The organism is Variovorax sp. PAMC26660 (assembly GCF_014302995.1).
Classification (GTDB): domain Bacteria; phylum Pseudomonadota; class Gammaproteobacteria; order Burkholderiales; family Burkholderiaceae_C; genus Variovorax.
The window spans coordinates 5,540,031-5,651,740 of record NZ_CP060295.1 but is presented as its reverse complement, the minus strand read 5'-3'; the positions used below and the strand labels follow the sequence as shown (position 1 = coordinate 5,651,740).

The 111,710-nt window shown below is 64.7% G+C and carries 109 protein-coding genes and 1 tRNA gene (1 of these 110 only partly in view); 53 read left to right on the top strand and 57 right to left on the bottom strand.

Annotated elements, in window-relative coordinates; genetic code table 11:
• On the top strand, window positions 1-162 hold the final stretch of the coding sequence (locus tag H7F35_RS26625; RefSeq protein WP_187109538.1) for a quinone-dependent dihydroorotate dehydrogenase. It extends 918 nt beyond the left edge of the window; the window shows 162 of its 1,080 coding nt (coding positions 919-1,080); the start codon falls outside the window, past its left edge; it ends in the stop codon at window positions 160-162.
• Between the two features lie 16 nt (window positions 163-178).
• On the opposite strand, the gene H7F35_RS26620 is transcribed toward H7F35_RS26625, so the two are convergent.
• From H7F35_RS26620 to uvrB, 14 genes are all read right to left on the bottom strand, one after another.
• A complete protein-coding gene (locus tag H7F35_RS26620; RefSeq protein WP_187109537.1) occupies window positions 179-892 on the bottom strand; it encodes a phage holin family protein in 714 nt (237 codons plus the stop codon).
• A gap of 63 nt (window positions 893-955) precedes the next feature.
• A complete protein-coding gene (locus H7F35_RS26615) occupies window positions 956-1,252 on the bottom strand; it encodes a glycine zipper domain-containing protein (RefSeq protein ID WP_187109536.1) in 297 nt (98 codons plus the stop codon).
• A 155-nt stretch (window positions 1,253-1,407) separates the two neighbouring features.
• Window positions 1,408-2,517, bottom strand: a complete 1,110-nt coding sequence (locus H7F35_RS26610) for an NAD(P)/FAD-dependent oxidoreductase (RefSeq protein ID WP_187109535.1) — start codon at window positions 2,515-2,517, stop codon at window positions 1,408-1,410.
• A gap of 32 nt (window positions 2,518-2,549) precedes the next feature.
• Window positions 2,550-2,672 carry a stereocilin gene (locus H7F35_RS26605; RefSeq protein WP_187109534.1) on the bottom strand — a complete coding sequence of 41 codons (123 nt, stop codon included), beginning with the start codon at window positions 2,670-2,672 and terminating at the stop codon, window positions 2,550-2,552.
• A 221-nt stretch (window positions 2,673-2,893) separates the two neighbouring features.
• Window positions 2,894-2,968, bottom strand: a tRNA-Val gene (locus H7F35_RS26600).
• A gap of 75 nt (window positions 2,969-3,043) precedes the next feature.
• Window positions 3,044-3,751 carry a DNA polymerase III subunit epsilon gene (gene dnaQ / locus H7F35_RS26595; RefSeq protein WP_187109533.1) on the bottom strand — a complete coding sequence of 236 codons (708 nt, stop codon included), beginning with the start codon at window positions 3,749-3,751 and terminating at the stop codon, window positions 3,044-3,046.
• On the bottom strand, window positions 3,751-4,089 hold the full coding sequence (fdx, locus tag H7F35_RS26590; RefSeq protein WP_013542153.1) for an ISC system 2Fe-2S type ferredoxin: 339 nt from the start codon (window positions 4,087-4,089) through the stop codon (window positions 3,751-3,753). Before fdx ends, dnaQ begins: the two co-directional genes overlap by 1 nt.
• A gap of 9 nt (window positions 4,090-4,098) precedes the next feature.
• Window positions 4,099-5,958 carry a Fe-S protein assembly chaperone HscA gene (hscA, locus tag H7F35_RS26585; protein WP_187109532.1) on the bottom strand — a complete coding sequence of 620 codons (1,860 nt, stop codon included), beginning with the start codon at window positions 5,956-5,958 and terminating at the stop codon, window positions 4,099-4,101.
• A gap of 6 nt (window positions 5,959-5,964) precedes the next feature.
• Entirely contained in the window at window positions 5,965-6,483 is a 519-nt protein-coding gene (gene hscB / locus H7F35_RS26580) for a Fe-S protein assembly co-chaperone HscB (protein ID WP_187109531.1), read from the bottom strand.
• 63 nt (window positions 6,484-6,546) lie between these two features.
• Window positions 6,547-6,870, bottom strand: a complete 324-nt coding sequence (gene iscA / locus H7F35_RS26575) for an iron-sulfur cluster assembly protein IscA (RefSeq protein ID WP_007828190.1) — start codon at window positions 6,868-6,870, stop codon at window positions 6,547-6,549.
• A 1-nt stretch (window position 6,871) separates the two neighbouring features.
• Window positions 6,872-7,285, bottom strand: coding sequence for a Fe-S cluster assembly scaffold IscU (gene iscU, locus H7F35_RS26570; RefSeq protein ID WP_187109530.1), 414 nt, complete (start codon window positions 7,283-7,285; stop codon window positions 6,872-6,874).
• 50 nt (window positions 7,286-7,335) lie between these two features.
• Complete coding sequence (locus H7F35_RS26565) at window positions 7,336-8,556, bottom strand: IscS subfamily cysteine desulfurase (RefSeq protein WP_187109529.1); 1,221 nt, start codon at window positions 8,554-8,556, stop codon at window positions 7,336-7,338.
• A 76-nt stretch (window positions 8,557-8,632) separates the two neighbouring features.
• Window positions 8,633-9,169: a Fe-S cluster assembly transcriptional regulator IscR gene (gene iscR / locus H7F35_RS26560; RefSeq protein WP_093237517.1), complete on the bottom strand. Its 537-nt coding sequence runs from the start codon at window positions 9,167-9,169 to the stop codon at window positions 8,633-8,635.
• A 232-nt stretch (window positions 9,170-9,401) separates the two neighbouring features.
• On the bottom strand, window positions 9,402-11,519 hold the full coding sequence (gene uvrB / locus H7F35_RS26555) for an excinuclease ABC subunit UvrB (protein ID WP_261803361.1): 2,118 nt from the start codon (window positions 11,517-11,519) through the stop codon (window positions 9,402-9,404).
• A gap of 105 nt (window positions 11,520-11,624) precedes the next feature.
• Between uvrB and H7F35_RS26550 the strand changes: the two genes are divergently transcribed.
• From H7F35_RS26550 to H7F35_RS26535, 4 genes are all read left to right on the top strand, one after another.
• Window positions 11,625-12,821, top strand: coding sequence for an amino acid aminotransferase (locus H7F35_RS26550; protein WP_187109528.1), 1,197 nt, complete (start codon window positions 11,625-11,627; stop codon window positions 12,819-12,821).
• Between the two features lie 157 nt (window positions 12,822-12,978).
• Window positions 12,979-14,418 (top strand): polyhydroxyalkanoate depolymerase, encoded by a 1,440-nt coding sequence (gene phaZ, locus H7F35_RS26545; RefSeq protein WP_187109527.1) that lies wholly within the window; start codon window positions 12,979-12,981, stop codon window positions 14,416-14,418.
• Between the two features lie 20 nt (window positions 14,419-14,438).
• Window positions 14,439-15,068 carry an RnfABCDGE type electron transport complex subunit B gene (locus H7F35_RS26540; protein ID WP_187109526.1) on the top strand — a complete coding sequence of 210 codons (630 nt, stop codon included), beginning with the start codon at window positions 14,439-14,441 and terminating at the stop codon, window positions 15,066-15,068.
• Entirely contained in the window at window positions 15,065-15,703 is a 639-nt protein-coding gene (locus tag H7F35_RS26535) for a LysE family translocator (protein WP_187109525.1), read from the top strand. The genes H7F35_RS26540 and H7F35_RS26535 overlap by 4 nt, the downstream gene beginning before the upstream one ends.
• Before the next feature lie 12 nt (window positions 15,704-15,715).
• On the opposite strand, the gene H7F35_RS26530 is transcribed toward H7F35_RS26535, so the two are convergent.
• A complete protein-coding gene (locus H7F35_RS26530; RefSeq protein ID WP_187109524.1) occupies window positions 15,716-16,633 on the bottom strand; it encodes an EamA family transporter in 918 nt (305 codons plus the stop codon).
• 116 nt (window positions 16,634-16,749) lie between these two features.
• Between H7F35_RS26530 and H7F35_RS26525 the strand changes: the two genes are divergently transcribed.
• Complete coding sequence (locus H7F35_RS26525; RefSeq protein ID WP_187109523.1) at window positions 16,750-17,247, top strand: Lrp/AsnC family transcriptional regulator; 498 nt, start codon at window positions 16,750-16,752, stop codon at window positions 17,245-17,247.
• Here the strand turns inward: H7F35_RS26525 and H7F35_RS26520 are convergent.
• The 8 genes from H7F35_RS26520 to scpA are packed head-to-tail and all read right to left on the bottom strand — an operon-like array spanning window position 17,237 to window position 27,070.
• Window positions 17,237-17,734: a VOC family protein gene (locus H7F35_RS26520; protein ID WP_187109522.1), complete on the bottom strand. Its 498-nt coding sequence runs from the start codon at window positions 17,732-17,734 to the stop codon at window positions 17,237-17,239. The two genes, H7F35_RS26525 and H7F35_RS26520, sit on opposite strands and share 11 nt — an antisense overlap.
• The gene (bioB, locus tag H7F35_RS26515) at window positions 17,731-18,762 is read right to left on the bottom strand and encodes a biotin synthase BioB (protein ID WP_187109521.1); all 1,032 of its coding nucleotides are present in this window, start codon (window positions 18,760-18,762) and stop codon (window positions 17,731-17,733) included. The genes H7F35_RS26520 and bioB overlap by 4 nt, the downstream gene beginning before the upstream one ends.
• Window positions 18,762-20,810 (bottom strand): acetyl-CoA carboxylase biotin carboxylase subunit, encoded by a 2,049-nt coding sequence (accC, locus tag H7F35_RS26510; RefSeq protein ID WP_187109520.1) that lies wholly within the window; start codon window positions 20,808-20,810, stop codon window positions 18,762-18,764. Before accC ends, bioB begins: the two co-directional genes overlap by 1 nt.
• A 20-nt stretch (window positions 20,811-20,830) precedes the next feature.
• The gene (locus tag H7F35_RS26505) at window positions 20,831-22,375 is read right to left on the bottom strand and encodes an acyl-CoA carboxylase subunit beta (protein WP_187109519.1); all 1,545 of its coding nucleotides are present in this window, start codon (window positions 22,373-22,375) and stop codon (window positions 20,831-20,833) included.
• 21 nt (window positions 22,376-22,396) lie between these two features.
• A complete protein-coding gene (locus tag H7F35_RS26500) occupies window positions 22,397-23,410 on the bottom strand; it encodes a hypothetical protein (RefSeq protein ID WP_187109518.1) in 1,014 nt (337 codons plus the stop codon).
• Window positions 23,398-24,381 carry a methylmalonyl Co-A mutase-associated GTPase MeaB gene (gene meaB / locus H7F35_RS26495; RefSeq protein WP_261803711.1) on the bottom strand — a complete coding sequence of 328 codons (984 nt, stop codon included), beginning with the start codon at window positions 24,379-24,381 and terminating at the stop codon, window positions 23,398-23,400. Before meaB ends, H7F35_RS26500 begins: the two co-directional genes overlap by 13 nt.
• A gap of 44 nt (window positions 24,382-24,425) precedes the next feature.
• Window positions 24,426-24,899: a GNAT family N-acetyltransferase gene (locus H7F35_RS26490; RefSeq protein ID WP_187109516.1), complete on the bottom strand. Its 474-nt coding sequence runs from the start codon at window positions 24,897-24,899 to the stop codon at window positions 24,426-24,428.
• 8 nt (window positions 24,900-24,907) lie between these two features.
• Complete coding sequence (gene scpA, locus H7F35_RS26485; protein ID WP_187109515.1) at window positions 24,908-27,070, bottom strand: methylmalonyl-CoA mutase; 2,163 nt, start codon at window positions 27,068-27,070, stop codon at window positions 24,908-24,910.
• A gap of 130 nt (window positions 27,071-27,200) precedes the next feature.
• On the opposite strand from scpA, the gene H7F35_RS26480 reads away from it, so the two are divergent.
• Window positions 27,201-27,836, top strand: a complete 636-nt coding sequence (locus H7F35_RS26480) for a GntR family transcriptional regulator (protein ID WP_187109514.1) — start codon at window positions 27,201-27,203, stop codon at window positions 27,834-27,836.
• Window positions 27,837-27,844: 8 nt separating this feature from the next.
• On the opposite strand, the gene H7F35_RS26475 is transcribed toward H7F35_RS26480, so the two are convergent.
• The 3 genes from H7F35_RS26475 to H7F35_RS26465 all read right to left on the bottom strand — a co-directional run bounded on the left by H7F35_RS26475 (window position 27,845) and on the right by H7F35_RS26465 (window position 31,389).
• Window positions 27,845-28,630, bottom strand: coding sequence for an IclR family transcriptional regulator (locus H7F35_RS26475; protein WP_187109513.1), 786 nt, complete (start codon window positions 28,628-28,630; stop codon window positions 27,845-27,847).
• 239 nt (window positions 28,631-28,869) lie between these two features.
• On the bottom strand, window positions 28,870-29,880 hold the full coding sequence (gene dusA, locus H7F35_RS26470; protein ID WP_187109512.1) for a tRNA dihydrouridine(20/20a) synthase DusA: 1,011 nt from the start codon (window positions 29,878-29,880) through the stop codon (window positions 28,870-28,872).
• 219 nt (window positions 29,881-30,099) lie between these two features.
• Window positions 30,100-31,389, bottom strand: a complete 1,290-nt coding sequence (locus H7F35_RS26465) for an MFS transporter (protein WP_261803360.1) — start codon at window positions 31,387-31,389, stop codon at window positions 30,100-30,102.
• 272 nt (window positions 31,390-31,661) lie between these two features.
• Between H7F35_RS26465 and H7F35_RS26460 the strand changes: the two genes are divergently transcribed.
• A complete protein-coding gene (locus H7F35_RS26460; RefSeq protein WP_187109511.1) occupies window positions 31,662-32,588 on the top strand; it encodes a LysR family transcriptional regulator in 927 nt (308 codons plus the stop codon).
• 25 nt (window positions 32,589-32,613) lie between these two features.
• Here the strand turns inward: H7F35_RS26460 and H7F35_RS26455 are convergent, their stop codons facing one another.
• The gene (locus H7F35_RS26455; protein ID WP_187109510.1) at window positions 32,614-34,470 is read right to left on the bottom strand and encodes a hypothetical protein; all 1,857 of its coding nucleotides are present in this window, start codon (window positions 34,468-34,470) and stop codon (window positions 32,614-32,616) included.
• Window positions 34,471-34,872: 402 nt separating this feature from the next.
• Between H7F35_RS26455 and H7F35_RS26450 the strand changes: the two genes are divergently transcribed.
• Entirely contained in the window at window positions 34,873-35,898 is a 1,026-nt protein-coding gene (locus H7F35_RS26450) for a hypothetical protein (RefSeq protein WP_187109509.1), read from the top strand.
• Between the two features lie 131 nt (window positions 35,899-36,029).
• Here the strand turns inward: H7F35_RS26450 and H7F35_RS26445 are convergent, their stop codons facing one another.
• From H7F35_RS26445 to H7F35_RS26435, 3 genes are all read right to left on the bottom strand, one after another.
• Complete coding sequence (locus H7F35_RS26445) at window positions 36,030-36,830, bottom strand: helix-turn-helix transcriptional regulator (protein ID WP_187109508.1); 801 nt, start codon at window positions 36,828-36,830, stop codon at window positions 36,030-36,032.
• A 46-nt stretch (window positions 36,831-36,876) separates the two neighbouring features.
• A complete protein-coding gene (locus H7F35_RS26440) occupies window positions 36,877-37,656 on the bottom strand; it encodes an acetoacetate decarboxylase family protein (RefSeq protein WP_187109507.1) in 780 nt (259 codons plus the stop codon).
• Between the two features lie 74 nt (window positions 37,657-37,730).
• The gene (locus H7F35_RS26435; protein WP_187109506.1) at window positions 37,731-38,117 is read right to left on the bottom strand and encodes a response regulator; all 387 of its coding nucleotides are present in this window, start codon (window positions 38,115-38,117) and stop codon (window positions 37,731-37,733) included.
• 167 nt (window positions 38,118-38,284) lie between these two features.
• On the opposite strand from H7F35_RS26435, the gene H7F35_RS26430 reads away from it, so the two are divergent.
• Entirely contained in the window at window positions 38,285-38,668 is a 384-nt protein-coding gene (locus tag H7F35_RS26430; protein WP_187109505.1) for a response regulator, read from the top strand.
• Window positions 38,669-38,692: 24 nt separating this feature from the next.
• Here H7F35_RS26430 and ilvB read toward each other — a convergent pair whose 3' ends face one another.
• Window positions 38,693-40,474: a biosynthetic-type acetolactate synthase large subunit gene (gene ilvB, locus H7F35_RS26425; RefSeq protein WP_187109504.1), complete on the bottom strand. Its 1,782-nt coding sequence runs from the start codon at window positions 40,472-40,474 to the stop codon at window positions 38,693-38,695.
• A 65-nt stretch (window positions 40,475-40,539) separates the two neighbouring features.
• Here ilvB and H7F35_RS26420 point away from each other — a divergent pair, with 65 nt between their 5' ends.
• Together H7F35_RS26420 and H7F35_RS26415 are read left to right on the top strand one after the other, a co-directional pair.
• The gene (locus tag H7F35_RS26420; RefSeq protein ID WP_187109503.1) at window positions 40,540-41,034 is read left to right on the top strand and encodes an Lrp/AsnC family transcriptional regulator; all 495 of its coding nucleotides are present in this window, start codon (window positions 40,540-40,542) and stop codon (window positions 41,032-41,034) included.
• A 393-nt stretch (window positions 41,035-41,427) separates the two neighbouring features.
• Entirely contained in the window at window positions 41,428-42,060 is a 633-nt protein-coding gene (locus tag H7F35_RS26415; RefSeq protein ID WP_187109502.1) for a hypothetical protein, read from the top strand.
• A 43-nt stretch (window positions 42,061-42,103) separates the two neighbouring features.
• Here H7F35_RS26415 and H7F35_RS26410 read toward each other — a convergent pair whose 3' ends face one another.
• Window positions 42,104-43,087 (bottom strand): OmpA family protein, encoded by a 984-nt coding sequence (locus tag H7F35_RS26410; protein WP_261803359.1) that lies wholly within the window; start codon window positions 43,085-43,087, stop codon window positions 42,104-42,106.
• 178 nt (window positions 43,088-43,265) lie between these two features.
• Between H7F35_RS26410 and H7F35_RS26405 the strand changes: the two genes are divergently transcribed.
• Window positions 43,266-44,432: a serine hydrolase domain-containing protein gene (locus tag H7F35_RS26405; protein ID WP_187109500.1), complete on the top strand. Its 1,167-nt coding sequence runs from the start codon at window positions 43,266-43,268 to the stop codon at window positions 44,430-44,432.
• A 360-nt stretch (window positions 44,433-44,792) separates the two neighbouring features.
• Window positions 44,793-45,065 carry a hypothetical protein gene (locus tag H7F35_RS26400; protein WP_187109499.1) on the top strand — a complete coding sequence of 91 codons (273 nt, stop codon included), beginning with the start codon at window positions 44,793-44,795 and terminating at the stop codon, window positions 45,063-45,065.
• A gap of 254 nt (window positions 45,066-45,319) precedes the next feature.
• Here the strand turns inward: H7F35_RS26400 and H7F35_RS26395 are convergent, their stop codons facing one another.
• From H7F35_RS26395 to H7F35_RS26370, 6 genes are all read right to left on the bottom strand, one after another.
• Window positions 45,320-46,180, bottom strand: coding sequence for a hypothetical protein (locus H7F35_RS26395; RefSeq protein WP_222621973.1), 861 nt, complete (start codon window positions 46,178-46,180; stop codon window positions 45,320-45,322).
• Window positions 46,181-48,175 (bottom strand): hypothetical protein, encoded by a 1,995-nt coding sequence (locus tag H7F35_RS26390; RefSeq protein ID WP_187109498.1) that lies wholly within the window; start codon window positions 48,173-48,175, stop codon window positions 46,181-46,183.
• An 11-nt stretch (window positions 48,176-48,186) separates the two neighbouring features.
• Window positions 48,187-49,146, bottom strand: a complete 960-nt coding sequence (locus tag H7F35_RS26385; RefSeq protein ID WP_187109497.1) for a hypothetical protein — start codon at window positions 49,144-49,146, stop codon at window positions 48,187-48,189.
• Window positions 49,147-49,518 (bottom strand): hypothetical protein, encoded by a 372-nt coding sequence (locus H7F35_RS26380; RefSeq protein ID WP_187109496.1) that lies wholly within the window; start codon window positions 49,516-49,518, stop codon window positions 49,147-49,149.
• A 301-nt stretch (window positions 49,519-49,819) separates the two neighbouring features.
• On the bottom strand, window positions 49,820-50,557 hold the full coding sequence (locus H7F35_RS26375) for a hypothetical protein (RefSeq protein ID WP_187109495.1): 738 nt from the start codon (window positions 50,555-50,557) through the stop codon (window positions 49,820-49,822).
• A 206-nt stretch (window positions 50,558-50,763) separates the two neighbouring features.
• Window positions 50,764-51,396 carry a TetR family transcriptional regulator gene (locus H7F35_RS26370; protein ID WP_187109494.1) on the bottom strand — a complete coding sequence of 211 codons (633 nt, stop codon included), beginning with the start codon at window positions 51,394-51,396 and terminating at the stop codon, window positions 50,764-50,766.
• A 108-nt stretch (window positions 51,397-51,504) separates the two neighbouring features.
• Between H7F35_RS26370 and H7F35_RS26365 the strand changes: the two genes are divergently transcribed.
• Together H7F35_RS26365 and H7F35_RS35180 are read left to right on the top strand one after the other, a co-directional pair.
• Window positions 51,505-52,137, top strand: coding sequence for an O-methyltransferase (locus H7F35_RS26365; protein WP_222621972.1), 633 nt, complete (start codon window positions 51,505-51,507; stop codon window positions 52,135-52,137).
• Between the two features lie 15 nt (window positions 52,138-52,152).
• The gene (locus H7F35_RS35180; RefSeq protein WP_410010731.1) at window positions 52,153-52,353 is read left to right on the top strand and encodes an NAD-dependent epimerase/dehydratase family protein; all 201 of its coding nucleotides are present in this window, start codon (window positions 52,153-52,155) and stop codon (window positions 52,351-52,353) included.
• Here H7F35_RS35180 and H7F35_RS26355 read toward each other — a convergent pair.
• The 3 genes from H7F35_RS26355 to H7F35_RS26345 all read right to left on the bottom strand — a co-directional run bounded on the left by H7F35_RS26355 (window position 52,277) and on the right by H7F35_RS26345 (window position 54,882).
• A complete protein-coding gene (locus tag H7F35_RS26355; RefSeq protein WP_187109492.1) occupies window positions 52,277-53,266 on the bottom strand; it encodes an energy transducer TonB in 990 nt (329 codons plus the stop codon). The genes H7F35_RS35180 and H7F35_RS26355 overlap by 77 nt on opposite strands.
• A gap of 40 nt (window positions 53,267-53,306) precedes the next feature.
• Window positions 53,307-53,804, bottom strand: coding sequence for a hypothetical protein (locus tag H7F35_RS26350; protein ID WP_187109491.1), 498 nt, complete (start codon window positions 53,802-53,804; stop codon window positions 53,307-53,309).
• Window positions 53,805-53,988: 184 nt separating this feature from the next.
• On the bottom strand, window positions 53,989-54,882 hold the full coding sequence (locus tag H7F35_RS26345) for a LysR family transcriptional regulator (protein WP_187109490.1): 894 nt from the start codon (window positions 54,880-54,882) through the stop codon (window positions 53,989-53,991).
• 92 nt (window positions 54,883-54,974) lie between these two features.
• Here H7F35_RS26345 and H7F35_RS26340 point away from each other — a divergent pair, with 92 nt between their 5' ends.
• The 4 genes from H7F35_RS26340 (at window position 54,975) to H7F35_RS26330 (ending at window position 57,822) form a co-directional block, all read left to right on the top strand.
• A complete protein-coding gene (locus tag H7F35_RS26340; protein ID WP_187109489.1) occupies window positions 54,975-55,754 on the top strand; it encodes an NAD(P)H-dependent oxidoreductase in 780 nt (259 codons plus the stop codon).
• Between the two features lie 271 nt (window positions 55,755-56,025).
• Entirely contained in the window at window positions 56,026-56,736 is a 711-nt protein-coding gene (locus tag H7F35_RS34625; protein WP_222621971.1) for a hypothetical protein, read from the top strand.
• Entirely contained in the window at window positions 56,733-56,978 is a 246-nt protein-coding gene (locus tag H7F35_RS34620) for a hypothetical protein (RefSeq protein ID WP_222621970.1), read from the top strand. Before H7F35_RS34625 ends, H7F35_RS34620 begins: the two co-directional genes overlap by 4 nt.
• 31 nt (window positions 56,979-57,009) lie before the next feature.
• Window positions 57,010-57,822 carry a TSUP family transporter gene (locus H7F35_RS26330; RefSeq protein ID WP_187109488.1) on the top strand — a complete coding sequence of 271 codons (813 nt, stop codon included), beginning with the start codon at window positions 57,010-57,012 and terminating at the stop codon, window positions 57,820-57,822.
• Between the two features lie 93 nt (window positions 57,823-57,915).
• Here H7F35_RS26330 and H7F35_RS26325 read toward each other — a convergent pair whose 3' ends face one another.
• The 4 genes from H7F35_RS26325 to H7F35_RS26310 form a co-directional block, all read right to left on the bottom strand.
• A complete protein-coding gene (locus H7F35_RS26325; protein ID WP_187109487.1) occupies window positions 57,916-60,009 on the bottom strand; it encodes an alpha/beta hydrolase domain-containing protein in 2,094 nt (697 codons plus the stop codon).
• A 61-nt stretch (window positions 60,010-60,070) separates the two neighbouring features.
• Window positions 60,071-61,036, bottom strand: a complete 966-nt coding sequence (locus H7F35_RS26320; RefSeq protein ID WP_187109486.1) for a Bug family tripartite tricarboxylate transporter substrate binding protein — start codon at window positions 61,034-61,036, stop codon at window positions 60,071-60,073.
• Window positions 61,037-61,081: 45 nt separating this feature from the next.
• Complete coding sequence (locus tag H7F35_RS26315; RefSeq protein ID WP_187109485.1) at window positions 61,082-61,456, bottom strand: hypothetical protein; 375 nt, start codon at window positions 61,454-61,456, stop codon at window positions 61,082-61,084.
• Complete coding sequence (locus H7F35_RS26310; RefSeq protein ID WP_261803358.1) at window positions 61,453-62,844, bottom strand: acyclic terpene utilization AtuA family protein; 1,392 nt, start codon at window positions 62,842-62,844, stop codon at window positions 61,453-61,455. The genes H7F35_RS26315 and H7F35_RS26310 overlap by 4 nt, the downstream gene beginning before the upstream one ends.
• 89 nt (window positions 62,845-62,933) lie before the next feature.
• Between H7F35_RS26310 and H7F35_RS26305 the strand changes: the two genes are divergently transcribed.
• Both H7F35_RS26305 and H7F35_RS26300 read left to right on the top strand, forming a co-directional pair.
• A complete protein-coding gene (locus H7F35_RS26305; RefSeq protein ID WP_187109483.1) occupies window positions 62,934-63,851 on the top strand; it encodes a LysR family transcriptional regulator in 918 nt (305 codons plus the stop codon).
• A gap of 88 nt (window positions 63,852-63,939) precedes the next feature.
• A complete protein-coding gene (locus tag H7F35_RS26300) occupies window positions 63,940-65,085 on the top strand; it encodes an aromatic ring-hydroxylating oxygenase subunit alpha (RefSeq protein ID WP_187109482.1) in 1,146 nt (381 codons plus the stop codon).
• Between the two features lie 21 nt (window positions 65,086-65,106).
• Here the strand turns inward: H7F35_RS26300 and H7F35_RS26295 are convergent, their stop codons facing one another.
• Together H7F35_RS26295 and H7F35_RS26290 are read right to left on the bottom strand one after the other, a co-directional pair.
• A complete protein-coding gene (locus H7F35_RS26295; protein ID WP_187109481.1) occupies window positions 65,107-65,790 on the bottom strand; it encodes an FABP family protein in 684 nt (227 codons plus the stop codon).
• 33 nt (window positions 65,791-65,823) lie between these two features.
• Window positions 65,824-66,792 (bottom strand): Bug family tripartite tricarboxylate transporter substrate binding protein, encoded by a 969-nt coding sequence (locus H7F35_RS26290; RefSeq protein WP_187109480.1) that lies wholly within the window; start codon window positions 66,790-66,792, stop codon window positions 65,824-65,826.
• Between the two features lie 365 nt (window positions 66,793-67,157).
• Here H7F35_RS26290 and H7F35_RS26285 point away from each other — a divergent pair, with 365 nt between their 5' ends.
• The 3 genes from H7F35_RS26285 to H7F35_RS26275 all read left to right on the top strand — a co-directional run bounded on the left by H7F35_RS26285 (window position 67,158) and on the right by H7F35_RS26275 (window position 70,300).
• Entirely contained in the window at window positions 67,158-67,547 is a 390-nt protein-coding gene (locus H7F35_RS26285; protein WP_187109479.1) for a DUF427 domain-containing protein, read from the top strand.
• A gap of 84 nt (window positions 67,548-67,631) precedes the next feature.
• A complete protein-coding gene (locus H7F35_RS26280; protein WP_187109478.1) occupies window positions 67,632-68,624 on the top strand; it encodes a DUF2157 domain-containing protein in 993 nt (330 codons plus the stop codon).
• The gene (locus H7F35_RS26275; protein WP_187109477.1) at window positions 68,621-70,300 is read left to right on the top strand and encodes a GDYXXLXY domain-containing protein; all 1,680 of its coding nucleotides are present in this window, start codon (window positions 68,621-68,623) and stop codon (window positions 70,298-70,300) included. Before H7F35_RS26280 ends, H7F35_RS26275 begins: the two co-directional genes overlap by 4 nt.
• Window positions 70,301-70,317: 17 nt before the next feature.
• Here H7F35_RS26275 and H7F35_RS26270 read toward each other — a convergent pair whose 3' ends face one another.
• On the bottom strand, window positions 70,318-70,971 hold the full coding sequence (locus H7F35_RS26270) for a TetR/AcrR family transcriptional regulator (protein ID WP_187109476.1): 654 nt from the start codon (window positions 70,969-70,971) through the stop codon (window positions 70,318-70,320).
• 154 nt (window positions 70,972-71,125) lie between these two features.
• On the opposite strand from H7F35_RS26270, the gene H7F35_RS26265 reads away from it, so the two are divergent.
• From H7F35_RS26265 to H7F35_RS26230, 8 genes are read left to right on the top strand one after another with little or no spacing between them, the layout of a single operon-like run.
• The gene (locus H7F35_RS26265; RefSeq protein WP_222621969.1) at window positions 71,126-71,977 is read left to right on the top strand and encodes a hypothetical protein; all 852 of its coding nucleotides are present in this window, start codon (window positions 71,126-71,128) and stop codon (window positions 71,975-71,977) included.
• Between the two features lie 4 nt (window positions 71,978-71,981).
• Window positions 71,982-73,607 carry a GMC family oxidoreductase gene (locus tag H7F35_RS26260; RefSeq protein WP_187109475.1) on the top strand — a complete coding sequence of 542 codons (1,626 nt, stop codon included), beginning with the start codon at window positions 71,982-71,984 and terminating at the stop codon, window positions 73,605-73,607.
• Between the two features lie 25 nt (window positions 73,608-73,632).
• Window positions 73,633-73,953, top strand: a complete 321-nt coding sequence (locus H7F35_RS26255; RefSeq protein WP_187109474.1) for an NIPSNAP family protein — start codon at window positions 73,633-73,635, stop codon at window positions 73,951-73,953.
• A gap of 52 nt (window positions 73,954-74,005) precedes the next feature.
• Complete coding sequence (locus tag H7F35_RS26250; protein ID WP_187109473.1) at window positions 74,006-75,058, top strand: BMP family ABC transporter substrate-binding protein; 1,053 nt, start codon at window positions 74,006-74,008, stop codon at window positions 75,056-75,058.
• 16 nt (window positions 75,059-75,074) lie between these two features.
• The gene (locus tag H7F35_RS26245; protein WP_187109472.1) at window positions 75,075-76,628 is read left to right on the top strand and encodes an ABC transporter ATP-binding protein; all 1,554 of its coding nucleotides are present in this window, start codon (window positions 75,075-75,077) and stop codon (window positions 76,626-76,628) included.
• Window positions 76,625-77,683 carry an ABC transporter permease gene (locus H7F35_RS26240; protein ID WP_222621968.1) on the top strand — a complete coding sequence of 353 codons (1,059 nt, stop codon included), beginning with the start codon at window positions 76,625-76,627 and terminating at the stop codon, window positions 77,681-77,683. The genes H7F35_RS26245 and H7F35_RS26240 overlap by 4 nt, the downstream gene beginning before the upstream one ends.
• Window positions 77,680-78,582 carry an ABC transporter permease gene (locus H7F35_RS26235; protein WP_187109471.1) on the top strand — a complete coding sequence of 301 codons (903 nt, stop codon included), beginning with the start codon at window positions 77,680-77,682 and terminating at the stop codon, window positions 78,580-78,582. Before H7F35_RS26240 ends, H7F35_RS26235 begins: the two co-directional genes overlap by 4 nt.
• Before the next feature lie 26 nt (window positions 78,583-78,608).
• Window positions 78,609-80,114, top strand: a complete 1,506-nt coding sequence (locus tag H7F35_RS26230) for an amidohydrolase family protein (protein ID WP_187109470.1) — start codon at window positions 78,609-78,611, stop codon at window positions 80,112-80,114.
• Window positions 80,115-80,139: 25 nt separating this feature from the next.
• Here H7F35_RS26230 and H7F35_RS26225 read toward each other — a convergent pair whose 3' ends face one another.
• A complete protein-coding gene (locus tag H7F35_RS26225; RefSeq protein ID WP_187109469.1) occupies window positions 80,140-82,017 on the bottom strand; it encodes a CocE/NonD family hydrolase in 1,878 nt (625 codons plus the stop codon).
• A gap of 288 nt (window positions 82,018-82,305) precedes the next feature.
• On the opposite strand from H7F35_RS26225, the gene H7F35_RS26220 reads away from it, so the two are divergent.
• Window positions 82,306-82,692, top strand: a complete 387-nt coding sequence (locus H7F35_RS26220; protein ID WP_187109468.1) for a hypothetical protein — start codon at window positions 82,306-82,308, stop codon at window positions 82,690-82,692.
• Window positions 82,693-82,760: 68 nt separating this feature from the next.
• Here H7F35_RS26220 and H7F35_RS26215 read toward each other — a convergent pair whose 3' ends face one another.
• The gene (locus tag H7F35_RS26215) at window positions 82,761-83,180 is read right to left on the bottom strand and encodes a hypothetical protein (protein WP_187109467.1); all 420 of its coding nucleotides are present in this window, start codon (window positions 83,178-83,180) and stop codon (window positions 82,761-82,763) included.
• A 234-nt stretch (window positions 83,181-83,414) separates the two neighbouring features.
• Between H7F35_RS26215 and H7F35_RS26210 the strand changes: the two genes are divergently transcribed.
• The 4 genes from H7F35_RS26210 to H7F35_RS26195 all read left to right on the top strand — a co-directional run bounded on the left by H7F35_RS26210 (window position 83,415) and on the right by H7F35_RS26195 (window position 86,631).
• Window positions 83,415-83,807, top strand: coding sequence for a VOC family protein (locus H7F35_RS26210; protein ID WP_187109466.1), 393 nt, complete (start codon window positions 83,415-83,417; stop codon window positions 83,805-83,807).
• A gap of 65 nt (window positions 83,808-83,872) precedes the next feature.
• Complete coding sequence (locus H7F35_RS26205) at window positions 83,873-84,751, top strand: hypothetical protein (RefSeq protein ID WP_187109465.1); 879 nt, start codon at window positions 83,873-83,875, stop codon at window positions 84,749-84,751.
• Window positions 84,752-84,943: 192 nt separating this feature from the next.
• Window positions 84,944-85,987, top strand: a complete 1,044-nt coding sequence (locus tag H7F35_RS26200; protein ID WP_187109464.1) for a PAS domain S-box protein — start codon at window positions 84,944-84,946, stop codon at window positions 85,985-85,987.
• An 11-nt stretch (window positions 85,988-85,998) separates the two neighbouring features.
• Window positions 85,999-86,631 (top strand): response regulator transcription factor, encoded by a 633-nt coding sequence (locus tag H7F35_RS26195; protein WP_187109463.1) that lies wholly within the window; start codon window positions 85,999-86,001, stop codon window positions 86,629-86,631.
• A gap of 20 nt (window positions 86,632-86,651) precedes the next feature.
• Here H7F35_RS26195 and H7F35_RS26190 read toward each other — a convergent pair whose 3' ends face one another.
• A complete protein-coding gene (locus H7F35_RS26190; protein ID WP_187109462.1) occupies window positions 86,652-88,400 on the bottom strand; it encodes a carboxylesterase/lipase family protein in 1,749 nt (582 codons plus the stop codon).
• Between the two features lie 201 nt (window positions 88,401-88,601).
• Between H7F35_RS26190 and H7F35_RS26185 the strand changes: the two genes are divergently transcribed.
• The 4 genes from H7F35_RS26185 (at window position 88,602) to arr (ending at window position 91,100) form a co-directional block, all read left to right on the top strand.
• On the top strand, window positions 88,602-88,958 hold the full coding sequence (locus H7F35_RS26185) for a DUF2845 domain-containing protein (RefSeq protein ID WP_187109461.1): 357 nt from the start codon (window positions 88,602-88,604) through the stop codon (window positions 88,956-88,958).
• A 62-nt stretch (window positions 88,959-89,020) separates the two neighbouring features.
• A complete protein-coding gene (locus H7F35_RS26180) occupies window positions 89,021-89,707 on the top strand; it encodes a class I SAM-dependent methyltransferase (RefSeq protein WP_187109460.1) in 687 nt (228 codons plus the stop codon).
• A gap of 76 nt (window positions 89,708-89,783) precedes the next feature.
• Window positions 89,784-90,614 (top strand): AraC family transcriptional regulator, encoded by an 831-nt coding sequence (locus H7F35_RS26175; protein WP_261803356.1) that lies wholly within the window; start codon window positions 89,784-89,786, stop codon window positions 90,612-90,614.
• Window positions 90,615-90,683: 69 nt separating this feature from the next.
• The gene (arr, locus tag H7F35_RS26170) at window positions 90,684-91,100 is read left to right on the top strand and encodes an NAD(+)--rifampin ADP-ribosyltransferase (RefSeq protein ID WP_187109459.1); all 417 of its coding nucleotides are present in this window, start codon (window positions 90,684-90,686) and stop codon (window positions 91,098-91,100) included.
• Window positions 91,101-91,136: 36 nt separating this feature from the next.
• Here arr and H7F35_RS26165 read toward each other — a convergent pair whose 3' ends face one another.
• Window positions 91,137-91,808, bottom strand: coding sequence for an MSMEG_1061 family FMN-dependent PPOX-type flavoprotein (locus H7F35_RS26165; RefSeq protein ID WP_187109458.1), 672 nt, complete (start codon window positions 91,806-91,808; stop codon window positions 91,137-91,139).
• Window positions 91,809-91,907: 99 nt separating this feature from the next.
• Here H7F35_RS26165 and H7F35_RS26160 point away from each other — a divergent pair, with 99 nt between their 5' ends.
• Window positions 91,908-92,717 (top strand): AraC family transcriptional regulator, encoded by an 810-nt coding sequence (locus tag H7F35_RS26160; protein ID WP_187109457.1) that lies wholly within the window; start codon window positions 91,908-91,910, stop codon window positions 92,715-92,717.
• A gap of 42 nt (window positions 92,718-92,759) precedes the next feature.
• Here H7F35_RS26160 and H7F35_RS26155 read toward each other — a convergent pair whose 3' ends face one another.
• Window positions 92,760-93,296, bottom strand: a complete 537-nt coding sequence (locus H7F35_RS26155) for a GrpB family protein (RefSeq protein WP_187109456.1) — start codon at window positions 93,294-93,296, stop codon at window positions 92,760-92,762.
• A 92-nt stretch (window positions 93,297-93,388) separates the two neighbouring features.
• Between H7F35_RS26155 and H7F35_RS26150 the strand changes: the two genes are divergently transcribed.
• The 4 genes from H7F35_RS26150 to H7F35_RS26135 all read left to right on the top strand — a co-directional run bounded on the left by H7F35_RS26150 (window position 93,389) and on the right by H7F35_RS26135 (window position 96,886).
• A complete protein-coding gene (locus H7F35_RS26150; protein WP_187109455.1) occupies window positions 93,389-94,108 on the top strand; it encodes an alanyl-tRNA editing protein in 720 nt (239 codons plus the stop codon).
• A gap of 3 nt (window positions 94,109-94,111) precedes the next feature.
• Complete coding sequence (locus H7F35_RS26145; RefSeq protein WP_187109454.1) at window positions 94,112-95,053, top strand: DMT family transporter; 942 nt, start codon at window positions 94,112-94,114, stop codon at window positions 95,051-95,053.
• Window position 95,054: 1 nt separating this feature from the next.
• Window positions 95,055-96,170, top strand: coding sequence for an acetylornithine deacetylase (gene argE, locus H7F35_RS26140; RefSeq protein WP_187109453.1), 1,116 nt, complete (start codon window positions 95,055-95,057; stop codon window positions 96,168-96,170).
• A gap of 92 nt (window positions 96,171-96,262) precedes the next feature.
• Window positions 96,263-96,886, top strand: coding sequence for a pentapeptide repeat-containing protein (locus H7F35_RS26135; protein WP_187109452.1), 624 nt, complete (start codon window positions 96,263-96,265; stop codon window positions 96,884-96,886).
• Here the strand turns inward: H7F35_RS26135 and H7F35_RS26130 are convergent.
• Together H7F35_RS26130 and H7F35_RS26125 are read right to left on the bottom strand one after the other, a co-directional pair.
• Window positions 96,870-97,415, bottom strand: a complete 546-nt coding sequence (locus tag H7F35_RS26130; RefSeq protein ID WP_187114418.1) for a cupin domain-containing protein — start codon at window positions 97,413-97,415, stop codon at window positions 96,870-96,872. The two genes, H7F35_RS26135 and H7F35_RS26130, sit on opposite strands and share 17 nt — an antisense overlap.
• 5 nt (window positions 97,416-97,420) lie before the next feature.
• Window positions 97,421-98,164, bottom strand: coding sequence for an NAD-dependent epimerase/dehydratase family protein (locus H7F35_RS26125; protein ID WP_187109451.1), 744 nt, complete (start codon window positions 98,162-98,164; stop codon window positions 97,421-97,423).
• 95 nt (window positions 98,165-98,259) lie between these two features.
• Between H7F35_RS26125 and H7F35_RS26120 the strand changes: the two genes are divergently transcribed.
• Complete coding sequence (locus H7F35_RS26120) at window positions 98,260-99,687, top strand: PLP-dependent aminotransferase family protein (RefSeq protein ID WP_410010803.1); 1,428 nt, start codon at window positions 98,260-98,262, stop codon at window positions 99,685-99,687.
• 6 nt (window positions 99,688-99,693) lie between these two features.
• On the opposite strand, the gene H7F35_RS26115 is transcribed toward H7F35_RS26120, so the two are convergent.
• On the bottom strand, window positions 99,694-100,803 hold the full coding sequence (locus tag H7F35_RS26115) for a DNA ligase (protein WP_187109449.1): 1,110 nt from the start codon (window positions 100,801-100,803) through the stop codon (window positions 99,694-99,696).
• A 134-nt stretch (window positions 100,804-100,937) separates the two neighbouring features.
• Between H7F35_RS26115 and H7F35_RS26110 the strand changes: the two genes are divergently transcribed.
• From H7F35_RS26110 to H7F35_RS26095, 4 genes are all read left to right on the top strand, one after another.
• Window positions 100,938-104,126, top strand: coding sequence for a HEAT repeat domain-containing protein (locus H7F35_RS26110; protein ID WP_187109448.1), 3,189 nt, complete (start codon window positions 100,938-100,940; stop codon window positions 104,124-104,126).
• Window positions 104,123-105,832 (top strand): SWIM zinc finger family protein, encoded by a 1,710-nt coding sequence (locus H7F35_RS26105; RefSeq protein ID WP_187109447.1) that lies wholly within the window; start codon window positions 104,123-104,125, stop codon window positions 105,830-105,832. The genes H7F35_RS26110 and H7F35_RS26105 overlap by 4 nt, the downstream gene beginning before the upstream one ends.
• 282 nt (window positions 105,833-106,114) lie before the next feature.
• Window positions 106,115-108,094, top strand: a complete 1,980-nt coding sequence (locus tag H7F35_RS26100) for a reverse transcriptase family protein (RefSeq protein WP_187109446.1) — start codon at window positions 106,115-106,117, stop codon at window positions 108,092-108,094.
• Between the two features lie 61 nt (window positions 108,095-108,155).
• Window positions 108,156-109,358 (top strand): serine hydrolase domain-containing protein, encoded by a 1,203-nt coding sequence (locus H7F35_RS26095; RefSeq protein ID WP_187109445.1) that lies wholly within the window; start codon window positions 108,156-108,158, stop codon window positions 109,356-109,358.
• A gap of 301 nt (window positions 109,359-109,659) precedes the next feature.
• Here H7F35_RS26095 and argC read toward each other — a convergent pair whose 3' ends face one another.
• Window positions 109,660-110,592, bottom strand: a complete 933-nt coding sequence (argC, locus tag H7F35_RS26090) for an N-acetyl-gamma-glutamyl-phosphate reductase (protein ID WP_187109444.1) — start codon at window positions 110,590-110,592, stop codon at window positions 109,660-109,662.
• Between the two features lie 123 nt (window positions 110,593-110,715).
• Between argC and H7F35_RS26085 the strand changes: the two genes are divergently transcribed.
• On the top strand, window positions 110,716-111,603 hold the full coding sequence (locus tag H7F35_RS26085; RefSeq protein WP_187109443.1) for a LysR family transcriptional regulator: 888 nt from the start codon (window positions 110,716-110,718) through the stop codon (window positions 111,601-111,603).
• Window positions 111,604-111,710 lie beyond the last annotated feature (107 nt).

The following is a 111,710-nucleotide window of genomic DNA, read 5'->3' as shown; positions in this document are numbered from 1 at the left end:
CCGATCATCGGGGTCGGTGGCATCCTGAGTGCGGCCGATGCCAAGGCCAAGATTACCGCTGGCGCGGACGTGGTGCAGATCTACACGGGGCTGATCTACCGCGGCCCGGGGCTGGTCCGCGAAGCTGCTCAGGCGCTGCTGCGGGATCGCAGCAAGGCCTGAGGCTTTTTCGTTTTCTTCAGCGCATGCGCCAGAGGATTGGCGCGATGACGGCCGCCCAGCGCAGCAGGCGCTTCGGGCGGATCACTACAACGGCGGCAGCAGCAACGACACCGGCTGCCACTGGGTGCGCCTTCGCGATTCGCAGCGCGGCGGCAGTGGCCGTTTCGTTGGGCGGGGGCCCATCGGCTGCGGCACTCGCGGGTTGCGTCTCGCGGCCGCCCTGCAGCGTCGCAATGCGCTCGCGCTGACGGTCCATGCGTGCCAGCAGCTCTTCGCGCGTGGCGGGCCGTGCGGGGCGCGGCTCGTCTTCGTGCTGCTCCGGGTCTTTGCCCAGGCCGAAGCGGTCCTGCACCCAGGCCCAGTCGCGCTCGAACTCATGGCGCGTCGGGATGAAGCTGCTGGACGCGTTGCGCAGTGTCAGCAGCAAGCCAACGGCAGCCACCAGCCAGAGCAGGATCCATACACCGGCCACTGACCAGGCAGCAGTGATGCGGTATGGCGTGTCCCAGAAATGGACCACCACCGCCATCGACAGCAGCGCCACCGCGACGGTGGTCAGTCCCAGCACGGCGACCACGAACACGAGCATCAGCTTCAGGCGCTGTTTCTCGTCTTCCCAGGTCATGCGCAGCAGTTGCACCCGGTCTTCGGCCGCCAGAGCGCCTTCGGCGGCGGCGATGCGCAGCCGCCGCATCCGGGCATCGAGCCCGAACAATGACAGCAGCCTCATGGGCTGACTCCGTCAGTGTGCTGACGAACCGGTCGAATGCTGCTGCGGTGCGCGATCAGGTGATCAGCGGCGGCCAAGCAGCAGGCCCACCAGCACGCCGACGGCCAGTGCGGCGCCAGCGATCTGCCATGGTTCGTCGTGGGCGTAGGCGTTGGTGGCGGTGGCCGCGTCGCGCGCCTTCTTGGCCGCGAGCTTGCTTTTCTCGGCGGCAAGTTCGCGCGCGATGGCGAGCTTGGTGTCGATGCGCTGGCGCAGCGCCTTGATGTGGGGAACCGAATCCAGGTCCTTGCTGGCCAGCACGCCGCGCACGTCGCTTGCGATGTCTTCGGCTGCTGCTTCAAGATTTTGGGATGCACTCATTGGAATCTTTCCTCCGTGATGACACCGGCACCGCGCCGGCGGCTTCACGCCAGCAAATGGCGTGCTGTCATGTTACAGGCTCAAAAGACCCTTATGCACGACAGATGTGCTGACTTGTGCCCTCTATCGCGCTGCATGGCCGCGCAATGCGGCGTTCAGGCTCGGACCTCGGCCAGTAGACGGGCCACATGGCGGCCAATGGCAAGGCTGCTTGTGAGCCCCGGCGATTCGATGCCGAAAAGGTTCACCAGACCGGGTACGCCATGCGTCTCGGGTCCGTCGATCACGAAGTCGGCCGCCGGTTCGCCCGGTCCTGAAATCTTGGGGCGCATGCCTGCATAACCCGGGATCAGGGCGCCATCGGGCAAGGCGGGCCAGTACTTGCGCACCTCGGCATAGAAGCTGTCACCGCGTGCGGGGTCCACCACAAGGTCGTCGGCGCAAGCAACCCACTGCACGTCGGGCCCGAACTTGGCCTGACCGCCCAGGTCAACCGTCAGGTGCACACCCAGGCCACCCGGCTCGGGCACGGGGTAGATGAGGCGGCCGAACGGCGCCTTGCCCGACAGGGTGAAGTAGTTGCCCTTGGCGAAATACTCGGCTGGAACAGCCGTGGGTGGCAAGCCTTCGAAACGTCGAGCCAGCGCGGGCGCTCCGAGCCCCGCAGCGTTGACCACGCTGCGGCAGCGCAGCTTCGTGCCATCCTCCGCTATCAGGATGATTGCTCCGTCGCCGCATTCCGCGCGGGTGATGGGCGATTTCAACGCCAACATGCCATCGGCATTTTCCAGATCGCCCAGCAGGCTCAGCATGAGCGCATGGCTGTCGACGATGCCGGTGCTCGGCGAGTGCAGCGCCGCCACGCAATGCAGTTGCGGCTCCATCGCGATAGCCTGCTCGGCTGTGATCTGCACCAGATCGTCGACGCCATTCGCCGCCGCCTTCGCCCGGATGGCTTCGAGCTGGCCGGCCTGCTCGGCCGACGTCGCCACGATGAGCTTGCCGCAACGCTGGTGCGGCAGGCCTCGCTCCGCTGCATAGGCGTACAGCAATTGCTTGCCCTCCACGCACAGCCTCGCCTTGAGCGAGCCCTGCGGGTAGTAGATGCCCGCGTGAATCACTTCGCTGTTGCGCGAACTGGTCCCGGTGCCAATGGCACCTTCGGTTTCGAGCACAAGCACCTCCCGGCCGTCGAGCGCCAACGCGCGCGCCACGGCCAGCCCCACCACACCACCGCCGATGACGGCGCAATCGATTTCATCCATCGCGCGAGCTTATCGCGGCTCGCGCGCCGAAATCACGACACGGTGGGTGGTGGCTCGGGATCGGTGGGCTCGTCGGGCGTCGGGCTTGGCCCTTCGTCGGGCTCGACGGGCAGGTTCGACGTGACGGGGGTCGGAAGGTCAGGGTGGGTGGCCATGGTCGCTCTCCTTTTCCTGCTGTTCTAGGCTGCTGTGGCAGCATTTGCGCAAGCATCGGACTGCAGTTGCCGTCGGCGCGTACCGACAGTTCGATCGATGAGCGTCCCCAGATCGCGCGACGGTTGCGAAGACCTGTTCCGGGCGAAGCAATCCCGATAGTCCAACCATCGCCCAAACAAAAAAAGCGACCTGGATGATCCAGGTCGCTTTTTAAGAAATTTGGTGGGCGGTGGAGGTTTCGAACCTCCGACCCCAGCAGTGTGAATGCTGTGCTCTACCCCTGAGCTAACCGCCCCTGACGCTGCTGTTTGACTGCAGCGTCTTGAAAACGTATCGCGCTGTGCGAAGCCTCAGATTATGCCACAGCTTTTCAAGCGTTTTGGCGAAACACGGTTTTGCCGTTGCTGGATTTGTCGAGTTGCGTGAGCACCGCATCGTGCGCGGCCAGCTCATGCTCGGCCGCCATGATCACCGGCAGTTCGAACTGGGTCAGGTCGATGGCGACCACGGTGGTGCCCTGCACCGGCTCGCTCGAGCTCACATCGATCAGCAGCGCGTCCTGGCCGCGCGTGAGATTGATGTAAACGTCGGCCAGCAACTGCGCGTCGAGCTTGGCGCCGTGGAAGGTACGGTTCGAGCGGTCCACACCAAAGCGGTCGCACAGTGCATCGAGCGAATTGCGTTTGCCCGGGTACACCAGCTTCGCCATGGCCAGCGTGTCGGTCACTTCGCTGACGAAGGTGCGCAGCAGCGGCAGGCCCGCACGCTCGAACTCCTTGTTGAGGAAGCCGACGTCGAAGGCTGCGTTGTGAATGATCAGTTCGGCACCGCGCAGGTACTCGATGATGTCATTGCCCAGCGTGGCGAACTTCGGCTTGTCGCGCAGGAAGTCGGTCGTCAGGCCGTGCACCTTGAGCGCGTCTTCATGGCTCTCGCGCTCCGGGTTGAAGTAGATGTGCAGGTCGTTGCCGGTGAGCTTGCGGGCGAACAACTCGACGCAGCCGAGTTCGATCACCCGGTCGCCGCTCTCAGCGGACAGGCCGGTGGTTTCGGTATCAAGGACGATCTGGCGCGACATCAGTGGTTTTCCTTGGCGTGGTTGATCGAGTACTTGGGAATCTCGATCGTCACATTCTCCTGCGCCAGGATCGATTGGCAACTCAGGCGCGATTGCGGCTCCAGGCCCCAGGCGCGATCGAGCAGGTCTTCTTCGCCCTCTTCCGCTTCGTTGAGCGAATTGAAACCCTCGCGCACGATCACGTGGCAAGTGGTACAAGCACAGCTCATCTCGCAGGCGTGCTCGATGTTAATGTGGTTGTCGAGCAGCGCCTCGCAAATGGAGGTGCCGGCGGGCGCAGTGATCTCGGCGCCCTGCGGGCAGTACTCGGGATGCGGATAGATCTTGATCGTGGGCATGTTGTTGTTCTAGAGAGATTCGACCTTGCGACCGGCAAGTGCGCGCGCAATGCCCGCATTCATGCGCTGGGCGGCAAAGGCCTCGGTGTCGTTGGCCAGCGCCTTGGTCACGGCCTCGATGGTGGCGGCTTCATTGCCCTTGATGGCTTCGTGCAGTTGCGCCATCGATGCGTCGATCACGGCACGCTCGCTGTTGTCCAGCAGGTCGCCATCGGCGTTCAGCGCGCTTTGCGTGGCGAGCAGCATGCGGTCTGCATCGACACGTGCCTCCACCAGTGCGCGGGCCTGTATGTCTTGCTGCGCGGTGGAGAAGCTTTCCTGCAGCATGGTCGCGATCTGGTCGTCCGAAAGGCCGTATGAAGGCTTGACCGCGACGCTGGCTTCGACGCCACTGCCTTGCTCTTTCGCGCTGACGCTCAGCAAGCCATCGGCATCGACAGTGAAGGTCACACGGATGCGCGCAGCGCCGGCCGCCATCGGTGGAATGCCACGCAGCGTGAAGCGCGCAAGGCTGCGGCAGTCGGCCACCAGGTCGCGCTCACCCTGCACCACGTGCAACGCAAGGGCGGTCTGGCCGTCCTGGTAGGTGGTGAAGTCCTGCGCCATCGCGGTAGGAATGGTCTGGTTACGCGGCACGATGCGCTCGACCAGGCCACCCATGGTTTCGATGCCCAGCGACAAAGGAATCACGTCGAGCAGCAGCAACTCGCCCGCGCCGTTGTTGCCGGCCAGTTGATTGGCCTGGATCGCTGCGCCGAGCGCTACGACTTCGTCGGGGTTCAGATTGACCAACGGTTCACGGCCGAAGAAATCGGCGACGGCGCGACGGATCTGCGGCATGCGGGTGGAACCACCGACCAGCACGATGCCTTGCAGGTCATCGGGCTTGAGCTTGGCGTCGCGCAACGCCTTGCGCACGGCGGCGATGGTGCGGTCGGTGAGTGGCTTGGTTGCAGCGTCGAAGTGTTCGCGGGTCAGGTCCAACGAGGCCGTCGTGCCTGCGACTTCCGCGCGGAACGCTACGGACTCAGCATCGGTCAGCGCCTCTTTCGCGGTGCGTGCGGCCACCAGCATGGCAGCCTTGTCGTTGTCGCTTCGGGTTTGCAGACCGGTCTGGCCCAGCACGAAATCTGCGAGCGCATGGTCGTAGTCATCGCCACCGAGCGCCGAGTCGCCGCCCGTGGAAATCACTTCGAACACGCCTTGCGTGAGCCGCAGGATCGAGATGTCGAAGGTGCCGCCGCCCAGGTCGTAGACCGCGTAGACGCCCTCGCTCGCGTTGTCCAGGCCGTAGGCAATGGCTGCGGCCGTGGGTTCGCTGATCAGGCGCAGCACGTTGAGGCCGGCGAGTTGCGCTGCGTCCTTGGTGGCCTGGCGCTGACCTTCGTCGAAGTAGGCGGGCACGGTGATGACCGCGCCATAGAGTTCGTCGTCGAAGGTATCTTCGGCACGAAAACGCAACGTCGCCAGAATCTCGGCGCTGATCTCTACCGGCGACTTCTCGCCAGCCTTGGTCTGCACCCTCACCATGCCGCCATCGCTGCTGTCGATGCGGTAGGACATGGCTTCGCGGTTCGCGATGTCCGCGAGTCCGCGGCCCATGAGCCGCTTGACGGACGTGATGGTGTTGGCCGGGTCCTGCGCACGCGCAGCGACCGCGTCGAAGCCGATCTGGCGACGATCGCCGTCGAGGTAGCGCACAGCCGAAGGCAGCAACACGCGGCCCTGGTCGTCGGGCAGGCATTCGGCCACGCCATTGCGCACCGCGGCCACCAGCGAATGCGTGGTGCCCAGGTCAATGCCCACGGCAATGCGGCGCTGATGCGGATCGGGCGCCTGCCCGGGTTCGGAAATCTGAAGAAGAGCCATAGGGGCCTATTGTCCCAACTGATCGAATTTGGCTTCGACGTCGTGGCCGAAACGCTCAATGAACATGAGGGCTCTCACCTGCTGCGCGGCGCCGGGATAGTCGCCTTTTTCGTCGATCAGCCAGTCGAGCGATGAAAGCGCGCGTGCACGAGCAGCCTCGACCTCGGTGTGCAGCTTGTCGAGCGCGGCTGTGCCGTCGATGTCGTCGAGCGCCTCGCGCCATTCCATCTGCTGCATGAGAAAGTCGGATGGCATCGCCGTGTTGTTCTCGGCGTTCAGGGGCGCCCCATGAAGCTCGCAGATGTAGCTCGCGCGGCGGATCGGGTCCTTGAGCCTCTGGTAAGCCTCGTTGATGCGCACCGACCACTGCATGGCCACGCGCTGGGCTGCAGCGCCCTGCGCGGCAAAACGGTCTGGGTGTGCCTCGCGCTGCAGCTCTTTCCAGCGCGCATCGAGCGCGGCGCGGTCCTGCGCGAAAGTGGCAGGAACAGCGAACAGTTGAAAGTCGGTGTCGTTGAGATTCATGGCAAGAAAAAACCGCCAGCACATGACATGGTGGCGGCTGTGGTCGCGGTCAGCGACGATGCATCAGATGCGAAAGCTCTCGCCGCAACCGCAACGGTCGCGTTCGTTCGGGTTGATGAACTTGAAGCCTTCGTTCAAGCCTTCGCGCACGAAGTCGAGCTGCGTGCCGTCGATGTAGGCCAGGCTCTTCGGGTCGACCAGCACCTTCACGCCGTGGTCTTCGAACACCACGTCTTCAGGCGTGAACTCGTCCACGTACTCGAGCTTGTAGGCCAGGCCGGAGCAGCCGGTGGTCTTCACGCCCAGCCGCACACCCACGCCCTTGCCTCGTTTGCCGAGGTAACGGGTGACGTGTCGCGCAGCGGCTTCGGTCAACGTGACGGCCATGTCAGTGAACAGCTTCGGCTTCAGCCGCCTTGGCGCTGTGCTTGGCCTTGTAGTCGCTCACTGCGGCCTTGATGGCGTCTTCGGCCAGGATGGAGCAGTGGATCTTGACGGGCGGCAAAGCCAGCTCTTCGGCGATCTGCGCATTCTTGAGTGCAGCCGCTTCGTCGAGCGTCTTGCCCTTGACCCATTCGGTCACGAGCGACGAAGAAGCAATGGCCGAGCCGCAGCCGTAGGTCTTGAAGCGTGCGTCTTCGATCACGCCTGTTTCGGGGTTGACCTTGATCTGCAGCTTCATGACGTCGCCGCAGGCCGGCGCGCCGACCATGCCGGTGCCTACCGTGTCGTCACCTTTTTCAAAGGAGCCGACGTTGCGGGGGTTTTCGTAGTGGTCGATGACCTTGGATGAATATGCCATGGTGTACCTCTCAAACTTTGTTCAATCGTGGAGCGCTGGGCTGACCTGCTTCAGTGGGCCGACCACTGGATCGTGCTGATGTCGACGCCGTCCTGGAACATCTCCCACAAGGGGCTCAGCTCGCGCAGCTTCGCGACGTTGTGCTTGATGGTCGAAATGGCGTAGTCGATTTCTTCTTCGGTCGTGAAACGGCCGATGGTCATGCGAAGGCTGCTGTGAGCCAACTCGTCGCTGCGGCCCAGGGCACGCAGAACATAGCTGGGCTCGAGGCTGGCCGAGGTGCAAGCGGAACCCGACGACACCGCCAGGCCCTTGATGCCCATGATCAGCGACTCGCCTTCGACGTAGTTGAAGCTCATGTTCAGGTTGTGCGGCACACGCTGCTCGAGGTCGCCGTTGATGAAGACCTGTTCGACGTCCTTCAGGCCGTCGAGCAGGCGCTTCTGCAGACGAGTCGCATGGGCGATGTCGTCCTTCATCTCAAGCTTGGCGATGCGATAGGCCTCGCCCATGCCGACGATCTGGTGCGTGGGCAGCGTGCCCGAACGCATGCCGCGCTCGTGGCCACCGCCGTGCATTTGCGCTTCGAGGCGAATGCGCGGCTTGCGACGCACATACAGCGCGCCGATACCCTTGGGGCCATAAGTCTTGTGCGAAGCGAGGCTCATCAGGTCGATGGGCAACTTCGTGATGTCGATGTCGACCTTGCCGGTGGCCTGGGCCGAATCGACATGGAAGATCACGCCCTTTTCGCGGCAGACATTGCCCAGCGCGACCACGTCCTGGATCACGCCGATTTCGTTGTTCACGAAGAGCACGCTGGCCAGGATGGTGTCGGGGCGGATCGCGGCCTTGAACTTGTCGAGGTCAACAAGGCCGTTTTCCTCGACATCGAGGTAAGTGACCTCGAAGCCCTGGCGCTCGAGTTCGCGCATGGTGTCGAGCACAGCCTTGTGCTCGGTCTTCAGAGTGATCAGGTGCTTGCCCTTGCCCTTGTAGAACTGGGCCGCGCCCTTGAGCGCGAGGTTGATCGACTCGGTCGCACCCGAAGTCCACACGATTTCGCGGGGATCAGCATTGATCAGGTCGGCCACCTGGCCGCGCGCCTTCTCGACCGCCTCTTCAGCCTCCCAGCCCCAGGCGTGGCTGCGTGACGCCGGGTTGCCGAAGTGTTCGCGCAACCAGGGAATCATGGCGTCGACCACACGCGGGTCAACCGGCGTGGTCGCGCCGTAATCGAGGTAGATCGGGAAATGAGGAGTTACGTCCATGGCTGGCTCGTGCTGGCGTGGGGGTTGTTTTTTAATCTGGGCTGCTCGTGACAGCGCCCGAAGGCGCTATCCAAACTCAGGACTTGGCGAATACGTTGCCGAGGGCGAACACCGAATTCGGCGCATTCACGCGAATCGGCTTGACCACCGGCTGTGCCGAGATCGCGCGCTTGACGACCGGCTTGTTCTCGATCTGCACGCCCTTGGCGATCTGGTCGTCGACCAGCTTCTGCAACGTGACGGAGTCTAGGAACTCGACCATGCGCTGATTCAGCGAGGCCCAGAGTTCGTGCGTCATGCAACGACCGGCTTCGCCGAGGCAGTTTTCCTTGCCGCCGCACTGCGTGGCATCGATGGGTTCATCGACGGAAACGATGATGTCTGCCACAGTGATGTCTGCGGCCTTGCGGCCGAGGCTGTAGCCGCCGCCAGGGCCACGGGTCGATTCGACCAGTTCGTGACGACGCAGCTTGCCGAACAGTTGCTCGAGGTACGACAACGAAATCTGCTGCCGTTGGCTGATCGCAGCCAGCGTGACCGGACCGGTGTTCTGACGCAGCGCCAGATCGATCATTGCTGTGACCGCAAAACGGCCTTTGGTAGTGAGACGCATCGCAAGCTCCTTCAAGTGCTTACCGTTGAAATGACACCGCGGCCCTGGGCTGCGGTGACTTCGTCTCCGCCCTGCCCGACCCCTGACACTGGTGAACCAGCCGGTAGGAGTCGGTCCTTCATCGCGAAGTTCTTTTTTGTTCTTGAGTATTTCGGTCAAGTATAGCAGAAGCCCTTCAACTCTGCTCGGGTAAACCCCAGCGGCGGCCGCTTGAAGAACGCGAACCTCTGACCTACTGCGGCAAAACTGCGATGTTGTCGCTGCCCGAGCCGCCAAAGGCCTGCTCCCGCAGCAACGCCAGTTGGTCTCGCACCCGCGCTGCCTTCTCGAACTCGAGGTTGCGGGCGTGTTCGAGCATGAGTTTTTCCAGCCGCTTGATTTCCCGGGCGATGTCCTTTTCGCTCATGTCCTCGACCTTGGCACGTTCCAGGTCGAGCTTGGCCATTTCCTTGCCGGTCTTCTCGCTGTAGACGCCATCGATCAGGTCGCGCACCTGCTTGACGATGCTGCGCGGCGTGATGCCATTGGCCTCGTTGTGGGCGATCTGCTTGGTGCGGCGGCGCTCAGTTTCCCCGATCGCCTTCTTCATCGATTCGGTCATCCTGTCCGCATAGAGGATGGCCTTGCCATTCAGATTGCGAGCCGCGCGGCCGATGGTCTGGATCAGCGAGCGCTCGGCGCGCAGAAAGCCTTCCTTGTCGGCATCGAGGATCGCCACCAGCGAGACCTCGGGAATGTCCAGGCCCTCCCGCAGCAGGTTGATGCCCACCAGCACGTCGAAGGTGCCCAGACGCAGGTCACGCAGGATTTCCACCCGCTCGACCGTGTCGACGTCGCTGTGCAGATAACGCACCTTGACCCCGTTGTCGCCCAGGTAATCGGTCAGCTGCTCGGCCATCCGCTTGGTCAGCGTGGTGATCAACACGCGCTCGTGTTTGTCGACGCGGATGCGGATTTCGCCCAGCACATCGTCCACCTGATGCGTGGCGGGCCGCACCTCGACCTCCGGGTCGATCAGGCCCGTCGGCCGCACCAGTTGCTCTACGACATTGCCGGAGTGGTCTTTTTCGTACTGCGCCGGCGTTGCCGAAACGAAGATGCACTGGCGCATGCGCGTCTCGAACTCCTCGAACTTGAGCGGCCGGTTGTCCATCGCGCTCGGCAGCCGAAAGCCGTACTCGACCAGCGTGGTCTTGCGCGCCCGGTCGCCGCTGTACATCGCGTTGAGCTGGCCGATCATCTGATGGCTCTCGTCGAGGAACATCAGCGCGTCCTTCGGCAAGTAGTCGGTCAGCGTGGCGGGCGGCTCGCCGGGTGCGGCGCCCGACAGGTGGCGCGTGTAGTTCTCGATGCCTTTGCAATGGCCGATCTCGGCGAGCATTTCAAGGTCGAAACGGCTGCGCTGCTCCAGCCGCTGTGCCTCGACCAGCTTGCCCGCCCCCACCAGTTCCTTGAGCCGCTCAGCCAGCTCGATCTTGATGGTCTCCACGGCCGCCAACACCTTGTCGCGCGGCGTGACGTAGTGGCTCGACGGGTACACCGTGAAGCGCGGCACCTTCTGCCGGACACGGCCGGTGAGCGGGTCAAAAAGCTGCAGCGACTCGATCTCGTCATCGAACAGCTCGAAGCGGATCGCCAGCTCGCTGTGCTCGGCCGGGAACACATCGATGGTGTCGCCGCGCACGCGGAACGTGCCCCGTGCAAAGTCCTGTTCGTTGCGCGTGTACTGCATGCGGATGAGCCGCGAGATCAGGTCGCGCTGGCCGACCTTGTCGCCCACGCGGGCAATCAGCCGCATCTCCATGTAGTCCTCGGGCGTGCCGATGCCGTAGATCGCACTCACCGTGGCCACGATCACCGTGTCGCGCCGCTCCAGCACGCTCTTGGTGGCCGACAGCCGCATCTGCTCGATGTGCTCGTTGATCGAGGAGTCCTTCTCGATGAACAGGTCGCGCTGCGGCACATAGGCCTCGGGCTGGTAGTAGTCGTAGTAGCTCACGAAGTACTCGACCGCGTTCTTCGGGAAGAACTCGCGAAACTCGCTGTAGAGCTGCGCCGCCAGCGTCTTGTTGGGCGCGAACACGATGGCCGGGCGGCCCAGCCGCGCGATCACGTTGGCCATGGTGAAGGTCTTGCCCGAGCCCGTCACGCCCAGCAGCGTCTGGAACACCTCGCCGTCGAGCACGCCCTCGACCAGCCCGTCGATCGCCTTGGGCTGGTCCCCGGCCGGCGGATACGGCTGGAAAAGCTCGAAAGGCGAGTCGGGGTAGCGGATGAATTCGCCCTGTTTCGCCGGACCGATCGGGTCCAGTTTCTTCAGGTCTGCTATGGCTTCGGTGTTCTCTGGCATGGCTGTTCCCGACAGGTGGCGATGGCGCCGGTAAAATTCAAGGCAACCGGAAAGCGTAGCGCAAGTACGGTTGCCAGCGAAGCTTTCATCCCAAAGGACCTTTCCATGTCTATGTTCACCGCGGTCGAAATGGCACCGCGCGACCCGATCCTCGGCCTCAACGAGCAATTTGCAGCCGATACCAACCCCAACAAGGTCAATCTCGGCGTCGGCGTTTATTACGACGACAACGGCAAGCTGCCCCTGCTCCAGTGCGTGCAGGCAGCCGAACAGAACATGATGAAGGCCCCCTCGGCCCGCGGCTACCTGCCGATCGACGGCATCGTGGCTTACGACAACGCCGTCAAGGGCCTTGTCTTCGGTGTCGACAGCGAACCCGTGCAATCGGGCCGCGTGGCCACCATCCAGGGCATCGGCGGCACCGGCGGCCTGAAGGTCGGCGCCGACTTCCTCAAGAAGATCAACCCCAATGCCAAGGTGCTGATCAGCGATCCGAGCTGGGAAAACCACCGCGCGCTGTTCACCAACGCGGGCTTCGAGGTCGAAAGCTACCCCTACTACGACGCGGCCAAGCGCGGCGTCAACTTCGACGGCATGTTGGCCGCCCTGAACGCGGCGCCGGCCGGCACCGTCGTCGTGCTGCACGCCTGCTGCCACAACCCGACCGGCTATGACATCACAGCTGCACAGTGGGACCTCGTCGTCGCCGCGGTCAAGGCCAAGGGCCTCGTGCCCTTCCTCGACATGGCCTACCAGGGCTTCGGCTACGGCCTGAAAGAAGACGGCGCGGCCGTCGGCAAGTTCGTCGATGCCGGCCTGACCTTCTTCGTCTCGACCTCTTTCTCGAAGAGCTTCAGCCTGTACGGCGAGCGCGTCGGCGCCCTGTCGGTACTGTGCGAAAGCAAGGAAGAAGCCGGTCGCGTGCTGTCGCAGCTCAAGATCGCCATTCGCACCAACTACAGCAACCCGCCGATCCACGGCGGCGCCGTGGTGGCTGCGGTGCTCGGCAACCCCGAACTGCGCGCCCTCTGGGAAAAGGAACTCGGCGAAATGCGCGTGCGCATCAAGGCCATGCGCCAGAAGCTGGTCGACGGCCTCAAGGCCGCGGGCGTGAAGGAAGACATGAGCTTCATCACCACCCAGATCGGCATGTTCAGTTACTCGGGCCTGAGCAAGGACCAGATGGTCCGCCTGCGCAACGAGTTCGGCGTGTACGGCACCGACACCGGCCGCATGTGCGTGGCCGCGCTCAACAGCAAGAACATCGACTACGTCTGCGCGTCGATTGCCAAAGTCATCTAGGTGACAGCAAAGTGTGAGGGAATCATCCTGGCGACGATTCCTTCACGCTCTGCGACAGAAGGACCCTCGCAGCGGGGTCGATGTAGGGGTTAGGCCCCCTGCATCGCAGCGAATGCGCTGATATATTGCACCGCAACATTCCACTCCAAGACCAGCGATGCTCTATCAACTCTACGAAGCCCAGCGTTCCCTGATGGAGCCGTTCTCGGACTTCGCGCAGGCAGCCTCCAAGCTCTACGGCCAGGGCGCCGTATGGGGCCAGCTGCCAATGGCACAGCGCATGGCTGCAGGCTACGACCTGCTCTATCGCCTGGGCAAGGACTACGAAAAGCCCGAGTTCAACATCAAGTCGATCAAGGTCGACGGCGAAGATGTCGTAATCCAGGAAGCGATCGAGCTCGACAAGCCTTTCTGCGAGCTGCGCCGCTTCAAGCGCTTCACCGACGAGCCGCACATTCTCAAGACGCTCAAGAGCCAGCCCGTGGTGCTGATCGTGGCACCGCTGTCGGGCCACTACGCCACGCTGCTGCGCGACACCGTGCGCACCATGCTGCAGGACCACAAGGTCTACATCACCGACTGGAAGAACGCGCGCCTCGTGCCGATGTCGGAAGGCGAATTCCACCTCGACGACTACATCAACTACGTGCAGGAATTCATCCGCCTGCTGCAGGCCGAGTACGGCAACTGCCACGTGGTCAGCGTGTGCCAGCCGACCGTGCCCGTGCTGGCCGCCGTGTCGCTCATGGCCAGCCGCAAGGAGCCGCTGCCGCTCACGCTGACGATGATGGGCGGCCCCATCGACGCCCGCAAGTCGCCCACCGCGGTCAACAACCTCGCGATGAACAAGAGCTACGAGTGGTTCGAGAACAACGTGATCTACCGCGTGCCGCAAGGCTTCCCGGGTGAAGGCCGCCGCGTGTACCCCGGCTTCCTGCAGCACACCGGCTTCGTGGCGATGAACCCCGACCGCCACGCAACCAGCCACTACGACTACTTCAAGGACCTCATCAAGGGCGACGACGCCAGCGCCGAGGCCCACCGCAAGTTCTACGACGAGTACAACGCCGTGCTCGACATGGACGCCGATTACTACCTCGACACGATCCGCACCGTGTTCCAGCAGTTCGAGCTGGTCAACGGCACCTGGGACGTCAAGAACCCCGACGGCCAGATCGAGCGCGTACGTCCGCAGGACATCCGCTCGGCCGCGCTGCTGACCGTCGAAGGCGAACTTGACGACATCTCGGGCTCGGGCCAGACCGAAGCCGCGCACAGCCTGTGCACCGGCATCGCCGATGCCAAGCGCGAGCACTACGAAGTCAAGGGCGCGGGCCACTACGGCATCTTCAGCGGCCGCCGCTGGCGCGAACTGGTCTACCCGAAGCTGGTGAAGTTCATCGCTGCGAATGACCAGCCCCAGAGCCGTGCCAGCAAGCGGGAAGGCCTGGCTGCCGAAGACACGGTCAAGCCGGCCCGCAAGACGGCAACGGTTGCTGCCGCAAGAAAGACCGCGGCCAAGCCGAAGGCCGCCACGGTCGTGGCCGTCAAGAAGCCCGTGGCGCGCAAGAAGCCCGGCACCCGCGCCGCGCGCTGAAGCGCGCAGGCCAACCTCAAGTGAACGGGCTCGCCGCACGCATCAACAACGCACTGCCGCAAACGCAGTGCACACGGTGCGGCTACCCGGATTGCGCAGGCTATGCGCAGGCGGTGGCCGATGGCACGGCCGGCATCAACCAGTGCCCGCCGGGCGGCGCCGAAGGCATCGAGCGGCTCGCGCTGCTCACGGGCCAGGCGCCCTTGCCGCTCGATCCCCAGTTCGGCACCGAAGGCCCGCGCGCCATGGCCGTCATCGACGAAGCCTGGTGCATCGGCTGCACGCTCTGCCTCGATGCCTGCCCGACCGATGCCATCGTCGGCATCAACAAGCGCATGCACACCGTGATCGAGGCGCACTGCACGGGGTGCGAGCTGTGCATTCCGGTCTGCCCTGTCGATTGCATCGCGCTCGAAGTCGAGACGCCGGGCCGCAGCGGCTGGCAGGCATGGTCGCAAACGCAGGCCGAAGCGGCACTGCAACGCTACAAGCTTCACGGTGCGCACCGCAAAGCAGGCGCCCAGGAAGAAACGAAAGCCCCTGAAGCCGCAGCCCCGCAAGACGCCAACACGCGCAAGCGCTCCATCGTCGAAGCAGCACTGGCGCGTGCCCGCGCCGCCTCGCAACGTCCACCCGCCGCCAAGCCATGACACTCGACACCCTGCTCATCTATGCCATCGCTTCGCTCGCACTGGCCGTGATCCCGGGGCCGACGATGCTGCTGGCGCTGTCCAACGGCATCGACGGCGGCATGCGCCGCGCAAGCTGGGGCATTGCGGGCGCATCGCTCGGCAGCGTCACGCTGATTGCCGTCGTTGCGCTCGGTCTGGGCTCGCTGCTCGCCGCGTCGGAACTGCTCTTCAACGCCATTCGCGTGGCCGGTGTCGCCTACCTCGTCTGGCTGGGCTTCAAACTCTGGCGCAGCGATGCGACCGACCTGGGCACCGCGCTGGCCAAGTCGAGCATCGAGATCCGTCCGCACGGTCGCGTCGCACTGCTGCGCAGCCTGATGGTGGCGTTGTCGAACCCGAAGACGGTGCTGTTCTTCGCGGCCTTCTTGCCGCAGTTCATCGACATCGCGAAGCCGCAGGGCCCGCAGTACCTGCTGCTCGGCGCGATCTTCGTGGTGCTCGACACCTGCGTGATGCTGGCCTACGCCGCGGCCGGAACACAGGCCGTGCGCTGGCTCTCGCGCCGGGGCCTCAAGGCGCTGAACCGCAGTTGCGCCGTCGGCATGTGGTTGCTGGCGGCCACGCTGGCTTTCTGGCGTCGACCCGGCACCTGAACGCCCGGCCCTTCAGTTCTTCTTCGGTCGCTTGAAGAGCAACAGCAGCACCCCCGCCAGCACCACGCCCACCGCGTACCACTCGAAGCGCGTGACAGCCTCGTTGGCAATCCACACGCCCAGCAACATCGCGATCACCGGATTGACGAAGGTGTAGCTCGCCGCCAGTGCGGCCGGCGCTTGCGCGAGCAGCACCATGTAGGCGTTGAACGCGATCAGCGAGCCGAACACCACCAGGTAGACCCAGACCGCCACCGCCACAGGTTGCGGCGGCCAGGTCATCGTTTCGCCCGACACGGCGGCCAGCCCCATCAGCACCACGCCGCCGCACAGCATCTCGCTCGCGAAGCCCATGGCACCCGGCGCCAGCGGCAGGCTGCGCTGGCTCAACACGCTGCCGAGCGACCAGCAGACGCACGCCACGCAAATTGCGACCAGCCCCTCCGGTGAAGACTTGAAACCGCTGCCCTGCGTGAGCATCAGCACGCCGACCAACCCCACCGTGATGCCCGCAGCCTCCAGCCGCGTCGGCTTCACGCTCCAGATCAGGTTCAGCAGCGCGATCAGCAATGGAATGACCGCGATGAAGGCCACCACCAGCCCCGAGCCGATCGACACCTCGGCGTTGGCCGTACCGCCCATGCCGCCTCCGAGCATCAGTGCCCCGACGACCAAGGCATTGCGCCACTGCACGAGCGTCGGCCACGGCGCGCCGCGCCAGCGCATCCACACCGCCAGCAGCACACCCGCGAACAGAAAGCGCGAGCCCATCTGCAGGAACGGCGGAAAGCTGATCAGCGCGTACTTGATGCCCAGGTAGGTCGAGCCCCAGACCACCCAGGTGGCGGCCAGGCACAGCCATAGCAGGGGCGTCAACCGAGGGCGCGCGGAGGCAGGCCCGACGTGGGCGGGGGACGCGAGTGTCGACATGTCGAGGGTGTCTCTTCTTGGTGTTGGATGCCGCCCATGGTATGAAAGCCACCCGCTGTCTGCCATGCAGATTTCATGGTTCTGCCCGCACCACACCGTCGATTTAAAGGACTTGCATGGACTTCGCCTTGAACCCCACGCTGGACGCCCACGACACCCGCATCCTGGCCGAGCTGCAAAGCGACGCACGCCTGACCATGGCCGAACTCGGCCGCCGCGTGCACCTGAGCCAGCCGGCCGTGACCGAGCGCGTGAAGAAGCTCGAAGCAGCAGGTGTCATCACCGGCTACCGCGCGACGGTCGACCTCACGCGGCTGGGCTACGGCATTCGCGCGATCATCCGCGTCGGCCGGGCCGACTACGACCGCGTGGTCGCGCTGGTGCAGGACACGCCCGAGTGCATCAATGCCTACAACGTGACTGGCGAAGACAGCTGGATTCTCGAGATCGCGGTGATCGACGTGAGCCATCTCGATGCGGTGGTCACCAAGTTCTGCATCCTCACGGAGACCGCGACCTCGATCATCCTGAACCCGGCGCGCGAGCATCTGCCGATGCTGCCGCCTCAGCGTGCCGACGTGAAGCCGCCGATCAGGAAAGTACTCAACGCGTAGCAGCGAGCGCGTTGAACGCCGTCACCACTTCGGGCGGCGCCTGCACAATCTCGATCAGCACACCCTCGCCCGCAATCGGAAATTCGTCGTTCGCCTTCGGGTGCAGAAAGCAGATGTCGAAGCCGGCCGCGCCCTTGCGGATGCCGCCCGGCGCAAAGCGAACGCCCTGCGCGGTGAGCCACTCGACGGCCTTGGGCAGGTCGTCGATCCACAGCCCCACATGGTTGAGCGGCGTCGTGTGCACGGCGGGCTTCTTCTCCGGGTCCAGCGGCTGCATCAGGTCGACCTCGACCTTGAACGGCCCGCTGCCCATCGAGCAGATGTCCTCGTCGACGTTCTCGCGCTCGCTCTTGAAGGTGCCCGTGACTTCGAGCCCCAGCATGTCGACCCACAGCTTCTGCAGCCGCAGCTTGTCGGGCCCGCCAATGGCGATCTGCTGGATGCCCAGCACCTTGAACGGGCGCGCGATGGCGGTCGTGCCCGTCATGCGCAGACCTCCACTTTTTCAGTCGTCGTGGTGCGGCGCGATTGCAAGCCCAGCTTGCGCAGCAGTTGCACGTCGGCATCCACATCGGGGTTGCCGGTGACCAGCAGCTTGTCGCCGTAGAAGATCGAATTCGCACCCGCCATGAAGCACAGCGCCTGCACCGCATCGCCCATCTGCTGGCGGCCCGCCGACAGCCGCACGCGCGCGGTCGGCATCGTGATGCGCGCGACCGCGATCATGCGCACGAAGTCGAAGGGATCGACTGGCTCCGAATCGGCCAGAGGCGTGCCCGGCACGCGCACCAGGCTGTTGATCGGCACCGACTCCGGGTACGGGTTCAGGTTGGCCAACTGCGCGATCAGCCCCGCGCGATGCACCGGCGCTTCGCCCATGCCGACGATGCCGCCGCAGCACACGCTGATGCCGGCACTGCGCACATGGGCCAGCGTGTCGAGCCGGTCCTGGTAGGTGCGCGTGTCGACGATGTCGGTGTAGTACTCGGGCGCGGTGTCCAGGTTGTGGTTGTAGTAGTCCAAGCCCGCGGCCTTGAGCTGGTGCGCGTGGTGCGGCTCCAGCATGCCCAGCGTGGCGCAGGTCTGCAGGCCCAGGCCCTTCACGGCTTCGACCAACACAGCCACCTTCTCGACGTCGCGGTCCTTGGGCGCTCGCCATGCGGCGCCCATGCAGAAGCGCGTGGCGCCGGCGTCCTTGGCGGCCTGCGCGGCGCGCACCACCTCGTCGATCTCCATGAGCTTTTGCGCCTTCACGCCGGTGTCGAACTCGGCCGACTGCGGGCAGTAGCCGCAGTTCTCGGGGCAGCCGCCGGTCTTGACCGACAGCAGCGTGGCCAGCTCGATATCGCCTTCGGGAAAGTGCTGGCGGTGCACTGTCTGCGCCTCGAACAGCAGGTCCATCAGCGGCTTGTCGAGCAGCGCCTGAATCGCCTCGACCGTCCACGGCCCTTGCGGTGCCACGGCCTTGGCGGGCTTGTGCAGCGTGATCGTCTGTTGCAAGTCGTTGGCTCCCATCAGTTGAACTCCAGAATGATTTGGTCGACCGCGAGCGACTCGCCCTTGGTGGCGGAGACCTTGCCGACCACGCCGTCCTGCGTGGCGAACAGCACGTTCTCCATCTTCATCGCCTCGATCACGGCCAGCTTCTCGCCGGCCTGCACCTGCTGCCCCGTCTGCACCGACACCTCGACCAGCAGCCCCGGCATCGGCGACATCAGGAACTTGCTCAAGTCAGGCGGTGCCTTGTAGGGCATCAGGTCCAGCAGGCGCGCACCCAGCGGCGACAGCACCATCGTCTCGATCTGCGTGCCGTCGTGCGACACGCGCAGCGCCAGCGGGTTCTTGCCCGCGCCACGCTCGACCTGCGCGGTGAAGGGCTTGTCGTTGACGATGCCCTGCACGCGGATCGCACCCAGTGCAAAGCTGCTGTCGATCTTGTAGTTCTTGTCGCCCACGGCCACCGCGCTCGCGCCGGTCTTGCCCTGGAAGTCGGACACCGACACCGGGTGGTGCACATGCTTGCCTTGCGGCCCCATCTCCACCACCACGAACTGCTCGCCGACCTTCACGCCGTGGCCTTCGAGCTGACCGCTGATGCCCGAGGCACGCGCGCGATAGCGGCGGTGCACATAGGCTGCGAGCGCAACCAGGAAGGACGGGTCGGTGTGCGGCACGTCTTCCGCGTGGAAGCCCTTGCCGTAGTGCTCGGCGATGAAGCCGGTATTGAAGTCGCCCGCCACGAATTTCGGATGCGCCAGCAACGCCGCCTGGAACGGAATGTTGCTGCTGACACCGCGAATCACGAAACCGTTGAGCGCCTCGCGCATGCGGGCAATCGCATGCTGGCGGTCTTTGCCGTGCACGATGAGCTTGGCGATCATCGAGTCGTAGTACATCGGGATCTCGCCGCCGTCATACACGCCGGTGTCCACGCGCACGCCTTGCAGGTGCTCGGTGTCGCTTGCGAACATGGTCTCGGCGGGCGGCTGGAACCTCACCAACCGACCGGTCGACGGCAGGAAGTTGCGGAACGGGTCTTCGGCGTTGATGCGGCATTCGATGGCCCAGCCGTCGCGCTTGACTTCAGCTTGCGTCAGCGGCAGCTCCTCGCCGGCCGCCACGCGGATCATCAGCTCGACCAGATCGAGCCCCGTGATGCATTCGGTGACCGGGTGCTCCACCTGCAGGCGCGTGTTCATCTCCAGGAAGAAGAAGCTCTGGTCCTTGCCGACCACGAACTCCACCGTGCCAGCGCTCTGGTAGTTCACGGCCTTGGCCAGCTGCACCGCCTGCTCGCCCATTGCCTTGCGCGTGGCATCGCTGATGAAAGGCGAAGGCGCCTCCTCGATCACCTTCTGGTGGCGGCGCTGGATCGAGCATTCGCGCTCGTTCAGATAGATGACGTTGCCATGCGAATCGCCCAGCACCTGGATCTCGATGTGGCGCGGCTCCTCGACGAATTTCTCGATGAACACGCGGTCGTCGCCGAAGCTGTTGCGCGCCTCGTTGCGGCACGAGGTGAAGCCCTCGAAGGCCTCCTTGTCGTTGAAGGCCACGCGCAGGCCCTTGCCGCCACCGCCGGCCGAGGCCTTGATCATCACCGGATAGCCGATGTCCTTGGCGATCTCGACGGCACGCTCTGCCGTCTCGATGGCGTCGTTCCAGCCCGGAATCGTGTTGACCTTGGCCTCGTTCGCGAGCTTCTTCGAGGCGATCTTGTCGCCCATCGCCGCGATCGAATAGTGCTTGGGACCGATGAAGGCAATGCCCTCTTCCTCGACCTTGCGCGCGAAGGCTTCGTTCTCCGACAGAAAGCCGTAGCCCGGGTGCACCGCCTCGGCGCCCGTCTGCTTGCAGGCCGCGATGATGCGGTCGGCTTGCAGATAGCTCTCACGGCTGGGTGCGGCGCCGATATGCACGGCCTCGTCGGCCAGCTCGACGTGGCGGGCTTCCTTGTCGGCGTCGGAATAGACGGCGACGGTCAGGATGCCCATCTTCTTCGCGGTCTGGATGACGCGGCAGGCGATCTCGCCACGGTTGGCGATCAGGATTTTCTTGAACATGTTCTTCTTCTCCGGGCCGCTCACAGGGGAATGTTGCCGTGCTTGCGCCACGGGTTCTCGAGCTTCTTCTCGCGCAGCATCACCAGCGAACGGCAGATGCGCTTGCGCGTCTCGTGCGGCAGGATCACGTCGTCGATGTAGCCGCGTGCGCTGGCCACATAGGGGTTCGCGAAGCGTGCCTTGTATTCGGCCTCGCGGGCGGCCAACTTCTCGGGGTCGTTCTTGTCTTCGCGGAAGATGATTTCCACTGCGCCCTTCGCGCCCATCACCGCGATCTCTGCACGCGGCCACGCGAGATTGACGTCACCGCGCAGATGCTTGGAGGCCATCACGTCGTACGCGCCGCCGTAGGCCTTGCGCGTGATGACGGTGATCTTCGGCACCGTGCACTCCGCATAGGCGTAGAGCAGCTTGGCACCGTGCTTGATGATGCCGCCGTACTCCTGCCCCGTGCCGGGCATGAAGCCGGGCACGTCGACGAAGGTGACGACCGGGATGTTGAAGGCATCGCAAAAGCGCACGAAGCGCGCGGCCTTGATGCTGCTCTTGATGTCCAGGCAACCCGCCAGCACCAGCGGCTGGTTGGCCACGATGCCGATGGTCTGGCCTTCCATGCGTGCGAAGCCGATCACGATGTTCTTCGCGTAGTCGGGCTGCAGCTCGAAGAAGTCGCCGTCGTCCACCACCTTGAGGATCAGTTCCTTGATGTCGTAGGGCTTGTTCGGGTTGTCCGGCACCAGCGTGTCGAGCGAGTAGTCGGGCCGGTCGGCCGGATCGCCCTGGCCGTTGTTGCCCAGGCGCACCGGCGGCTTTTCGCGGTTGTTCAGCGGCAGGTAGTTGTACAGGCGGCGCAGCATCATCAGCGCCTCGACGTCGTTCTCGAACGCCATGTCGGCCACGCCGCTGCGCGTGGTGTGGGTGATGGCGCCACCCAGCTCTTCGGCCGTCACGCTCTCGTGCGTCACGGTCTTCACCACGTCGGGGCCGGTGACGAACATGTAGCTGCTGTCCTTCACCATGAAGATGAAGTCGGTCATGGCCGGCGAATACACCGCGCCGCCCGCGCAGGGGCCCATGACCATGCTGATCTGCGGCACCACGCCCGAGGCCATCACGTTGCGCTGGAACACGTCGGCATAGCCGCCGAGCGAAGCCACGCCTTCCTGGATGCGCGCGCCGCCCGAGTCGTTCAGGCCGATAACGGGTGCGCCGACCTTCATGGCCTGGTCCATCACCTTGCAGATTTTTTCGGCATGCGCTTCGCTGAGCGCGCCGCCGAAGACGGTGAAGTCCTGGCTGAACACGAACACCAGGCGGCCGTTGATCATCCCGTAGCCAGTGACCACGCCGTCGCCCGGAATCTTCTGCTCGGCCATGCCGAAGTCGACCGAGCGGTGCTCGACGAACATGTCCCATTCTTCAAACGTGTTGTCGTCGAGCAGCAGCTCGATGCGCTCGCGCGCGGTGAGCTTGCCCTTGGCATGCTGCGCGTCGATGCGCTTTTGCCCACCGCCAAGGCGCGCCTTGGCGCGGCGCTCTTCGAGTTGTTCGATCAGTTCTTGCATGAGAAAAGCCTCTTTGAAAAATCAGCAGTCGTAGGTTTCGCTGTACTGGAACGACGCACCCGGCATGGTGGCCAGGATGTCCATGAATTGCATGATGGCGCCGCAGCGCTCGCGCGGGCAGTAGGACTGCGAGTTGAAGAGCCGTCCGAACGACAGGTCGGTGCTGCCGCCACCCTTGGCCGGCAGCACCTGCACCCATTGCGCGCGGAGTGTTTCGCCTTGGCGGCAATACATGGTGTTGTGGATGTCCGATACGCCCCAGGCATCGCCAGAGGCCGTGGACCACAGCACCAGTTGGTGGTTGGCGGCGCCATCGCCCTTCAGCAGCGCGAAGTCGGGCACGGTAAAGTGCAGCGACGGCCCGCGCAACACGCGTTGCGCCGCGATCAGCGCACGGATGTCCTGTGGGTTGCCGCGTTGCAGCGCCTGTTCGTGCGCAAGGCCGGCCTGCAGCTTCGCCACCGCATGGGCCTGGCGCAGCATGGCGTCGAGCGCCACTTGTTCCTGCTGCCACGCATCGACCCAAGGCGCGGCTGCGGCGATCTCGTCGTCCCAATCCAGGCACAGGATGCCGCTGGTCTTCCCCTCGGCTTCGTCGTTGCGTGGCGCGCCGTACCAGGAGACGCCCACGCTCACACTGCCCACGCGCCACCCGGCGCTCACGGCAACATTCCAGGCGTTCTCTTCCTTGAAGCGCGCTGGCTGCATTTCGCCGTGCTCGGGCACACCGAGTTGCGAGACGAGCTGCGCATGCGCCCGCAGCACGAAGTCGACGTGCGACTCGCCCTCGGGCAGATCGAGCCGGTGCCACACGCTCATCACCGGACGCCCCCGGTACGGCACCATGAGTTCCATGCGGCGGCTGCGCAACCCGAGCACATCCACGCCCGGCACCTGCCAGGCGCTGACACCAAATTCCGCATACGCGGGCCGCACGCCCAGCGCCTCCAACTGCTCGAAGGTCGTTCCCCAGGCGAAGGTGCCCGCCGCAGTGTCGAAGCCGCGCGCGATGCTGTCGGGGTTCAGCCAGTCCATGCGGTTTCGTCGCCTGCGTAGAGGCCGAGCAAACGGCGTGCCGCGGTGGACGGCGCCAGCTCGAGCGCGCCGACCTGGCCCAGCAATGCCGGCAGCTCTTCCTTCACCCGCGGATGGTGGCGGAAGGCATGGCGCAGCCCCGCTTCGATGCGGTCCCACATCCACGACTTGGCCTGCAGTTGGCGGCGCGCCATGAGCCGGCCGTTGGCAGCCTGCAGCGCGCGAAAGCGTTCGACCTGCGTCCAGAACGCCTCGACGCCCTGCCCCAGCAACGCGCTCAGCTGGATGGCTTGTGGATGCCAGAAGGTCTCGTCGTGATGGGCGTGATTCGGATGGCCATGCTGGCCGAAGAGCCGCAGCGCCGAAGTGATCTGCGCCTGTGCGCGCGTGGCGGCCGAGGCGTCGATGTCGGCCTTGTTGATGACCACGAGGTCGGCCAGCTCCATCACGCCCTTTTTGATCGCCTGCAGGTCGTCGCCGGCGTTGGGCAACTGCATCAGCACGAACATGTCGGTCATGCCGGACACCGCCGTTTCGCTCTGGCCCACGCCCACGGTCTCGACGATCACGATGTCGTAGCCGGCGGCCTCGCACACCAGCATGGCTTCGCGCGTCTTCTCGGCCACGCCGCCGAGCGTGCCACTCGACGGACTGGGGCGGATGTAGGCGCGCTCGTGCACCGAGAGCTTTTCCATGCGCGTCTTGTCGCCAAGAATGGAGCCGCCGGACACGGTGGACGACGGATCGATGGTGAGCACCGCCACGCGATGCCCCTTGTCGATCAGCAGCAGGCCCAGCGTTTCGATGAAGGTCGATTTGCCGACGCCCGGCACGCCCGAGATGCCAAGGCGAAATGACTGGCCGGTGCGCGGCAGCAGCGCCGTGAGCAATTCATCGGCCTGCGCGCGATGATCGGTGCGGGTCGATTCGAGCAGCGTGATCGCCTTGGCGATGGCGCGGCGTTGCGCCATGCCGGGCGAATCGGTGACGGCGGTTTCCAGCGCCTGCACGGTGTTCAGCACGCGGCCTCCGTCGCCACGCGCCAGCGGTAGTGCAGGTCAACGCCCTCTTCGCCTTCGAGCACGAAGCCGTGCCGCAGGTAGAAGCGGTTGGCGTCGCTCTGCACGAGCGCGGTGAGCTTGATGTCGAGTTGCTTCTCGCGCGCCCGCGCCTTGGCCCAGCGCAACACCCATTCGCCGATGCCGCTGCCCTGGAAGCCGGTGCGCAGGTAGAGATGATCGAGCCGCAGCGCATCCGCGCCCTCGGGCTTGAGCGTGACGAAGCCCACGCGCTGGTCACCGTCGAGCACGATGTGGTGCATGAAAGGCACGACGAAGCCGGCGCTCAGGCGTTCACGTGAACGCGCGAGGTCGAAGCGCCCGACGCGCTCCAGGCTCGGTCGCATCGCATCGATGCGAACGGCCAGCATGTCCTCGAAATCGCTGGAATCCACCGGCTGCAGCGACAGCCGCGACAAGAGATCGCCCACGTCTGTTCTCAGGCCGCGACTGCCGCGCGAATCTGTTCCAGCACGTCCTTGGCGCTGGCCGGAATGGGCGTGCCCGGTCCGTAGATGCCCTTGACGCCGGCCTCGTACAGAAAGTCGTAGTCCTGCCGCGGGATCACGCCGCCGACGAACACGATGATGTCGTCCGCGCCCTGCTTCTTGAGTTCGTTGATGATCGCGGGCACGAGCGTCTTGTGGCCGGCTGCGAGGGTGCTCACGCCGACGGCATGCACGTCGTTTTCAATCGCCTGGCGCGCACATTCTTCGGGCGTCTGGAACAGCGGGCCCATGTCCACGTCGAAGCCCAGGTCGGCGAAGGCGGTGGCCACCACCTTGGCACCACGGTCGTGACCGTCCTGGCCGAGCTTGGAGATCATCACGCGCGGACGACGGCCCTGCTCTTCGGCAAAGGCGTTGATCTCGGTCTTGAGGGCTTCCCAGCCTTCGGCCGAGTCGTAGGCGGCGGCGTACACACCGGTCACCTTTTGCGTGTCGGCGCGATGGCGGCCGAAGATTTTTTCGAGCGCGTCGCTGATCTCACCCACCGTGGCGCGCAGGCGCACGGCATCGATGCTCAGCGCCAGCAGATTGCCGGTGTTGTTCTCTGCTGCGGTGGTCAGCGCATCAAGCGCGGCCTGCACCTTGGCCGTGTCGCGCGAGGCGCGAATGCTCTGCAGCCGCGCCACCTGCTGGTCGCGCACCATCACGTTGTCGATGGAGAGGCTGTCGATCGCGTCTTCGCTCTTGAGCTTGTACTTGTTGACGCCGACGATCACGTCCTTGCCCGAGTCGATGCGCGCCTGCTTCTCTGCAGCAGCCGCTTCGATCTTGAGCTTGGCCCAGCCGCTGTCGACGGCCTTGGTCATGCCGCCCATGGCCTCGACCTCTTCGATGATGGCCCAGGCCGCATCGGCCATGTCCTGCGTGAGCTTCTCCATCATGTAGCTGCCGGCCCAGGGGTCGACCACGTTGGTGATGTGCGTCTCTTCCTGGATGATGAGCTGCGTGTTGCGCGCAATGCGCGAGCTGAACTCGGTGGGCAGCGCAATGGCTTCGTCGAGCGCGTTGGTGTGCAGGCTCTGCGTGCCGCCGAACACCGCAGCCATGGCCTCGATGGTGGTGCGCACGATGTTGTTGTACGGGTCCTGCTCGGTGAGCGACCAGCCCGAGGTCTGGCAGTGGGTGCGCAGCATCAGGCTCTTGGGGTTCTTGGGGTTGAACTCCTTCATGATGCGGCACCACAAAAGGCGCGCGGCGCGCATCTTGGCCACTTCAAGATAGAAGTTCATGCCGATGGCCCAGAAGAAGCTCAGGCGCCCGGCGAAGCCGTCCACATCGAGGCCCTTGGCCAGCGCGGTCTTCACGTACTCCTTGCCGTCGGCCAGCGTGAAGGCCAGCTCCAACGCCTGGTTCGCGCCGGCTTCCTGCATGTGATAGCCGCTGATCGAGATCGAGTTGAACTTGGGCATGTGCTGCGCCGTGTACTCGATGATGTCGCCGATGATCCGCATGCTCGGCGCCGGCGGAAAGATGTACGTGTTGCGGACCATGAACTCCTTGAGGATGTCGTTCTGGATGGTTCCGCTCAACTGATCTTTTGCCACGCCCTGCTCTTCGGCCGCGACCACGTAGCCCGCCAGCACCGGCAGCACGGCGCCGTTCATCGTCATGGACACGCTGACCTTGTCGAGCGGGATCTGATCGAACAGGATCTTCATGTCCTCGACCGAATCGATCGCCACGCCAGCCTTGCCGACGTCGCCGGTCACACGCGGATGGTCGCTGTCGTAGCCGCGATGGGTGGCCAGGTCGAAGGCCACGCTCACGCCCTGGCCGCCGGCGGCCAGCGCCTTGCGATAGAAGGCGTTCGATTCTTCGGCGGTCGAGAAGCCGGCGTACTGGCGGATGGTCCAGGGGCGCACCGCGTACATGGTGGCCTGCGGGCCGCGCAGGTAGGGCTCGAAGCCGGGCAGCGTGTCGGTGTACTTCAGGCCCTGCAGGTCGGCCGCGGTGTACAGCGGCTTGACGCTGATGCCGTCGGGCGTGATCCAGTTCAGCGCGTTCACGTCGCCGCCGGGGGCGGACTTGGCAGCGGACTTGGCCCAAGCCTCGAGGTCGGCGGGCTTGAAGGTGGGTTCGGGAGTGCTGCTCATGAAAGGCGCCGCTTTGCTGTTGTCTGTCTGGTATTCGCAGATTCGCTCGCACGGATTTGCAAGCCGGCCGCGAGTCTAACCCATCCGTAATTATTAATTCAAACGCTATTTTTGAAGTACAGTGCGGCCCATGTCCGCTGTCACACTCACCCCCCGCGCCCTTTATGAAGAGGTGGCCGAGCTGCTGCGCCAGCGGATTTTCCGCCGCGAGCTGGAGCCTGGCAGCTGGATCGACGAACTCAAGCTCGCCGAGGAATACGGCATCAGCCGCACGCCCCTGCGCGAAGCGCTGAAGGTGCTGGCGGCCGAAGGCCTGGTGACGATGAAGGTGCGCCGCGGCGCCTATGTGACCGAGGTGTCCGAACAGGACCTGGCCGACGTCTACCACCTGCTCTCCCTGTTGGAGAGCGATGCTGCGGGCGTGGTGGCCGAGCGCGCCACCGAGGCCGAGCGCGCCGAGCTGAAGGCGCTGCATGCCGAGTTGGAAGCCGCGGTCGGCGACCGCGAGCACTTCTTCGCGCTCAACGAGCGTTTTCACATGCGGCTGCTGGCCATCGCGGACAACAAGTGGCGTGACCAGATGGTGGCCGACCTGCGCAAGGTGATGAAGCTCAACCGCCACAACTCGCTGCTGAAGGCCGGCCGCATCGCCGAATCCCTGGCGGAGCACCGCTCGGTGATGGCCGCCATCGAGACACGCGATGCCGCCACCGCGATGGCACGCATGCGCGAGCACTTCAAGAACGGCCTGGAAGCGGCGATCTAGCCGCGTCTTCAGCCCGTCTTGGCCGTCCCGGCCTCGGCGGCGATGCGTTGGGCCGTGACCAGCAGGTGGGGTGCCACGCGCGTCAGCATCATTTCCCTGGGCAGCAGGTAGGCGGGGCCGCCGCAGCTCACGGCGTAGCGTTCGCCGCGCGGCCCCTCCAGGGCAAAGCCCAGGGCGTGAATGTGGGGGTGCCATTCGCCGAACGAGCTGCAGTAGCCCTCGCGGGCGTACTCCTCGAGCCCGGCCATCAGCCGGGGCTCCATCGCCGGCCAGTTCTCGCCGCTTTCGAGGCGGATCTCCTCCAGCAGCGCCGCCTGCTCGACGGCGGGCAACGCCGCGAGATAGGCGCGACCGCCCGCCGAGGTGACGATGGCCAGGCGTGTGCCGACCTCGATGCGCGAGCTGATGACCGCCGAGCGCGGCCGCAGCGAATCGATCACAAGCACGTCCAGTTCGTCGCGCACGCCGATGTGCACGCTGGCCCCCGCGAATTCGGCCAGTTCCGCCAGATGCGGACGGGCCACCGTCCGCAGGTCGAAATGCCGCAGGTAGCGGCTGCTCATGTCGAGCAGCGCCGGCCCCAGGCTGAAACGCTCGCTGTCTTGCGACTGGCGCAAATAGCCCGCGCCCACCAGCGTCGACGTGAGGCGCGACACGGTGGCCTTGGGAATGCCCGTCGTGTCAGCCAATTCCCGGTTGCCCATCGATGTGCCGGCCATGCCGATCACCTTGAGTAATGCCAAGCCACGTGCCAGCGCGCTCACTTCTTCCTTGCTGCCAACAGCTTCGCTCATATGCATGCAGAACCTTTTTTTGTGTTTCCCCTGACGCTCTTTATTCTTCAGCAAAAAGTGGCGGAACACTCACACTTGTTATTGAAATGTTTCAAAACACCGTTCTATAAAAAGAAGTCGAAATGCCCGGGGAATGGGCTTCTGCAGCCCTTCGTATGGCGCGCGCGTCCCCACGAAACACGCCTGGGCGCGTTCCTGGTCATTCGGAGAAGGTGTGTGTCGGCTGTGCCGACGCGCGCTCAGACGGCCGGTTCGGCAGCCTGCGCCACAGGCTCGTGCGCGAGCGCCATCACCTCGTGCGGTGGGCGCGTCTTGAGCTTGTGATCGCTCCAGACCTGGCGCCAGCGGCGTGCGCCTGGCAGGCCGTTGCGCAGGCCCAGCATGTGCCGCGCAATCGACCACCAGTTGGTGCCATGCTCCGCAGCATCGCGCACCATGTAGTCGCACATCAGCGACTCGACTTCTTCGCGCGTGAGCGACTGCGGCGCGGCGCCGAAGAACTCGGCGTCCCACTCGGCCAGCCACCAGGGGTTGTGGTACGCCTCGCGCCCAACCATCACGCCATCGAGCAACCGCAGGTGCTCGTGCACCTGTTCGTTGACCGAGATGCCGCCGTTGATGGAAAAATTCAGCGCCGGAAAGTCGTGCTTGAGCCGGTGCACCAGCGCGTAGCGCAGCGGCGGAATCTCGCGGTTCTGCTTCGGGCTCAGGCCTTGGAGCCACGCATTGCGCGCATGCACGATGAAGGTCTGGCAACCCGCCTCGCTGACCTTGCCGACGAAGTCGCGCACGAACTCGTAGCTCTCGATCTTGTCGATGCCGATGCGGTGCTTGACCGTGACCGGCACGTTCGTCACGTCGACCATCGCCTTCACGCAGCCGGCCACAAGCTGAGGCTCGTTCATCAGGCAGGCACCGAAGGCACCGCGCTGCACGCGCTCGCTGGGGCAGCCGCAGTTCAGGTTGATCTCGTCGTAACCCCACTCTTCGCCCAGCTTGGCGCAATGCGCCAGGTCGTTCGGCTCGCTGCCGCCGAGTTGCAGCGCCACGGGGTGTTCTTCGGCATGAAAGCGAAGGTGCCGGGGCACGTCGCCGTGGATCAGCGCACCCGTGGTCACCATCTCGGTGTAGAGCAGCGCATGGCGCGACAACAGGCGATGGAAGTACCGGCAATGACGGTCTGTCCAATCCATCATCGGGGCAACGGAGATGACCTTCTCTTCCAAAACGCGGGATCCTGTCGTGGGCATCGGCCCGGACATCGGGCGCACAAGGCCCGGATTTTCTCACGCGGCCCTTGTCACCCGCTGCCGCCCGGTCATGTAGTTGCCCGGCGTCACGCCGAAGCAGCGGCGAAACCACCGCGATCGGCAAGGGCCGGCAGCGCGATCGCCACCCCACCCTCGACGAACTGCAAGCGCTTGCCGATTGTTTCGGCAGCGATGCGCGCCATCGACTGCCGATGCCGGTCAGACGCCCCCGGCGCGTGCAGGGCTCCTGAGCAAGCTCACCCCACTTCCGGCCAAAGCAGCCAGTGCCGCCACCGCCAGGCCCCAGTGCACGGCGCTGTGCGCCGGCAGCAGCCCGAACATCAGACTCATCATCAGGCTGCCGAGCGTCAACCCCGTGAGCCGGGCGGTGCCTTGCGCGCCACCGGCCGCTCCGCTGCGTTCCTTGGGTGCCGAGAGCAGCATGTTCTGGTTGTTCGGCGTCTGGAAGAAGCCGAAGCCCAGGCCGGCGAGACCGGTGAACAACGCGATCGGCAAGGCCGCGTCGCCATGCAACGGCCACAGGGCGCACAGGGCCAGGCCGCTCGCGAAACACGCGCCTCCGACCGCGCACAGCCAGGCGCTCGGCACGCGCCGGGCCAGACGTGCCGACAGCGGCGCAGCCAGCATCACCGCCAAAGGCCACGGGGTCATCAAGAGGCCGGCGGTCACCGCGCTCTGGCCGAGTTCGTGCTGGATGTAGAACGGCAGTGCCACAAGGCTGGCCATCTGGCCGGTGAAGCAGCACACGGAGGCAATGACCGAGAGCCGAAATGAATGCACGCGCAGCAGGTCGAGCGGGATCAACGGCGCCGCCTTCGGCATTTCGCGTCGTACCAGCAAGACCATGCAAACGATCGACAAGGCGAGCAACGCGCCGCCCTGCAACGGATGCGCCACCAGCCGGTCACTCCCGAGCACGAAGGCGGCGAACATGACTGCGTTGAGCGCGATGCTCCACACGTCGATGGGGCGCATCGAGCGCGCCGGGCTCGGCAACCCTGCACAGGCGACGAGCACGAGGAGGCCGATCGGCAGGTTCACCGCAAAGAGCCATGGCCAACTCGCCGCGGAGAGTATGAAAGCGCCAAGGGTGGGGCCCGCTGCGGAAGCGGCCGCGATGGCAAGCGCATTCCAGGCGATAGAGCGCGCCAGCAATCGACGTGGATAGGTGAAGCGCAAGAGCGCCAACCCAAGGGGCATCACGGCTGCACTGCCCAGGCCCTGAAGGCACCTCGCGGCCACGAGCCATGGCAGCGATGGGGCCAACGCGCACAACACCGACGCCGCGGTGAATAGCGCGACACCACCGGCGAACACGCGCCGATACCCGAACCGCTCCCCGACAGCGGAAGCCGGCAACAGGAACATGACCACGGCCAGCTGGTAGGCAGTGATGATCCAGACGGCATCGGTGGGTGTCGCCTGCAGTTGCCGGGCAATGCCTGGCAGCGCGATGTTGGCGATGGCGCCGTCGAGCACCACCAGCACGCCTGCACCAAGGATCGCGGCGACGGCTGCGAAGCGCCGCGGCAGAGGCAGGCCATCCGCATTCACCTCCTGGGTTTCGACGGTGCGAGGCAGGGTGAAAGAAGAGTTCGGTCGAAGCGTAGAAGACAACATGATTGGGCAATCGGGAGAGGCACGCTCTATTGCGCCAAGCCAGCTTAGGACTGCGCGAATGGCTTGCACAGCGCGTGGCGCGCAGCTTGTCCCTGCATGTGGCGCCTGTCGAAACCATCGCAGCCGTGATAGGTTCGGGCATGCCGACAGAAGCCGACCTGAACCTGCTGTTTGCGTTGAACGCACTTCTTTCCGAGAGCAGCGTCGCCAAGGCCGCCGAGCGCCTGGGTTTGAGCGAATCGGCCATGAGCCGGGCGCTCGCGCGATTGCGGGAATCGACCGGAGATGAATTGCTCGTGCGCGCTGGTCGCGCGATGGTGCTCACGCCGCATGCGCTGGCACTGCGCGACCGCGTCAGGGAGTTGGTGCAGGCGTCACGCGCGGTGCTTCAGTCCGCCGGCGAGAGCATGGACCCGCGCACGCTCCAGCAACTGTTCACCATACGGGCCAACGACGGCTTCATCGAGGGCTTCGCGCATCAGCTCGTGGCTCGCGCCGCGCACGAAGCACCAGGCGTTCGCCTGCGCTTCGCGCCCAAGCCGGACAAGGACGTTCGTCCCCTTCGCGAGGGATTGATAGATCTGGATGTCGGCGTTCTCGGCGAGTCGGGCCCGGAGGTGCGCGTTCAGGCGCTCTACCGCGACCGCTTCGTCGCCGCAGTGCGCGAGGGCCATCCCCTGCTCGCCGGGCCCGAGATCACTGCCGAACGCTACGCCGCCTGCAACCACGTGGTCACGTCACGCCACGGCCGGACGGTGGGACCGGTGGACGACGCGCTCGCGGCGATGGGGCTGGTGCGCAATACCGCCGTCGTGGTGCCCAGCTTCAGCACTGCCTTGTCGATAGCGGCCGCGACCGACCTGGTGGCGCTGATACCGTCTTCGTACTTCGAGCACCTGAGGGCACGGGGCACGCTGTGCTCGTTCCCACTACCGATGCCCACCGAGCAGATCACCGTGTCGCAGATGTGGCATCCGCGTCTTGATCGGGACCCCGCGCATCGGTGGCTGCGCGGGGTGGTGCTGGAGGTTTGCCGGCCGCTGAATGAGCAAACAAGAGCGCCATGATTGCATTCAAGCCTCGACCTTGAAGCTACGGCTCCAACTTCGGGACCATCGCCGCCGACACGACCAGATGCAAGCAAAGGGAGGTCTCCCCAGGCTGCGAGCACAGCGTGAGCGTGCACCCGAGCGCGGCAGCGCGCGCGCGCATGTTCGTCAATCCTCTGCCGGCGAACCTGGCGTTTGCATCGAAGCCGCAGCCGTTGTCGCACAGTCTGACCTCGATGGCCTCCCCCGTCGCACCGTCGGCGCCGCCGACGGGCACCAGGCGCGCGGTCAGGCTGGCCCGCGTCGCGGCCGAGTGCGCCATCATGTTGGCGAACGCTTCGAACAACAGCATCTGCAGCTGGTGGGACTCACGTGAACTCCAACCGGTCATCATTGGCAGCCGGCTGACATTCCAGTGCAGATCGATGCCGGCCGCCTGCAGGCGCGGTCCCAGCCGGTAGCGCACGCTGCCCAGGGTCGAGGCCACGTCGCCCTCATCGGCGTGCATGGCGTCCACCGTGAGCTTCAGTTGATCCACCGCATCGCGCAGGTGCAGCGTGACATCCTCGCGCGCCGCCCCTGGCTGCTGGGCCATCCGCAGCAGCCCCACGAGTTGCCCCCCAAGACCATCATGCAGGTCCTGCACCAGGCGCTGGCGTTCCTCGAGAGCGCCGCGCGCTTTCTCTCCTTCTCGTTCGCGCACGAAGGAAGCCTCCAGAGCGCTGTTGCGCTCGGCGAGCTCCGCCTCCAGCGTGACGTTCATTTCCACCATCGCCCGGGCGTCCTTGCGCATGCGCTCGGCGATGACCCAGGCCAGCGAAATGGCGAACCCAACCCAGGCGAAGCGGATCCAGGGCACCATCTCGTAGGCTTGAGGCGAGGTGCGCATGACCCAGATGTCGCGCGCAGCGCACAACACGATCAACAGCACGGCCAAGCCCAGCACGCGGTGCTCCAGGACGGCACTGCGCAGCGCCACGCGCACGACCACAACCGTCATCGCAAGTCCCGCCGCGAGGTTCAGCCCCTGCCACAGCGGCATCAGCCACAGCCATGGCACCATGATGCCCAACCCGGCCACAACCGGCGCCAACCACGCCATCAGGCCCAGGAGGCGTGCCAGAGGGGTATCGTCGCGGCCCACCACCGCCAGGGCGAAGCGGCACACCAGTGGCACTGCCGCCTGGAAGGCCGCCAGCGGCAGCACGCCCCACCAGGGCCAGGGCAACGGTGCATGCGTGAACAGCACGCGTGCCGTCTGCAGCGACCAGAACAATTCACCCAGACCGTAGTACAGGTAGATCGATTCGCGCTGGCGCAGCCACACCAGCAGCGACAGCGCCCCCAGCACGCCACTCACGATGGTGATGAAGCGCCCACCGCTGATTTGCCAGAACAAGGCACGCTCGTACAACGGGCGTATCTCGGCCTCTCGGCCCGCCACCACCGGCGACAGCCCGCCCTGCCGTGCGGCCTGCGCCGCGATGACGATCTCCACGCGCTGCGGCGACGCTGAGCCCGAAGCTGGCAGCACAAAATACTGCGGCGCAAAGGAGGCATCGTCGTAGGGCCCCGGTGGGAAGGCGCCAAACCGCGTCAGTTCCTGGCCATTCACCGACACACGAAAACTGTTGCCCACACGCGGCACGAACAGCGCCACAGGCGTGGTGGGATCGTCTGCCGGTATCTCGAACGAAAACCGTGCCTCGCCATCGACCGCACCTTGCCGCTGATCCCAGTGATAAGGCAGCGTGACAGTCTGCGGCTTTTGGGGGTCAGCAGGGGCCTGGCCGCGCAGGGCCAGCGTCAGCTGTGCCTGCTCCACAAGCACCGCAGCACGCGCCGGGGCGCTCCACCCCAGTCCCATGACCGCGAGCATCAGCAGCAGCAGCAGCAGCAAGCGCCACCCGAGCGCTTCATTTCGTAGACCCATGACGCGGCCAACTGTAACTGCATTTACTTACAGAACCCGCGCCGCGAATCAATCGGCGCCGCAAGTTCCCTCGAGCTTGGCGAAGCCGCACAACCCACGCTATTGCCGCACCGGCGACATGGTGCATGGCGTCCACGATCGTGCCGGTGCCCACCTTCAAGCCGCTGGCCTGCAGAACAGCGCTGTGCTCTCCAGCAGCGCGCCCTCGCAGGCCAACAGGGGACTTGATCAGCGCAGCCCTAAACTTCGCGATCACATCTCCGGTGTCGACCTGCCCACGCAATGCGCGTTCAAGCTCTGGGCCGATGCCTAGACGCGTGAACGATCTTCCTCCTGGTACGCGCCTACAAGACGAATCCCCAAAGCCCCATGACCCTCGCGCACTTTCTCCGCTGGTCGATCCTGCTGCCCCTCTTTGTGCTGCAAGGCTGCTTCCCGTTCATCCCGCACGTTGAGCACACGGAGAGAGACAGCGCCTATGCGGTCGACGAAACTCCCGCCGCCGCCCCCTTGATCCGTCTGGACAACGGCCTCGACTTCCACGGCTTCCACGATTGCTATGTCACAGTGCTGCGCAACGAACCCTGCGGACATCTCGAATTGCTGGGCCTGCCGCAAGGAGCGCATCCGGACTGGAACCTCGCCCTCGACATCGTGAGTCCCATCGGATTCGTGAATCTTGGCGACTATTTCCATCGGCCAATGTCCGCGCATCGGGACACCGGCTTCCGCCTGCTGGGCATCAGCGCGACATCCAGCAGGAACGCCGACCTGGCACAAGGCGAGATCATTCTTGTGGCGACCGCGTCGCAGGCCAGTCGCCCGAAGTACGGCGAGGTCGCCCAGCGTCGCTTCGACGTGTGGCACAACGACAAGCAGCAGTGCGGGGACGGCCTCGTCTCACCCGTGCCGCGGCTCGTGGTCTTCGACGACCATCATCTCTGGGTCTTCGCCGATCCGCCCACCTGCGCCAGGCCGTTGGCGCCTTACGACCTGTTCGCGCCCATCGACGTCCTGACATTCGAGGGCCTGGACGCCGCATCCGAAGCACTCATCCGCACGCCCATGGTGTTGCTCTACCAGGACGAAAAAACCGCTCAACGCCCAACCTTCGGCGACCCGGTCGTGGTTTTCAGGAGCCGCCAGACCCTGAACGGCTCCCCCAAGACACGCGCGCTCTTCGACGAAGTCGACCGCCCCCAGGCGCCGTTCATGTTGGATTCGCGCACGCGCAGCGAGGCGATCGTCACCCCGCTGCATCCGACCCGCCTGTGCCACTACGGGTTCACGCAGATCCACCTCACGATCATGGATTCGAACCAGCTGCCGCGCCTCGAAGGATGCAAGCCTTATTCGGAAGAAGCGTTGAAGCGCCTCCAAGCCGCCCCACCTTGACAGCCAAGCATGAAGGCTCCCATTCGTCGCGGAGTCAGCGCGGTGAGCCAAGGACAGTGGGTCGGCCTGTCCGGCCGGGTTCCTGTCGTGGGCATCGGCCCTGACATCGGGCGCACAAGGCCCCGGTTTTCTCACGCAGCCCTTGTCACCCGCTGCCGCTCGGCCATGTAGTTGCCCGGCGTCACGCCGAAGCAGCGGCGAAACCACCGCGAGAAATGGGCCTGGTCGGTGAAGCCGCACTGCGCCGCCACATCGGCCTGCGCGCGGCCTTCTCGCAGCAGCACCTTGGCCCGTCCGATCCGCGCGAGCCGCGCATAGTGGGCCGGCGTCATGCCGACGGCCATGCGGAACAGGCGATGAAAGTGCTCGCGCGACACGCCCAGCCGCTGCGCCAGCGCGCCGGGGTCGATGCGGCAGGCGTCTTCCAGTTCCAGGGCATTGCAGACCGCTTCGACACGGGCGTCGCCCATCCGGCGCTCGACCGCCATCAGTTCGCGGCCGCTCTGGGCGCGAAGAATTTGCTCCAGCAGGCGACCGACCTGCTCGCCGTCTTGCGACAGCGCGGCGTCGCCCAACGCATCGGCCTTGGCCCTGTCCTGCCAGACCCCGCGATGCAGCACGCCGCGCCGATCCTCGGGCCAGCCGAAGCGCGCCGCGACCCACGCATGCGGCACATACAGCATCACCATGCGAAAGCCCTGCGGGCTGACGCCGGCCGTGTGCAGCGCGAACGGCGCCATCACGACCAGATCGCCCGTCTGCGCTACCTGTCGCTCGCCGCCGCAGGTGAACTCGCAGCGGCCTTCAAGGATGGCGCCCACGCTCCACTCCGCATGCCAGTGCAGTTCAAAGCGCGCCTTGGGATCGGCCGAGAACATCGCCTCGACCTGCGCGCCACCGTCCATCGGCAGGCCGATGACGTGCGAGGCCATAGTGGCGGGGGGATTCATTCCGCCAAGCGTAGCGTCGGCAACGGCATCACACCGCAAGGGCGCCGCGAACGGTGAGGCCCATCCAGCCCGCGCTGGCCTGTGTCGCCTGCACCTCGCCGAGCAGGGCCAGTTCTTCGACCGGGTGAGCGTGAAACTGCAGCGTCGCACTGCCGCCCGTCCAGCCCGACTCGACGCGGTCCACGATGTCGGCGCGCAGATAGCGCGGGGTTGCCGGAACGTGGGGCTGCGTCAGGTCGGGCCAGCCGATGGCGCCGATGGTCGGCGCGGCCAGGAAGCCCAGGGGGTCGGCCTTCTCACCGTTCAGCGTGACCGTCGCATCGACCAGCCGCCGTTCCTTGACGCTGAGGCTCGCGCCGAGGCGGCTCCCCGCCGTCACGGGCGCGGCGGCGGGATGCACCAGCGGCAGGCTGCGCGTCACCCAGGTCTGGCCGATCTTCTTGGGCCAGCCCTGCAGCCAGCCGCGCAGCAGCGAGATGTCCTGGTCGACGTAGATCAAGGGGCAAAAGAAGCGCGCGTCGCCGCCCTGCCCGGCTTCGACCTCCAGCACCACGATGGTCTCGCGGTACTGCGCGTAGACCGGGTCGAGCAGTTCCTGCCCGTCGTTGCCGCAGGACTGCCAGTCCGCGAAATGAACGCAGCCGCGCCCGGTCGGTCGCCCCACTTCCGGCGGCACCAGTGCGCCGCCGCGCGCGGCATCGAACGCGAAGGCGATGTTGACGAGCCAGCCGGCGTAGTGCCAGGGCGGTGCCTGCACGAGTGCGCTGCGGCCGGAAGAAGTGAAAGGCGGTGTGAAAGAGGACGGCATCGGATGTTGGCGAGTACAAGACCATTGCACGATAGGCCCGCCGTCCGGGCCCGTCTTGTACGCCAGTGATCCCGCTACGCCTGCGGCACCATCGCGTGATCGAGCGCATCCGTCAGTTGATCGACCGTGTAGGGCTTGCGCAGCCATGCCGTTCCGCGCATGGCCGTGGCCGGCTGCGCCTGACCCGTCACGAAGATCACCGGCACGTTGTGTTCGCTCAGCAGCTTCTCCGCGAAGTCATGGCCCGACAGCGCGGGCAGGCCGATGTCCACCATCACCACGTCGAACGCGCCGTCGAAAAAGCGCGCCATCGCGGCCTCCGCGCTCTTCACGCCGGTCGCCCAATGGCCCAGGGCTTCGAGCAGTTTCAGGGTCGTGGCGAGCGTGTCGGCGTCGTCCTCCACAAGCAGCACCCGCAGCTTTTGTTGTCGTTCTGGCGATGGAAGCGATTCGGTTGTCATTGAAATGCATTTTTCCAGACAAACCGCCGACGTGCGGGGCCAAAACGGAACCCCCTTCTGATATCTACGGCAGATGGCGGTGTTGTCTGACTCGACGCCCCTCGCCCGGAGAGGAAATTCCTTTCACCGGCCGAGACAAGCCGACGAGAACAAAAAAGCACTGAACGATGACCCGCATCTACCTGATAGAAGACAACCCCCTGATCGCAGCAACGGTGACCGACGGGCTGCAGGCATTTTCCGAATGCGATGTTGTCGGCGTCGCCACCACTTCCGACGAAGCCATCCACTGGCTGGACGCCAACCCCGAGGCATGGGACGCGGCGGTGATCGACGTCTTCCTCGCCAAAGGCAACGGCCTGACGGTGGCGAACTACCTCAAGGAACACAAGTCGCCGGCACAACGCGCCGTCGTGCTCATGAACTACGCCAGCTCCGAAGTGCGCGAAGGCGCACAGTCCGCCGGCGTGGATGCGGTGTTCGACAAGTCGCTGCAGCTCGAAGCCTTCTACGATTTCTGCAAGGCGCTGAACATCTCGCCCAGCCGCTGAGTGGCCTGCACCGACGCGTCGGCCTCAGGCCTCCTCGTACCAACGCTCCTTCGCCAGCATCACGCGGTGGTGCCCGTGCCCCGACGGCATCATCGGAAAGCAGTTCTCCTGCGCCGCGACCTGCACGTCGAGAAAGAACGGCCCATCGCTCGCCAAGCACTCGGCCAGCGCAGCCTCCAGCTCGGCCGGGTCCGACACACGCCGCGCGCCCCAGCCGAAGGCCTTGGCCAGCGCCACGAAATCGGGCAGCGCCTCGTTCCAGCTATGGCTCAGGCGGTTGCCGTGGTTCAGCTCCTGCCACTGGCGCACCATGCCCATGTAACCGTTGTTGCACAGCACCAGCTTCACCGGCACGCGGTGCTGCATGGCCGTCGACAGCTCCTGGATGTTCATGAGCACCGAGGCGTCGCCGCTCACGCAGACGGTCAGCGCGTCCGGGTGTCCGATCTGCGCGCCGATGGCGGCCGGCAGGCCGTAGCCCATGGTGCCGGCGCCGCCCGAGGTGAGCCAGTGGCGCGGGCTGTCGAAGCGCAGGTACTGCGCGGCCCACATCTGGTGCTGGCCCACGTCGGTCGACACGATCGCATCGCGCCCGCCGATGGCCCGTTGCAGCGACGACATCAGTTGCTGCGGCAGGATCGAATCGGCGCGCGGCGTGAAGGCCAGGCAGTCTTCGGCACGCCAGCGTTCGATGCGTTCCCACCAGGGTGCAAGCCGTTCGGGCGCGAAGCCCTCGGCCGGCAGCATCGCCAGCAAGGCGTCGACGATGGCGCCGCAATCGCCCACCATCGGCACGTCCACATGCACCACCTTGTTGATGCTGCCGGGGTCGATGTCGATGTGGATCTTGCGTGCATGCGGGCAGAACTCGTCGAGCTTGCCGGTCACGCGGTCGTCGAAGCGCGCGCCGATGCACACCACGAGATCGGCCTCGTGCATTGCGAGGTTAGCCTCCAGCATGCCGTGCATGCCCAGCATGCCGATGAACTTCGGGTCGGATGCGGGGAAGGCGCCCAGCCCCATCAGCGTGAGCGTGCAAGGTGCGTGCAGGCGATGCACCAGTTGCGTGAAAGCTTCGCAGGCAGCCGGGCCCGAATTGATGAGCCCACCGCCGCCGTAGAGCACCGGCCGGCGCGCAGTCGACAGCAGGTCGACCGCACGCTGCAGCATCGCCTTCGGCGGCAGCGGCGCCCTGCCCGTGCGCAGCGCGCGCAGCTGCACGGGTTCGGCGGCGTGGCTCAGGCGCAGGAGCTGGATGTCCTTCGGCACGTCGAGCAGCACCGGCCCCGGCCGGCCCGAGCTGGCGATTTCGAGCGCGCGCCGCACCAGTGCCGGCACGTCGTCGGCCGAGCGCACCTGCCGGTTCCACTTGGTCACGGGGCGCGACATGCCGAGCGCGTCGCTCTCCTGAAAGGCCTGCGTGCCGATCACGGCGGTGGCCACCTGGCCGCTGATGCACAGCACCGGGATCGAATCGCTCATCGCGTCGAGCAAGCCGCTGATGGTGTTGCCCACGCCCGGCCCCGAGGTGACCAGCACCACGCCGACGCGGCCGGTGCTGCGCGCATAGCCTTCGGCCGCATGCACAGCCGCCTGCTCGTGCCGCACCAGCACATGGCGCAGCCGGGGTTCGCCATGCAGCGCGTCGTACAGGGGCAGCGCCGCACCGCCGGGGTAGCCGAAGATGGTGTCGACGCCGCATTCAACTAGCGTGTCGAGCAGGGCCTCGGCCCCGTTGCGCACGCGCGGTGCGGCCTCGGGGTGGAGGGACAGGGAAGGCGTGAGGGGAAGGTCGAGCAGTCGCATGCCGTCAATTCTTCCGGTTTGAGAGCAAAATATGCTTCTTTCTTTTGGCTCTTTGGACCTGATTAATGAAGAACAATCGGCAAAGCGGTAGTGACAACGAAGGATCTTTCGACAAGATCGACCTGGCGATCCTGCGGGTGCTGCTGCTCGACTCCCGCAAGACGCTGCAGGAGATCGGCAACGAGGTCGGCCTGTCGCCCACGAGTTGCTGGACACGCATCAAGAAGCTCGAAGCCTCGGGGGTGATCAAGCGCTACACGATTGACGTGGACCCGGCCAAGCTCGGCTATCACGACTCGGTGATCGTGCAGGTCACGCTGGAGAGCCACACGGACGAAACGCTGTACGACTTCGGGCGCGTGCTTGCGACCATTCCCGAGATTCAGGAGGCGTACCTGGTGTCTGGGGACTACGACTACTACATCCGCATTGCGGTGCGGGACACGCGTGACTACGAACGGCTGTTGCGCGAGAAGCTGTACAAGATTCCTGGCATTCGGCATAGCAAGTCGCATTTTGTTTTGCGGGTGCTGAAGGAGAGCAGCGTGCTGGGTATCTGAGTTTTTGTGCGGCTTTTTTTGCGCTGCTGTTCTTCAGGGCGGGTGCGAATGACACCAGGTGCTCCCCTCCGCGAATGTCCCCCGCTTCGCTCCTCCTTTATTTCGCTGCGGGAGCACCTGGTGTCATTCGCACAGGACGCGCTGCTGGTGTACCGCCGATCAACCACCGCTCTGAGCGCTCACGTCGATACGGGGCTCTTTTTCGCGAAATAAAGGAGGAGCGAAGCGGGGGACATTCGCGAAAAAGAGCACCGTGTCGGCGTGAGCGACGCCCTGAACGGCAGCGCCAAAACCAAGCACCCAACGCACAACGCGACGAACAGAAGAGCAAGTTTTCATCCATGAGTGCGAACATCGCCGAGAACTGAAACTTTCCCCAGAAAGGATCTTCGGATGTTCGACTTCTTCAAGAAAAAGCCACCAGTTCCCGAACCACCCCCAGCGTCCACGACCCCGCAGCCACTGGCCGGCCGCAAAGGACACATCGGCGGCATCGAGGCGCTGACGCTCGACGGCACTCTGTACTTCTTCGGCTTCGACTTTCGCAGCGACCTCGTCGTGTCGCCGCTGATTCCCGATGCGGCCCTCATGGCACGCTTTGCCGCCGAACACATGGAACAACGCGACGGCGTGCACGACGAGACCTACTGGCGCGAACTCGTGGGCTACGCCGTCGACAACTCCGAACTGTGCAGCGACGAAACCAGCCGCAGCTTCGACAGCCAGGCGCTGGCCGCGGCCATTGCCAGCCTCGGTCGGGTGCAGCGCGAAGGCACGCCCGAACCGGGCTTTGCCATCGAATACCACCTGCGCTACCTGCTGGGCGCCGCTGGTGGCTGGGAAGTGCCGGAAGAAGCCGGCGATGAAGATGCCGACGCGTGGATCCGCCTCATTGCCGGTGCGGCGCCCGTACCCGAGGGCGTGTCGCTGTCCGATGTGGCGGCGCGGCTGCAAAGACACCTGAATGCGCTGGTCGATGCCGCGCCGGGCAACTGGGCAACGCTGTTCGCCGTGCTGAAAAGTTGAGGCACCACCGCCTCGCCCTGCCCGACCGACCGTTCTCAAGCCGCTAAAGCCGGACCAACTCCACCCGCCGGTTCTTCGCACGCCCGGCCTCGTTGTCATTCGGCGCCACCGGCTCGGCCGCGCCCGCGCCACGGGTCGTGAAGCGGCGCGGGTCCACGCCGGCCTTTACCAGCACCGCGATCACCGCCAGCGCACGGCGCTTCGACAGATCGTCGTTGTGCTTCGCCTCTCCTTGCGCATCGGTGTGCCCCACCACCGAGAGCTTCAGCGGCGGATTGCCGCGCATCAGCTTCGTCATTTCATCGAGCGTGGGCTGCGACTCGGGCCGGATCACGTCCTTGTCGAGGTCGAACTGAATGCCGTAGAGGTTGATGCGCCCTGTATCGGCCAGGCTCTTCTGCATCGCCGAGGCATCGACGAACACGATCTTGTCGCCCTCCATCGCCTTGCTCTCGACCACGCGCACGAAGGCGTGGTTGCCGACCTCGGCGTTGTGCTCGGCCAGCGCGATGCTGGCGTACACCGTGCCAGTGGGGCCGCTCTTCTTCGCGAGCAGATAACGGCCGCTCACCGAAAAGTAGTTGCGGATGTAGTCGCCGCGGCTGCCCAGGCGCGGCCACTCGGGGTCATCGAAGGCCAGCGCAAAATCGTAAGGCGAGGTGGTGTCCACGCTGTTGGGCCGCTTCTTGTAGCAGGAGGCATTGGCCGTACCGCAGGTAAAAAGAATCTCGAAACCCTTGGCCTTCAGGCTTGACTCGTAGTTGCGCTGCACTTCGAGCAGCGAGCGGTCGCCGGGCAGCTTGTAGTGATACAGCGATATCTTGCCCTCGAGCTTCAGCAGATCGGGCTTGCCGCCGCCCCAGTTCTGGAACGGCTCCTTGATGAGGCCGACCTCGTCGTAGGCCATGACCTTGGTGCCGTCGAGCACCGCGCCTTCATAACGGCCGACAAGGGGGTGGTCTTTCTCGGGCGGCGCGGCGGCGAAAGCCGAGGTGCAGGCGAAGGCGGCCAGCGAAAGCCATGCCATGACAGCGAAGGAGGCAAGCTGTTTCATCTGGATATCGGGAAAAGCGGCGACACCTCGATGCTAGAGAGTGCACAGGCTGCTGTGCATTCGACGGACGGCCTATGCCACCCGATGGCTTTGCGCTGCATTCGCGGGCGGTCCACAATCCGCCCCCTCCCCGTTCAGGAGAAACCCACGCATGCACCAAGGCACGGTTCACGGATTCGCACACGACCGCTTCGCTGGCGCGAGGGAGGCCTTCGAAGCCAACTTCGCCAACGGTGAAGAACTCGGCGCCTCGTTCTGCGCGACGGTGAACGGCGAGACCGTGGTCGACCTCTGGGGCGGCTTCGCGGACGAGGCGAAGACCCGGGCCTGGGAGCGCGACACCCTCGTCAACGTCTACTCCGTCACCAAGACCATGGCCGCGCTCACGGCCCTGCTGCTGGCCGACCGTGGCGTGCTCGACATCGCGGCGCCCGTTGCGAAGTACTGGCCCGAGTTCGCCGCCAACGGCAAGGCGGCCATCACCGTCGCGCAGTTGCTCAGCCATTCCGCGGGCCTCTCCGGCTGGCGCCCGGCGTGCAGCGGCGAAGACTTCTACGACTGGGACAAGGTGACCTCGATGCTCGCCGCCCAGGCGCCGCTGTGGGAGCCGGGCACGGCCTCGGGCTATCACATCTACACCTTCGGCTTTCTCGTTGGCGAGGTGGTGCGCCGCGTCACCGGCAAGAGCCTCGGCACCGTGTTCCGCGAAGAAATCGCACAGCCGCTGGGCGCGGATTTCTGGATCGGCCTGCCGGCCTCGGAAGACCATCGCGTGGCGGACCTCGTAGGCTTTGAAGTGACGCGCAACACGGCCGAGCTGCAGCTCAGCGACATCCAGCGAGTGACCTTCATCGACACGCAGACCGATGTGCCATCGACGCGCACGCGCGCTTGGCGCGGCGCGGAGATTCCGGCGGTGAACGGGCATGGCAATGCACGCGCCATTGCCGAGATTCATGCGCTGCTTGCCAATGGTGGCATGGCGAAGGGCAAGCGGATCATGTCGGAGGCCGGATGCCGCAAGGCGCTGGCGCAGCAGATCGAAGGGCCTGACCTCGCGATGCGGGGCATGCAGGTGCGCTTCGGCCTGGGCTTTGGTTTGCCGAGCCCGATCTTGTCGCTCTCGCTACCGAATCCCAACTCGCTTTTCTGGTCTGGCGGCGGCGGATCGTTTGCGCTCATCGACATGGATGCGCGCACGAGCTTCGCTTACGCGATGAACAAGATGCAGCGCGGGATGGTGGGCGACGAGCGGTCGTTTCGCATCATTCGCGCGATGTGGCGGGCGATGGGAATCGGGCCGGACGCATCGCGCTGAGCTAAATGGCGATGTGCTCGCGCCGCTGTTGATGCGTGGGATTGCGCCGTCTGTGAAGTGCTTGCAATGGCGAAGCGGAAACCCGCGCGATCCGAGACTTACTGGCGCATTCAGTTTCCCTGCCCGCGCTACACCTCTCTAAAGTAAATGCCCCTGTCGCTCGACGACCCACTGTAGTGGGAAAGAAAGGCATCACACACAACACGCTTTGATGGACGAACCGCTTCGCCTCGCGGCGGACCATCGGTGCCATGCACATTCGATGGAAAACGCGAGGCACAAAAGGCGACGGCCGAGGTGCTGACACACCCCGACCGTCTGACCACATGACGTGCACAACTTTTCAGGAAAGCACAACAAATGGCTGAACGAATTATGGCCGGGCGTCGCAAGCCGGCATCCCGTGGCAACTCGAGCACCACCACGGACGGGCCCGGCGCGGCGGATCTTCTTGAGAACAAGCTGGCGCAGTTGAAGTCGCTGGTGTGGTGCTGCTATGGCAGTGACATCGACTGGTTCGATGGCGCGGGACCGAAGCATTTGGATAACGTGATCTGGCTGGTGGCGGATCTGGTGCATGAGGCGGGGGAGTTACATCAGCAGTGTCTGCGTGAATGGGCTGCGCAACCTTAGTGCTCGCAGCGGCCGAGCGATGAGACGCACAGGAGGCTCCGTACTCGGTAGGCCTTCTTATTGCTCGAAAACCAGTCCCTAAACGCATACACAAGCGTTGCAGGCCCCTTGATCGCTTAGTCGATAAAAATCAATTGGCGGTTACGTAGGCCGAAATTTAGAAATCCCTTAGAACTCTAATTCGTACATCCACAACTTCTTTAATCCGATACTAGTTTCGCGAGTATACGTCAAACACTCCGGCAGCAAAATTGTCACCGCCCCCCGCTGCCGGCCCTCAATATGCCAGTAGATTGCGAAACCCAATGCTTGAACCTTCGTTGAAAGTGGAGATATATATATATATTAGCCGGCTCAGGTCTACGGTCAATTTGAGCGATCAAGGAACTCAAAATCTCCGCGGTAGCAAAAGGATCGTTTGCCGGCGCAAACTGTCGGTTGTTCAACCAGTCTGAACTTTGCGCAACGTCGCCGCTTTCCGAAGCTCGAATTGCGCTTTGCTGATACATATCGGCGCTCAAAGGTGGGAACGCGAATATTGGATAGACACGCGAATCGTCTTTACTGTTCACGACTTCAGAGATTAGACGGTGATCATAGCCCACCGCAATTACCAAGTGATCCAGCGCCTGTGGTTTAGTCGGCCCAGCCATTCCACGAACAGGTCTTACGATTCCAGAAGTAGTCGTAGCAAATTGCGTGTTTTCTTGTTTAAGATAGGCCTCCGGCTCTGAGTACAAAGCGAATAAATTACACGAATTGTCTCGAGCCAATTTTGCAATCAAGAACGTAAGCACGTGGCGCATAAATCCGGTGATGTCAATGCAAACCCTCAACCCGGACAAATCCCCAACAGCGTCAAATATTGCACCAACTTGAGCCACCTCATCTAAAGAGGCTGGACAAATTAAAACACCATTCTGAGGGCGCTCTATTGCCGCATATTGGTATTCAGGGTGAATCACCCAATAACTTCTGGCAGCTCGAACTTCGCCATAAACATTTTTTACTCGATCACTGGAATTGTATGCCGAAATAAAAACATCAAACCCCTGTAATTCATCCTTAATTCTTTGAACATTAATTGTTCGCCGATAGTAATAAGAGTAATCCATTTAGAACAACTCTTCCTGTGCCGGCTGATTTTGAAAATCTTTAAAAGGCTGATTCCACTTCACACGAAGAGCGTTACCCAGTACATCAAATTCACTTGAGAGTTTTGAGTCAAAGATGGAGTTCACCAATTGCGTGCTCAAGCTGAGATCGCCGCGCCGACCAGTCGAAAGCCCCCAATGGGGTGAAAGCATCGGATTCAATTGCATCTTGCGCCGAATTTGCTCCGAATTTCGGTCCGGCCGGCCTGAATAAATTTCTATAAGGAAAGAATAATTTAGAGCCGCTTCCAATGTCACCCGAGCTTCCGCCGTCAATGAGGTGTCGGAAAAACTGACCACCAAGGGGGAGACTTCAGGAATATTCAATGCGTAGCGTGCGGTTCGTAATATCGTCGCCAATCGCTCGGTTGCCGCACGGGCAAGGTCAGAAGCGCTTCCGTGATTCGTATCGCGCTCATAGATAAATCGAGCAGCTTCAAGTGCAGCTTCGGTCTGTAGCTCAATTGAAAGAGGAACCCCACTTCCAAACTCGATCTCTCGAAATGCTGCTATTTCATAAGCTCGACCTAAAATAATCAACAAATTCCTAGGATTACTTGAAGACATGCTGACAAATGTTTCAAATCCCGCATAAGGAACCATTCGAAGGCGCTTAGATTCTTTGCAAATTTGGGCAAAAAGATCACCCTTATAGTGCCCGTATGCATTTGCATACGTAATTCCCTTTTTCTTGCCCAGCAAAAAAGAAATACACTCTTCAGAAATTTTCTCAGCCAACGCGCAAACATCCACTTCGGGATCAAACTCTTTGCAAAATCTGAGCAAATTCAGTTTTTGCAAGATTAGTGGAAATCCATCAATCAAACGCGATACCGCAACCTCAGGCGAGCTATTAGGCTGCTTACGTTCCGAGAATTGAGACAAGAGAGAATAAAACTCCTCTGCGAACGAATTATCAAGCTCATCAATACCCAAGACAGAAAAAGCTGAAGTGCAAAATTCGTCGAAGTTAAGGGTTGCAAAAATCTGTCGAGGCTCGATATTTTTTGGTCCAATCCGCTCGCCAGCCGCAGTTATCCTTTTAAGCACAAATTTTTGCGCAAACTCAGAGTATCGGGGATATTTTCGCAACATCAAATCGAGATTAGTTGTTCGAAATTCCGAGCCCTCACGATTTTCCTCACCGCCAATTGTCTCGAATGTTTTTCGGGCATAAAGCCGGCCAGTAATTCTAAACGTAGCCTTTCCTTCGGCGTAGCGGAGAAGAGAGTTAATAACTTTTTGCTGATCAACAGAGAAATTCTCAATTTCATCGATCAAATAAATCAAAGGTATCCCTTGCAGCTCCTTACTCCACTTTGACAGGGCGTCTTTAACTGGCAAGCACAGTGAGCCCACTGAAAACGGAATTGTCAAATCCAATTTCCCGGTGAACGCAGCATTGTTTATGGCTTCGTCAATAATTCGACGCCATTCGATCACCCAATCCCGCAGATCCTCCAGGCTGTCGCACCGCAAGAGCTCTGGATCTGTTACGTTGCGCGCTAAAACGCCAACGAACGCGGTGTCGTCAAATACCAAATCGCGCGAAGACGCCTTAATATCGCAGAGCGCATCTAGGAGTCCTTCCACAAGCCTCAATTCTAAATAAACACCGAAAAGTGTTTGCCAACGACTGTGCCGATCAGTGCCTACCTCAAACCGAGCGGCATCCAATGCGGTAGCGCGCATAAATATCGCTAAGAATTTTAGACGACGGACAACCGAAATACCAGACTCCCCAGGTTTCCTTAAGCGGGCGGCCGTATAAGAGTAATAGCGTAGGATGTGTGTCTTTCCCGAGCCCTTGCCACCCAAGATATATTTCGAATGGACAGCTTTTGGCTCAAGTACGGCGCTAATAACTTCAGGTCCCAACTCAACCCACAAATCATTAATTTGTGAATCCGTATAGTCCGACGCCCGCACAAGAGTAAAGGGATTTGATTTTTCCACAACTTACTCCCTCAATAAATTTTGTCAAACCTTTTGAACACAGCCTGCCAAGGGCGCAGAGCGCCTTCGTCCCAAAAAATTGGCAATGTGTTATCGGGCGTATTGTGCGAAAAGCCGAGCAATAATTGACCATTTTTATAGCCCAGTGGTAACTGGGGCTGCAGGGCAGCACCATAATGGCTGGCAATTTTTGTCATTTTTCCGATGTCAAACCATGATGGTGGATTTTTAAAATGCCGGGAATTTAACGTGAGACAGTGATATGTCGAATCCAGCTCAAAGAGAGCAACCGCATTGCCGGCAAAAAGGGGGGTTGTATTTAATTTTTGCAGCCCTGCAGTTGTCGCAAACAAGCACATGAAACGAAGATCGATATTCGCATTAGCTTGGCGAATTTTCTTGAGCTGATCTGCAAGATAAATCGATGCTTGAGTCCCCGACCCCACTAAGTCGTCGAAAAATACGTAACGATTTATCTGAGCATGGCGGCGCTCAAGCTGCACTGTTGCAACGCCATTGATGCCTACCACTCTTGACACGAATTCTGTAGATATATCTGAAAATAATTCTTTTGATAGGCGATTCACTTGCCGGAATCGATAGAGCAGATGAGCCCCACTTTCCGCAGGATTTCCGACACCGAGAAACTTTGTCGCAGCTAGCTCCTGCTTGAATGCAGCCTCGAGAATTCCCCAATCTTTGGTGTTGTTGTGATTTCGCCTAGCCCGTTGAATTAATGGTGATCTGAAATGATCTCGATAAAGAGATTTGAGCATTTCGAGTATCGCCTGCCGCCCAAAATACATGAAGCGTGTCAGTGCGAACAATGCGTACAGACGCTCTTCGTCTTCAGAGTAAACTTCCCCAGTGAAATTGGCCTCCCAGGACTGGATATGAGGCCATCTAATTTCATTTTCCCAAGCGTGCTCCGAGAGTGATCGCAAAACTCTGTTGACAGTGGCCCGATCCATTTATTGCTTTCGAAAAACCAAAATGGATTCGTAATCGATTAGCCCAGCTGTTTCATGGCGGCTACGCATCAATCTTCGAGCTCGAATTTTGTCTAAAAGCCAAAGATCTAAACTTAAATTTCGAGCTTTAAATTCGTCAATTAAAAAAGCATCGTTCTCGACAATTTCACCAGCAACTCGATTATTCCCAACGATCATCACAACCCGCCCACCGGGCATAGCAATACGACTTAGTTCATCGACACATTTTCGCATTTCACATAAATACTCTCGAGTTATTGCGGCGCGGACAGGGCTTTGTTTTTCGATTTTTTCTAATTGCCCATCTATTTTTGAGCCAAAAGAAATATTTCCACTGGCAAGAATTTTCACGTGCTCTCGACCTATTGAACGCGATTCCAAGAGGGCCAACTCATTAGGCTTCGCCAAACCTAGCCAGTTCAAACCTAAACTAGTCGCTCGCACATATTTTTGTGCACTTCCGTACGGAGGAGAAGTGATCGTCAGTGCGACTGAATTACTAGGCAGCGCGCATGCAATGTTATTAGGTGCGTGCAAAGATTTGCAGTCAAATCCAACCACGGAGACAGGCTTTCGTGTTGGTTTTTGAACATTGGCCTTTCGCACTCTATCAATGCTTTCCAATGCCTGAAGCTCAAACTCTGCAAGTACATTAGAAGAGTTGATGGCTGCGATTTTTTTTTTCGATGCGCCGATTTTCGGCTGTTGAAAACTGTGGTTTAACGCGCAATTTTACTGGCACACCTATCGCTGGATCAGCGTAGCTTAGTTTTTTAGCTGTTGCCGAGAATACGATAAAGAAGAATGCGCGAATTTTTTCATCACTGATTTTTACAATCGCCCGATGCACGCGCTCAAGCTTGGCCTTTACCTCTGGGTGATACCAAGTGGTTGCATTCACTATTTCCACTGGCGGTGCTGATCTATAACCTCGGGCTCGCCGAGCCAGCGCAACAAGTTCCTCTTGAAGCTCTGTACAAGAGTAAGGATAGCTTTTGACTGCTGTGAGCAATATCGCAAATGGGTTTGCATCGGCGACATAGGTTTCGATTCCTGCTAATGAGGCCTCGAGAGCGACTGTGCCCGAGCCGCAAAAAGGATCAAGGATTGGTTTTTTTGCTTTGTTGAGCACGCTGGCGTGGACAAAAAAATGCGCAATGTGAGGCAACAATTTTCCGGGATAGGGATGTAGAAAATGAGTTGTTTGGTCGCCCGCCTTAAGCCAAGAAACAAGTTGGCGCATATCTACGGAAATCGGCTTTTGGGAAGATTGGTATACACGCCTGAGTTCTTCGAATAAAAACGACGTGTCAACATGCTCAAATTTGGCCTCGGGCTCACGCTCCTGCAAGGATCGAGATGTCGAATTTTGAGGGGCTAGGGCTTGCATGTGATTTGAAGAAATTGGCTACAACTTTCATGGATATTAGCCTCCCAACAGCGACTAACGCCAAAGAGATAGCTCACCTTCGATTGCGAACGCATGTCGAACGCGTGTTCCTCAAGCTCGAATGCTCGACCCGTGCAGCCGCGACGTTGAAGGCGGCGACGAGGGGGCTCATCTGAAAAGGCGGTTCTGCCAACGCGATCGCCGGCTCAGCGCGATGCAAGGCTTTCCATGTAGGCACAAAGCATGTCGGCCAGCGAGTCCGCCCAGGCCTCTATCTCGGCGTCGGTTCGAGGACTCTCGGAAAAGTCTTTGCCCACCGTGCTGAGCGTTCTCACGATCAGGTCGCCCGCCATGTCACGTGTGGCATCGGAGGCGGCTGGCAGGGCTTGCTGCATGAACTCGCGCACAAATTCATCGCCGGCGGCGCGCACTTCCTGCGCCTCGGGTGCATCGCGGTAAAACGGCGCGGCGTCGCCGAGCGCGGTGCGCACTTGTGCTTCTTCGCACTCGGAGCGGATGAAGGCGTGCGTGAGCATGCGCAGGCGCTCGAGCGCGGGGCGTTGCGCGTCCCCGAGGATGCCGCGCATCAACTCCGTGGTCTGCCTCCATTCGTCGCTCTGCAGGCGAAACAAGATCGACGCCTTGTTCGGGAAGTATTGATAAACCGACCCGACGCTCACGCCGGCCCTCTCGGCGACGCGCGTGGTTGTGAAGCGGTGCACGCCTTCTTTCGCCAAAACCTGAATAGCTGCTTGAAGAATGGCCTCAAGAAGATCGGCCGAGCGCGCCTGCTTGGGCTTTCTGCGAGAGGAGATGGAGGCACTTGGGCGGTCGGGCATGAGAGGGTTCCGCAACGCGAATAGCAAACGTGAAGGGTTCTTCATATTATTTCGCATCTGCTTTTCAAACGAAAGAACCCTGTGACAACGACCTTGACCACTGCACCCATGGCCCCCTTGCTGGACCGCCTGTTCCTGCAAGCCGCCGCGGCAACCAACCCTGCCCTGGCCAGCATCAGCCGTGAGGAACGCGAACGGCTGATGCGCAGCAAGACCGAATACCTCGACCTCTACAGCCGCATGAAAGACCTGTGGCTGCCGGTGTCGCGTGAGACCGGCGTGCTGCTGTACCAACTGGCGCGCAGCATGAACGCGCGCAACGTCATCGAGTTCGGCACCTCCTTCGGCCTGTCCACCCTGTACATGGCCGCGGCGCTGCGCGACAACGGCGGTGGCCGCCTGATCGGCAGCGAGTTCGAGCCATCGAAGATCGCCAAGGCCCGCGAGCATCTGGCCGAGGGCGGCGTGAGCGACCTGGTCGAGATCCGCGAAGGCGATGCACTGAAGACGCTGGCAACCGGCCTGCCAGAGTCCATCGACCTGCTGCTGCTCGATGGCGCAAAGGCGCTCTACCCCGACATCCTGGCGCTGGTCGAGGGCCGCCTGCGACCGGGCGCGCTGATCGTGGCGGACAACGCCGACAGCAGCCCGGAGTACCTGGCACGCGTGCGCTCGCCTGACGGTGGATACCTGTCGGTGCCGTTCGCCGGCGATGTCGAACTGTCCATGCGCTTGGGTTGAGGAAGGCTCTGCGCCATGCATGTTTTTGTCACTGGCGCCACCGGTTGGGTCGGCTCCGTCGTGGTTCAGGAATTGATCGACGCGGGCCATGCGGTCGACGCCGGGCGTCGCCATCGGGCAGTTCCGCCGCACCACGAACTCACGGACTCTTCGACGGCATCTGCATGCCTCGATCAGCCTCGAATGCGAACGGCAGAACAAACACGATTTTCTTGATCTCGCCGCCAGGGGTACGCGGCAACGGCCCCAAGGCTGCGGCTCGCCGAGCGGCCTGCTCCGCGCGTTGCTGCGACGCCTCATTGGCCGCCCCCCAAGCCCGTACGTCGGCAACGCTTCCGTCCGCATTCACCGTAAGGGCAACGCGAAGATTCTGATTGACGAGGGGCGTGCCTTCTTCTGCCTCGATGCTGTCCATCCTGGATTGGACCGACCGTGCGTAATCGACCAACGGCAACTCCATGGTCTGCATGTTGACGACCCTTACGCCGGGCCCCAGGTCCGATTCCAGCTGCGCAATCGCATAGCTGAGTTGCAACGACTTTTTTTCATCACCTGCCGAAAGATCCCGGTGCCCGATAACGGCTCGCGAACCGTCCTCCTCAGAAGCAGGCGTGAGCAGGAAATTGAAGGGCTGCAGAAACCTTGCGCTTGTGGGTTCACCACCGAGCGTTTGCGGTTGAAACCTCCATTGGCGCACGGCAAGAACGGCGGCGTCAGCAAGCACTCGCGGTGGATTGCCAAGCACTCTCGTGCGAACGACCTCTCCTTCCGGGCCAATCACAAGTTCGACGATGACTCTGCTCTGAACCTCGCAGCGCCTGGCCCACGCCGGATACCTTGGGGGAACCGAATACAGCGCCTTGGGCGGCCGGTCGAAGACGTCAAGCAGCGCGCCGCCGCCGCGAGCGACCTCGTCGTTGAATTCCTTGGTGAAGCGCTCGCGGGTTGCGTCGTCGATGGTCTGCGCTGGGTCATTGATCGCGGTCGCGCAAATGTCCCTCTTCACCGTCGGACCGGCCACCGGCTGTTGTGCGGAACATGCGTTGGCTGCCAGCAACGCGGCAACCAAGACGCCGTGCAACGCACCGGACGCATCGAAGGGTTCAAGCGCCTTGAATCTTTTCAGCATGGTGCTTCCCAAAGATGCGCCAAGCGGCGGCAAACATCCCTCACTCTCCGTCACGAGCGCGGTCCCACAGGGAATCAAACTCTTCGCGGGAGATCTCGCAAGGCGCGAGATCTGGATTCCAAAGGTCCTCGGGTGGATTGAAGAGCCAATCGTCGGGGCCACTTCTTTCCATGCTGCCGTCGGCAGATTGCACGATCTGACGTGTGCGGTAGCCGGCCTCGTCGCACTCGGTGAGATAGGTCTCATCTTCTTCGGCATAGTCCTGCTTCAAATAAACCTTGCCCCGCCCCACCAGTGCCCCGTAGCCAGGCTTGCCTCGTTGAACGCGGCGTTGATCTTCCAGCCCGGCAAGGTCAGGAGGTGCAGGGTCGTCGATGCTCAGCGACGCGGTACTCGCGAATCGACTTGGATCGATCCCATTCAGATCAACGACTTCAACTTCTGCATAGCGCTGAATGATCGCGTCCGAGGACGGAGCCTCGATCCACCAATACAGCGCGCCCATCCCGTAGTTATGAGTCACCAGGAAGCGTTTCATCGGCGTTTCCCTCCAAGTTGATTAGCTGCTGCTCGTCTTGATTGCTGGCCCTTGCCATGCCTCGGGTCGCCCCCGTTCAGGCGCCGTCACCCAGTTTTGGATCGACTTTGAGACGACGGCCTTGAAGGCAGATCCTATCAATCGCTTCGCGAAGTTCCACCCGACTCCGGTCGTTGAAGACCGCCTACAAACTCCCCACAATCCACTCCCGCACCCACCGATGCCCCGCATCCCGATGCCGCCGCTCGTGCCACAGCATCGCCATCTCATACCCCGGTACCTCCAGCGGTGCCTCCACCACCCGCAGTCCCGGCGCGCCGCGTGCCAGCCGCTCGGGCAGCATCGCCACCATGTCGGTCTCGGCCAGCACCGACATCATGAAAAGGAAGTGCGGCACCGACAGCGCCACGCGCCGCGTCAAACCCTCCTGCGCCAGCGCCTCATCGGTGGGGCCGACGAAGCCGCCACCGCCCAGCGACACCACCACATGCTCCAGCGCGCAGAACTGCGCGAGCGTGGGCCGGCGCTTCAACCGTGGGTGCCCCGCCCTCCCCGCCAGCACATAGCGCTCGTTGAACAGCACCCGCCGATGCAACCCGGGCGGCGCCCCAACGCTGGTGTGAAAGAACAGATCGATCTCCCCCTGCTCCAACTGCCGCGCCATACGTGACGGCACCGCCTCGACCACGGCAAGCCGCGTGTTCGGTGCCGCCTTGCGCAGGCCAGCCAGCGCCGGCAACAAGATGGCCGATTCGGCATAGTCGGCCGCTGCCACGCGCCAGGTGGTGGTGGCATCCGCAGGGTCGAACGGTTTGGTGGGTGCCACCGCGCGGCCCAATGATTCGAGCGCCTCGCGCAGCGGCTCGCGCAGTTCGTCGGCGCGCGTGGTGGGCCGCATGCCGCGTTGCGCGGGCACCAGCAACGGGTCGTTGAACATCTCGCGCAGTTTGGCGAGTTGCACGCTCACCGAAGGCTGCGAGAGGTTCAGGCGCTCGGCCGCACGGGTCACGTTGCGCTCGGTCAGCAGCACGTCGAGCGTGATGAGCAGGTTGAGGTCGATGCGGCTGAAATTGTTCATGGCAATGGCTGGAATTCAAACTATTCATTTCCAATATAGCGCCATCTTTTCTAACCTGCGTGCATGTTCTTCATTCCACAGGTTCATCCGTCATGAAAGTCCTCCTCGTTCACGCCCACCCCGAAGCCCGGTCGCTCAACGGGTCGCTGAAAAACTTCATGGTGGAACGCCTCACGCAATCGGGGCACGAAGTGCGCGTGTCCGATCTCTACACCATGCAATGGAAGGCACCGCTGGCGGCCGACGACTTTGCGCACGTGGAGCCCGGGGCGCACTTCGATCCCGTCATGGATTCACAGCGCGCCTTCGAAGCCGGCACGCAGCCCGACGACATCGCGGCCGAGCAGGCCAAGCTGCGGTGGGCCGATGCGGTGATCTTCCAGTTTCCGCTCTGGTGGTATTCGATGCCCGCCATCCTCAAGGGCTGGGTCGAGCGCGTGTATGCCTATGGCTTTGCCTACGGCGTGGGCGAGCATTCCGACACGCACTGGGGCGACCGCTTCGGCCAGGGCGTGATGGCCGGCAAGCGCGCGATGCTGGTGGTCACCACCGGCGGCTGGGCGCCGCACTACAGCCCGCGCGGCATCAACGGGCCGATGGACGACCTGCTGTTTCCCGTTCACCACGGCATCCTGTACTACCCGGGCTTCGAGGTGCTGCCGCCCTTCGTGGTCTACCGCACGGGCAAGGTCGACGATGCGGCCTATGCGCGGATCACCGAAGACCTGGGCGACCGGCTCGATGCGCTGTGGACGATGGCACCGATCGCATTCCGTCCGCAGAACGCGGGCGACTACGAGATTCCTGCCCTCACGCTGCGGCCCGATATTGCACCGGGCCGCTCGGGGTTCGCGGCGCACGTCGCCGGTTAGGGAAAAGCGGAACAAGCCGTCGCATTCCACGTGAGCGCGACGATGTCGACCTGCGGTACTTCTCGTACTGCGCGATCTCGTCAGCGGCCATGCCAAGGCTCTGGTGCTTCATGCAAAAGCATTACGCAGACCGCATGCCCGCGCACCTTCCTCGGCCTGGTGTTCCGACCGCTTTCGCGAAATATGCGTCGATTCCCAATCGGTGGGAATCGACGCTTGGAAGCAAGCAAACCGAACACGATACTGCGCCTCGCCCAGACACCGATGCTCGATGGCAACCTGGCAATTCGGCAGCGTCATCGAGGATCTTTCATCGAGAGGGCTTGAGTATCACAAGAGGGAGGAAAGAATGAAAATTCAGCAGGAACTGCTTGAAGGCCGCTCGTCATCCGTCAAAGCGACCAAGCCAGCAGAACGTCGTTTCTCGGACGTTGATGTCTTCACGTTCACCGGCCCGCAGGCCGCGATGTTGGAAGCCTCGGCCGTGGAGATCGCCCGGAACGGCGGGCCACAGGCACCGGGCACCAAATCCAGGGCCCTGCAGTTTGCCGCAGCAATGTGCGAGACCTTCGATGTGCAGCAGGCTGCTACCGCGAAGCGCTTTGCGAACGGGGAACTCGCCCTTCTGATCTTCGAAGGGATGCTCGATCCCACTGGTCGCAGCACGCCTGCGGATCTTCCGACACTCAGCGTGCTCCGGGATGACTTTCATTGCCTGAGGCTTGCGTCACGCAGCCAGATCCTGCTGAACATCGTCGAGCACCGCGCATTTGCTTTCGACCTGGACGGCAATGAACTTGTTCGATTGGTCGGCAATTTCAAGGGTGGCGGAAAAACCAAGCTCAAGGACGAGCCAGTCTCAGACGCTGTGGAGCTTTCCTCGCACACAGGCCTGGCACTCAGCGCGCACACGGAACCTCCTTACCACTGCTCCTTTGCGGCACCTTCGCGCTTCGGTACAACTCCTATCGTTTTTCTGTGAACGACGAGGCACCGCCGCCCATCAAGAACGCCTTCGAGATCTTGACCGACGAGGTTCGCCGCGCAGAGATGCTGCGCATACCCCTTCAACCCTCCACGGCGATCGTGCTCAACAATCACAAGGCCTTGCATTGCCGTGACGTGGTCGAAGACAACCGCCGGCTCCTCATTCGCATGTTCGGATATTCACCTGCGGCGCAGGAGATCGCCCTGTCCGACGACCCTCTGCTTGTGCAGGGATGAAGCCCTCGTCTATCCCGCAAGCACCTCGCTCATGAACACCATCAATTTCCTGCTCGGCGACTACTCGCTTTCCATTCTCTGCATCCTCGCGGGCGTTGCATTTCTGGCAGGAGCCTTCGATGCCATCGCCGGCGGCGGCGGACTGGTGACGGTTCCCGCGCTTGTCATTGCGGGTCTCGACCCAGTCTCCGCGATCGCAACGAGCAAGCTGCAGGCGACGCTCGGCGCAGTTTCCTCGACGGCAAATTTCGCGCGAGCTGGCTTGATCGAATGGAAGCGAATCTGGCCGGCAGCCGTGCTGGCCTGCCTGGGCTCCATCGCCGGGGCGCTGGTGGTCAGCTCGGTTCCCCAGCAACTGGTAAAGACCGGCCTGCCATTTCTCTTGATCGTCATGGCACTCTATTTCGCCTTGTCACCCAAGATGACCGACGACGATGCCGAACAGAGAATTTCCATGGCGGCCTTTTGCGTGACCGCGGCGGTCGTGATCGGTTTCTATGACGGCGCGTTCGGCCCTGGCACCGGCTCATTCTTCATGATCGCCTTCGTCCTCCTGCTGGGCTATGGCGTCGTCCGCGCAACGGCCCACACGAAGCTGCTGAACCTTGCGTCCATCCTGGGCTCGCTCTCCATCTATGTCTTTCAAGGCCTCGTTCATTGGCGCATCGGCATAGTGATGGGGTTGGGAGCCTTTGTCGGTGCGCAAGTGGGCTCCAGGCTGGCCATCTGGGGTGGCGCAAAACTCATTCGGCCATTGCTCATGGTGGTCTGCTGCGCAATTGCCATCAAGCTGATGCTGGATCCAGCGCACCCTGTCTATCGCTGGATTGCAAGCAACACCTGAGAACGCTGGCGAAGCCTTCATTGCCGAATCGATCACGCGCCGATCGAGCCCACTCGCGAAACATCGCGAGCGCAAGCTCGACACCCACCGGCTCTAAGGCAGCACCGGGTTGGCGCTCGCATTCGCAATGGCTGCATCGGCATCCACGCGCAGCATGAAGCGCTTCGCCACCAAGTCGTTGGCCGCGCTGGTCACTGCGGCGACGTAGCCGGCCTGGTCGGTGTAGCGCTCCTGCAGCGACAGGCGCGGGTCTGTCGTGCCGGCACGCAGCGCGGCCGTCTTCACGAACGGGAAGTACGCGCCGAAGAGCCCCGCCTGGTCGATGGTGCCCGGCTTGTTGGTGGAGTTCCAGCCGGTGTTGGTGCCCACGGGCACGGCCACGTCGAGGCTGCGAATGCCGGCGATGTCGTTGCCGTCCGCATCCACCTGCGGCACCAGGATCGCGTAGTCGCGGCCCAGGTAGGCGGGCGGCACCTGTGTGGCGATGCCGCTCTCGTCCTGCGGCCGGTAGTTGGGGCCCCAGTCGAGCAGCGAATACGTGTTGACAAGGCCTGTGTAGTTCGCGCCCGGAATGGCCGGGAACTTGACTTGTGCCGGCCGCACCAGCGTGGCATCTGCCAGCTTGGGCACCTGGTTGTCGGGCGGCGTGGTGCCCTGCACGACCCATTCCTCCAGGCGTTGGTACAGGGCGCGCACGACCGGAATCACGCCCGTGTTCGCATTGGTCGTGTACAGCGCGCCTGCGTTGGTGCCCGGCATCGACGGCAGGCCCAGCAAGTGGTGGGTGCTCGCGTAGTAGTAGATGCGCGCGTTGCCCGGCTGCACCAGGTCGGCCGTGCCCCAGGCATCGGTCAGCAACGGCGAGCCCTGCAAGGTCCAGAACTCCGTGCCGCTGAAGCCGATGAAGAGCTTGGGGCAGGTGCCGCTGGCCTCGCAGCGCGAGAGGATGCCGCCGCGCCGTTGGGCCACGTCGTCCACATAGTCCTTCGAAAGACCACGCGTGCCGGTCTGTCCGAAGGCCGTGTGGTCAGTGCGCACACCGCCGCCACCACCGGGGATCGAAAAGCGCATGTTGATGTTGGTCTGCCGCGCCGCGATCTGCGCGAACACGCCGTCGAACACCTTCTGGCCCGCGCGGTCCTCGTTGAAGCCCAGGTGCACGAAGGTCTTCATGAAGTTGCCGCACTGCGAAACACCGGAGGCGATGGTGTTCCGGATCGCCGTGGCCACGGGGTTGGCCGTGCCCACAGCGTCGCTCGCGTCGCGATGGAAGAAGGTGATCATGTCGCGCAGCGCCGCAAGACCCAGGCCCATGACCTTCGGGTCTTTCGCGATGTAGACCAGCTCGTACATGTAGGCCGGGTCCCATGCGTCCTTCAGGCACACGCTGGTTTCGTCGGGCGTGCCGGGGAACGGAGCGCCCGCGCCGCACTTCGCAAATTTCCACTCGCTCGCTGGAATCAGTTGGCGCGCATCGCCCTCGTTGATGCGGCGCGTGAGCACGTAGCCGGGCTTCGTGTTGTCGAGGCTTGCGGTCGCATAGGCCTGCATGGCTGCGTTGAACGGGCCGCCGGGCAGCGGGAGCGAATCGTTCGTCGCCACCGTGGGCAGCAGTTCGGCGCGGTAAGTGCCGGTGATGGTGCTGCCGTCGGTGTTCTTCGCCACCGGCACCTGCAACGTGAGCTTGCCGGCCGCTGCGGGCACGTCACCCTGCCACGCGGCGGTAAGGAACACGTAGCCGCGCGAGGCGAAGTACGGGTCGAGGTTCACGATGTTGCCGCGGTTCGGTGCGTCATAGCGCAACACGCCGCTGGCCTTGCTCATGTCCTTGGGTTTGAAGAGCACGAAGTCGGAGCTGTACTCGACCTTGCCGTTGGCGTTGAGCGGCGCGAGCTGCAGGTCTTGGATGATCGCGTTGCGCGCGTCCTTCGGATCGACCTCGCCGGTGAAGGTGCCGCTGATCTTCTCGTAGGCGCCCACGGTGCCGAAGGTGCCGGGCACGTCCTCGGTCTTCGATATGGCGAGCTTGAATTTCGGCGCGGTGGCGGCCGGGGGTGTTGTCGCGGGTGGTGCGACGGTCGATGGTGGCAGCACGAAGCCGCCTCCCCCGCCGCTTCCACCGCAGGCGCTCAGAAGAAAAAGGGCGGCCGAAGCCACCGTGGCAGCCGCAAGGCTCCAGCGTTTCATGGTTTGTCTCCTTCGTTATGGTGTTCTTTGCGCGGCGCCGATCCCCGCTACGGCGATGGCGCTATTCGGCTTCGATGCCGGCGGCCTTCACGATGCGGCCCCACTTCTGCGACTCGGCGGTCTGGAACTTCGCCAGCTCTTCGGGCGAAGTGGTGAACACCTCGGTGCCGGTCGGTTCGTAAAAGGCGGTCTTGGCGGCTTCGCTCTTCGCGGCCTTCACCAGCAGTTCGTTGAGCCGCTTGACCACGGCCGGTGGCGTCTTCGCGGGCGCATAAGCCGCGAACCAGTAGCCCATTTCGTAGCCCTTCACGCCGGCCTCGGAAATGGTGGGCACGTCGGGTGCCAGCGGCGAGCGCGCCGCGCTGGAAATGCCCAGCGCGCGCAGCTTGCCCGCCTTGACCTGCGGCAGGCCGGTGGCCGTGTCGGTGATCATCATGTTGATCTGGCTGCCCAGCAGGTCGGTAATCGCGAGCGTGTTGCTCTTGTAAGGCACGTGCAGCAGCTTGATGTCGGCCATCTGCTGCAGCAGTTCGCCGGCCATGCGGCTCGAACTGCTGCCGCTGCCGAAGCTGTACTTGCCCGGGTCCTTCTTCGCGAGCGCGATGAACTCGGCCACGCTTTTCGCGGGGAAGGACGGGTTCACCACCATGATCTGCCCGCCCTTGCCGAGCGCGGCGATGGGCGCGTAGTCCTTCACCGGGTCGTAGGGCAGCCTCTTGAACAGGTGCTCATTGGCTGCGTGCGTGGTGTTGGTGGTGATCAGCACCGTGTAGCCATCGGCAGGCGCCTTCGCCACGCTCTGCGAGGCGATGAAGCCGCTGGCGCCGGCCTTGTTGTCGATGATGACGGCCTGCTTGGTTTCGGTCGCGATCTGGTTGCCGAGCGCGCGTGCGATCTGGTCGGTGGCGGTGCCGGCCGCGAAGGGCACGACGAAGGTGATGGACTTTTCAGGGAAGGCCTGTGCGTGGCCCAGCAGTGGCATCAGGGCCAATGCGGTGGTCAGCACGGTGAGGGGAAATCGTTTCATTGTTTTGTCTCCGGATGGATGGGTAAGAAAAAAGGGATGCCGCCGCTACGGCCCTGCCAGCAGCGGTTCGAGCGCGCGCGGTATCTGGATCGGCATGTCGAGCAGCAGGAAAGACAGCGCCTTGCCGTGTGCATCGAGGTTCAGCGCGTCGTTGACGCCGCCGTCGAGCACCGCATCGAGCACGAAGTTCATCGCGTGCAGTTTCGGCAGAGCGAAGCGCTGTACCTGCGAGGGCTTGCGATGCTGGAACTGTTCCGCCACGCGCTCGGGTGTGAGCTGTTCAAGCAGCAAAGGGTAAAGGTCGGCGTGCCAGGCGATGACGCTGATGTTGGAGCGGTCGCCCTTGTCGCCGGTGCGGCCGTGGGCGGCGCGGTAGAGCGGCACCTCGATCGTGTCTGTCATGTTTGTGGTGTCGTTCATGCCAGCGCCTTTGCATCGAGCAGTTCAAAACGCACTGGCACAGCGTCGCGCGGCAGCAGACAAGACAGCGTGTTGAGCCGGGGCGTGAGCGCGGTGCGCACACCGCCGCCGCCTGCGGGCCCGCAGGTGTAGAGCGCCATGACTTCGCGCGCCAGGCGTTCGGCCTGCGCGCGATCGGCATGCGTGGCGGCAACGCGCAAGCGCACGTCGCGCAGCCCGGCATCGGCAAGGTCCGCCAACGCGCGGCCGGCGTCGTCGCCGAGGATGCTCAGCGCACCGATCAAGTCGACGCGCAGCGTCAAGCCGTCGAGGCGCTTGCGCAGCACATCGGCCGCGAGCCTTGCGCGCGACTCGGCGCGAGGGCCGGCGTAAGAGATTTCTCCCTCGGCCAGCCAGCCGCCTTCATGGCAGACATTGACCTTGTAGCGGCCCGGCCGCTCGTGGCCACGCACGCCCGACAGCTCGACACGGTCGGCACCGGGCAACGCACGTACCTCGGCATTGGCGATGTCCGCGACCACGTCGGGCGTCAGGTAGGCGGCGGGGTCGTGCACTTCGTAGAGCAGTTGCTCTTTCACCGTGGCCTCGCTCACGAGCCCGCCGGTGCCGTCGGACTTGCCGATCACGCAGCCGCCGTCGGCGTCGATCTCGGCAATGGGAAAACCCACCGCTTCCAGGCCCGGCACATCCTTGTAGCCGGGGTCGGCAAAGTAGCCGCCGCACACCTGCGCGCCGCATTCAAGCAAATGGCCTGCCATGGTGGCGCGGCCCAGGCGGTTCCAGTCGTCGGCGCGCCAGCCGAAGTGCGACATGGCCGGCCCGACGGTAAGCGACGGGTCGGCCACGCGGCCGCACACCACGATCTGCGCGCCGGCATCAAGTGCGGCGGCAATCGGCTCGGCGCCGATGTACGCATTGGCGCTGACCACGCGCAAACCGTCCATCTGTGCGCCCAGCGCCTCGCGCAGCACGGCGCGGTGCTCGGGGCCGGAAAGATCGTCGCCCTCCACCACCGCGATGCGCGGTGCGCCAGCCCCCAGCTCGTGCGCCATGCGGGCGATGTGCCGGGCGGCGGCGCGCGGGTTGGCGGCGCCGAAGTTGCTGACGATGCGGATGCCGTGCGCCAGGCAGCGCGCGAGCACGGGCCGCAGCATCGCGTCGAGCAGCGGTTCGTAGCCCGCATCTGGGTTGTCGCGGCGACGCAATTGCGCCAGGGCCAGCGTGCGTTCGGCCAGCGTCTCGAAGATCAGGAAGGCGCGTTGTTCTTTCGGGCCGTTCTGCAGCCGCGCGATGAGCGTGTCGACCACCGGGCCCGCCGCATCGGTGCGGTCGCCCGAGAAGCCGGCGGCGCATCCGATCAACAGCCTGGGCGATTCATTGGGATTCATTGCCGTGCACTGTAGGCAGGCGCCCGTCATCCGTAAAATCGAAAATCCGGATCGATTGATCTGCTTTTCAAATAGCCAAGGCCCAAGTGATGAGAAAGACGCCCGACCTTTCGACGCGGCAACTGCGCGCCTTTCTCATGCTGACCGAGCACCGCAACTTCACGCGGGCGGCGCAGGCCAGCCACCTTTCGCAACCCGCCTTCAGCGCGCTGATTCGCACGCTCGAAGACGCGGTCGGCACGCGCCTGTTCGATCGCGACACGCGCAGCGTGCAGCTCACGCCCGAGGGCCGGCTGTTCGAGGGCGCGGCACGGCGGCTGCTCGACGACATGGGCAGCGCGATGGGCGACCTGGCGGACCACGTGGAGCGCCGCAAGGGCCGCGTGCACGTGGCCGCCCTGCCCTCGCTCGCAGCCGGCTGGCTGCCATCGGTGTTCGCGGAATTCATGCAGGCCTGGCCGGGCATCCGCATCGACCTGGACGATGCGCTCTCCGACGCGTGCATTGCGCTGGTGCGCAGCGGACAGGCCGACTTTGCACTGGCCGCCTCGGGCGCGGGCGCCGCGGCCGACAGCGACCTGCGCGCACGCAAGCTCTGCACCGACCGTTTTCACCTGGTGTGCCGCGCCGACCATCCGCTGGCGCACGAGCCGCGCCTGACGCTGAAGAAGCTCGCGCCCTGGCCCTTCATCCAGATGGCGCGCAACAGCAGCGTGCGGCAGGCGCTCGATGTGGCCGTGCATCCGCAGCGGCTGAATGCGGTGTTCGAGGTGGAACATCTGGCCACCGTCATGGGACTGGTCGAAGCAGGCCTGGGCATCAGCGTCGTGCCGGCGCTCACGCTGTTCCACTTTCGCCGCGACACGCTGGCCACGCGCCCGCTGCCGCTGCCCGCGCTCACGCGCACCGTGTACCTGGTGCAGCGCCGCGAGGGCAGCCTTTCAGTGGCAGCGCAAACGCTGCACGACCTGATTGTCGAACGGCTGGGCACGCTGAAGCTCGACTGAAGAACCCGGCCTGTTCGGGTCCGCCGCAATAATGTCCCGTGCCCCCCGATGGCACGGAGACAACAAACAAGAATGGCGGAGACAGACCATGCAGCATGAAGAACAGATCGCATTGATCGAGCGCGCGCTCGCGCTGATCGAGACCGGTGGCAGCGAACGCGGCGAGCCCGGCACCAGCCCGGTGTCGCGTTACCTCGACCCCGAGCGCCACGAACGCGAGGTGGAACGCATCTTTCGCCGCTACCCGCTGGCGCTGTGCCCTTCGGCGTCGCTCGCGAAGGCCGGCGACTCTTTCGCGATCGACGTGGCCGGCCTGCCGCTGGTGCTGGTGCGCGGGCAGGACGGCCAGCTCAACGGCTTCGTCAACGCCTGCCGCCACCGCGGTGCGCGGCTGAAGACGCCGGGCCTGTCGAATCAACGCGCCCTCATCTGCCCGTACCACAGCTGGACCTACGGGCTCGACGGCACGCTGCGCGGCCGCCCCTCGGGCGAAGACTTTCCGCATGCGCCCGCATCGGGCTGCAGCCTCGCGCGTGTGCCAGTGGCCGAAGCGCTGGGCTTCGTGTGGGCCATTCCACGCGTGCTGCCCGAGGGAGAAAGCGCCACGCTCGACATCGACGCCTGGCTGGGCCGCTTCGGCACCGACCTGCGCTCATGGGGCTACGACAGTTGGGTGCCGTTTCACGAGCATGCGTTCGACAACGCGGCCAACTGGAAGATTCCGTTCGAGGCCAACCTAGAGACTTATCACTTCCAGTACGCGCACCGCAACAGCATCGCGGCGCTGTTCTACGACAACCTGCTGATGGCCGACCACGACCGGCAGCACCAGCGGCTGTTTCTGCCCAAGCGCAGCATCGAAGGGTTGCGCGCGCAGCCGCAGCACGAATGGCAGGTAGGGCCGCACTCGAACATCATTTACTACTTCTTCCCGGCGACCTTCGTCCTTCATGAAGGCGACCATGCCAACGCATTCACGGTGCTGCCCGATTCGCCGGGCCGCTCGCGCGTGATCGCGAGCACGCTGATTCCCGAACTGCCGAAGACGGAGAAGTCGATCAGCTATTGGCGCAAGAACGTCGCGTCGTTCTGGGGCGCGCTCGATGAAGACTTCGCGCTCGGCGTGTCGTCGCAATCGACGCTGGCCAGCGGTGCGCAGTCTTCGCTGTACTTCGGCGCCACCGAGTGGTGCTCGGCGAAGTTTCATGCGGATGTGGAGGCAGCGCTCGCATAGCGCGCGTCCACACCGCGCAGATCAGGCCGCTACGTTGCCTTCGGCCGTCGCAGCAGCAGCGGCGGCCTCCGCCATCGCGGCCCGCGCCGTCGGGTTCGGCGTGGGCTCGCCGATCTTGCGCAACGTGTTGCGGTCGGTGTGACGAAAGGGCTCGGCCTTGCCCCGTACGCTCATCAGCGTTTCCTGCTCGTACGACCAACTGCCGTCGTCATGGATCGTCACGGCGATGTTGTAGCTCAGCGTCTTGAACGCATGCTCCAGGAAGGGGTTCGACAGGATGCCGTTGGTCTCGGCGCCGCGCACCGCTTCGAGCTTGAAAGACTTCGCATCGGGCTGCGCGTGCCCCATGGCCATGGCGGTCTGCCCGCGCGGAATCGACAGCGTCTGGATCAGCGTGCCCGTGGCGGCTTCCCACAGCCAATAGCCGACCTGGTCGTGAAAGCTCTCGACCTCGTCCGGCTTCACGATGCGCAGGTGATAGCGCAGTCCGTAGAAGATTTGCGGCCCGTTGGTCTGCGCATCGATGGGCTGGAACTCGGCGTGCTCGATGTAGACCGAGGTCTCGGGGCCCTCGGCCTTCGGGGCAACGTCCTGGCCGGCCGCGCTGGTCCAGATGCCGGCCAGGCCAGCGAGCGGGCCCAGGTTGGCGAGCGTGTAAGGGTCGGGCTCGGCCTCGGTGTAGATGTCTTCGGGATATTCACTCATGGGGTTCCTCCTGAAATTCTGGCGCCCGAAGTATCACCGGTCGAGCCGTATGCCGACCTTGGCGATGATCGCGCCCCACTTGCGGCCTTCGCTGTCGATGAAGGTCTTGAACTCTTCGGGCGAGCCACCGCCCGGCACCAGCCCCTGGTTGGCCAGCAGCTCGCGCACGGCCGGCTCCTGCAGCACCGTGTTCACGTCGGCGTTGATGCGGCGCACCACCTCGGGCGGCGTGCCGGCGGCGGTGAAGAAGCCGTTCCATGCCAGCGACTCGAAGCCGGGGTAACCCGACTCGGCCACGGTGGGCAGGTCTTTCATCAGCTCGGAGCGCGTGGCGCTGGTGACCGCGATCAGCTTCACGCGCTGGCCCTGGATCAACGGCAGCAGCGCGGGCGCGACCGTGAACAGCGCCTGCGTATCACCCGCCGCCACCGACAGCCCCGCGGGCGGCGAGCCCGAATAGGGAACGTGCACCGCTTCGATGCCCGCCACGCTGCGAAGCAGCTCCATCGTGAGGTGCGACGAACTGCCTGCCCCCACCGACGCATAGCTGAACTGGTGGCCCTGCTTCTTCGCCCAGGCCACGAACTCGGGCAACGTGTTCGCCGGATTGTTGGCTTGCACCGCCAGCACGTTGGGCTGCGAGGTCGTGAGCACGATCGGCACAAGGTCGCGCGCCGGCACATAGGGCATGCGCGCATACATGTACGGGCCGAAGGCAATCGGCCCATTGAAGCCGATGCCCAGCGTGTAGCCGTCGTGCGGCGCCCTGGCCACTGCCTCCATGCCGATCAGGCCGCCGGCGCCGGCCTTGGTCTCGATCACCACGGGCTGCTTCCACATCACGCGCAGCCGGTCGGCCAGCGTGCGCGCGATCACGTCGAGCGAGCTGCCGGCCGGCGCGGGCACGATCACGCGCACGGGTTTCGAGGGCCATGCCTGCGCGCAGGCGCCGGAGGCGAACAGGCTGGCGAGCAGGAAGGTGGCGAGCTTGTTCTTCTTCACTTCGGTCTTTCGATGGGCACAGGTGGGTTCGTGCAAAGTTTTATCACCGTTCTTACACCTCGCGCTGCGTAGCCCCGGTCGGGCGGTGGTTCGCGTCGGCCTGGTGGCCCATCCGGGAACTTCGGTGCCTGTTGCAAACTGAAGCACTACATCGAGATAGTCGTGCTGCCCGGCGAGATCTCCAATGGGCTCGCGCAGGCATGAAATGAATCCGAAAGGCTTCCAGAGCCGATCCGACGGGGTCGGGGCTTTAACCATTTCGCGAGCATGCCGATTTCGGGGGGACTTCAAACCGCCGCGACATCGCGGCAAGATGCGCATCCGCCGATGCTTGCGTCACCCCGACCTGCTGAAGGAGCTTGCCCATGTTCGCCACGCCCGAACGCACCATCAAGACCCCCGGCCCCGACCACCCGATCGCCATTGCGCGCAATCCGCTGCGCGTGGTGGTGTCGGTCGACGGCCTCGTCATCGCCGACACACGCGACGCGCTGACACTGCGCGAAGCGCACTTCGGAACCGTGCACTACATCCCCCGCAAGGACGTGAAGATGTCCTTGCTGGAGCGCACGGCGCATGCAACCTACTGCCCCTACAAGGGCGAATGCAACTACTACAGCATTCCGGCCGGCGGCGAGCGCTCGGTGAATGCAGTGTGGACCTACGAGTCGCCCTACGGGCCGGTCGCGCAGATCAAGGACCACGTGGCGTTCTATCCCGATCGCGTGGGACCGATCGAAGAGCGCGTGCACTAGCCGAAGAAAACTTCGGCATCGTTCCAGCACAGGCGGCTGGATTCACCATGTGGAGAATGGCATCGGCAACCATCCTCCACATCCATGAACATCCGACTCGCACTCTACGAACTGGCCCGCGCCCATCGACTGCCGCAGCCGCAGATGCATGCGCTGTTCGCGCTCGCGGAACTCGATGCGCCGCCGCCGCACCTGGCGCAGCGTTTCTGGCGCACGGTCGCGCTGTTTGCCGCCGGGCTCGGCGGCTTCGGCCTTGTGATGTGGGTGGCGGCCAACTGGGGCGCCCTGGGCCGCACCGGGCAGTTCGCACTGCTGCAGGGCTGGGTGCTGCTGACCGCGCTGGCCGCATGGCGCAGCGCGGCCTTGCGGACACCGATGGGCCTGCTGTGCCTTCTGGGCACAGGCGCCCTGTTTGCCTACTACGGCCAGACCTACCAGACCGGTGCCGATGCATGGCAGTTGTTCGCGCTGTGGGCGGTGCTCACCCTGCCGTTGTGCCTGGGCGTGCGCAGCGACGTGCTGTGGTTTCCATGGGTGGTGGTCACTTGCAGCGCGATCAGCCTCTGGGCCTATACGCACACAGGACACCGCTGGCGGACCGGCAACCAGGACCTGCCGATTCACCTGGCGAGCTGGGCACTGGGCGCACTGCTCGTGGTTGCGCTGAGCCCATGGGCACAACGCTGGGTCGGAACCACGCACTGGTCGCGCCGGCTGGCCCTGCTGGTCATGGCCGTGACCGTGACGCTGGCCGCGCTGGCCGGCCTGTTCTTTCGCTCCGAGGTCGCGCTGCACTACGTTCTGGGTCTCGCGCTGATGGGCGGCGCCAGCGGCCTGCTGATGCAGCGGCGCTGGTTCGACATCGTGGGCCTGAGCGTCGCGGTGCTGTGTGTCGACACCTTGCTGGTCGCCGGCCTGGTGCGCATTCTTTTCGACAGCAGCGGCGGTGACACGACGTTCCTGCTGCTGGTAATCGGGCTGGTGGCTGCGGGGATATTGGCGGCTTCGGTGGCCTGGGTCATGCGGCGCCAGAGCACCGTGCTGGCGGCTGTGCAGCAAGACGGAGCAACGGCATGACCGCACCGTCCCCACTCCTCATGCAACGCGCGATCGACGATGGCCTGCTGCCGCCGGACGCGCAATGGCCGCAGGACGAATCCCGCCCCTGGCCGGTGCTGCTGCTGACCGCGCTGGGCGCCTGGCTCGCCGTGCTGCCGCTGCTGGGCGCGGTGGGCCTGGCCTTCGGCGACACGTTGCTGAAACAGGGCCCTGCCCTGTATGTGCTCGGCCTCGGCCTGCTGGCGGCCAGCGTGCTCATCCTGCGCCAGCGCGGCGTGGCGCTGTTCGTCGAACAGCTCTGCCTGCCGGCCATGGTGCTGGGCCTGTGCTGCCTGGGGTGGGCGCTGTTCCGCGACAGTTCGATTTTCATTGGCGCGCTGGGCATGTGCGTCGTCAGCCTGGTGCTGGCTTGGCTCGCGCCGCTGCACTGGCTGCGCACGCTGCTGGGCCTGTTGCTGGGCGTGTTCCTGACCGTCGCCGCCATGGCCTGGTCGAGTGACGACAAGAGCTTCTGGGATCTGCTCTGGCTCGAGCGCTTGCGCTGGACCTGGTGGCTCTACGCCCATGTCGGCCTGGCCGTGTGGTTGCTGGTGCTGTACCTCCTGCCACGGTTGCCGGGCGCGCGCACCGGCAGCCTGCTGACGAGCCTGGCGGACGGCTGGTGCGTGCAGCTCCTGCTGACACTGGTGCTGCTGTCGGGTGCCACCTTCATGCTGGGCGGCATGGTCCCGGGCGGCGACATGGGGCAAGAACTCGTCGGCGTCGATGCCATGTCAGGCGCGACAGCCAAGCTCCAGAACCTGGTGTCGGTGCTGTGCGCGGCAGGTGCGGCCGTGCTGCTGGGCCGTGGCTGGCCGGCGCTGCGCCAAGCCCCCGTGCTGGGCCTGGGCGTGGCCCTGCTGCTGGCGGTGCTGTGCGGCTTCGTGCCCAACCTCGGCGCAGTCTGCCTTTGCGCTGCTGCACTGGCCGTCACGCGGCGCTGGCGGCTCGCCGCGCTGGGTTGCGCGGCGGCGCTGTGGATCGTGGGCAGCTTCTACTACCAGCTCACCTGGTCGCTGGCGGACAAGGCGCTGCTGATGGTCGCCATCGGCGCTGCGCTGGGGGCGTTGGCCTGGCTGGCATCGCGCAGCGCATCGTCCGCCGATGCGGCGACCGCTGCGCCTGTTGCACACGCGGCGCCCGTCACCAGCGTCTGGTGGAAGAACAAGCAGCTCGCGGGCATCGCTTTGGCAGGCGTGGCCACGCTGCTGGTGGCCAACGTCGCGATCTTCGACAAGGAAAACACCATCCGCAACGGCCGGCCCGTGTTCGTGCGGCTGGCACCGGTCGATCCGCGCTCGCTCATGCAGGGCGACTACATGCGGCTGAACTTCGCATTGCCTGACCGATGGAGCCTGAGCGAGCGCCCGGATGGCGGCCATCGCCCGACCGTGCTGGTGCGGCCCGATCCGGCCCTGCCGTCGGCCTACACCCTGCATCTGCCCTCGGCCGACGAGCCGCGGCAGGACGGCGACCTCGAAGTGCCGCTCAGCGCGAAAGACGGCAACTGGGTCTTCGTCACCGATGCATGGTTCTTCAAGGAGGGCGATGCGGAACGGTTCACGCATGCGCGCTACGGCGAGTTCCGCATCCTGCCCAACGGCTCGGCCCTGCTGGTGGGCATGGCGGACGAGCAACTGCAGCCGATCCGCTAGCGCTCAGCGCTGCAACCTCAGTCGAGCAGCACGCCGCCCAGCACCGTGCTGACGATGCTTTCGAGCGCCTTGTCGTAGTGCGCGGCGGTCATCTTCTTCACCTGCAACACCGCGTTCACGATGGGTTCGTAGTCGGCATAGAACTGGGTCGAGGCCCAGAGCAGAAACAGAAAGTGCTGCGGGTCGATCTTGCGGATCTTCTTGGCGGCCATCCAGGCCTCGAAGACCTCGATGCTGGCGGCCGTGCTCTTGGCGATGTGCGCGCGGTCCGCCGCTGACAGGAAGGCACCGCCGCGCACCACCTCGTTGGCGAACAGCCGCGCCTCCAGCGGGTTCTTGCGGCCCAGCTTCAGCTTGGCTTCGACATACGCACGCAATGCCACGGCGGGCTCGGTCTCGACCTTGAGGATTCGCAGTGCGCTGTCCCACTCTTCCAGCAGCGGCGCGAAGGTGGCGCTGTACAGCTCTTCCTTGGTCGCGTAGTAGTAATAGACGTTGGCCTTGGGCAGGCCCGCGACGGTGGCGATCTCGGCGATGCGTGCACCGTCGAAGCCCTTGGCCGCAAACACCTCGCTGGCCGCTTTCAGGATCTTGCGTTTGTTGCCCGCCCTGATCTCTCTGTCCGCGGTGGTTTCCGGCGTCGTGGATGGTGCAGGTTTGGTGTCGCGCATGGGCAATGGTGTCACTTTTTACCGGGAACAAATTCTAGGGGCGGCCCCAACGGGCAGCGGGAAATCACCTAGCAAAAATTTCTGACCAACTCGTCAGTTTATTCTTTAGAATTTCCTGACGAACTGGTCAGTTTTTAGCGTTTGAATGTACTCCATGCCCCAAACCCTGCGCACCGCCCTGCAAGAAACACTGACGGACTGGCCCGCCGATCTGCCCGATGCCTGGCGCGCCGCGCTGGGTGATGTGCAACTGGATTTCGACGGTGTCGACGCAGCCCTGGCGCTCGAAGCGTGGGAGCCTATCTTCCCGGCGCGAAAGGGCCGGCGCCTGCCCGGCATGCCTGCCGGCGCGCACATGCTCAAGGCCTTCGACAGCGTGGCGCCTTCGCAGGTGCGCTGCGTGGTGCTGGGGCAAGACCCGTATCCGTCGATCGACATCGCCACCGGCCGCGCCTTCGAGGTCGGCAACGTGGCCGAATGGCGCGAGCTCGACAAGATGTTCACCAAGAGCATCCGCGCCTGGGTGCAGATGGTGGCCGAGGCACGCACCGGCAATGCCCGCTACGGCGGCGCATTCGCCAACTGGCCGCACACGCTGCAGGCGATCGAATCGGGCGCGCTGCCCTTCGAGACACCCGAGACCTTGAGCGACCGCTGGTGCGAACAAGGCGTGCTGCTGCTCAACACCTCCTTCACGCTCAGCCGCTTCCAGGTGGGCATCGATCCGCACCAGTCGCACGGCCATCTGGTGCTGTGGAAGCCGCTGATCGATGCAGTGCTGAACCACCTGCTGGAACGCGACGAGCCATTGGTCTTCATGGGCTTCGGCGCCTCCGCCGCGCAGGCCCTGCAATCGGCCGGCGTGGTCGAAGGGCGTCGCCACAACGTCGCCTGCATCCTGCGCGAGCACCCCGCCAGCGCCGATGCCGTGCTCGCCCTGCCCAACCCCTTTGCACTGTGCAACGCCTATCTCGCGGAGATGGGCGGCGCCCCCCTGAACTGGTGATTTCATGAACGACGCGAACGACTACGACTACATCATCGTGGGCGCGGGCTCTGCCGGCTGCGCCCTCGCCGCGCGGCTCAGCGCCCGGCCCGCCACGCGTGTGCTGCTGCTCGAAGCCGGCGGCAAAGACTCGAACCCGCTGTTCCGCCTGCCGATGCTGATGGGCAAGCTGTTCCAGTCCGGCATCTACAACTGGCACTTCCACACCGAGCCCGAGCCCAACCTCAACGGCCGCAAGCTCTACTGGCCGCGCGGCAAGGTGCTGGGCGGCACGTCGACCATCAACGGAATGATCTATGTGCGTGGCGGCAGGCAGGACTACGACGGCTGGGCCGCCATGGGCAACCCCGGCTGGTCGTACAAGGACGTGCTGCCAGCCTTCAAGCGCTCCGAAGGCCACATCCAGCGCGAAGGCGTGTTCCACAACACGCAAGGCGAGCTGACGGTGTGCCGCGCGCGCGGCTGGAATGCATTGCTCGACGTGTTCTGCGAAGCGGGCAAGCAGGCCGGCTACCCGCTGAACGACGACTTCAACGGCCCTACCCAACTGGGCTTCGGGCGCTACGACTTCACCATCAAGAAGGGCAAGCGCTGGTCCACGTCGTTCGCCTTCCTGCGGCCAGCGCTCAAGCGCAGCAACCTCAAGGTCGTCACGCGCGCCCTGACGCACAAGGTGATCATCGAGAAGTCGAAGGCCGTGGGCGTGGCCTACGAAGTCCAGGGCCAGATGCAGACGGTGCGCGCCCGCAAGGAAGTGATTCTTTGCGCCGGCGTCGTCGGCTCGCCACATCTGCTGATGCTGTCCGGCGTTGGCCCGCGGGCCGAGCTGGAACAGCACGACATTCCGGTGCTGAAGGCCCTGCCCGGCGTGGGCGGCAACCTGCAGGACCATGTCGATTGCGTCATGGCCTACGAATGCAAGCAGCCCGTCACGCTCTACAAGGATCTGCGCTTCGACAAGATCGCGTTCTCGGTCGTGCAAGGCATGCTGTTCGGGGAAGGCATCACCACCACCTTTCCGTACGAGGCCGGCGCCTTCATCAAGACCTCGCCCGGGCTTGCGAACCCCGATGTGCAACTGCACTTCATGCCCGCGCTTGAGAAGACGGCCAACCTGTATTTTCCGAACCCGTTCAAGAAGACCAGCATCGAGGCCAAGCATGGCTTCACGCTGCGCGTGGGGCCGGTCAACCCCAACAGCAAGGGCCGCATCCGCCTGCGCTCGGGTCGCCCCACCGACGCACCGCTGATCCAGCCCAACTACCTGGACACCGACTTCGACCGCAAGACCATGGTCAATGCGATCCGCGCAACGCGACAGGTCATCGATCAACCCGCGTTCGACGCCTACCGTGGCAAGGAAATTGCACCCGGCCCGGACAAGCAAAGCGACGAAGACCTGATGGCCTGGCTGCGCGCCACCGCCATGACGACCTTCCACCCGGTCGGCACCTGCAAGATGGGCAACGACGACATGGCGGTGGTCGACCACCGCCTCAAGGTGCACGGCATCGCCAACCTGCGCGTGGCCGACGCTTCGATCATGCCGATCATCTCGAGCGGCAACACCAATGCTCCGGCCATCATGATCGGCGAGAAGTGCGCCGAATTCATCCTGGCCGGCCAGTAGATCCACAGGACAGAAAGAGCACTTGATGATCATCGAACACCGCCTCTATACCTTCCGCCCCGGCACCATCGACCAGTGGCGCGAGAAGTACGAACGCGAAGGCCTGCCCGTGCAGAAGCGGCACCTGAACAAGTTCGTGGGCCTCTACATCTCGGAGATCGGGCGGCTGCACACCACCGTGCTGATCTGGGCCTACGACAGCCTTGCCGACCGCGAAGCCAGGCGCGCCGCGATGTACGCCGACCCCGACTGGCAGTCCTTCATCAAGAGCGTGTGGGCGCTGGACGCCATCCAGAGCCAGGACGTGATGATCATGAATCCCGCCCCCAGCTCGCCCACGCCCTGAGCCTTTCCTTTCCCCGCAAGTCCGCCCGTTCCTCAACCCCAGAGATATCCGCATGACAACCAACGCCACCTCTCGCGCCGCCACCCCACGCCGGCAGATCCTGAAAGCTGCAGCCAGCCTGAGCGGCGTGGCCATGGCCAGCGCGCTCTTCCCGTTGATCGCCCACGCCAAGGGCGGACTGATCGCGCTGGTGCACACGCAGGCTGCCGGCGATGCCAGCGCAGTCGACGCGATGATTGCGCGCCTGAAACTGCTGGGCAAGGAAACGGGCATGCAGACCCGCGCGATCTACGCCAAGGACCCGTCGACCTACGAGACCATCTTCCGCACGCTGGCCGACGCCGGCGCGGCCGTCATCGTGTCGACCTTCAACGAAGTCACGGAGCCATTCAAGGCGCTGGCGCCCAAGTACCCGAAGACGCAGTGGCTGCAACTGTTCGGCGACGAGATGAAGCCGGCGATCCCGAACGTGACCACGGTGTCGTACGACTACTACCTGGGCACCTACCTCGCCGGCATCTTCGCGGGGCGCATGTCGACCACCGGCAAGATCGGCTTCATCGGCGGCATGTCGATCCCGCCGCTGAACGCCGACTTCAACGCCTTCAAGGCCGGCGTGCTGTCGGTGCGCAAGGACGCGGCCGTCACGGTGGCCTTCGCGGGCTCATTCCAGGACCCGGTGAAGGGCCGCGAGATCGCCACGCAGATGTACAACAGCGGCATCGACTTCATCCAGACCGATGCGGCCGCCACCGACGCGGGCATCATCGCCGCCGCCAACGACAAGCCCGGCCGCCTCGTGAGCTGCCTCGACCCGGCGCAGTATCCGCAAGGCACCAAGTCGCTGATCTCCATCGTCAGCCTGCACTTCGGCAAGTCGCTGTACGACGAAGCCTCGCGCATCATGAAGACCGGCAAGGGCGGCTCGCACCTGCACACCGGCCTGGGCACCGGCGTCGTCGCGCTCGAACTCTCGCCGCTGTTCCAGAAGGACGGCGACAAGGCGGTCGCGGCCAAGGCCGAAGCGACGATGGCCGAGATCCGCACCGCGCAGGCGGCCATCCTCAGCGGCGCCCTCAAGGTGCCGTTCAACACCGTCCTTTGATTCTTCCGGCTGCAGCATGAACAGAAGTTCCTTGAACGGCGAGGCCGCCCCTGCAGGCGCCGCGCTGGTCCTCGATGGCGTCACGGTGCAGTACGACACCGTGAAGGCGCTGTCGGATGTTTCCATCGCCTTCGAGCAAGGACTGATTCATGCAGTCGTCGGCCAGAACGGTGCGGGCAAGACCACCTTTGCGCGTGTCTGCTCGGGGCTGGTGAAGCCCACGCACGGGCGCGTGCGCATCGGTGACCACGAGATCCGCACCGGCCATGTGAGCGCGGCGCGCGCGGCCGGCGTCGAGCTGGTGCACCAGAGCTTCGCCCTGCCGGCCTCGTTCACGGTCGCGCAGGCGATGGAGTTCGGATCGAACCGGCACCGGGGCCTTTTCACCTCGCGCCAACTCGAAAAGCGCTGGCAGTCGCACCTCGACGGGCTGGGCCTTGCGGTGAGTCCGCGCGAGATCATTCGCAACCTGCCGATCGAGACGCAGCAAGGCATCGAGATCGCGCGGGCACTGGTGACCGATGCCAAGGTGCTCATCCTCGACGAGCCGACGGCCGTGCTCGCACCCGCCGGTGTCGAGACGCTGTTCGAGCGCATCCGCATATTGAAGAAGCGCGGCGTGACCGTCGTGCTCATCCTGCACAAGATCCGCGAAATGATGGCCATTGCCGACACCGTGAGCGTGCTGCGGCGCGGCGAACATGTCATGGGCCCGGTGCCCTGCGCCTCGATCAGCGCCGCCGACCTGAGCCAGTGGATCATGGGCGATGCCAAGGCGCCGCCGCCGGCCGGCAGCGAGCCTGTCACCCGAAAGCCCAATCTCGCCGCACCGACCGTCATGCGGATGCACGACCTGTCGACCAGGCCCGATGCCGAAGGCGCCGCGCTGGCCCATGTGAGCCTGGACATCCGCGCCGGAGAAATCATCGGCATCGCCGGCGTCGAAGGCAACGGGCAACGCACCCTCGTGCGCGCCATCGCCGCATTGGCGGAAACCGCCAGCGGCACCCTCAGCTTCGACGGCAAGGACCTGACGCACAGCGACCTTGCCACGCGCCGCGCAGCCGGCCTTCGCATCATTCCCTTCGAGCGCAACGTGGAAGGCCTCTCGCTGAACAGCAGCCTGTGGGAGAACTGGGCCATGGGCCGCCTGCTGAAAGACGGCCTGCTGTCCTTCGTTCGACCAAAGAAGCTGCAGGCCGAGTGCGACACCGCCCTCACGCAGTGGGACGTGCGCTACGCCACCTGCAGCCAGCCCGCGGGCTCGCTCTCGGGCGGCAACGCGCAGAAGGTCATCTTCGCGCGGGAGGTGGACGACAGCGCCCGCCTCATCATCGCGGCCCAACCCACGCGCGGCCTGGACATCGGCGCCACCGCCTATGTGTGGAAGGCATTGCGCCAGGCGCGCGACCGGGGTGCCGCGATCATCCTGATCTCTTCCGACCTCGACGAACTCTTCGACATCAGCGACCGCGTGCTGGTCATGCTGCGCGGGCAGGTCGTCGGCGACTACAGCGCACCCTACGATCTGCGCCAGGTCGGCCAGGCGATGGTGGGAGCGCACGCATGACGCCCAACGCCCTGTCTTCCCTTTCTTTGGCGCGCATGCTGCCTGTGCTGCGCGTGCTGCTCTTCGTCTGCTTCGCGCTGTTGCTGTGCGCGCTCGCGTTCTTCTGCGCGGGGCTGCCGGTCGGCGAGCTGTTCACCGGCATCCTCGAAGGTGCGTTCCTGCGTGACGGTGCGCTGCACCAGGGCCTGCGCTGGGCCATGCCGCTGTTCATCACCGCGACGGGAGTGGCCATCGCATTCCGCGCGGGCTTCTTCAACATCGGCGCACAGGGGCAGTTCTACATCGGCTCGATCTTTGCGGCGTTCACGGCCGAATGGCTGTCGGGCGCACCGGCATGGATCGTCGTGTCGTGCTGCCTGCTCGCGGGCATGCTGGGCGGCGCGCTGTGGGCCATGTGGCCAGGGCTGCTGCGCCTGCGCTCGGGCACCGACGAAGTCATCACCACGCTGATGGGCAACTTCCTCGCGGGCCTGCTGCTGGTGTACGTGACTTCCGGCCCGCTGAAAGACCCGACGGGCTCGGGGCAACAGGCCTCCAGCCGCCCGATTGCGGATGCGTACCGCATCTCCGATTCGCTGGGCGTGTCGCCGCTCATCATCATCCTGACGCTGCTGGTGTTCGTGCTGTCGTGGCTGCTGGCCAACCGCACGGCGCTGGGCATCGTGGCCAACCTGGCCGGGCGCAACCCGACCATGGTGGCGTGGCAAGGCGCACGCGTCGGGCGGATCGGCCTGTTCAGCTTTCTCGTGAGCGGTGCCCTGGCCGGGCTGGCCGGTGGCATCGAGCTGCTGGGGCCCAACGGCCGCCTTGCGAGCGGCTTCCTGCCCGCGCACGGCTTCACCGCCATCCTGATCGCGCTGGTGGCGCAGTTGTCCATCGTGGGCACGGCCGTCTCCGCGCTCTTCTTCGGCGCGCTGGCGTCGGCCGCGCTGTACCTGCCGGTGATGGTCGGCATGCCGGCGGCCGCCATCGAGGTGATCAACGCCACCATCGCCCTCTTCATCACGTCCCGCGCCAAGTGGCTGGACAAGCTCCTGACCCGAAAGCCGGCATGACAGACACCCTCGTTTCCATCCTGATTTCGGGCACACCGCTGATCTACGTCACGCTGGCGGGAGTGCTGGCCCAGCGCGCGGGCGTCTGGAACCTGGGCCTCGAAGGGCTGATGATCATCGGAAGCTGCGCACTGATCGTGGGCATCGTGCAGACCGAATCTTTCGTGCAGGCCATGCTGATCGCCTGCGCACTGTGCGTGCTGGCCTCGGTGCTGCTGTGGTACGTGGTCGAGAAGCTCAAGGCCAACCCGATCATCGCGGGCCTGGGCCTGACCGGGCTGGGTCTGGGCGGCACGTCGCTGGCCATTCAGGCGCTGTACGACAGCGAAGCCACGGTGACGGCGCCCTTCGGCATTCCCAAGCTCAACAGCCTGTTCGATGCCGACCTCGGCCCGCTGGGCAGCCTGTCGGTGTTCGTGCTGTTCATGCCGGTGGCCGTCTGGCTGGTGTGGCTGCTGCTGGAGCGCACGCGCCTGGGCCTGCAGATGTCGGCCTCGGGCGAGCATCCGTTCGCGGCGCGCAGCGTGGGCGTGAACCCCAGCCGCATGCGCCTGCTTGCGTTGGCGCTCGGCGGCATCCTGTGCGCCATGGGCGGCGCCGAGCTGGCCGGCGGCAGCCTGCAGATCTTTTCGCAGAACATGACGGCCGGCCGCGGCTTCATGGCCTTCGCAGCCGTGATCTTCGGTGCCGGCAGCGCGCTCGGCGCGACAGCGGCGGCGCTGTTCTTCGCCATCGTCTCGGCCCTGGGCATTCGGGCGCAGTTGATCTACGGCGGTGCGATCTCCAACGACCTGCTGCAGGCCCTGCCCTACCTTGCCACGGTCTTCGGCGTGTGGCTCAGCACCAAGCTGCGCGGAGGGCTGGGCTCCATCCGGGGCACGGCGGAGATGCGCGACTGAACAGCGCGCATGAGGAGCAGCAACGCATGACGACATCATCGAAGTCCATCCTGATCCAGGGCGCGGAAGTCCTGGCCATGGCCCGCCCGCATGGCGAGCGCCCCGTGCAGGCCGACGTGCTGCTGCAGGGCGGCAAGATCGCGGCCATCGGCAACAACCTCCCGATCCCGGAATCATGCGAAGTCATCGCGGCGCACGGCAAGCTGCTGATGCCGGGCCTCGTCAACGCGCACACCCATTCGAGCGAGACCTTCTTCAAGGGCCGCTACGAACAGATGCCGCTGGAGGCATGGCTGCTGTACGCCTACACGTACATCTCGGGCGCCCCTATCCCCGACCGCCTGCTCTACCTGCGCACGCTGCTGCTGGCGATGCAGTCGCTGAAGAACGGCGTGACCACGCTGTGCGACGACTTCTTCGACCCGATGGCGCACAGCACCAAGCGCCTGGGCATTGTCTTCCAGGCCTATCGCGACGCCGGCATTCGCGTGAACGTGTCCAGTGCCGTGCTCAACACGCCGGTGCTCGACTCCACGCCCTTCGGCCGCGAGGTGTTTCCAGAACACCTGCGCAACCAACTCAACTTCGGCGCGCCCACCACGGCGGCCGACTACACGGCCTATTGCCAGGAAGCCTTCCGTCGATTCCACGGGCAGGCGGATGGCCGCCTGCGCTTTGCCATCACGCCGTCGGCGCCGCAGCGCTGCACCACCGACATGCTGCAGGCCTGCCACGCGCTGGCCGTGCAGCACGGCGTGCCCTTGCACACCCACCTGCTCGAAACCAGAGTGCAGGCCGTGGCCGGCCAGATGTTCTACGGCAAGACGCTGCTGGCCCACATGCACGACATCGGCGTGCTGGACCGGCACACCACGCTGGCCCACGCCATCTGGATCACCGACGACGACATCGCGCAGATGGGCCGGGCCGGCTGCTCGGTGGTGCACAACCCGCTGAGCAACCTCAAGCTGGGCTCGGGCCTTGCGCCCATCCGCAAGCTGCTGGACGCCGGCGTGGCGATCGGGCTGGGCACCGATGGCCTCTCGTCCAACGACAGCGCACGCGTGTTCGACCTGATCCGCTTCGCTGCGCTGATGCACAACACGGGCGGCACGCCGCCCGCGCAATGGCTGAGCGCCATCGAGACGCTGCGCATGGCCACGCTGGACGGCGCCCGCACCGCGATGCTCGACGACGTGACCGGTTCGCTCGAAGTCGGCAAGGCCGCCGACCTCGTGATGCTCGATCTGGACAACGACAACTTCCGGCCGAAGAACGACATCGTCAAGCAGTTGGCCTATTGCGAGAACGGCAGCTCGATCGAGCTCGTGGTGGTGGCCGGCCACGTCGTCTGCCGCAACGGCCAGCTTGCCACAGTGCGCGAGAAGGAGGTGTGGGACGAACTGAACCAGCTCCTTCCCGCGTACCTGGAAGAACACGGCCGGTGGGAAGTTGCCAACCGGGTGTTCGAGCCTTACTTTTCTGAAGTCATCCGGCGCTGCAAGGCGACCGACATCGGCATCCAGCGCTGAACGACAGCGCCGGATTTCGCGCCGACTAAACCGGCGCCCTCGGACCCACGCCCGCCGGCACCGCAATCTCGTTCTTGCGGCACGGCTGCTGCTGCACGATGCCGCAGGTCGGCAGGTCTTTCGCATGCGGATACGCCACATGCCCCAGCACGATGCTCGAAGGCCGCGTCCTGTCGTGCCAGACCTTGTTGGTCGACTTTTCCGTGCGGTTGCGAAAGACCCAGTAGCCGGTCTGCGAAGGCGTGTCGATCGTCACGCGAAGGCTGGAGCCTGCGCGAAAGACGTGCGCGAACTTCTGCATTTCGAGCCGCATCGGCGTCGGCTCGTCCAGCGTGAGCATCTTCACCGTGGCTTCGGTGAAGTCGCCCCAGGGCCGCAGCTCGCTCGAATTCGCGTCGTTCAACTTTCGCTTCGACGCACGCAGCCAGCCGCGCTGCACGAACATCTCCATGCCATCAGGCCGCACTTCCGACACGCTCACCTGCACGTCGGTGTCGGCCGCCGTGGCGCTCAGCCACAGGTCGACCGACCCTTCGCCGTAGTAGCTCAGGTCCTGCGGCAGCCTGGCGGTGGTGAAGGTGAGTTGGCCCGTGGCGTCGCTCACCGGTTGCCAGCCACCTGCGTCCTGGTCGTTCACGGTCGGGCTTGCGACCGGGTATGCGTAGCTGCTCGACGGTACCTTGTCGTCTTGCGGCGCGGCGTCGGTCAACACGCCGCCGGGCTGCAGCCACAGCCGCATGGGCGTGGTCTTGACGGGCAGGCGATCGAAGGCGGCGGCGGCGGTATGCACCAGCGTCTTGCCGCCCACGGGGCCGGTGGTCTCCTGCATTTCCTGCAGCAGGTGCACATGCGGCTCGCGCTCGAAGCCGTTGTTCTCGCCCTTGAGGAAGTGGGCATAAAAACGCCGCTGCACGTCGCGCATGTAGGCAGAAAAATCGCCGGTGCTGTGCAGCCCGTTGGAGCTGATCAGCCACATCTTGTCGGGCGCGATGGTGTCCTCGTAGTAGCCCATGCGCGGCCCGACCTGCTCGTCCTGCCACGACTGCGTGCCCAGCGTGGGAATGATGATCTTGTCGGTGATGAGGAACGCGCTCTTCTTCATGTAGCGCGCACCGTAGTGCGGGTCGTTGTCGAGCCACGCCACCAGGTCGATGTCGGGGCGCTTGATCTTCTCCATGTTGTCTTGCACGTTCTGCGCGCATTCGGTGTCGCCGTCGAGGCGCGCGGCGTCCTCCGCGGAAGATCCCCAGATCCTCGGAAACTGTCCCCACCATGCCGCGGGAAAGCCGATGTTCTGGATGCCGCCCGGGTAGCCGACATCACGGTACGGGTCGGTGACGTTCTTGCCCGGCGCGATGGCCACCAGCCCGGCCGGCCGCTGCGCAGCCACCCACAACTGGTTGTAGCCCGGATACGAATAGCCCACCATGCCGACCTTGCCGGTGGACCACTGCTGCTTCGCGGCCCACTCCACCGCGAACGCGCCCGCAGCGCCCACGGTGGCATCGAAGACCTGGTCTTCGCCGCTCGAACAGCCCGTGCCCGGCACATTGAGTCCGACCACCGCGTAGCCTTCGCGCAGCCAGTTGGGGGCCTCGTCGGGGACCACGCCGGAGCCGTAGCCGTCGTACTCGATCAGCACCGGAAAGGGCCCCTTGGCATTGGGCAGCAACACGGTGTAGCGCATCCTGTTGCCGTTGGGCAGTGTCAGGTAGCCCCATTTGCGCACGGTGCCTTCATTGATCGGCGGTGCGTCCGGGGGCGGTGTCGTGCCGCCCACCACGACCGGCACGGGAACAAACGCCGTGCCCGATGAACCGCCGCCGCAGCCGGCCAAAGCCGCGGCGAAAAGCACCGACAAAGCGACCGCCTGCCAGCGCCTTCGACAACCAGAAATCTTCATGAATCCGTCTCCATTGAGAGTTGTGCGTCGATGCCCCGACGAGGCATCGGGGCGCAATCTAGCGTCAATGAAAACGACTGTCGAAATTCATGAAGGGTTGATGAAGGCATCATGAAGATCGCTTGCTTTTGCGGGTCGGAGTTGCCCTTCAAGGCGACGAAGAGACCGGCTACAGTCGGCCACACAGACACTCATGCGGGCAATGCTTCAAGAAGAGAACCATCGGTACTTGCGCGACGCACCGATTGCGAGCCAGTGCTGCCAACTTCTTCGCGGCAAGGTTCCACGGTGAGCCGGACGCGCTGGACCATTGCTGCGCTCGTGTCGGTTGGTGCCACGCTCCTGGCACTCGTCTGCAAAGACGAACTGGCGGCGAGCACTGCCGGAATCGTTGCCCTTGCCGTACTGTTCGCGCCCGCAGTGCTCACCTTGTACGTGCTTGTTCATGTACTGGGTGAAGGGGCTGTGTTCCTGCTGCTTCTGGGCGCCTTCAAGGTGGTGACCTTGGGACAGGTTCGCATTGAATTCCCCGGCGCCGGCTTGCAGTTCCCCTGGCACGGTTTTGCGCATGCCGATGACGGCTCGCTGGTGGCCTCCGAAGATGCGATGGCACTCATCGGCGTTGCGACTTACGCGGCCGCAGGCTTGGCCGGGTATTTCTTCTTTTGCGCCTGAGCCGCAGTGTCAGCGACCCGACGGGCGTACCAAGGACACGCTACGCCCCGAAGCCAGCACCGTGCGGATCAAAACCCCAGCTTCGTCAATGACCAGGCCACCGCACCGAGCTGCGCCACGTTGAGCATCATCCCCATGATGTGAAGCCGGCGGAACTGGAAGATCGAGCTGTCGGCAGCCGGAATCGTGTGACGCAGGAAGTCCATGCGCGGAATGATGATCCAGCGGCGCAGCGCGAACGCCAAGGCCGCGATGCACGCCATGCCGACGGCGAAGACGAACCTGCCGGACCACACATAGCAGAGCGCCGCCGCGCTCCCGGTCAGCATCACGGCAAGGTAGTAGACGTTGAACAGGCCCCGGATGAAGCGGGAGTCCAGCGGGGTGTCGTGCCTGAGCACGAGCAGCGGCAGCGAGCCCATCATGAAGAAGCCCATCCAGACGAGCAGGATGACCGTTGCCGCCAAAGAAATGACGATGGGAAGCATCTGAACCCTCTGCAGTCGCAAGACACGTGGCCCTGGGAGACCCAGACCCGGGCCGTCCACCATTGGTGGCCGCATTCTGCTTGCTCCAGTTGAGATTCGCCATAGGTCCTCGCCCGAGCGGTTCATGGGCTTTCTGTTCGCAGGCGCATCGGGTTGAGTTCACGCAGGTTCTGGGTAGAGTGCGGTTCTGCGGAATCCATACGCCCTCGCTCACCACCACCATCGATCACCCTCATGAAATTCGGCTACACCATCGTCTACGTCCCCGACGTGGCCCAGTCCCTCCAGTTCTTCGAGCAGGCCTTTGGTTTCCAGAGAAAGTTCCTGCATGAATCGGGCACCTATGGCGAGCTGCTCACGGGAGACACCACGCTCTCTTTCGCCGCACATGAACTGGCCGCATCGAACTTTCCACAAGGGCACGTGGCCGCATCGGAGTCGGCCAAGCCGCTGGGCATGGAACTCGGCTTTGTCACCGATGACGTGAAAGCTGCGCACGACCGCGCCGTCGCGGCTGGCGCATCGGAACTCACGCCGCCGACATCCAAGCCGTGGGGTCAGGTGGTCTCGTACGTGCGTTGCCCTGATGGCACGCTGGTCGAGCTGTGCTCCCCCATCGGCGGTTGAGCCGGCACATCCGCGCACGCATGCCGCGTTGATCGGCGCCCTCGAAATCAGCAAGGAGCAGAGCCATGTCGCACCCCGTCTTTCTGAGCAGTTCGACGCTGCCCCGCATGCCACAGGGAAGCCTGAACGAGTGGCGCGACTTCTTCGGCCACGGCCGCGAGCTGGAGGCCAATGCCTTCTTCCCGTTGTTCTGGCGCGCGCTCTTCAGCGAAGACGACATCCGGCATGCGCGCTTCATCGATGAGCACGACATCGACGATGAATCGTGCGCCATCGAACGCGAAGAATGCCTGGAAGACTTCGGCGCGGATGCGACGTACCCGTACCTCGTGACCGACAAGCCCTCAGCCCTCGCAAGGCTGGCGAGCCGTCGCGAGAAGATCGTCGCGACCATCGGCGAACGCTACCGGCCGATCTACGAGGGCTTCGAGGCGCTGATCGCGCAAGGCGGCTTTGCCGACCACCTCCTGCTGCGCACCAGTGGCCTGCCCGATGCGGCCGATGCCGAACAATGGCTGCGCGCCGACCTTGCCGCGCTGGACAAGCTGGACGGAAAAGGCGCACTCACCGACCTCGCAACCGATCTCTCCCGGTACGACGCAGACCCCGTCTGGCTCCTTTCGGGCAACGGTGCGTCGGACAGATGGTCATGGCCCACGCCGGAGTTGGGCACGCTTTTCTCGCTTCCGCAGAAAAAACCACGACCGCAATTCAACGGGCAAGAAGCCGGGAAACGCGAAGGCGCACCGCCCCCGCCACGCAAAGCCAGGCCCGCCGGCTGGCAGGATTCCGCGCTCGAATGGCTGGCCGCCGTGCTGGCTGCGGGCGCGGCGCTGGGCGCCTACGTGTTCACCCAATCCGTTTGGCTGGCAGTGCTGGCGTTTCTCTGCATTGCGGTGGGGCTGGGCTTCGCTCTCACCAAGTTGCGCGCCCCCGGATCCTGAGGCGGCATGCGCGCGTCGCGCGATTGAGTTTTTCGCCGCTGCCGCGCCCACATCGATCGGCATGGCGCCCGCGCCGGCCATCGGATATTTCCGGCAAAGGCCACGGGGAAACCTGCTTCTCGCAAACCCGCAGCACACGGGCGTGGAGCGGTTGCCGCCCTATCATGAAGCCGCCCACCGCTCCCCCGCCACGTGACCGACCTCGAACACGAAAGCCTGCCGGACATGCCCTTCCACACCATCGTGGAGCAGATGGTCGCGGGCATCTACGTGATCCAGGACGATTGCTTCGTCTACTGCAACGCCACATGGGCGGGCATTGCCGGCTACACGGTGCAGGAAGCGACCGGCATGTCGCTGGCGCAGATCGTTCCGCCCGACTTTCTGGAGGTGGTGCGCTCGCGCATCCGCGCCCGCCTCTCGGGTCACCCACCGAGCATGCACTTCATCACGCGCGGGCTGCACCGCGACGGCCGCGTGCGCTTTGTCGAAGTGCACGGCTCGCGCATCCTCTACCGGGGCCGGCCGGCGGTGATGGGCGTGGGGGTCGACGTGACCGACCGGGTGCGCAACGAGGAAGAACTCAAGCGCTCGCGCGAACAGCTCCAGGCGCTGGCCGCCTACACCGCCAACAAGCTCGAAGAGCAGCGCCTCGCGATGGCACGCGACATCCATGACGTGCTGGGCGGCATGCTCACCTCGATCAAGATGGATGCGACCCGCATCCAGCGCCGCGCCGAAAACCCCGAGCTGCAGTCGCTCACGCAGGGCCTGATCGCACTGACACAGCAGACCATCGACACGGTCAAGCAGATTTCCGAAGCGCTGCGCCCCAGCGCACTCGATCACCTCGACCTGTCGGTCGCACTCGCGAACGAGCTGCACGCATTCACGCGCCGTTCGGGCGTGCAGCATGTGCTGGACACCGACGCGAAGACGCTGCGCCTTTTGCCCCGGCACACGACGGCGGTGTACCGCATCTTCCAGGAGGGCCTGACCAATGTTTCGCGCCACTCGAAGGCGCGCAATGTCGGCGTGACCTTGCGCGTGGAAGACCTGCAACTGCGGCTGGAGCTGCACGACGACGGCTGTGGTTTCGACCCCGCTGCGCCCGGCGGCAGCGCGCTCGGGCTGCTGAGCATGAGCGAGCGGGCACGCGAGATCGGCGGCGAGCTGCAGATCCGCTCGGCGCCGGGCCAGGGCACGCGCCTGAGCCTGCGCGCGCCGTTGCATTGAGGAATGCCACGTTGATCGACATCCTCATGGTCGACGACCACACGATCTTTCGTTCGGGCCTGCAGCGCTTGCTGCTCGACGAGAGCGACATCCGCACCACCGGCGAGGCGGCCAACGGCTCCGAAGCGCTGGAGCAGGTGCGCCACCGTCGCTTTGACGTGGTGCTGCTGGACATCAACATGGAAGGCCGCAACGGCCTTGAAGTGCTGGCCTCGATCCGCGCGGCACAACCCGCGTTGCCGGTGCTGATGCTGTCGATGTACGCCGAGGAGCAGTACGCGCTGGTCGCCATCCAGGCTGGCGCGCGGGGCTACATCGCCAAGGACGCGGAGCCGGCCGAACTGGTGCTTGCGATACGGCGCGTTGCATCGGGCGGCCAGTACCTGAGCGCGCGCGCCGCGCCGCTGGTGAGCGGCCAGCTCGAAGGCCGCGACGAGCGCCCCGCGCACCAGCGGCTGACGGTGCGCGAGCACCAGATCATGCTGATGATGCTCAAGGGCATCTCGCTCACGGTGATCGGCGAAGAGATGCTCATCAGCGTGAAGACCGTGAGCACGCACCGCACCAACATCCTGGAAAAGCTCGGCGTGGCGAGCACGGCCGAGCTGGTGCTCTACGCCGTGCGCCACCGGATCATCCAGTAGCGCAACGACGCAACAACACCTCAGCGCGGGCCGCTGCGCAGCGGGTCGACCGAATCCGGCAGGTTGTTGAAGTCGATCTGCTGCGAAAGAAAGTCGCGCTGCTGCGGCGACAGCAGCGTGTAGCGCGGCCAGAAGAACAGGTAGTCGTCGGGCGACATGTACGACTGGTTGTCGAAAATCATCCGCTTGTTGCACAGCAGGCAGATGAAGTTGGTCCAGCCGGTCCAAGGCGTCTTGCCGTCGAACAGCCGCGTGGGTGCGCCGTAGCGCGCAAAGCTGGCCGTGTAGTCGATGAACTTGTCCGACAGCGCCTTGCGGCTGTTCGCGTTCGCCGGGCTCCAGGCAAAGTGCATGAAGTTCGGCTGGTCGGTCACGAAGTTGCCGAACAGCGCGGCCACGTCGATCGCGTGGAAGGCACCGAAGGTGTCTTTCCAGGGCTGGGGCGTGTCGTCCCAGTTGTAGTTGTAGCGGTAGATGTCACCGTTCTGCAGCCGCAGCACGCGGATGACGTTGTCGATCACGTTGTCCAGCGCATAGGTCAGCGCCTCGTGCGTCTGCGTGTAGATCGGGCGGAACTCGGGCTTGATGAGCTGGTTGAAGGTCACGCTGCCGGGCGGCGCGTAGTTGGCCAGGTTCCAGAACTCCTGCTGCGTGGGTTGGCCCATGCCGAACAGGAAGGCGAAGTACGAGCCTTCGTCGTGCGTCGAGCCGATCATGATCGGCATCTTGTTGTAGTTGCCCAGCAGCAGGCCCGGCAGGCCGGCGGCGCGGATCACCGTGCCGTCGGTGAAATGGCCGGGCACCACGGGGCTGGGCGTGAACTTCATGATCTGCGCCGCGCTGGCGTTGCGCAGCAGCGCGGCGATGTCGGAGGGGCTCATCGTCGCGCGCTGCGCCGTGGCCTGGGCCGTGGTCGATGCGCGACCAGTGTCGACCAGCAGGCTGTCGATCAGCGACTCGGCCGCCAGCGTGCCCACCACCGGCGGATACGCATTGGGAATGCCCGACATGCACACCGCGCGTTGGAACTTGCCCTCGGCCAGCGGCGATTGCAGCAGGCCCCAGGTGTTGATGCAGCCGGCCGATTGGCCCGCCACCGTCACCTGGCCGGGGTTGCCACCGAAAGCGCGGGCGTTGGCCTTGACCCAGTCGAGTCCGCGCACGAGGTCGAGCGTGGTGAAGTTGCCCGAGTCGTCCAGCGCGTTGCCGGTCTTCATGGCCGGATGGTTGAGCCAGCCCAGCATGCCCATGCGGTACTGCACCGTCACCACCACCATGTTGGCCTTCTGCGCGAGATAGGCGCCGTCGTAGGTCGAGTCGCGTGCGGTGCCCTTGGTGTTGCTGCCGCCGTGGATCCAGAAGAACACCGGCAGGTTGTCGGCGCTGGAGTTGGGGCGCCACACGTTCAGGTAGAGGCAGTCCTCGCTGCCCACGGGCTGGCCGAAGGTCGCGGGGTCGGGCTCGCCGAAGGGGTTGCCGACCTGCGCGCACATGCCGGCGAGCGTGGTGGCGGCACGCGATCCGCTCCATGGCACCGGCGGCTGCGGCGCGCGCCATCGCAGGTTGCCGACCGGCGGCTGCGCAAAGGAAATGCCCAGGAAGGCCTGCGTGTTGTTGCTGGCTGCCTTGCCGTAGATCTGGCCGGCATCGAGCGTGCGCGTGAGGCTCTGGTTGTAGGCGGCAAGCGCGGGAATCGAAAGGACCGCAAGCGCGCCAATGGCCCATTGGGCAGCGATGCGGACGAGGCGTAGCAAATACCGACGGTTCATGTTGTTGTCTCCTCGGGGTGGATGCGGCTGGCTCTGACGGCCAGGGTCATCGTCCGATTCTGCGGACCGCAAGGCGCCGGCGGTCTCGGTGTCATCGACGGGGCTTGGGAAGAATTCTCCGATTGACTTCGGGGCCGCAAAGGAACATGAACGCCAGCGCACGGCTACAGTCACAGGTGGTCAAGAAGCCCCAAGGAACCTATGCGAACCCTCGCCGCGAGCGCCCTCTTCCTGTTCGCCGCCGGCATGCACACCGGCAGCGCATCCGCACAGTCGCTGAGCTGCGGCGGCACGCTCTCCAGCGTCGGGGACTCCAAGTTCTCGGTGACACAACGGTGCGGCGAGCCAGTGTCCAAGGAGTTCGTCTGCGTGCCGCGCCCGCAGGTGATCTGGGTGCCCTCGAACTACCCCGGTGCGCCGGCCCAGCAGATCGTCACGCAGCAGTGCGTGCCGATGGAAGACTGGGTCTACAACCGCGGCCAGGGCAACTTCCTGGGCATCGTGCGCTTCTACAACGGCGCGGTCGAATCGGTGCGCGACGGCGAGAGAGTGCGCTAGGAGAAGGTCGATTCGTTACCGCCGACTATGATCATCAGGACTCGATTTTTCATGCGTGCGAAATGACCACACAACCACCCGAGACCGTCTTTTCCAACATCTTCACGTCGAATGCCTGGGGATCGACAGAAAGTGTGTCCGGCGCGGGGTCTGAACTCACGAACACCGCGCAAATCATCCGGGAACTGCCGCATCTGCTGCGCGAGCTTCAGGTTCGTACATTGCTCGACTTGCCGTGCGGAGACTTCAACTGGATGCAGCATGTCGATCTGGCGGGCATCGACTACACCGGTGCCGACATCGTCGAAGAACTCGTGCAGCGGAACACGGAGCGCTTTGGAAGACCAGGACGCCGCTTCAGCAAACTGAACCTGCTTGCCGACGAACTGCCGACCGTCGACCTCATCCTCTGCCGCGATTGCCTGTTTCATTTTTCCCATGCCGACACCTTTCATGCCCTGCATGCGGTGGTGTCCAGCCGGTCGAAGTGGCTCCTGACCACCACCTTCACCTATCGCTCACTGCCACGCAACCAGGACATCCCCACCGGCGGCTGGACACCGATCAATCTTGAAATGGCACCGTTCAATCTGCCGCCTCCCCGGCGCCTGATCGTGGAGGGCAATGTCACCGAGGCCATCGTTTATCCGTCGGCGAGCGGCCCACTCCAGTTTCCACAAAGCGATCGAAGCCTGGGCCTGTGGCTGGTGGACGATGTGCGTGAAATGCTGTTGAGGCTCGGCCGCTAGGGAAGTGCTTGCAGGGCGCCTCCCTGGGCACTGCAGCCCGAAGCGCTACCATGGCCCGCGTCGAAAGGAAGTTCCCTTGGCCCGACCCGACCCTCGCAACACGTCGCGTTACTGGCATGCACCCGCCGTGCCGGGCATGGACATGCTCCACGCCGACTTCACGACGCACAGCTACGCGCCCCATGTGCACGACTCCTTCGTGGTCGCGGCCACCGAGGTCGGCGGCTCGGAGTTCACGAGCCGGGGCCGCACGGACACCGCCCACCGGCAGGCGCTGCTGGTCTTCAACCCGGCCGAGCCGCATTCGGGCCACATGGGCGGCAGCGAGCGCTGGCGCTACCGGGCCTTCTACCTGGGAGAGTCGGGCCTTCACGGCGTGCTGTCTTCGCTGGGCATCGACCAGCCCCGCTACTTCAGCTCGAATGTCTTTCTCGACCCGGACCTGATCGCGGGCTTTCTGGAACTGCATCACGCCCTCGACGGCGAGCAGGACGCCCTGCGCCATCGCGAACTGCTGGTGCGCAGCTTCGGCGATCTGTTCCAGAGGCACGGCCAGGCGGCGCAGCGCATTCCCCGCGCGCCATCGGATGCGCGCCTGCTGGCCCCGGTGCTCGAACTGATGCACGACTGCCATGCGGAGCGCCTGACGCTGGAGCAGATGGGCGCGGTCGCCAACCTCACGCCCTTCCAGTTGATCGGTGCGTTCAAGCGGTCCATCGGCCTGACGCCGCACACCTGCCTGACCCAACTGCGGCTGCGGGCGGCCTTGCGGCGACTGCAGGCGGGCCAGTCGGTGGTCGACGCGGCGCTCGCTTCGGGCTTCTATGACCAGAGCGCGCTCAACAAGCACTTCAAGCGCACCTTCGGTATGACACCGTTGCAGTACGTGGCCGCACGTGTGTCATGAGACTCGGTTGTCGAGCGGATACAGTCGGCCGCGATCCGCCGTTCACCCATTGCATGAAAGACACACCCGATGGCAGTCATTGACGAACTGAGTTCCCAGTGCCTCTACCACGGCACGAAGGCTGACCTGAAGCCGGGGGACCTGATCGAGGCCGGCTACAGCTCCAACTACGGCAAGAGAAAGAAGGCGGCCTATGTTTATCTGGCCGCCACCTTGAATGCGGCCATCTGGGGGGCCGAACTGGCCCAGGGCGATGGGCCCGAGCGGATCTACATCGTGGAGCCGACCGGCCCGATTGCCGACGACCCCAACCTGACGGACAAGAAATTCCCGGGCAACCCGACAAAGTCGTATCGCTCCAAAGACCCGCTTCGGGTCATCGGTGAAGTCCAGGATTGGACGGGGCACTCTCCCCAGGAGCTGCAAACCATGAAGGACCGCGTCGAGCAACTCAGGCTGCAGGGCGTAGAGGCCATCGAAGACTGACACAAGGTGTGAGTCCGGCTCGCTCAGCCCGCAAAATCAATACAGGTCGTTGCGCACCCCCTGCGCATAGTGCGCGTTGACCTGCGCGATCTGCGCCTCGTCCATGTGGACTGCTTGCGCGTCGCCGAGCCTGGCCAGTTCGGCCATCATCTTGCCGACCGAGGGCAATGCGTTGCGGTCGATGCGCGCGTCGTCTTGCCAGAGCCTGGCACGGTTGATGGCCTTGCCGCAATGCACGAGCACTTCGTCGATCAACACCACGGTCGCTGTCTTGGGCACGCGGTCGCCTTCCCTGAGTTCGGCCAGCAAGCCGGGGTCGGTCGAGATTCGGCCCCGGCCGTTGATGCGCATGAAGATTTCCAGCCCGGGGAAGAGGAACACCATGCCCAGGCGCTCGTCGCTTTCCAGGTTGCGCAAGGACTCGATCCGGTTGTTGCCGGGCCAGTCCGCATAGGCCACGGTGTTTTCGTCGAGCACGTGGACAAAGCCCGGCGGGCCGCCGCGCGGTGAGGCGTCGAGCCCGCGCTCGCTGCCCGTCGCCAGGCAGAAGAAGGTGGCCGCCTTCAGATACGCCTCATGAAACCCGACCAGGCGGTCGAGCACGGCCTTCTGGATTTTTTCCGCCGGCGGATCGTAGAGCGCGTCGAGGTCCGGCGGCACGGGAGCGCCGTCGCCCTGCCCGTGTTGAAGTTGCTTGCTGCCGCTCATCTGTCGATCTCCTGGGTCGTCATGGTCATGCCGATGAAGATAGGGCCGATCCGTTGGCGGCTATAAAACAGACCAGACAACCAATCTCATGATTCCGCCATGACTGACCTGAACCTGGAAATATTTGCAAGGGACCAAGCGGACGGCCCCGTCCTCTTTGTCGTGACCGGAAGCAGCGACGAAGAGCATTCGTTGGAGCCGCACCGCCACGCCCGCGGGCAGTTGTTCGGCTCGTTGCGCGGCCTGCTGACGGTGGTGCTCGACGAAGGCGTGTGGGTCGTTCCCGCCATCCACGCCGTCTGGCTCCCGCCGCATCACTTGCACGCCGGCAGGACACATGGCCCCTTCAACGGATGGAGCGCCTATGTGGCCGAGCATGCATGCGAAAGCCTGCCCAAGCGACCTTGCACGCTGCGCACATCCGGCCTGCTGCGCGAGGCGGCGCTGCGAGCGAGCACCTGGCCACCCGGCCCGCTCGACGAGCCCCGGGCACGCGTTGCCGAAGTCATCCTGGATGAAATCCGCACCCTGCCCGTCGAAGCGCTCGGCCTGCCTTCGCCACGCGATCCGCGCCTGCAGAAAATCGCCAAGGCGCTGCTTGCCGATCCGGCCAATGACCGCGACCTCGAAAGCTGGGCGCTTTGGGCCTCGATGAGTTCACGCACCCTGAGCCGCCGCTTCGTGGCGGAGACCGGGTTCAACTTCACGGCCTGGCGCCAGCGTGCCCGCCTGATGCGATCGCTCGAGATGCTGGCGGCGGGCACGCCCGTCACGGCGATTGCACTGGACCTCGGCTACTCCACGGCCAGCGCGTTCATCGGGCTGTTCAGACGCATGTTCGGTGAAACGCCAGCCGCGTACCGGTCGCATCTGGTGCCACCGACCGCGCCGGGCGCGAAGCCGGCCTGAGTCAGCGCCAGCGCCGGGACAAACAGGCCTGAAGAAAGAACGTTAAGCCAACCCGATCTGCGCGTGTATCTCCTTGATCACCGCGTCCTTCTCCCGGTTGTAGACCTCCGGGTTGACCGGATCGATGGTGTGCGCACGGTCCTTGGCTTCTTCGTACTTCCTGCGCAGGTCAGGACGTCGACCGAGAATTTCCATAAATGCCAGGGAGTCCTTGTGAACCGGGTCACCCCGATGGCAGATGTGGATGTTGATGTTGAACCCGCGCCCGTTGTGCTGAACGCACGCGCAGACATAGGGTTTCTCGTCCTTGTCGACCCACACGGCACGCCGGTGAAACCCCAGCCGCTCGAATTCGGCCTGCTCGGCGCGCAGGTCCTGCCTGCCCGTGATGGCGGCAATGTCCACCATGGGCTTTCCGCGCAAGCCGCGAATGGCCGTGCTGCCGATGTGCACGAGTTCCACGCCTGCAAGGTGCTCTTGAACGTATTGCCGTACCTGCGCGAACACGTCGGTGTACACGGGGTCGTAGGGCAGGATGTTGCGATGCGCCAGGCTCTCGTCAAAGGTGTCGATCTTCATGTGGCCTCCATGCGGGTTCTGCGTTCCATCAATTCTGACCAATAGCATCGCGCGTCGTCCTGCCAAGCTGGCACCCATCAGCAAGGCAACCCATGACACGACTCTTCTGCCAGGACCATCCCGACACCCTGCGGCTCGACGCCACCGCTCTGAAGACACGGCCCGGCGCCGTTCTTCTTTCGCAGCATCCGTTCTACCCCGGCGGCGGCGGGCAGCTTCCTGACCAGGGCATCGTCAGGTGGCACGGTGGCGAGGCATCAGTCACCGGGTTCAGCGAAGAAGGCGGCGCCATCTGGGCCCTGCTTGCTGACGGCATCGAGGTCACGGGCGAGGTTCAGGCCGAAGTCGATCCGCTGTTCCGGCAACTCATGCGAGAGCTTCACACCGATCTGCATGTATTGAACGCGCTCGTCTTCAGGGACTTCGACGGCGCACTGGTCACCGGCGTGCAGATGAACGCGGACGGCACGGCCCGCATCGACTTCGACCTGCCCGACGCGGACAACGACCGCCTGCGGGCGCTCGAGCCCGAACTGAACGACGTGATCGCGCAAGACCTGGCGGTGCAGACGCACCATCTGTCCCTGACCGCGGCGCATGCCGAAAAAGGCCTGCTGCGCTCGCGCTCGGTGACACCGCCGCCGTCGTCCGAAGGCCTCATCCGCATCATCGAGATCGTGGGCCTCGACCGGCAGGCCTGCGGCGGAACGCACCTGGCCTCGACGGGTGCGTCGAGGCCCGTGAAGATCCTCAAGATCGAGAACAAGGGCCGCTACAACCGCCGCATGCGCATCGGACTGCAAGGCGTGTAGGCGATGCGCAAGTCCCTGCTCCAAACCCTCTGGGCGAATCCGGTCTGGCTGCTGTGGGTGCCGCCCGCCTTCTGGGCCGGCAACCTCGTGCTGGGCCGCGCCCTCGGGCCGGTGTTTCCGCCGGTGTCGCTCGCGGTCGGCCGCTGGGTGGTGGCGCTCGTGGCGCTCGCACCGTTTGTCTGGCATCAGGCCTGGCAAGAGCGGGACCTGCTCAAGCGGCACTGGCTGCTCATTGCGGCATGCGGCGCCTTCGGTATCGCCGGCTACAACGCGCTGGGGTATCTGGCGCTGCAAACGGTTCCGGCTGCGAGCGTGGCGTTTCTCAACTCGACGCTGCCGCTCATGGTGCCGCTGGCCGCGCTGGTGCTCGGCGTCGAACGCATCACTTGGAAGGCACTCGCGGGCATCGCCATCTCGTTCGCCGGCGTGAGCTGGATCGTGGCACGCGGCGATCTCGCCAGCCTTCTGGCGCTGCGGCTGGGTGGCGGGGAACTGCTCGTGCTGCTGGCCGTCTTCAACTACGCCGTGTACTCGGTGCTGCTGCGGCGCAAGCCGGCCGCTATGAACCCACTGGTGTTCCTGGCCGCGACCATGGCGGCGGGGCTGGTGGTGCTGATGCCGTTCTGGGCGCTCGAGCTGGCGCGCGGCGCGCGCATTCCCACCGACCTGGCCTCGGTCGGGGCCGTCGTCTACATCGGGCTCTTTGCGTCCCTGTTCGCGTTCATCCTCTGGAACCGCTGCGTCGCGGTGCTGGGCGCGACGGTGACCGGCGTGTCGTTCCACCTCGTGGCGCTGTTCACCGCGTTGCTGGCCTTCCTTGTGCTGCATGAGGCGGTGCGCAGCTTCCATGTGGTGGGCATCGCGCTGATCCTGCTCGGCTTTCTCGTCACGACGCTGCGCCTGGGCACGCGGCTCGCGCCTGCTCCCAGGCCGTTGCGGCCCTGACATGGACACGGTCGAACTCCTGCGGACGCTGGTGGCCTTCGACACGACCTCGCACCGGTCGAACCTCGAGCTGATCCGTTGGGTGGCCGGCTACCTGCGAGCGCACGGCATCGAAGCCCGGCTGGTGCACAGCGACGACGGCGCCAAAGCCAACCTGCTCGCAACCATCGGCCCGCAGGTGGCGGGCGGCATCGTGCTGTCAGGTCATACCGACGTGGTGCCGGTCGACGGGCAGGACTGGCATTCCGATCCCTTCACGCTGACCGAGCGCGATGGGCGCTTTCACGGCCGGGGTGCGGCCGACATGAAGGGCTTCATCGCCGCCTGCCTCGCTGCGGTGCCTTCCTGGTGCGGGCTGAAGCTGCAACGGCCGATTCACCTCGCGTTTTCCTACGATGAAGAAGTCGGATGCTTCGGCGTTCCGCGCCTGATCGCCGACATGCGCGCCCATGTGCCCACACCAGCGCTCGCGATCATCGGCGAGCCGACGCAGATGCGCATCGGACTGGCCCATCGCGGCTTCTACGGTCACAGGACGACCTTTCGCGGCCGGCCGGCGCACTCCGGTGATCCGGCACTGGGCATCAGCGCGATCGAGCCGGCGGCCCTGCTGATCGCGCAATTGGGGCGCCTCGGTCGCACGCTCGCCACGCGGGGGCATCGGACCACGTTCAACGTGGGTCTGGTCCATGGCGGAACGGCCATCAACATCGTCCCCGCTTGCTGCGAAGTGCTGTGGGAGTTCCGGCCCACCGACGAGGCAGGCACGACGCTGGTGAGGCGCGAAGTCGAACGGATGCTGGCCGCCGTTGCGCCCGATGTGACGGTCGAAACGGCGCAGCTTGCCGGCGTGCCGGCACTCGCGGCGGGCGACGATGGGTTGGCCGTGGACGTCGCCCGCGCGCTGGGTGCGCTCTGGCCGCCGGGCGAGCTTCCGTTCGGCACCGAGGCCGGCTTCTTCCAGCAGGCCGGCATTCCCGCGCTGGTCTGCGGGCCCGGTGCGATTTCGCAGGCCCATCAACCCGATGAGTGGATCGCCGCCAGCGAACTCGACGCCGCTGACGGGTTCCTGCGCGGCGTCGGCACATGGGCGACCGGGCAAGACGCAACGGCATAGGTCGAACGCGCGCCAACCGCGCCACAATGCGAAGCCCTTGTGCGCACCCGCGCATCGAGCGACCTTCGAGCACCCCTCACCGATGAAACCCCATGGCTGAACGCGCACACGGCGCACCGGCGCCAAAGACGCACACCCAACTGTTCGGCGAGAGCTGGTACGGGCAGGACATCGCGGGGCAAACGCACACCGCCGTCCTGTTCGGCGACCTCGACATGAGCGAGGCGCACAACACGGGCTCGGTCTTCACCGACTGCACTTTCCGCAGCGCCCGCTTCAATGCCTCCGTGCATGCCGATGCGGCCTTCGTCAACTGCACCTTCGTGGCTTGCAAGTTCTTCGATGCGAGCTTCAGCGAATGCAAATTCGTCGGCTGCATGTTCAACGACTGCATGTTCGATCTGATGAAGGTGACCGGCGGCGACTGGTCCTTCGCGGGCCTGCCCGGTGCCGATCTGCGCAAAGCGTCCTTCCAGGGCACGCGGATGCGCGAGGCCGATCTGACCGGCGCCCGTTGCCAGGGCGGCTCCTTGCGCGACGTGGACCTGTCGGGCGCGTGGCTGCACAGCGCCGATTTGTCCAACTGCGACCTGCGAGGCAGCGACCTGAGTGCCCTCGAACCGGAGAACGTGAAGCTCAAGGGCGCGATCATCACGACGACGCAGGCGCTGGTGATTGCTCAGGCGCTGGGGCTGGATGTCAGGGCCGAGTCCTGACGCCGGATGCCTCAGGGGGCAACACCAGCGGCCCGCAGTTCTCGTCGGTCACGAACACCGACACCAGCTTTGCGTGCCGCACCGGGTCGGGGTTCTCGGCAAACAGATGCAGCGTGCCCGGCGGCTCGAAGAAGGTCTCGCCCGTCTTGTAGTCGCCCGCAGGGCCGCCGGCCAACTGCGAGCGGATCGTGCCTTCGAGCATGAGGACGGTCACCGAGCCAGGGTGTCGGTGGGCCGACGAATAGGCCAGCGGCGGAAAGTCGACGATGGCCGTGGTCACCGATTTGCCAGGCACATGCGGCAATGATTCGCACGAGAGCACCTTGACCGAGGTCGATGGCCGCGCCGCCGCGCCAAAGCCGGCTGGTGCCGGAGCCGACGCAAACATCGGCCGGCTCACAGCGCTGCACACGTCATCGATCCATTGCACCGCCGACTGCTTGCCTGCATGCGGCATCAGCGCCCAGCCCGTTGCGGCCACGGCCAGCAAGGCAAACACGGGGGCCGCGTGGCGACGCCAAGGCACCATGGCATTCATCGCGCGGCTCCTTGCGGCAGACGCCATGTGGCGTTCCAGCCGAGTTCGCGCTTCGCCTTCTCGCTGCTGACTTCGGCGTTGTCTTCGGCGATGTTGAAGATGCCGCCTGACCGGTGCAGCAGGGCCAGCACCGCCGCCCAGGCCGCCGCCTCCACATGCACCGGACTCGCGCCCTTCGGCCCGGCCGTCGACGTGCCAGGCCCGTAGAGCTGGCCGTAGCGCAGCACGGTGCCCGTCATGCCCTGCGCGCCCAGCACGCTGCGCTCCAGCGAGGCCACGGCATCGGCATTGAGGCGGCGCGGACTTTCCGGGTCGCGGTCGAGCGGCATCTCTTCGGTGAAGGGCCTGGGCCCCGGGGCATAGACCCACGCGATGCTCTGTGCCACCAGCCGCCGCGCGCCTGCGGCCTGCGCCGCAGCCACGAGGTTGCGCGTGCCTTCGATGCGCAGGCGGGCATTGCGGACCACGGCCTCGGCCATCAGCTTCGGGTCGAGGTCCTTCGGCAGATCGGTGAGCTGGTGGATCACGCCCCAAGGGGCGATGCGCTTCAGCGCGGCATCCAGCGCGGCCGCGTCGAACACATCGACGACGACCGCATGCGCGCCCTTCGCTTCCAGTGCGCGGGCGCGGTCGGTGCGCCGTGTGCTGCCGTAGACGGTGTAGCCCGCCTCGACCAGCAGCGCAACCAGCACCGAGCCCACCGCCCCCGTGGCACCGGCCACGAATATCCTCTCGCTCATCGCATGTCCTTCTTCCAGGCTGTTCATGGAAACAAGCTTAGGTCTACGATGCACCATCAGAAAGATCCAAGATTCGATCAAATGACTGGTCCATGATGGGCAAGAAAAAATCGACCGACGGCATTCCGCAGTTGGACCGCGCAAGGCAGACGCCGCTGTCCCGGCAGGTCTACGAACGCTTCAGGACCGCCATCGAGCAAGGCACGCTGCACCCGGGCGACCGCGTGGCATCGGCGCGCAACCTGGCCAGCGAACTGGGCGTGGCCCGTGGGACCGTCGAGGCCGCCTACAACCAGTTGGCGGGCGAAGGGTATCTGCTGTCGCGGGGACAAGCGGGCACGGTGGTCTCGCCTTCGCTGCCGCAGCATCGGCCCGCGCGGCGCGAGCCACGGCGCGCCGATGCGGCCGATGCCGCGCTCGCACCAGCAGCCGCGCCGCCACCCTTGCAGCTCGGCATTCCGGCGCTCGATGCCTTTCCGCGCAAGCTGTGGGCCCGCCTCGCGGCCCGCTGCGTTCGGGCAACCACCGCCGCTGACATGTTCTATGGCGAACCGGCCGGCCACCCGCCATTGCGCGAGGCCATCGCCGCCTACCTGCTGGTGTCGCGCGGCGTGTCGTGCCATCCCTCGCAGGTGTTGGTGACGGGCGGGTATCGCGCGTCGCTCGCGCTCGTCTCGCGCACGCTGCTGAAGAAAGACGACCGCGTGTGGATCGAAGACCCGGGCTTTCCGCCGACGCAGGATGTGCTGCACGCCGCCGGCCATCGCACCGTGCGTGTGCCGGTGGACGACGAAGGCATGGTCGTCGCGCGCGGCCTGCGCCGGGCACCGAAGGCCCGCATGGCGATCGTCACGCCTTCGCACCAGGCACCACTCGGCATGTCGATGACGCTCGCACGACGGCTGCAGTTGCTCGAATGGGCGTCGCAGGCGAATGCATGGATCGTCGAGGACGACTACGACGGCGAGTACCGCTACGCCGGCTCGCCGCTGCCCGCGCTCAAGAGCCTCGACGGGCAAGACCGCGTGCTGTATGCGGGCAGCTTTTCGAAGGTGCTCTATCCGGGGTTGTCGTTGGGCTACCTGGTCGTGCCCGAATCGTTGCGTGCGCGCTTCGAAGAGGCGGTGCGGACATGGTCGAACGGATGCCCGCAGATCACGCAGGCCGTTGCCGCCGACTTTCTGCGCGAAGGCCATTTCTCGCGCCACCTGAAGAAGATGCGGCTGCTCTACGCGCGACGCAGGGCCATGCTGGTGGCCGCGCTGCTGAAGGCCTTCGGCGATGCGGTGCGGATCGACCTGCAAAGCGGCGGCATGCACCTGATCGCGCGCTTCGATGCGCGCAGCGAGAGCGATATGGAACTGGCCGCTCGCGCGCAAAAGGCCGGGCTGAATTGCCAGCCGCTGTCCGAACGCGGCACCGCTGGCGTTTGTGGCAAGGGGTTGCTGATGGGCTTCACCAACGTGGCCTCCAGCGCGCAGGCGCAGCAGTTGGCGACGAAGCTGCGCGCGGCGCTGGCTTGACGGGCTTCAGGCCCCGTCGTCTTCTGTTTCGCCCGCTTCACCCATCGTCGCGCTCCGGTCCTTGATGCGCGTGACCTGCGAGAGCACGGCATCCGCCGATGTCATGTCGGGCCGCTGGCCCTTGTAGACCGGCTGTTCGAACTTGCCGCCCGCATAGCGATAGAGGTAGCGCACCTCGACCAGCGTGCCCACCGGCGGCAGCGCTTCGTTGGGCGGCACGGTGACATTGCCCAGGTCGACCATCGCACCGGCTTCGTCGCGCAGGCCCACGGCCACCGAGCGCTGCGCGTTGACGCGGATCACTTCGCAGGTCGCGCTCTGGTTGAACTTGAACTTCAGGCTGGTGGTGCTGCGCCCCGCGCTGAACGGTGCAGCCAGCGCCTTGAGCACGTAGCCTTCGCCGTGTGCGGCCAGCAGTGCTGCGGCGCGATTGCGCTTGCCTTCGGCAGTGAGTTCCAAGTCGAGCACCACCATCCACGGCACGAGCCCGGCGATCTTCTGCAAGTGCCCGAAGCGCTCGATGAAAGGTGCGGCACGCAGGTCCTGCCCGCCAAGTTCGAGCAGGTCGAAGGCCTTGAAGACATCGCCCACGTGCTCGCCCGGAATCACGGTGCGGCCCGCCGGCGCATCGGATGTGCCGACCCACGCCTGCGGAATGTCGACGAACAAGCCGCGCCGGTTGGTGCCGCGCACCGTCTCGCCTTCGATCAGCAGGATGCGGTTTTCGCCATCGGCCTTTTCCTGAAGGCCCCAAGCCGCATCGTCGAAGTAACGCGCGGCCTGCTCTTCAAGGATCAGCGTGGGCAGTTGCGGCAGCTCGCCACTCATGCGGCCGGCCAGATCGGTGGCGGTGTAGAGCGCGCCTGATGGGTCTGGCGTGTAGCCTTTAGTGGTCTTTTCCTTCACAACCTTTTCATAGATCTTCAGCGCGGCCTCGAAGGAAACGGGGCTGCTGGTCTTGGTGCCCGTGGCGAGCGTGCCGCCACGGCGGCCGTTGCCGTAGTCGACAACCCAGCCGTCGTCCCTGGGGCGCAGATGCACCTGGTAGACCTTGTCCGAGCCCTGGCCCGTGAAGTAGAGAAAGCTCGATTGGGGAAGATGTTCCGTGGTCGCCATGGTGGTGTCTGCTTGATTGCGGATCTGCCTGCAGGCCGCGATGCTACACACGCCCGGTTGACGCACGCGCCCGCTAAGATGCGCAGCGACAACAAGCACGAACAAGATCCAACCGAAGGCAGGGAGGCCTCCGCGTGAAGCGCATTCGCTCCGAGAAATTGATCCGCACGAAGCCGGGCGCGCAAGGCCCCATCGGCTTCAGCACCGTGGAACTGTTCGCCCTCCCGGAAGCGCCGGGCCACGTGGTGCACGTGAGCACGAGCCGCGATGGCCTGCAGTGGAAGGAAATGGTCTACACGCCGTCACCACTGCCGCTGGAGGCCGCCGACGCCGCGTTCGAGCAGGCCGTGGCGGCGCAGATCGCGCAGAGCTACGTCATCGAAGGCAGCGTACTTGCCGACGCTCCCATACCGGCCGTCTCCGCATCCGCGCATCCGGGCGATGCGGTGTTGCTGGCCAGCATCCATCCCGACGCGTGGCGCGTGTTGCCCCCCGTACGCCAGAGCCGCGTGGTGTGGCGCATCGGCGAGCGCCGGCTGGCTGACGCCGTGCCCCGCCTCATCGAATACATCGAGACCGGCGAGCCGCTGCTCGACTACTGCATCGCATGGGCCATCGGCCGCTGCGGCGATGGCGGCGCCTTCGAGGCGATGCGCGAACTCTCGCAACGCGCGCGCACGCCGATGGTTGAACGTGCGGCGCGCTGGGCGGCGCTGAATCTCTGGCCCGAAGAACAACGCGCGACAGAAACTGCCCGCATCGTCGACGACTGGCCTGCCTCGTTGCGCCGCGCATGGGCCGGTTTGCAGGCGGCACCGGCCGAACAGGCCCTGCCGCTGGTCCAGCAGTTGCTGGCGGACCCCGCGCACTGGAACGGATTGAAGTACGACAACTGGATCGAACAGTTGTTCGAGCTGTCGCTGCTCGAAGGCTCCACCGCAAATGGGCCGGCACGCACCGCCGTGCTTGAAATCTCCCGCACCCTGCCGCTGGCCGCGCGCAGCTTCCGCGCATGGCGCCGGCTCTACAAGAGCGCGGAGTTCGCCGGCGACTACACGCTGCTGGGCCTGCTGCACCAGCGCCTCGAAACACAACGCGCCGCGTTCCGCTCCGGCGGCCGATGGGCACTGGCCAACGGCCGCTATGTGGAGATCGCCAAAGAAATCGTGCGCCCCGACAGCCGGCTCGCCTACAGCCATCGCACGCGCGACTACCTTCGCCGCCGCACCTGGCGCAACCTGCGCCGGCTGGCGCTGACCGGCGCGGCCGACGAACCCGACTGGCTGAAGCTGGCGATGGGCGTGCTGCTCGCCGCCGATGATGCCGACGCCGGCACGCCCGGCCAGCAACGCGAATCGCGCTGGACCGATGAACCCCGCAGTTGGTACACCGGCCCCTACAGCCGCTGGCTGATGCTGATGCAACTGCTGCACCGCCACGACGACGAATGGGAAGCCCAGCGCGATGGCCTTCAGTGGCGCCGCAGCACACCGCTGCCCGAGCAGCGCACCCGCCGCACCGAAGCCTGGCCCGAGCGCTGGGACCGCCACCCACAAGCCCTGCTGCAACTGATGCAACAAGGCCGCTGCGCGGCGGTGCACGCCTTCGCCGCACTTGCGCTGCAAGACAACAAGCCCTTCTGCGAAGCACTCGAAACGCCCACGGTCTGGCATCTGCTGGCCAGCCCCTGGACCGACACCGCACGCTTCGCGCTCGCCATCGCGCGCCAGCGCATCGCGGCCGGCACGCCTGCCCTGCCCTGGCTGCCCGCGCTGCTGGGCTCGCCGCTGGCCGAAGCGCGCACCTACGCACTCGAATGCATCGCGCAGGACCCGGGCCTGTACAGCCAGCAGGTCGAACTGCTGCGGATGCTGCTGACATCTGCCGATGCCGAAGTGCGCCGCGCGTCGCGCCTGTTGCTGCAGGCCGCCGCGCCGAACCTCTCGGCGCTCGACGCGCTGTGCGTCGAACTGTTGGCGTGGCTGTCGGCCTGCGATGCCGAGCAACCCGAACTCGGCGCGATCTGCGAGAACCTGCAATGGGCGCTGCAGGGCCTGCTGCGCAACGCCGCGGCCAAGGCTCCGCTGCCGGAGCTGCTCGCGCTGTTCGACCATGCCAGCGCCGACGTGGTGGCCACGGCCGCCGAATGGCTGTTGCTGCATCCGGCCTCAGTGCAAGGCTTGCCGCTGGAAGTGCTCACGCGGCTGCTTCAGTCCGACGACGCGCGCCTGCGCGGCGCCGGTGTGCGCCTTTTCACTGCCCTGCCCGACGCCACGCTGGTCAGCCAGCCCGAGCTGTTTGCAGCCTTCTGCAGCAGCCCGATGCCGAGCGTGCGCAACGCCGTGGCGCCCAAGCTCGCGCAGTTGCTGCCGCAGCATCCGGCCTTTGGCGCCGCGCTGATGCCGCTGCTGCGCGACGAGCTGTTCCGCGCCGAATCGGCGGAAGGCGTTTTCGACTTCCTGCTGCAATGGCTCTGCGGCCCGCTGGCCGAGCACACGCGCGCCGGCGAGCCTGCCGTCACGCTGCGGCTGCTGGAAGCGCGCAGCAAGGGCGCGCAGCGGCTGGGCAGTTGGCTGCTGCCGCAGCAGGCGCCCGACAGCTTCGACGTGTTGCAGACCGCGAGCCTCGGCCTGGTCGACGCCGCCACTGCGCGCCGCTGGGCCATGGACCAACTGGCCGCCCATCCGCAACGCACGCTGGCCCAGCTCGACGACGCGCTGCGCATCTTCGACAGCCGCTGGGACGATGCACGCGAATGGGCCCGCACCTGGTTCGGCGCGCACGGCAGCGCCACTGAATGGACGCCGCCGCTGCTGGTGCGCCTGTGCGACCACAAGGACGCAGGCGCCCAGCGCCTGGGCCGCGAACTGCTCACCACCCATTTCGACGTGACCGATGTCACCACCTACATGCTGCAACTGAGCCAGCACCCTTCCCCCGGCATGCAGTTGTTCGTCACCAACTGGCTGGCCTCGGCGGCGAGCCAGAAGGCCGATGTGCTGGCGCGGCTGGAGCCCTACTTTCTCAGCGTGCTGTCGCAGGCCAACCGTGGCCGTCTGGCGAAGGCGCGGGTCATGCAGTTCCTGGCCGCGCAGGCAGCGCACTCCGAAGACATCGCACGCATCGTCGCGCGCGTGTTCGCCCGGCAGGCCGTGACGGGCGCCATCACCGAACGTGCCCAGTACGTGGCCGGGCTGCGCAGCATCCAGGCGCTGTTTCCCGCACTCGACAACCCCTTGCAGACCGCACCCGTGCGCAGCGTCACGCCACGCCGCGCCTTGCCTGCCATGCCCACCTTGTCGTCGGGAGGACCCGCCGCATGAGGTTCCAGTACCGCTATTTCGGTCACTCGGGTGTGCAGCACACGGCCAACAGCACGGCGCTGCAGTTCGCGCCCGACACGCTGCGCGCACCGGTTCATTTCGTGGCCGAGGTCAATCGGCACCTGCCGTTTCGCGAAGGCATGTCCGCGCTGCACGACGTGGTGGTGGGCGACCTGCGCTTCCAGCCGCGCGACAAGAGCGCGTACCTCGAGTGGCTGGCCGGACAGGAAAACGATCTGCTCGCGCAGTACATGGCGCGCAGCGACGAGCTGAAGGCGCAGATGGCGCCGATCCGCACCGAGCTGGACGACCTGCGCAAGCGCAAGCAGGAAGTGCTGAAGCCCTTCATGGGCGCGCAGAAGCGCTACTTCGACCACATCTACAAGGTCAACCGCGAAGCCTGGTACGTGCTCGACCCGGTGATCACGGTGCACCCCGACCGCGTGTTCTTCGAGTGCTTCAGCCAGGACGAGTCGAGCTACGGCATGTTCTCGTGCAGCCACGAAATCTTCGACCGCGTGAGCGACCACGCCTTCGGCACCACCAACGTCGACTATTCCGAATCGCTGTACGACGAGTTCCAGAAGATCCGCGACTACAAGTCCACGCGACTGGCCATCGACCCCGGTGGCTTCCAGGTGCAGAGCGGCAACGACCCGGCCTTTCACGAGCCGAAGATCGATGTGCCCGACAGCTGGGTGCGCGGCTTCCTGCAGGTCAGCAGCGCGATGCTGCTGCCGGCGCAGCGGCTGCAATTGCACCCGATGGACATCCACAACATCTGCCTCGTGCTGCGCCGTCGCAAGGAACGCGTGGGGCCGCGCTCGCTGCGCTTCATCCTGCGGCCGGGGCAGCCGGTGCGCATCCTGTTCGAGCCCTGGGGCCATGAGCTGGTGTGCCCTCGCTCGACGCACAGCGCCACGTCGGACATCGACATCCGCGTCTGGGGCCGGCGCCGCCTGCTGCAACTGGAGCGGCTCGTGCCGGTGGCGCAGGGCTTCACGGTGCACCTGCTGGGCACCGGCATGCCCAGCTTCTGGGTTGCGCAATTGCCGGGCATGGAGTTCACGCTCGGCCTGTCGGGCTGGACCGCCAACGACTGGGCGAGCAACGGCCACTTCGAGCTGCTGCAGCCACGCCACACGGTCGACCAGGACAGCCTGCTGCGCGTGTTCGCAGCGCTTGGCGAACGCTGGCGCGCCACCACCGCCGAGCTGGCGGCGGCCACCGGCCTGTCGAACCTCACCGTGGACGCGGCACTCGGCAGCTACGTGCAGGCCGGCCGCGTGGTGTACGACCTGGCACACGGCGTGTGGCGGTTGCGCGAGCTGAGCCGCGAGCCGCTGCCCATGGACAAGCTGCGCTATTCAAGCCCGCAGGAAGAAGCCGCGGCCGAGCTGGTGAAGGCAGGCCGCGTCAACAACGTGAAGACGCAGACGCGGCCCGACGGCGCCCTGACGCTGAGCGGCAAGTGCAAGGGCGCCACCGGCCAGCGCGAGTACCTGGTGAGCCTGCAACTCAATGCCGAGCATCGCGTCGACAACGGCGACTGCCAGTGCGAGCACTTCTTTCGCCACCACATGCGGCAAGGGCCGTGCGAGCACATGCTCGCGCTGCGCCTGTCGGCCGCGCCGGCGCTGACCGCTGCGCTCTCGAACATTCCCACCAAGACGACCGATCCGGAAAGGACCGCACGCATCGACTGATACACTGCTTTTTGCGAACGGAGCGGGAAGGCTCTTGCAATCCGGGTGGCGTATCGCCACCCTCGCACACAGCACTTCCCAAGCGTCACTGGACGTCTCTTCACTGTGCCGTAGGTGCACGGTGGCGCGATGACAGTGCGGCTTCCTCGAAGCTCATCGGCGCCACCGTGCACCTACGGCGTCGAGTGGAGCCCTCCAGTCCCGAGGCTCTTCGACGAGATTCCCGCCCCGTTCGCAATTTTTCTTCAGCAGTGCATCGGCCGATGGCGTCACGCCAAGACCATGCAGCCTCCCGCCTCTTCATCTTCCGTTCCCGATTCGGCGCTGACACGCGAGCAGCTCTACGAGCGCCTGCGCGGCAGTTCCAAGCAGGAAGTCATCCTCGAGGAAATGCAGCGCCTGGGCTTCTGGCCGCAGGACGCGGCGCAGCCCACGGTCGAGTCGCAACTCATCCGCCGCGAAAGCGAACTGCAGACGGCACTGGGCAAGCTCGGCGAAGAACTGCGCGGCATCTCCGACCGCGACAAGGCCCTGAAGATGATGCGCAAGGAGCGCATGGCCAAGGCCCGCGAACGCCGCGAGGAAACCCGCCAGCGCCTCGCGCAAGGCCGCCATGCCCGCGCCCTCGCGTGGCATGAACGGCACCAGCGCGAACTGCTCTACGTGGGCGATGGCGTCTCTGGTGGCCTGAACGAAGCGCAGAGCGACAGCCAGGCGCTGGCCCGCAATGCCCTGCCCGCGCTGAACCACGCGGGCGATCTCGCCGGCGCAATGGGCATCGACCTGGGCGAACTGCGCTTCCTGGCCTGGCACCGCGAGGTGGCGAACGTGAGCCACTACCAGCGCTTCACCATTGCCAAGAAGAGCGGCGGCGAGCGCCACATCTCGGCGCCCATGCCACGCCTGAAGCGCGCGCAGTACTGGGTGCTCGACAACATCCTGGCGAAGATGCCGGTGCACGAGGCGGTGCACGGCTTCCTGCCGGGCCGCTCGATCCTCACGAATGCGGTGCCGCACGTGGGGCAGGACGTGGTGATCAACCTCGACCTGAAAGACTTCTTTCCCTCCATCGGCATGCGCCGCGTGCGCGGCGTGTTCCGCCAGCTCGGCTATTCGTCGCAGGTCGCAAGCCTGCTGGCGCTGGTCTGCACCGAGGCACCGACCGACGAAGTGCAGCTCGACGGCCGGCGCTACTTCGTCGCCCGGGGCGAGCGCGTGCTGCCGCAAGGCGCACCCACCAGCCCGATGCTGACCAACCTGCTGTGCCGCCGGCTCGATGCGCGGCTTGCCGCGAGCGCGGCCAAGCTGGGTTTTCGCTACACGCGCTATGCGGATGACCTGAGCTTTTCGGCCGACTCGCAACACAGCCGCGACACCGGCAAGCTGCTGTGGCGCGTGAAGCAGATCGTGGCGAGCGAAGGCCTCACGGTGCACCCCGACAAGCAGCAGGTGATGCGCAAGCACCAGCAGCAACATGTGACCGGCATCGTCGTCAACGACAAGCTATCGCTTGACCGCGACACGCTGCGGCGTTTTCGTGCGGTGCTGCATCTGGCTGAGCGCCAGGGGCCACAGGGCCTGCAATGGAACGGCAACGTCGATGTGATCGGCGCGCTGCGTGGCTATGCCAACTTCATCGCGATGACGGACGCGGCGCGCGGCGCGCCTTACCTGCAGCGTGTTCGCGCGCTGGCGGCGAAGCACAAGGGCAGCGCCATGACGACGCCCATTGCCCCCGCTTCCCCCGTGGCATCGCAGCAGCCGCAACGGCAAGTGGCCCCAGATCAATTCCGCAAACAGTCTGCTGCGGGCCAGGCACCCTGGCCCGCGTGGTGGCAACCGGCGCAAGCCTCCGCGCCGGTGCTGGAGAAGACTGCCGAGCAGTTGGCCGCAGAGAAGAAGGCGAAGCGCGATGCAGAGCGGGCAGAGGCTGCGGCCAAGGCAGCCGCTGCTACCGCGGCTTCTGCGCCTGTTCCGCGCGCAGCCGCAGCACCCGCCGTCGCGCCTTCATCACCTGAAGCACCCACGCCCGAAGCGCCCAAACGCCTCGAATCGCAGTTCGTCCTCACGGTCAGCCTGATGCTGCAAAGCGCCTATGTGGTGATGTCGCTTCTCACCAGTCGCAGCCTGGTTGTGTTGCTGCCGGTGGGCGCCATCGTCATCGGCAACTGGATCCAGCGCAAGTCGGGCTGGATGCGTTTTCTCATCGTGCTGATCGCGGCGTCGGGGCTCTCGGGTCTCGTGCGCCATCTGACCCAGTAGCGAGGCAGGCCCTCAAGCCACGCCCAGCCGCGCTCATCGGTGCACCCGGCAAGAAGTACATATGGGCATTTCAACCGAAGCACACAGGCCTGCGCACCATCGTCGGCGGGGCCGCAGGCTGACGCTTATCGTCGCGGCCGCCATACTGGTTGTGCTCGTTGGCGGCTTCGCACTCACAGCGGCAATCGGCATGAAGAACCCGGTGTTCCTCGTCCGATTCCTGTTCACGCCACGATCCGAGGTAGAGGCGCTCTACGACACCCGGACGATCGCGGCCTCGTCGCAGCCACGGCCCATTCCCGAGCGTTTGCAGGTCCTGCCGCAGACTGTGCCGTGGAAAGGCAAGAACGTAGACATCGTGAGCGTGTTGCAAGCGACCGAGACGAATGCGTTCCTGGTCATGTGCCACGGGACACTGGTGAACGAGTGGTATCGCACGCCGGACAAGAAGACGTCCCGCACGTCCTCGTGGTCTGTCGCCAAGTCGGTCGTGAGCCTTCTCATCGGGCAGCTTGTCGGCGAGGGCAAGCTGTCGGAAGACACGAAGCTCGTGGCAGTGCTTCCTGAGTTCGCTGCCGGCGGAAAGTTCGACGACATCACGATCAGGGACCTGCTCGACATGAAGAGCGGCATCGACATGACCGAGGACTACTCGGAGTACAAGCCCTTCACCGGCGTCGCGGGCATGCAGGTGACGACCGATCTCCCCGGCTATCTGATGAAGAACCGTGCGCTCGCATTCGCTCCGGGCGTGCGGTCGGAATACCGAAGCGTCGACGCGCAATATCTGTCGATGATCGTGGCGCGCGTGGAAGGCGAGCCGTTGGCGAAAGTGCTGGAACGCCGCCTGTGGCAGCCGCTCGGTGCAGAGGACGACGCAACGTGGAACCTCGATCACGCCGACGGACTTGAAAGAGGATTCGGCAACCTGAACGCCACGCCGCGAGACTTCGCCAAGCTCGGCCTGTTGGTGCTTGCCGGTGGCAAGGTCGGCGACCGGACGCTGATCTCACCGGCATGGATGGCCCGGATCGCCACACCGGTGGCCGAGGCGGAGCCGGGCTGGATGTACGCGGCGCAATGGTGGCACCCACCCGGCTACGACAAGAACGGCGACTACACCGCGATCGGCGTCTACGGCCAGTATGTCTATGTCAACCCCAGGCACCACGCCGTCATCGCGAAGCTCAGTGACTATGGCGCGCAGCAGGACGAGGCGGAGCTGATCGACGTGTTCCGGGCGGTGGTCGACGGATGCGAATGATTGAGGCGCGGCTGTTCGGGTTCGGGTTCGGGTTCATTCGGGGCGAGTGCGAATGACACCAGGTGCTCCCCTCCGCGAATGTCCCCCGCTTCGCTCCTCCTTTATTTCGCTGCGGGGAACACCCGGTGTCATTCGCACTGGGGCACGCTCTGATTGATCCTGCGATCGACGACCGCTCTGTCCAACGCTCGCGCCGATACGGGGCTCTTTTTCGCGAAATAAAGGAGGAGCGAAGCGGGGGACATTCGCGAAAAAGAGCACCGTGTCGGCGTGAGTGTCGCCCTGAACAGCAAGCGCGGACTCAGCCAACCAAGCGCCGCAGCATCAGATCCAGGTTCTGCACAGCCGCACCCGACGCCCCCTTGCCCAGGTTGTCGAACACGGCCGTCAGCAGCACCTGTCCGTGCTGCGCATTGGCAAACACGGAAAGGCGCAACTGGTTGGTGCCGTTCAAGGCTTCGGGGTCCAGGTGCTCGGCGGCCTCGGCTTCTGCGAGACCTGTCAACTCCACATGCGGCTGACCCGCGTAGTGCTGCTGCAGACAGTAATGCAACTGCTCGGCACTGGTGCCAGTAGGCAATGTGCGCAGTTGCAGGGGAATGGTGAGCACGATCCCCTGACGGAACGATCCGTATGCGGGCAGGAAGAACGGGCGCGCCGACAGGCCCGCATACCGCTCGATCTCGGGCGTGTGCTTGTGCGCCAGGCGCAGGCCATAGACCTGGAAGGCCGGCGCACTGGCAGCGGGAGCTTCATGCGCCTCCACGCGGGCCCGCCCGCCACCGGAGTAGCCCGACACAGCGTGAATGGCGATCGGGTGGTCCGCAGGCAACAACCCGGCCTGCACCAGCGGGCGCAACAGCGCAATCGCGCCCGTGGGGTAGCAGCCGGGGTTGGTCACCCGATGGGCGCTCGCAATGCGCTCGGCCTGGCCGCCACCCATCTCGGGAAAACCATACACCCACCCGGCATCGGTGCGATGGGCAGAGCTTGCGTCGATCACGCGCACGGCAGGATTGGTGATGGAGGCCGCTGCTTCACGCGCGGGCCCGTCGGGCAGGCACAGCACGGCGATGTCGCAAGCGTTGATGGCCTCGGCCCGACGCTGGGGATTCTTGCGCTCGTCCACGGGCAGGGTCAACAGGCGCAGGTCGGTACGGCCGTTCAGGCGTTCGTGGATCTGCAGGCCGGTGGTGCCCTGGTCGCCATCGATGAAAACAAGCGGTGCGCTCATGCGGGGTGCTCCTGGTAAGGCGTTGAAACGGAAGGCAATCGAAGAAGTGCCGGATCTTGCGATGCACCCTAGAATTTGAAAAGTTGAATTTCACAACCGTCAGCGTCAGAATTTCTGAATCACATGCGCGAACTGAACCTGGACCGATTGCGGACTCTCGTCACCATTGCCGAGCTGGGCTCTTTTGCCGAAGCCGCTCGCGTGCTGCATCTGGCAGCGCCCACGGTGAGCCTGCACGTGGCCGATCTGGAGGCACAGGTGGGCGCCCCGCTGCTGCTGCGCAAGCGCGGCGAGGTGCGCACCACCGGCGTGGGCGAGGCGCTGGTACAGCGTGCCCAACGCCTGCTGGCGGACGCCGATGAAACGCTGGCCTTGGTGCAACGCCAGGTGCAGGGCCTTGCCGGCCGCGTGCGGCTGGGCGCCTCCACCGGGGCCATTGCCCATCTGCTGCCGCAGGCGCTGGAGGTGCTGGGCCAGCAGCACCCGGGCATCGACGTGCAGGTGGCGGTGCTGACCTCGCAGGACACCATGGCCCGCCTGGCCGGCGGCACGCTGGACGTGGGGCTGGTGGCCCTGCCGCAGTCGCCCGCGCCCGGCGTGCGGGTGGTGCCCTGGCGCCGCGACCCGGTCATGGCCTTCGTGCCGGCCCAGTGGCAGTCGCCCACGCGGGCCACGCCGCACTGGCTGGCGCGCCAGCCGCTCATCCTCAACGACAAGGGCACCAGCCTCTCGCGGCTGACCAGCGAATGGTTCGCGCTGGCGGGCGAGCAACCCACGGCGCGCATCCAGCTCAACTACAACGACGCCATCAAGAGCCTGGTGGCCGCCGGTTACGGCGCCACGCTGCTGCCGCACGAGGCGCTGGATGCCGCGCAAACGAACCCGCGCGTGCGCATGCTGGCGCTGCGCCCCGCGCTGTGGCGACCCCTGGCCATTGCCCACCATGCCGGGGCCATCGAGAAGGCCACGCAGCACGTGCTGGACGTGCTGTGGCAGCAGCGCCAGGCGTGAGGCCGCGTGCACCAAAACACCACACCGCGCTTCACAGCACACGGCATCCCCGCTACAGTCGACGCCTCGACAAACAACCCAGACCGGAGGTGCGCGATGGAAAACAC

Coding starts and splice junctions, on each gene's coding strand:
- H7F35_RS26125 (WP_187109451.1), bottom strand. CDS start 98,164: ATGAGCGAGAGGATATTCGTGGCCGGTGCCACGGGGGCGGTGGGCTCG.
- H7F35_RS26620 (WP_187109537.1), bottom strand. CDS start 892: ATGAGGCTGCTGTCATTGTTCGGGCTCGATGCCCGGATGCGGCGGCTG.
- H7F35_RS26340 (WP_187109489.1), top strand. CDS start 54,975: ATGAAAGTCCTCCTCGTTCACGCCCACCCCGAAGCCCGGTCGCTCAAC.
- H7F35_RS26310 (WP_261803358.1), bottom strand. CDS start 62,844: ATGAATCCCAATGAATCGCCCAGGCTGTTGATCGGATGCGCCGCCGGC.
- H7F35_RS26475 (WP_187109513.1), bottom strand. CDS start 28,630: ATGAGCGAAGCTGTTGGCAGCAAGGAAGAAGTGAGCGCGCTGGCACGT.
- H7F35_RS26245 (WP_187109472.1), top strand. CDS start 75,075: ATGAACAGAAGTTCCTTGAACGGCGAGGCCGCCCCTGCAGGCGCCGCG.
- H7F35_RS26395 (WP_222621973.1), bottom strand. CDS start 46,180: ATGGATTACTCTTATTACTATCGGCGAACAATTAATGTTCAAAGAATT.
- H7F35_RS26530 (WP_187109524.1), bottom strand. CDS start 16,633: ATGTCGACACTCGCGTCCCCCGCCCACGTCGGGCCTGCCTCCGCGCGC.
- iscA (WP_007828190.1), bottom strand. CDS start 6,870: ATGGCCGTCACGTTGACCGAAGCCGCTGCGCGACACGTCACCCGTTAC.
- H7F35_RS26240 (WP_222621968.1), top strand. CDS start 76,625: ATGACGCCCAACGCCCTGTCTTCCCTTTCTTTGGCGCGCATGCTGCCT.
- H7F35_RS26135 (WP_187109452.1), top strand. CDS start 96,263: ATGGCTGAACGCGCACACGGCGCACCGGCGCCAAAGACGCACACCCAA.
- H7F35_RS26250 (WP_187109473.1), top strand. CDS start 74,006: ATGACAACCAACGCCACCTCTCGCGCCGCCACCCCACGCCGGCAGATC.
- H7F35_RS26155 (WP_187109456.1), bottom strand. CDS start 93,296: ATGAAGATCGACACCTTTGACGAGAGCCTGGCGCATCGCAACATCCTG.
- H7F35_RS26355 (WP_187109492.1), bottom strand. CDS start 53,266: ATGCTGAAAAGATTCAAGGCGCTTGAACCCTTCGATGCGTCCGGTGCG.
- H7F35_RS26150 (WP_187109455.1), top strand. CDS start 93,389: ATGACACGACTCTTCTGCCAGGACCATCCCGACACCCTGCGGCTCGAC.
- H7F35_RS26130 (WP_187114418.1), bottom strand. CDS start 97,415: ATGGTGCCTTGGCGTCGCCACGCGGCCCCCGTGTTTGCCTTGCTGGCC.
- H7F35_RS26100 (WP_187109446.1), top strand. CDS start 106,115: ATGCAGCCTCCCGCCTCTTCATCTTCCGTTCCCGATTCGGCGCTGACA.
- dnaQ (WP_187109533.1), bottom strand. CDS start 3,751: ATGTCGCGCCAGATCGTCCTTGATACCGAAACCACCGGCCTGTCCGCT.
- arr (WP_187109459.1), top strand. CDS start 90,684: ATGGCAGTCATTGACGAACTGAGTTCCCAGTGCCTCTACCACGGCACG.
- H7F35_RS26500 (WP_187109518.1), bottom strand. CDS start 23,410: ATGGACTGGCTGAACCCCGACAGCATCGCGCGCGGCTTCGACACTGCG.
- scpA (WP_187109515.1), bottom strand. CDS start 27,070: ATGAGCAGCACTCCCGAACCCACCTTCAAGCCCGCCGACCTCGAGGCT.
- H7F35_RS26520 (WP_187109522.1), bottom strand. CDS start 17,734: ATGACGGGCACGACCGCCATCGCGCGCCCGTTCAAGGTGCTGGGCATC.
- H7F35_RS26435 (WP_187109506.1), bottom strand. CDS start 38,117: ATGACAACCGAATCGCTTCCATCGCCAGAACGACAACAAAAGCTGCGG.
- fdx (WP_013542153.1), bottom strand. CDS start 4,089: ATGCCCACGATCAAGATCTATCCGCATCCCGAGTACTGCCCGCAGGGC.
- hscB (WP_187109531.1), bottom strand. CDS start 6,483: ATGAATCTCAACGACACCGACTTTCAACTGTTCGCTGTTCCTGCCACT.
- H7F35_RS26225 (WP_187109469.1), bottom strand. CDS start 82,017: ATGAAGATTTCTGGTTGTCGAAGGCGCTGGCAGGCGGTCGCTTTGTCG.
- H7F35_RS26505 (WP_187109519.1), bottom strand. CDS start 22,375: ATGCAAGAACTGATCGAACAACTCGAAGAGCGCCGCGCCAAGGCGCGC.
- H7F35_RS26160 (WP_187109457.1), top strand. CDS start 91,908: ATGACTGACCTGAACCTGGAAATATTTGCAAGGGACCAAGCGGACGGC.
- iscU (WP_187109530.1), bottom strand. CDS start 7,285: ATGGCATATTCATCCAAGGTCATCGACCACTACGAAAACCCCCGCAAC.
- H7F35_RS26565 (WP_187109529.1), bottom strand. CDS start 8,556: ATGGACGTAACTCCTCATTTCCCGATCTACCTCGATTACGGCGCGACC.
- H7F35_RS26405 (WP_187109500.1), top strand. CDS start 43,266: ATGCACCAAGGCACGGTTCACGGATTCGCACACGACCGCTTCGCTGGC.
- H7F35_RS26230 (WP_187109470.1), top strand. CDS start 78,609: ATGACGACATCATCGAAGTCCATCCTGATCCAGGGCGCGGAAGTCCTG.
- H7F35_RS26315 (WP_187109485.1), bottom strand. CDS start 61,456: ATGAACGACACCACAAACATGACAGACACGATCGAGGTGCCGCTCTAC.
- H7F35_RS26215 (WP_187109467.1), bottom strand. CDS start 83,180: ATGCTTCCCATCGTCATTTCTTTGGCGGCAACGGTCATCCTGCTCGTC.
- H7F35_RS26105 (WP_187109447.1), top strand. CDS start 104,123: ATGAGGTTCCAGTACCGCTATTTCGGTCACTCGGGTGTGCAGCACACG.
- H7F35_RS26235 (WP_187109471.1), top strand. CDS start 77,680: ATGACAGACACCCTCGTTTCCATCCTGATTTCGGGCACACCGCTGATC.
- H7F35_RS26305 (WP_187109483.1), top strand. CDS start 62,934: ATGAGAAAGACGCCCGACCTTTCGACGCGGCAACTGCGCGCCTTTCTC.
- H7F35_RS26145 (WP_187109454.1), top strand. CDS start 94,112: ATGCGCAAGTCCCTGCTCCAAACCCTCTGGGCGAATCCGGTCTGGCTG.
- phaZ (WP_187109527.1), top strand. CDS start 12,979: ATGCTCTATCAACTCTACGAAGCCCAGCGTTCCCTGATGGAGCCGTTC.
- H7F35_RS26300 (WP_187109482.1), top strand. CDS start 63,940: ATGCAGCATGAAGAACAGATCGCATTGATCGAGCGCGCGCTCGCGCTG.
- uvrB (WP_261803361.1), bottom strand. CDS start 11,519: ATGCCAGAGAACACCGAAGCCATAGCAGACCTGAAGAAACTGGACCCG.
- H7F35_RS26190 (WP_187109462.1), bottom strand. CDS start 88,400: ATGAACCGTCGGTATTTGCTACGCCTCGTCCGCATCGCTGCCCAATGG.
- H7F35_RS26330 (WP_187109488.1), top strand. CDS start 57,010: ATGAACACCATCAATTTCCTGCTCGGCGACTACTCGCTTTCCATTCTC.
- H7F35_RS26410 (WP_261803359.1), bottom strand. CDS start 43,087: ATGGCATGGCTTTCGCTGGCCGCCTTCGCCTGCACCTCGGCTTTCGCC.
- H7F35_RS26350 (WP_187109491.1), bottom strand. CDS start 53,804: ATGAAACGCTTCCTGGTGACTCATAACTACGGGATGGGCGCGCTGTAT.
- H7F35_RS26535 (WP_187109525.1), top strand. CDS start 15,065: ATGACACTCGACACCCTGCTCATCTATGCCATCGCTTCGCTCGCACTG.
- H7F35_RS26370 (WP_187109494.1), bottom strand. CDS start 51,396: ATGCCCGACCGCCCAAGTGCCTCCATCTCCTCTCGCAGAAAGCCCAAG.
- meaB (WP_261803711.1), bottom strand. CDS start 24,381: ATGGCGCAACGCCGCGCCATCGCCAAGGCGATCACGCTGCTCGAATCG.
- H7F35_RS26430 (WP_187109505.1), top strand. CDS start 38,285: ATGACCCGCATCTACCTGATAGAAGACAACCCCCTGATCGCAGCAACG.
- iscR (WP_093237517.1), bottom strand. CDS start 9,169: ATGCGTCTCACTACCAAAGGCCGTTTTGCGGTCACAGCAATGATCGAT.
- H7F35_RS26280 (WP_187109478.1), top strand. CDS start 67,632: ATGAACATCCGACTCGCACTCTACGAACTGGCCCGCGCCCATCGACTG.
- H7F35_RS26180 (WP_187109460.1), top strand. CDS start 89,021: ATGACCACACAACCACCCGAGACCGTCTTTTCCAACATCTTCACGTCG.
- H7F35_RS26365 (WP_222621972.1), top strand. CDS start 51,505: ATGGCCCCCTTGCTGGACCGCCTGTTCCTGCAAGCCGCCGCGGCAACC.
- H7F35_RS26120 (WP_410010803.1), top strand. CDS start 98,260: ATGGGCAAGAAAAAATCGACCGACGGCATTCCGCAGTTGGACCGCGCA.
- bioB (WP_187109521.1), bottom strand. CDS start 18,762: ATGGGAGCCAACGACTTGCAACAGACGATCACGCTGCACAAGCCCGCC.
- ilvB (WP_187109504.1), bottom strand. CDS start 40,474: ATGCGACTGCTCGACCTTCCCCTCACGCCTTCCCTGTCCCTCCACCCC.
- argE (WP_187109453.1), top strand. CDS start 95,055: ATGGACACGGTCGAACTCCTGCGGACGCTGGTGGCCTTCGACACGACC.
- H7F35_RS26420 (WP_187109503.1), top strand. CDS start 40,540: ATGAAGAACAATCGGCAAAGCGGTAGTGACAACGAAGGATCTTTCGAC.
- H7F35_RS26165 (WP_187109458.1), bottom strand. CDS start 91,808: ATGAGCGGCAGCAAGCAACTTCAACACGGGCAGGGCGACGGCGCTCCC.
- H7F35_RS26325 (WP_187109487.1), bottom strand. CDS start 60,009: ATGAAACGCTGGAGCCTTGCGGCTGCCACGGTGGCTTCGGCCGCCCTT.
- H7F35_RS26450 (WP_187109509.1), top strand. CDS start 34,873: ATGACCCTCGCGCACTTTCTCCGCTGGTCGATCCTGCTGCCCCTCTTT.
- H7F35_RS26440 (WP_187109507.1), bottom strand. CDS start 37,656: ATGCCGTCCTCTTTCACACCGCCTTTCACTTCTTCCGGCCGCAGCGCA.
- H7F35_RS26095 (WP_187109445.1), top strand. CDS start 108,156: ATGGGCATTTCAACCGAAGCACACAGGCCTGCGCACCATCGTCGGCGG.
- H7F35_RS26265 (WP_222621969.1), top strand. CDS start 71,126: ATGCCCCAAACCCTGCGCACCGCCCTGCAAGAAACACTGACGGACTGG.
- H7F35_RS26085 (WP_187109443.1), top strand. CDS start 110,716: ATGCGCGAACTGAACCTGGACCGATTGCGGACTCTCGTCACCATTGCC.
- H7F35_RS26260 (WP_187109475.1), top strand. CDS start 71,982: ATGAACGACGCGAACGACTACGACTACATCATCGTGGGCGCGGGCTCT.
- H7F35_RS26385 (WP_187109497.1), bottom strand. CDS start 49,146: ATGGATCGGGCCACTGTCAACAGAGTTTTGCGATCACTCTCGGAGCAC.
- H7F35_RS26255 (WP_187109474.1), top strand. CDS start 73,633: ATGATCATCGAACACCGCCTCTATACCTTCCGCCCCGGCACCATCGAC.
- H7F35_RS26275 (WP_187109477.1), top strand. CDS start 68,621: ATGACCGCACCGTCCCCACTCCTCATGCAACGCGCGATCGACGATGGC.
- H7F35_RS26320 (WP_187109486.1), bottom strand. CDS start 61,036: ATGAAACGATTTCCCCTCACCGTGCTGACCACCGCATTGGCCCTGATG.
- H7F35_RS26375 (WP_187109495.1), bottom strand. CDS start 50,557: ATGCAAGCCCTAGCCCCTCAAAATTCGACATCTCGATCCTTGCAGGAG.
- H7F35_RS26605 (WP_187109534.1), bottom strand. CDS start 2,672: ATGGCCACCCACCCTGACCTTCCGACCCCCGTCACGTCGAACCTGCCC.
- H7F35_RS26205 (WP_187109465.1), top strand. CDS start 83,873: ATGTCGCACCCCGTCTTTCTGAGCAGTTCGACGCTGCCCCGCATGCCA.
- H7F35_RS26445 (WP_187109508.1), bottom strand. CDS start 36,830: ATGGCCTCGCACGTCATCGGCCTGCCGATGGACGGTGGCGCGCAGGTC.
- H7F35_RS26460 (WP_187109511.1), top strand. CDS start 31,662: ATGCCGACAGAAGCCGACCTGAACCTGCTGTTTGCGTTGAACGCACTT.
- H7F35_RS26295 (WP_187109481.1), bottom strand. CDS start 65,790: ATGAGTGAATATCCCGAAGACATCTACACCGAGGCCGAGCCCGACCCT.
- hscA (WP_187109532.1), bottom strand. CDS start 5,958: ATGGCTCTTCTTCAGATTTCCGAACCCGGGCAGGCGCCCGATCCGCAT.
- H7F35_RS26615 (WP_187109536.1), bottom strand. CDS start 1,252: ATGAGTGCATCCCAAAATCTTGAAGCAGCAGCCGAAGACATCGCAAGC.
- H7F35_RS26270 (WP_187109476.1), bottom strand. CDS start 70,971: ATGCGCGACACCAAACCTGCACCATCCACGACGCCGGAAACCACCGCG.
- H7F35_RS26285 (WP_187109479.1), top strand. CDS start 67,158: ATGTTCGCCACGCCCGAACGCACCATCAAGACCCCCGGCCCCGACCAC.
- H7F35_RS26480 (WP_187109514.1), top strand. CDS start 27,201: ATGTCCGCTGTCACACTCACCCCCCGCGCCCTTTATGAAGAGGTGGCC.
- H7F35_RS26415 (WP_187109502.1), top strand. CDS start 41,428: ATGTTCGACTTCTTCAAGAAAAAGCCACCAGTTCCCGAACCACCCCCA.
- H7F35_RS34625 (WP_222621971.1), top strand. CDS start 56,026: ATGGCAACCTGGCAATTCGGCAGCGTCATCGAGGATCTTTCATCGAGA.
- H7F35_RS26525 (WP_187109523.1), top strand. CDS start 16,750: ATGGACTTCGCCTTGAACCCCACGCTGGACGCCCACGACACCCGCATC.
- H7F35_RS26400 (WP_187109499.1), top strand. CDS start 44,793: ATGGCTGAACGAATTATGGCCGGGCGTCGCAAGCCGGCATCCCGTGGC.
- H7F35_RS26345 (WP_187109490.1), bottom strand. CDS start 54,882: ATGAACAATTTCAGCCGCATCGACCTCAACCTGCTCATCACGCTCGAC.
- H7F35_RS26185 (WP_187109461.1), top strand. CDS start 88,602: ATGCGAACCCTCGCCGCGAGCGCCCTCTTCCTGTTCGCCGCCGGCATG.
- H7F35_RS26550 (WP_187109528.1), top strand. CDS start 11,625: ATGTCTATGTTCACCGCGGTCGAAATGGCACCGCGCGACCCGATCCTC.
- dusA (WP_187109512.1), bottom strand. CDS start 29,880: ATGCCCACGACAGGATCCCGCGTTTTGGAAGAGAAGGTCATCTCCGTT.
- H7F35_RS35180 (WP_410010731.1), top strand. CDS start 52,153: ATGCATGTTTTTGTCACTGGCGCCACCGGTTGGGTCGGCTCCGTCGTG.
- argC (WP_187109444.1), bottom strand. CDS start 110,592: ATGAGCGCACCGCTTGTTTTCATCGATGGCGACCAGGGCACCACCGGC.
- accC (WP_187109520.1), bottom strand. CDS start 20,810: ATGTTCAAGAAAATCCTGATCGCCAACCGTGGCGAGATCGCCTGCCGC.
- H7F35_RS26610 (WP_187109535.1), bottom strand. CDS start 2,517: ATGGATGAAATCGATTGCGCCGTCATCGGCGGTGGTGTGGTGGGGCTG.
- H7F35_RS26115 (WP_187109449.1), bottom strand. CDS start 100,803: ATGGCGACCACGGAACATCTTCCCCAATCGAGCTTTCTCTACTTCACG.
- H7F35_RS26210 (WP_187109466.1), top strand. CDS start 83,415: ATGAAATTCGGCTACACCATCGTCTACGTCCCCGACGTGGCCCAGTCC.